Genomic DNA, 107,624 nt, shown 5'->3' on the forward strand with positions numbered 1-107,624 from the left:
GAGGCTGGCGAAGGTGCTGACGCCGCCGGTCCGCTTGTCGCGCAGATAGACGATCCAGACGCCGCCCTGGACGGGAATCGGACGGGACAGCTGGCCCGGCTCCATCTGCTGCAGGACGGTTTCGATCTCGGGCTGGATTTCGCCTTCGATCATCCAGCCCGCGTCGCCGCCGGCGGCGGCGGTCGGGGCGGCGGAGAACTGCCGCGCCACGGCGGGGAAGGGCGCGCCGCGCAGGATTTCCTGCACCAGCTGGGTGGCGCCGTTCATGGCCGTCTGCTGACCGCCCACCTGAGCGGCGTCGAGATAGATCTCGCCTAGCAGATACTGGGGCCGCTGGGCCGCGGCGGTGATCCGCGCCAGGGCGGCGTCCACCTGCTCCTGGCTGACGCGGGCGCGGGGCGCGTACCGGCCCTGAACCAGACGGCGCCAGCCGGTCTCGACGCGGATACGCTCGCGGATGGTGGCCGGCTGGATGCCCGCCTGCTGATAGAAGGCGAGCATGGCGTCGACGTCGCCGCCGTTGCCCGCGGCCATCTGCTGCAGCTGCTCGTTGACCTCTTCGTCACTGGGGATGACCTGAGGATACTGGGCGATTTCCTGGGCCTGAAGGCGGAGGTCGATGAGCTGGTTCAAGGCGCGCTGCTGGATAGCGGCCAGGTTCTGCTCGGTCGGTTGAATCTGGGTTTCAGACATCACCATCAACATGCGCTGACGCAGGTCGAAGCTGGTGATCAGCTGGTCGTTGACGGTCGCGACGACGCCTTCGCGCAGGTCGAACTGCGGCGGAGGAGCGGGAGCCTGACTGGGGACGCCGGCAGGGGTCTGGCCCATGGACTGAGCGGCGACGGGCGCCATGCTCGTTCCGGCGACGATCACGGCGAGGGCGATGCTCGCCGCGTTACGCATGAAGTTCATTTATCGCTCACCCTTTGGGCTGAAGCCCCGCGCCGTCCGCGTGTTACCGCGAACTGGTCCGCTCATAGCCTGATACGCCGAATGTGGCGAGGGTTAGACGGAGGAAGACCCCTTCCGACGCCCGATCCCTGGCCAAGATGGAGTTCTCGTTGCGCTCATAGACCACCTCGACCCGGATGCAGTCATCCTCATAGAGGAAACCGACCTCGGAGCGCCGCCACAGGTTTTCGTCCAGATCCCGGGTGACATTGGCGGTGAGGCCCCACGGCCCCCGGATGAACAGCTGCCCGCTGGCCTGGACATACTGGAAGTCCGTCAGGCCGCCGGCCACGGGGTCGGGGTCCGTGCGCTCGATCACGTGACGGATGGAGACGAAGTTGCGCTGATAGAAGGCGGTGACGCCCGTCTCGGCGCGCCGGATGTCGAACGTATCGCCGTCCAGCCGCGCCCGGCTGAAGCCGTTGACGCGCGCGAAGGGCGTGAAGGTCGCGGCCACCACCCAGTCGGACTCGGTTTCCGAGATGCCGGTGGGATCATATGTCACGGCCGGATTGCCCGCCGTGGGGCGGCGATAGCCGACTTCCTCATTGGCGCGGTACATGCGCCCGACGAAGAGGCTGGCGCGGCGGCCCTGGCCCCACTCGGCGCTGAGCCGGCCGCCCAGGCTGACGCGCAGGCCGCCCTCGTAGAGATCGTAGCCGGGGAACTTGCTGGTCTCGAACAGGGTGGTTTCGTCCAGTTCGACGGCCTGGCTGTCCTCGTTGGGTATGCGCGGGTCGATGTCGGCGTCGGGCGAGATCGCGATCTGGGCCATGGGCTCCAGAAGCATGTGGCCCCACCCGAAGCGCCGGATCAGGGGGTAGCGCAGATCGACGCCCAGGGTGGCGCTGGCGCGGAAGATCGACTCGTCCGGCGCTCCGGCCGCCAACTCGGAGATGCTGTAGGCGTCGCCCCGCGCCTCGGCGAAGGGCTCAAAGCGCAGCCCACCCTCCGTGATCATAACCCGCCGCCAGTCCAGCACCGCACTGGCCCGGCGGGTGTCGACCCCCGGCAGGCCGGCGGCGCCGTCCGGCGCCCCGGGGACAGCGTAGGCGGGGTTGAGCACCGGGGCCCCGACGTAATCCGTGCGGGTCAGGGCCACGGCCGAACCGCGCAGCCTGAGACGGCCGCCCGCGATGCGACCCAGGTCGAAGCGCGACTCCACCAGGGGCGCCACGATGGGCAGCACGCCGTCGTCCTGGAAGCCGATCAGGGTCGGCTGGGTGAAGTCGCCGACGGCCCGGAGGCTCTGGAAGGCCATGGCCGCGATGGAGAAGTAGGAGGTCGGGGTCTGCCGCTCGGCGTAGATCTGGCTGATCAGCCGGCGATAGTCCGTCAGATAAAGGCCGCGATCCGTATAGACGTCCGAGATCGAGTAACGGTCGAACATGAACTTGTCGTTCGTCCGCTCGGCCGAGAAGCCCCAGCGCCAGTTCTCGTCGATATTGAAGACGCCGTCGGCCAGGATGTAGCTGCGCGTGCGCTCCTCGCCGTACTGGACGTTGCGATCGTAGAGGATGTCGCCCGTGACCGGATTGGTCAGCACGTTGCCCGAGCCGTCCCTGAGGGCCACGTCGCCGAAATCCTGCTCATAGGTGACGCCGCCGCGCCCGCGCACCTCGCCCGACCAGAACCGCTTTCGCCAATCGAGGTTCAGCAGCGGGTTCACCTCAGTGTTGATCTGAGGGCTGATGATCAGGTCCTGGTAAGGCGAGATCACCCACAGGTAAGGCTGCTCGTAGGAGACGCCCCGGCGATCCGAGATGGACACCTCGGGCACCAGCAGGCCCGAGGCGCGCTCGGCCGTGGGGTCGGGGTGCCAGAAGACCGGCGAATAGAACACCGGAACGCCCGCCACGCGGATGACGGCGTCGCGGTAGTAGACGGTGCGGGCCCCCTGATCCTGAATGACGCGGTCGGCCTGGATCGACCAGGTCGGCTCGCGCGGCTCGCCGTCTTCGGTGCAGATCAGGCACGGCGTGAAGACGGCGCGGTTCAGCTCATTGACGGTCTCGGAACGGCGCACGGCCGTGGCGGCGGCGAGCTTGACGCCGTCCTCAAGGCGCGTGGCGAAGCCGGTGGCGACGCCCGCGAGGAGGTCATCGTCCAGCGTCACCGTATCGGCGTACTGCACCGTGCCGTCTGGATTGATGATCTGGGCGTTGCCGCGGGCGGTGACCAGGCCGCTCTGCCGATTATAGGTCAGGTGATCGGCGCGCAGGGTGCGGCCTTCGTAGCGGGCCTGAACCGAGCCGTCGGCCTGAACCTCATCGCTGTCCTGCACGCCCGTGACGGCGTCGCCCTCGATGTAGAGTTCGCCCGGGGCCAGGCCGTCAGGACCCTTTTCGCCCGGCGCCAGCTCGGGTGGGGCGGCCGTCTGAGCTGGCACGGGGATATCGACGCACCGGGTCTGGCAGGACGCCGGCGGTTCGTCGGCCCGGGCCTGTCCGGTCAGCCCCGTCAGCACCGCCGCCGCCGCCGCGCCCGCGATCAGGCTCAGGCGCGCGTTGGGCCGAGCTCCGGACCGGTCGAGAGGGCGACGTGAGATCATGCGGGTGGATACCGAATCCTGGCGGCCGGGTCAGCCGTCCTCGGTGTAGCAGAGCAAGGTGAGAGCGGACAGAAGCACCAGCAGGGGCGGCGCCCAGGCCGCCAGCGGGGTCGGCAGAACCTCGGCCTGGGCCAGGGCGGCGCAGAACTGCTGGAAGAAGAAGAACATGAAGCCCAGGCCGACGCCCGACGTGGCCAGGGTGGCCAGGTCGCCCAGCCGCATCAGGCGCAGCGAGAAGGCCGCCGCCAGCATGGACATGCCCGCGAACAGCAGGGGCGTGGCCAGCAGCTCATGCAGTCGCAACCGGTAGGATGTGGCGGAGAATCCAGCCGCCTCGATGCGGCTGATCGTGCCCGGCAGGGACCAGAAGGAGATCGACCGCGGCTCGGCGAAGCCTTCGAAGGCGGTCTCCGGCGTCAGGGTGGAGGGCAGGGACAGGCGATCATAGCGTTCCGCCTGCTCGCCCTGGCGGGCGCCGCGAGCGTTGACCAGCTCCCAGCCGCCGCGCCTGAGGGTGGCGGTCTGCGCCTCGATCCGCTCGCTGAAGACGCGGCGTCCGTCGGGGCCGGTCGTGTAGATGAAGAAGGAGGCGTCGCGCAGCCGCTGGCCCAGATCGCCTTCGCGCGCGCGGGCGCGGATCACCACCTGGCGGCCGGCGTCGCCCTCGCGCAGCCAGATCGAGCCCTGCTCGGGCGCGGGCCCGATGCGCGACAGGGTCTCCATGCGCCGCTGGTAGTCTCCGTCCAACCACGAGGCCAAGGGATTGAGGGCCGCCACCGTCAGCATGCCGATGACGAAGGCCGCCCCCGCGGCCGGGAAGATGAAGCGCCAGGCCGACACCCCGGCGGCGCGCATGGCGATCAGCTCGCTGCGGCGATTCAGCTGCACGAAGGCGGCCAGCACGCCGAACAGGAAGACGAAGGGCAGAAGCTGCAGGATGATGGCCGGAGAATGCTCCAGGGTCAGGCCCATGAGCGTGATGGCGGACACCTCGACCCGGTCGTTCACGTTGCGAGAGATCTCGACGAAGTCGATCAGCATGATGACCGCTGCGATGATCGCCAGGGCCGCCGCGATCGAACGCAGGGTGTGGACCAGCACGTAGCGCTCGATGCGCGTCAGCCGGCCCTGATAGTTGCGCAGCGCGCCGGGCAGGGCGGATGCGCGTCTGAAAGTAGCGGCGGTCATGTCAGGGCCGGGACCAGTTCGTTGCGGTCGGACGCCAGCGGGATGTACCGCTGGATCTTCTGGCGGAACAGGGCGCGCGAAGCCCAGATGATGGTGCCGATCGGCACGGCGTACTGGAGGATGTTGAGCCAGCCGTTCGTGGAGCAGGCCGCCAGGACGCCGAAGCCGGTGATGCGAACCACCGCCGCGCCCGCGGCGTGCCAGGCGATGCGGCGCCCATAGCCGCGCCGAGAGAAGCCGCCGCCCAGAACCGCGTTCAGCGCCAGCAGCATGAAGGCGATGCTGTAGAGGGGCGCGGCGATGCGCGCGTGCCCCTCCGCCAGGGTGGTGAGCCTGTTGTGACGCTCAAAAGGGATGTCCAGGTTCGGGAAGATCAGCTCGTGCAGCCAGCGATCCGAGTCCTTGAAATTGAGAGGCTCGTCCGTCTGCACATGCGGACCCAGGTCCAGAACATACTGGTCGAAGGCGAGGAAGTTGAGGACGCCGCTGCCGGAGAATTCCTGTTGGGAGCCGTTGTTCATCAATAGGACCGGTCGCCCGTCACGCTCGGTGATGCGGCCCTCGGCGGCGTCGTAGACCGTGGCGCCGCCGGGCTCGTCCAGATGGATGTAGACATCGCGCAGCAGCCCGTTCTGATCCACGCGGGCGACATAGACGGTCAGGTCGTCGGAGGCCTGCACGAACTCACCCTCGCGCACCAGGGTGGAGGCGGCGTCGTGACGGATGCTGAACAGCTCCTGGCGCATCTGGCGCGCGGCCCAGGGCTGGAGGAAAAGGCTGATCACCAGAGCCAACAGCGCCGCCAGAACCGCCAGCCGCACCGCCGGGTTGATCACGCGCCACCGGCTGAGACCCCCAGCGTAGCAGACGACGATCTCCTGTTCCGTGTGCAGCCGATTCAGGCCCAGCAGGGCGCCGACGAAGATGCCGATGGGCAGGATGACGCCCACGAGCTGGGGCGTCGCCAGAAGCGTGATCTTGGTCAGGGTCCAGGCGCTCTGGCCGCGCTCGACGATCACCTCGAGGTTGTTAAGGCTCTGACTTAACATGGCGACCGCCGTCAGGGCCGCCACGGCGCCCAGCACCGGAAAGCCAATCTGACGGAAGAGATAGCGGTCTATGAGGGTCATTTGTCAGTTCCGGCCCGTTGCAATGGCGGGGCCGGGCGGTCCATGTATTACACGCGCCCGTCGCGGGCCATCAACCTGAAGCCGCCTGTCGCGGCCGGGCCATTGTCCCTAGTACCTGGAGTCTCCTGAAGCCCATGAAGATCGAGTTCGCCGCAGCGCCCGCCGACGCCCAGGCCCTGGCCGTGTTCACCCACACTGGCGGCGGCCTGTCCAGCGCCGGCCAGACCTATGATCAGGCCGCGGGCGGCGCCCTGTCGCGCGCCCTGTCGGCCGGCCGATACACCGGCGCCAAGGGACAGAGCGTCATGGTCGGCGCCGGGACGGGCTCGGGACCGGCGCACATCGCCCTGGTGGGCGCGGGCGATACCGGCGCGTTCGACGAGCTGGCGGCTGAGGCGGCGGGGGCTTCGGCCTATAACGCCCTGAAGATGTCGGGCGCCCAGGTGCTGGCCCTCGAAGCGCGCGACGTGTCGGCCGCGCAGGCGGCGCGCATGGCCCACGGCGTCGACCTGGCCTCGTATCGCTTCGATCGCTATCGCACCACCGAGGCGGCCGACAAGAAGCCGTCGGTGGAAACCGTGCGCATCGTCTGCGCCGATCCGAAGGCGGCCGAGGCGGCCTATGCCGAGCTGGAGCCGGTGGGGAACGCCGTGCGCTTCGCCCGCGACCTGGTGTCGGAGCCGGCCAACGTCCTTTATCCGGAAGAGTTCGCCCGACGCTGCAAGGCGCTGGAGTCCCTCGGCCTCAAGGTCGAGGTGATGGGCGAGAAGGAACTGGCCAAGATCGGCATGCGAACCCTGCTGGGCGTGGGCCAGGGCAGCGTGCGCGAAAGCCAGGTCGTGGTCATGCGCTGGGATGGCGCCTCGGACAAGAACGCCCAGCCCCTGGCCTTCATCGGCAAGGGCGTCTGCTTCGACACGGGCGGCATTTCCATCAAGCCCGCCGAGGGCATGGAAGAGATGAAATGGGACATGGGCGGCGCCGCCGCCGTGGCCGGGCTGATGCACGCCCTCGCGGGGCGTAAGGCCAGGGTGAACGCCATCGGCGTGCTGGGCCTGGTCGAGAACATGCCCGACGGCGCGGCCCAGCGTCCGGGCGACGTGGTCATCTCGCTGTCGGGCCAGTCGGTCGAGGTGATCAACACCGACGCCGAGGGCCGGCTCGTGCTGGCCGATGTGCTCTGGTACACGCAGGACCGCTTCAAGCCGCGCTTCATGATCGACCTGGCCACCCTGACGGGCGCCATGCTGATCTCGCTGGGCACGGACTATGCGGGCGTCTTCTCCAACAACGACGACGTGGCGAACGGCATTCTCGAGGCGTCGGGCAAGACGGGCGAGAATGTCTGGCGCATGCCGCTGCCCGAGCAGTACGAGCGCATGATCGACAGCCCCATCGCCGACGTGAAGAACTCGTCCGGCCGGCTGGCCGGATCGATCACGGCGGGCCTGTTCCTGCAGCGCTTCGTCAACAAGACGCCCTGGGCGCACATCGACATCGCGCCGACCGCCTGGAAGAAGGACTCGCGCGTGCCGACCCAGCCGGACGGCGCGACGGGTTTTGGCGTGCGCCTGCTGAACCGCATGGTGGCCGACCGCTACGAGGCGTGAGCCCGAATCCATCGACCATGAAAAAGGGCCGGCGGGATGACCGCCGGCCCTTTGTCTTGGATCGGCGAAGCGGCCTACTGGCTGCTGACTTCCGATACGTACAGGCGCGCCGGCTGGCTGGAGCCTGCGCGGTAGGTGCCGACCCAGATCTCGTAACGCCCGCCACGCGGATTGTTGAAGCGCACGGCCGGGTTCATGCCGTTCACGCCGCCGTCGTCATCGCAGTACCAGCGGCCGTCGGGCGCGTTGACGATCAGCGTCGTATCCGATCCCGAATCCACCGAAATGATCAGCGGCAGGACGCCGGTGCCGCCGGTGTAGTTCAGGCGCACGTCCGGCGCGTTGGTGATGAAGCCGCTGCAACCCGAGGCGGCGTTGCTGGCCGGGATGTCGCCGCCGGCGCGCAGGGACACCACGCGGGGATCGTTCGGAAATCCGGCGGACAGGGACATCGTCCCGTAGTTCGGGTCGGCGTTCGTGTCCTGGGCGGCCACGGGCGCGGCGCAGGCGAGGATGGCGGCGGCGGCGGTCAGGCCGAGCGCCTTATGGATGACGGTCATGGTGGTCAGTTTCCCCCGAAGGATTAAGATGGCGCAGTGTGCACGGCGCCAAGCTGAACGCCAGATGAATAATTTAATATTTGGAAGACCTTAGATGGCGGGCGAGGTCTGGTTCTATCATCTGGAGCGCTCGGTGCTGGACCAGGCGCTGCCCGATCTGCTGGACAAGACCCTGTCCAAGGGCTGGCGCGCCCTGGTCCGAGTGCGCGATCCCGACCGACTGGAGGCGCTGGACGACGCCCTGTGGTCGTGGCGGGACGACTCCTTTCTGGCCCACGGCCGCGACGATCAGGCGCATGCCGAGCGCCAGCCGATCCTGATGGGCGGAGAGGGGGCGGTGAACCTCAACGGCGCTCAGGCGCTGTTCATCGTCGATGGCGCAGAGGCGGGCGACGCGGACGCCTTCGAGCGCTGCGTGATTCTATTCGACGGGCGCGACCCGGAGCAGGTCGAGGCGGAGCGAGCCAGATGGAAGCGGCTGAAAGGGCAAGGGCTGAAGGTGACCTACTGGCGGCAGGAGGAGTCCGGCCGCTGGGCGCAGATGGCCTGACGTCTCGCCTGCTCAAGGCTGTCGCCGCGACCGCCCTGCTGGCCCTGAGCGCCTGTGCGGCGGATACGCCCGGCGCCTCGGAGCCGCGCGTCGTCTACAATCCCGTGCCGGCCGTGCGGCAGTCGGCGCGCGCGCCCCAGCCCGTGCCGGATCAGTGTGGCGCGTCGGACTATCAGGAACTCATCGGGCGCCCGCGCACTGAGATTCCATTGGCCGCCGACATCAGCAATCGGCGTGTCGCGTGCACCACCTGCCCCATCACGGAGGAGTACATGCCCCGACGCCTCAACTTCTTCTACGACCGCGAAACCGGACTTGTGGAGAGTGTTCGATGCGGATGATGCTGGGCTTGCTCGCCCTGGGCGCCACGGCGGCGTGCGCGCCCGTTCCGGCCCCTGCGCCTCCCGTGGCCGACGACTATTGCCGAGCGCGCGACTACCAGCACCTCATAGGCGCGAACGTCGCCGCTGTGAGCTTTCCGGCAGGCGCGAACGTCCGAGTGGTCTGCACCACCTGTCCCATGACGAGGGACTATCGTCGTGATCGTCTGAACGTCCTGTTCGACGAGCCTACCGGCATCATTCGGGAGGTCCGTTGTGGGTAGATCGACGCTCATCGGATGGGCGGGCCTGGTCCTCGCGGGTTGCGCGGCCGCCCCTGAACCCATGCCGCCGCCGGGCACGGGCGAGGGCGATCAGTGCGGCGCGGCCGCCAACCAGCACCTGATCGGGCGAAACATCGCCGCCGTCAGCTTTCCGGCGGACGCCAATGTGCGGGTGGCCTGCACCACCTGCGCCGTCACCATGGACTACAGTCCCACGCGGCTGAACGTCTTCTTCGATCAGGACAGCGGTCTGATCCGCGAAGTCCGCTGTGGCTAGGTGGGGACTTCCGGCGGCGCTGACGCTGACCTTATGCGCCTGCGCCGAGCCGCCGCCTGCCAGGTCGGAACCGCCGCCGGGCCGGGTTCCGGCGTCGCCGACCTCACCCGCTCCACCGACGCCGCAGGGCGTGCGCGTGGAGGCCGATCCGCCCCCGCCCTTCACCTACTGGGCGCCGGAAGGATCGGTGATTCGAAACCACGGCAATCCGGGTCTGTGGGTCGCCTATGTGAACGGCCGCCAGGTGAAGACCTACTTCGGCGACGACTGCGGCGCCTCACGCCGGCAGGGCCTGGTAGGAGCCTCCGTCGAGCGGCTGCCGCCAGAGTCCGCCCGATGGCGGGTTTTCGCCCAGGACCAGCCTGTGACCGATGATCTGAGACCCGGCCGCACAAACGTGGTCTATGACCCCCAGACCCGCCTGATCCTGGAGGTGGCCTGCTACTGACGGGCGTGGCCCGGAGGCCACCCTGGCGGCGTCGGGCGACTGCGTCCCGTGGCCGCCCTTGGCGAAACAGGGCCTTGGCGCTATATGGGCGGCGCGCGATGCGGTGATTTTCGCGAATCCCGCCGCGTCTCACGAGAATCATGGGCCTGGCCGCGCATCTCGGCGGCTGAGCCCGCGTCTGGCCCCGATCGGGGCCGTCCCACCTAAGGATCACATGAAGCCCTTTTCCCGCGACGACTTCCAGGACCGTTTGAAATCCCAGGCCGAGGCCAAGCAGGCTCTCCTGGCCCGGATGAAGAAGACGCCGCATCGTCCGGCCGAGGCGCTGCCCGACCGGGAAGCTGAACGTCTGGCCGAGCTTGAGCGCGTGCGCGCCGAGCGCGCCGCCGAGAAGGAAGCCAAGAAGAAGGCCCGCGAAGAGGCTCGTCTCGCCGAAATCCTGCGCAAGGAGGAGGCCGAGCGCGTCGCGCTGGAAGCCAGGAAGGCCGAACGCAAGGAGCGCAAGGCCTTCGAAAAGGACCTTGCCCGCGAGCGCAAGATGGCCCGCATGGAAGCCTACGGCCACCTGCGGGCGCCGGGCTCGCAAGCCCAGCAGCCCAGCTGGGAAGACGCTTAATCTGCTTCTCCCTCCCCATCCAAGGGAGGGAGAGTCAAGTCGCCTACTGCCTCAGATCGCGGCCGTCGCGCTCATGGCGCTTTTCCTCCGAGGTGGCCTGACGGTCGCGCTTGGCCTCCGCCGAATGGCCGTGCCGGATGTCGGTCTCGCCGCCGCCGCCTGAGATCTGGGAGCGGGGGCTGAGATGGTCCGGCGCGTCGGCGTCCTTGACCATCGGGTCCGGCATGGGCTCGGTGCGGTCCTGATGGCTGGAGCCAGGGCCGCCCCAGCGCATCGCTTCTTCGTTCTTTTTCCGGCATGTGGTCCTCCTTGCGAAGGACAACCCCGCGAAGGGCCGGGCCGTTCCGCCTCAGGCGGCAGGGCGGATGGGCGTCACCTTCGGCGCGTTCGCGGCCAGCCGCGCCTGCCGCTCCGCTTCGGTCCAGACGTCGCCGGGCTTGCGATCCTCCTTGCGGCCCCTGAAGGCCGTCAGCGCCTGGAGCACCGCGGCGGCGAACAGGAAGACCACGATGTTGACCGAGGCGACCGTGCTGGCCGGCGTCACCGTGGTTGGGATCAGCACGGCGGCATTGGCCAGGGCCAGGGCCGAGAACAGCAGGCTGGCCGTGTGCAGGCGGCGCGTGCCCTTGGGCTTCAGCACATAGCCCCACACATAGGCGCCGCCGCAGAACAGGGCGCCGACGACGCAGAGGACTTTCAGGAAGGTGGGCAGGTCCATGGGGCGGCTCCTTCTTCAATAGGCCGGCAGGATGGCGTCGACGACGGTGGTGTGCCGGAACGGCCAGGTGGCCACGCCGGGCACGCCGATTTCGCGCGTGTAGACCGAAGTGATGCGGGCGGTCCGGCCCGTAGGACCAGAGGTCAACGTGGCCAGGGTGACCGTGACGCTGGGATCCGCCACGTCGGTCAGGGTCTGGCGGACCATGGCCTGCACCTGGGTCTGGCTGAGGTCGGGGTTCACCAGCACTGCGCGGCTGGCTTTCTGCGTGGCGAAGCGCACCGACGAGATGCAGTGCTGGGTCCAGCCGAACTCCCATAGCCCCATGAGCAGAGCGATGAAGGCCGGCAGGACGAGGGCGAACTCGGCCGCGCCGCCGCCGCGCTGGTCTCTAAGGAAGGCGGCTCTAGCGGACACGGATCGTGCGCTCGAAGGTCTGGGGAGCGGGGAAGACGGCGCTCGGACTGGAGCCGCGGGCGGTCAGGGTGACGTAGAGGGCCGGCTGGCTGCCGTCGCCACAGGCCGTGGAGGTGATCGCCAGGTCCGCGGCGCCGCATTTCTGGGCGCGGGAAGCGGCGACGCTGGCGTCGGGGGGCGGGTCGCGCCAGGCTTCGCGAGCGGCCTGGACGGCCGCGTCGTCCGAGACTCCGCCGGACAGGTAGTATTCCGCGCCGACTTCCAGGGCGGCGGCCATGTTCTGGCGGCGCACGCCCGCCTGCCAGGTCTCGGCGGCGCCCAGGGCGACGGCCGCGAGGATCGGGGCGACGACCGCCATCTCGACGGCGGCCCCGCCTCGGCGATCGTGGAGAAGGCGGCGCATCATTCGACCAGCCTCACGATCTCAAGCGCCGGGAGCTTGCGCAGCCCCAGGCTCTCGCAATCGGCGTTGATCTGGGAACTGCCCGACCACTGAATGGTGCGGGCCACCACCTGGGTGCAGCCGGACAGGCCCGCGAAGTTGCCGAGGTACGACACGTCCTGGCGCGGCATATAGATGGCGCCGGTCAGCAGCGAGTCGTTGGTCCCGTTGAATGTGCTTGATCCGCTCACTGAACGATCGCCGAAGAACAGGATGCCGGCGTAGGTCCCGGCAGTGGGGGCGGACAGCTGCACGGTCGAGTTGCCGTTCAGGCTGACCGAGGCGCCGTCGGCCATGTAGAGCGTCACGCCCGTCCCCGTGATGCGGGCGTTGGCGCCGACGCGGAAGCGGTTCGAGATGTAGTAGACGCCCGGCTCCAGGGTCACGTCGCCGGACAGGTTCATGCCCGAGCAGTAGCGGCCCGGCTGAAGCGTGGCGCCCGAATCGTTGAGACAGCCGCCGCTGGGCGCGGGCGCTGGAACGCCGGCGAACGGGTCCGCGACCGGTGGCGCGTGAGTCACGGCCTGGCGGCATTCGGTCAGTGTGACGTTGGCGGTCAGGCTGACGCCCCCGCCGCTAATCAGACAGTCCAGATTGGCTGTGGCCGAGCCTTGAGCGTTGACCGCGTCGCTGGCGGTGGAGTTCGCCATGACGCTGCACCCCGACAGATTCACAGAGGTGTTGCCGGAGAAGTTCACGGCCCGCGAGGCGGTAGGATCCAGCGCCAGGATGCAGGCGTGGGCGGCCGTCGAATAGGCGGCCACGGCGCGGGCGCGCAGCTCGACCCCGCCCGGCTGGAAGGCGGCGGTGAAGAAGCGGTCCGCGCGCTGGGTCAGGAGGACTTCGACGGCGTCGCCGCCCACGTTCGGTCCGGTGGCCGGGGGAGCATTGACGGTCGCCGCTCCCAGGGCGGGGTCGAAGCCGTTTTCGGCCGCCGTGGATTCCGCGGTCTCGATGACGCGGGCGGCGGCGGCGCCTGAGCGGCGCTCCAGCGCCCCCGCATGGGCGGCGACGTCGGCGGCGTTCTGAAGCTCGACGCCGCGGAAGTACCAGTAGGTGGTCTCGGCGCCGAAGCCGGCGCCGCCCACGGCCAGCGGCAGACCGAGCGCGAACACCACGGCCACGTTGCCGCGGCGCGAAGCCATCATGTCTCGGAACGAGCGAATGAGCGGCACGGGATATCCCTCCGCGTGCAGATTGCCTTGGGCAGCGCAAACGCTTCGTGCAGAAGATGGGTGAGCGCAGCGGTAACCGTACGGGGGCTCAGGACGGCTGCGGCATCTGCGCAAAATCTGCCGGGCTCGCGGTTGCGTATCCGCATGCTAGAGGGGTTCGACGCCTTCGGGCGAAAAGGGGAACAAGCGCCTATGTCGTTTCGCAAGTTCATCGCCGCCGCGGGCTTGGCCACGGTCCTGGCGATTTCAGGTCAGGCTCAGGCCCAGCAGGGCTTTGAGCCTTCGCTGCGGCAAATCCAGGCCGACATGTACTTCCTGGCCGACGACGCCATGCTGGGGCGCATGCCGGGCGAGCCGGGCTATGACATAGCGGCCAACTATGTGGCGGCGCGCTTCCGCGCCCTGGGCCTGCAGCCGGGCGGCGACAACGGCAGCTATCATCAGTCCGTGCCGCTGCTGCGATTCCGGGCCGCCGACGACGGCCGCCTGACGCTGACCGGCGCGGACGGCTCAACCGAGGTGCTCACCCCGCGTGTGGACTACGTCGCGGGCTCGAACCCGCTGTCAGAGACCACCAACGTGTCGGCGCCGCTGGTGTTTGCCGGCTACGGCATCGTCGGCGCCGGGCGCGACGACTATGCGGGCCTGGACGTGCGCGGCAAGATCGTCGTGGTGTTGTCCAGCGCGCCCATGGGCCTGCAGACCGAAGAGCGCGCTCACGTGGCGGACGCCAGCTTCAAGCGCCGCACCGCCGAGGCCAGGGGCGCCGTCGGCATGGTGGTCGTCTATCCCGGCCGCGCCGGCGAGCCTGAAGCCTTCGCGCAGCGCACGACCATCGATCGCACGATGACCTGGCGCAATCCGCAGGGCCGCACCGGCTATGGCGGCGACGGGGCGCCCTATCTGGCCGGCTTCGGCCGGGCGGGGGCTGAAAAGCTGTTCGCAGGCTCGGACCTGTCGGTCGAGGAGATCTGGGCCGCAGCGGCCACACCGGAGGGCCGGGTCGGCTCAGGCGAGCTGCGCACGCGCCTGTCAGCCGAGCTGCGCAACACCCTGACCGACATCCCCAGCGCCAATGTCGTCGGCATCATTCCCGGGTCCGATCCCGAGGTGGCGGACGAATACATCATCCTCAGCGCGCACGTGGACCACATCGGCACGCGCAGCATGGGCGAGGGCGACCGCATCAATAACGGCTTCGTCGACAACTCATCAGGCGTGGCCGCCATGCTCGAGGCCGCGCGCGGCTTCATGGAGACCTCGCCCCCCCGCCGGTCGGTGATGTTCATCGGCCTGACGGCCGAGGAGCAGGGGCTGGTGGGCGCAGACTACTATGCCAACAACCCGACCGTTCCGCTGGAGCAGATCGCGGCCAACGTAAACCTGGACATGCCGGTTCTGACCTATGACTTCTCGGACGTGGTGGTATTCGGCGCCAACCGTTCGTCCATCGGGCCGTCGATCGAACGGGCCGGCGCACGAATCGGAATCGGCGTGGCCGAGGACTTCCTGCCGGAGGAGGGCCTGTTCACACGCAGCGACCACTATCGGTTCGTGGTGGTGGGCGTGCCGTCGGTGTTCCTGATGACGGGCCCTGGCAACGGCGGCCGCGAGGCCTTCGCCGACTTCCTGCGCACGCATTACCATCGCCCCGGCGACCAGCCGGACCTGCCGATCAGCTGGGACGCGGCTCTGCGCTTCGCCTCGCTGAACTACCAGATCGCCCGTGAGCTGGCCGACCAGCCGGAACGTCCCAGCTGGAACGAGGGCGACTTCTTCAATCCCGAAACGCACCGCTAGCGCCACCTTCGCCGCCCCAGTCGGTCCGGCTGGGGCGGCGATGCAAAACTGTCACGCTTCGGCCCTGTAATTCTTTGCCTTGAAAGCGCCGCAAGATCGCCGCGCAAACGTCTGTGCCGGTTCCGAAATGCGCTCCGCTGCGCCGCAATGAAGCGGCTGCAAGAAGTGGAGACCTCCCCATGCGTAAGATCATTCTGTCGACCGCCGCCCTGGCCGCCGTCGCCGTGGCCCTGCCGGCCGCCGCCCAGTCCATGTCGGCCCCGTCCTATTATGTGAACGGCGGCTACGGCCACTACGAAGCTGAAGACGCCGACGCGTCGCTGGGCGCCATCACCGGCCGCTTCGGCGCCCGCTTCACCCCGAACTTCGGCGCTGAAGCCGAAGCTTCGTTCGGCGTGGCCGGCGAGGAAATCGGCGCCGTCGACGTCGACCTGAACTACGACGCCGCCATCTACGCGGTCGGCTTCCTGCCCGTGACCCCGAACCTCGAGCTGCTGGGCCGCATCGGCTACGGCACCACCGAGCTGGAAGCTTCGACGGGCGGCGTGAGCGTCAGCGAGAGCGAGAGCAGCTGGAACTTCGGCGTCGGCGCCCAGTACATGTTCGACGGCATGAACGGCGTCCGCGGCGACTACACGCGTCGTGAGTTCAACGACGACGCCGGCTCGGCCGACGTCTGGTCGATCGCCTACGTCCGCAAGTTCTAAGCGGCTCGGCTCCAGCAGGAGCCATCGTCGGAGCATCGACGGAGCGGCGGCGCGTCCCGGTCAGGCGGGGCGCGCCGCTTTCCTTATGTGCGCGACCCGCCTGACCCAGAATTAACCTGACAAGCCGTGTCGCCGGGCTCACCCTGCCTCCCGTTACGGGGGGAGCTCAGATGCCACAGATCGACGCGGCGGCGCAGACTCAGGCTTGGCTGGACACGCTCAGCCCCGAAGAGATCGCCCGGGCGGTCGCCTATACTCAGGGCGGTCACTGGCTTCTGCTGTGGGGCGCTCTGGTCTCAATCGCCGTCGCCTGGATCATGATCAGAACGGGTGTCCTGACCGGCCTGCGGCGCAGGATCGAGGGTTCCCGCCCAAGACCCAAGCGGGCTTCGCTGGTGGTGGGCGTCGTCTACCTTGCCCTTACCTGGCTGCTGACCCTGCCATGGTCGGTGTTCGCAAACTGGTGGCGCGAGAAGCAGTACGGCCTGACGCAGCAGCCCTTCGTGGGCTGGCTGTCCGAAGCGGCCTTGTCCGCGACGATCTCCACACTGTTCGGCGGTCTGCTGATCGTGGGCCTGTACTTCATCATCCGGCGCACCGGCCGCGCCTGGTGGGCTTGGGGCGCCGGGCTAGTCACCGTGTTTCTGACTATCGTGTTGGTGGTGACGCCGATGTTCATCGAGCCCCTGTTCAACACCTACACATCGGCGCCGGACGGCCCTGTGCGTCAGGCGGTGGTGGAACTGGCCGAGCAGACCGGCACGCCGTCGGACAAGATCTACATCTATGACGGCAGCCGGCAGTCGGATCGCTATACGGCCAATGTCTCGGGCCTTTTCGGAACCGCCCGCATCGCCATGAGCGACACCATGTTCGCCCAGGGCGCCGACCTGCCGGAGGTGAGGGCGGTCGTCGGCCACGAGATGGGCCACTATGTGCACATGCATTCGCTGTGGATGCTGGGCGTCTTCGCCCTCAGCGCCGCCGTCGCCTTCTGGCTGACGGACCGGCTGTTCCGCCCCGCCCAGCGGCTGCTGGGCGCCGACCGTGTTCAAGGCATTGCCGATCCCGCTGGTTTGCCCGTCTTGGCGGCCATCGGCGCGGTTCTGGGACTTCTGTTCACGCCCGTGGGCACGACCTTGACGCGGCTGATCGAGGCGGATGCGGATCAATTCTCGCTGACCCACGCGCAGGAGCCGGATGGCCTGGCCAAGGCGCTGATCAAGACGGCGGAATACCGGGCGCCTTCGCCCTCGGTGCTGGAGGAGACGATCTTCTACGACCACCCCAGCGTCGAGAACCGCATCCGCCGCGCCATGGAATGGAAGGCGCGGCAGCAGGCGGCCGGATCAGCCCCTCTTTCTGACGAACACGCTGCCGGCTGAATACCCCGCGCCGAAGCTGCAGATCAGCCCCAGGTCTCCAGGCGCAAGGTCCTGACTGTGCAGGTGGAAGGCGATGATCGAGCCGGCCGACGAGGTGTTGGCGTAGCGGTCCAGGATGATGATGTTCTCGTCCTGCGCCGGCTCGCGCCCCAGCACCTTTCGCCCGATCAGGTCGTTCATGTTGATGTTGGCCTGGTGCAGCCACATCCGCTTGAGGTCGCTCGGCTGAAGGCCCAGCTCGCCGGCGTGGTCGAGAATCAGGTCCGAGACCATGGGCACCACGTCCTTGAACACCTTGCGGCCCTGCTGGACGAACAGCCGCTCGGAGGCGTCCGCCGGATCTGGCTCGCAGCGGTTCAGGAAGCCCGCATTGTTGCGGATGTTGTTGGAGAACACCGTCTTAAGCCGTGAGCCGAGAACCTCCCAGCCGTCTGCCGCCTGATCAGCCGATTCGACGATCACGGCCGTGCACACGTCGCCAAAGATGAAATGGCTGTCCCGGTCCGTGAAGTTCAGGTGCGCCGAACAGATCTCTGGACTGACGATCAGGACCGCCTTGCATGAGCCAGAGCCGATGAAGTCCGCCGCCGTCTTGATGGCGAAGGTGGCCGAGGAGCACGCCACGTTCATGTCGAAGGCGAATCCGCCGATCCCCAGGGCCTGCTGCACCTCGATCGCCAGGGCGGGGTAGGGCCGGGGCATGTTGGAGGCCGCGCACAATACCGCGCCCACGTCCTGGGCAGGTTTGCCCCACGCGGCCAACGCGTCCCGGGCCGCGGCGACGGCCATCTCCGCCATGAGGGACAGCTCGTCGTTCTCGCGCCGGGGCAGGCGAGGTCGCATCCGATCCGGGTCGAGCACGCCGGATTTATCCATGAGAAACCGAGATTTGATTCCAGACGCCTTCTCTATGAAGGCCTCCGACGACATCTCCAGCGGCGCCTGGTCGCCCCGGGCGATAGCGTCCGCGTGCTGACGATTCTGCGCTTCAGCCCAGGCGTTGTAGGCCGCCACGAGCTCGGCGTTGCCGGCGGCCTCGGGGGGCGTGAACAGCCCCGTCGCGGCGATCACCGCCGAAGCAGATTGTGTCAAAGCCCTCGGTCTCCTTGACGGCGCCCACCGCCCCATAGCAACCTAAGCCTTCAACGCGGACGGGGGGAGCCGAAAAATCGTATCGTCAAGCTTCGCCTTCGTTTCGACACACCGTTGCCGAAATGCCGCGGCTGCGCTGTTTCGCCACAGGAATTGCGCGTTCCGGCTTTGCAGGCGAGGTGACCCCGCCTATTCCTTTCAACCGATGGCGGACTTACCGCCCCAGCTCTTCGAGGTGATTCGATGAAGTTTGTTTTGGCAACGGCTTCCGCAGCCGCTCTGCTGGCGGCGGGCACCGCCGCCTCCGCGCAGGAGTGGGTGTGGTACGAGGGCATGAGCCCCTACGTGAACGTGGGCGTGTCCCGCTACACGATCAACGCGTCCAACGCCGACGATTACAACGTCGTGGGCGGCACGCTGCGTGGCGGCCTGCGGTTCAACCGCAACTTCGGCGCTGAACTGGAAGCCTCCGGCGGTCTCGTCGGCGACGACACCCCGGCCGGCGAAGTCTCCCTGGACGCCAACTACGCCGCCTACCTGGTGGGCGTGGCGCCGGCCGGCGACGGCTTCGAACTGTTCGCCCGCGTCGGCGTCGGCCGCATGCAGGTGGACTACTTCGGCGACGTGATGGGCAATGACACCATCAACTACGGTGTCGGCGCGCAGTGGTTCTTCAACAACGGCCCGCACGGCCTGCGTTTTGACTACACCCGTCACGACAACCAGGACGACAGCCCCAACGTGGTGTTCTTCCCGGGCATGCCGAACGGCGACGTCGACCAGTTCTCGGTGGCCTATGTGCGTCGCTTCGGCGGCCGTTGGGTGACCCCGCCCCCGCCGCCCCCGCCGCCTCCGCCGCCCCCGCCGCCTCCGCCCCCGCCGCCTCCGCCGCCGCCTCCGCCGGCGCGCCCGGTGGCCCAGGAGTTCATCGTCTACTTCCCGTTCGATCAGTACGTGCTGACGTCGGAAGCCCAGGCGGTGGTCTCGCAAGCGGCTAGCGCGGCTCGTTCGGGCAACGCCACTCGCGTGGTGGTCGTGGGTCACGCCGACACCTCCGGTTCGGCCGCCTACAACATCCGTCTGTCGGAACGCCGTGCGAAGGCTGTGGCCGACGCTCTGGTCGCCTCCGGCGTCAACAGCTCGACCCTGGCGGTCGACTGGCGCGGTGAGTCCCAGCCCGCGGTCGCCACTGGCGACGGCGTGAAGGAGCCGCTGAACCGTCGTGCGACGATCAACCTGAACTTCTAAGTTCAGCTGATCCGACCAAGGTTGAGGGCCCGGTGGCGACACCGGGCCCTTTTCCTATGGGGCGATGACAAAGGCGGGACGCGGACGCGCAAGCGACGAGTCCGCCTTAAGCCAGCGGCTCCCTCAGCGAGAGGTCAGGCCTGGATCGCGCGGCAGGCTGAGGCCTTCCTGCAGGCCGGCCCCAAGATGGCTGCGGTTGAACCGGAAAAGTTCGGCGGGCCGGCCGCCCGTCTCGGCGTGTAGCCTGCCGGTTCTCATGACCAGACCCGTCCGCTCGACCGTGCGACGGAAGTTCTGCTTGTGCAGGCGCAACCCGGCGACGGCTTCGGTCGCCTTCTGCAGCTCGCCGAGGGTGAACTCGGCGGCCATCAGATCAAAGATCACGGCCCGGTACTTCAGCTTGCTGCGCAGCCGGCCCAACCCCGTGGCCAGGATGCGCCGATGGTCGGACGCCAGGGGCTGGCCGAGCCTGGCCGCGCCTCCGAAGAGCTCCGCCCCCCGGTCGCGCGCCGCTTCAGCGACAAGGCCGGCTTCGTAGAGGAGCTCGTAACGCTCGAGCACGCGGTCCTCGTTCCAGCGGGCGCCGTCGCCAGCGAACAGGCCGGCGATTCGCGCCCCTCGCGCGGCGTGCCCCTTGGCCCAGTCGGCGAGGGCAGGCATGATCAGCTGATCGATGATCGGGGGACGACCCTCTCGCCAATCCTCCCACGGGAAGAAGCGCACCAGGGGCGACCATTCGCCGTTCCTGGGATCCTCGGCGGCGGTGAGGGGACCGGTAAGCCCTAAATAGCCCACGGAAACAACGCGAGCGGCCCCCCGACCCAGTTCAGCGCGCGGCGCATCGCGACCCTGATCGCCGAAGGTGTAGAGCTGCTCGACGAAGCCGAGGGCGAAGCCCGCCTGGTCCGCCACGAAATCGCGCAGCGCCAGCTCGAAGGTGCGGTGCCCCTGGGGGTCGAAGGGGCCGGAGGGCAGGGCCGGCTCGCCGTCGGGACGGCGGGCCAGCAGAACGCAGGCTTCGTCGCCCCTCAGGGTGACGACGACGGCCGACAGGCCGATGACGACCTCGGCCCCGCCCCGGCTCATCGCGCCGTCCGCAGGGGGCGTGGGCGGGCCAGCCGCTGGGGCTTCAGATCGGGCGCTGACATCAGCTCCTGGAACCGGGCCAGGTAGCGCGCCTGCGCCTCCACCGGCTCCAGCGGCTCGATCCTCAGGTCCAGCCCCGGGGGCGGTCGGCCGAAGAAGCCCAGCGCCTCCGAGTGAGAAAACCCAGCCAACTGGGTGGCCTCGAAGAAGGCGCAGGCGCGATCAGCCTTCTTGATCAGGCTCTTGATTGTCGCGGGTGGACGCGGCGGCAGGCCGAACCGCACCTGGATGGCGTGCTCCAGCCGTCCCTCGAAATCCTTGTAGTTGACGCCCAGCGCCGCCTTGAAGGGCGAGATCATGTCGCCGATCACATACTCAGAGGCGTCGTGAAGCAGGGCCGTCAGGCGCCACCGGGCCTCGATGTCGGGCTGGATATGGCCGACGATCCGCTCCACGATCACGCTGTGCTCGGCCACGGAGAAGGCGTGCGGACCGGTCGTCTGGCCGTTCCAGCGCGCCACTCGAGCCAACCCATGGGCGATGTCCTCGATCTCAATGTCCATCGGCGATGGGTCCAGCAGATCGAGGCGCCGGCCCGACAGCATACGCTGCCAGGCGCGGGGCGGCTGGGACTTCGCCGGCGAGGGCATGGTCAGGTTCACGGCCTTGAGACAGGAAAACGGCCCGACGAACTGGCCCAAGGCGAGGGCGATGGCAACCCCGAAGCTGGGTTCAGCGGCCCACGTTGGCGGTGACCAGGGCCTTGGCGGCGTCGATCACGGCGTCGGCGTCCGGCTCGCGCGACCGGATGACCGCCGCCACCAGGGGGCCGCCCGTCGGTCCACGGGTCTCGTAAGCGGCCAGCGCCCATCCGGAAGCCGTGCCGCCGTCCACGTCCTGGGTGATGATGAAGGTCGAGCGGACGCCCTGGCGCGGCGAAGTGGTCTCGACCTCGGCGCGGCCGCCCGAGGCGTCGACGCGCACGGTGGCGCCGCCCGCGCCCATGCGGACGTGTGCGCTGTCAGCATCGCCGTCGGCGTTGGCGTCGCCGCTGGCCTCGATCTGCACACCTGGCAAGCGGATGACGGTGCGGCCCGGATCTTCCGGCGCGCCGGGAGGGGGCGGGGCGGGGGCGGTGACACCGGCCAGGCCGCGCACTTCGGTCTTGAGCCGATCCAGCACTCCGGTGGTGGTTTCGCCCTCCAGCGGGATGAGCCGCAGTTCCACCTCCGCGCCGCGGGGCCCGGCGTAGCGGCATGAGCGGCCGTCCGCCGCGGCGGCCTTGCGCAGCAGGACGCCCTGCTCGGTGGGGCACTCCAGGGTTCGGACGACCCGGAGCGCGCCGGGACTGTCGCGGTCGGCCTCATGGATGGTGACGCGCTCGCCGCGGTCGCAGGCGCTCAGGCCGAAGGCGGCGGCGCAAACCAGAAGGAGAGCTTTGGGTGTCATCGTCATATCGTCGGCAGCCTGAACTTCCGATCCATAGGGCGCCACTTAAATCGCGGTAAGCGGCCGCCACTGAAATGCGCCATTCCGGTCTAGTTTACCGCCCGGCGCGGGACAGGAAGGCGACGCGCTCGACCAGCTGGACATCCTGCTCGTTCTTCAGAAGAGCGCCCAGGAAGGGGGTGGAAAGTCCGCCTTCCTTGCTGCGCAGCGCCTCGGGATCGACATCGTCGGAGACCAGCAGCTTGAGCCAGTCCAGCAGCTCGGAGGTGGAGGGCCGTTTCTTCAGGCCCGGCGCCTCGCGCAGGGCGTAGAAGGCGGTCAGAGCCTGGGACAGCAGCCGCTCTTTGATGTTCGGGAAGTGGACCGCCACGATGGCCCGCATCGTCGCCTCGTCCGGGAAGCGGATGTAGTGGAAGAAGCAGCGGCGCAGGAAGGCGTCGGGCAGTTCCTTCTCGTTGTTCGAGGTGATGATCACCACGGGGCGCACGGCGGCCTTCACCGTCTGGCCGGTCTCGTGGACGAAGAACTCCATTCGATCCAGCTCATGCAGCAGATCGTTGGGAAACTCGATGTCGGCCTTGTCGATCTCGTCGATCAGCAGCACCGGCCGCTCCGGGCTTTCGAAGGCGTCCCACAGCTTGCCGCAGCGGATGTAGTTGGCGATGTCGGCCACGCGGGGATCGCCTAGTTGGCTGTCGCGCAGGCGGGTGACGGCGTCGTATTCATACAGGCCCTGATGGGCCTTGGTCGTCGACTTGATCCCCCAGGTGATCAGGGGGGCGTCCAGGGCCCGGGCGATCTCCTGCGCCAGCACGGTCTTGCCCGTGCCGGGCTCGCCCTTCACCAGCAGCGGCCGCCCCAGGGTGACGGCCGCATTCACCGCGATCTTCAGGTCGTCGGTCGCCACATAGGCGTCCGTGCCGGAAAAGATGGGGCCAGAGTTAGAGGTGGGCATTGAGCAAGGTCCGTCCTGAATGCGGACGGGTTAGCCCAGCCGGGCCGCCTTCGCTAGCCTCAGGTGATGCGCTTGGGCGCGATCGGGTCGCTGGCCGGGAAGGTCTCGTCCACCGCCTCGTCGACCAGGGCCTCCTGGCGATTCCGGGTGTCGGGACTTTCCGTCTGCAGCTGGTCCGGCTTTTCGCCCTCCTTCAGAGGCTCGGCCTTCCTCGAGTGGGGAAGAAAGGGCGATTCTGGATTCTGAACTGGCACGGCCTCGTCGGCGTGGTCTCGGGCCTTGACCTGTTTGTCGCGGTCCACGGCTGTCATTGCGTTTCTCCTTCGTCATCGACGTAGCCGAGCGATTGAAGATCGTCGTCGCTAAGCTCGCGTCGGGTTTCCCAATGGGCGGCGCTTGACTGCGCGCCCTTCATGTCTTCGACCGAGCCCACATAGGTCAGCTCGATTTCGCTCGGGCGGGCCGCGACCTCGCGGGGATAGGCGCCCAGATCGTCGAGGTCGGGATCGCCGGACATCGTTCCCTCCGGCTGCTCGCTCAGGAAGCCGTCGTCGGCTTCGGGCTCGACGCCCTCGGCGGACAGGGCGTCTTCGTCATCGAGATCATCCGCGTCGTCCTCGGGCAGATGGGTCATGTCCATCACGTCGGGAGTCAGCTCGAACACCGCCTCCAGGTCGCCCTCGTCATCCAGATGGGTTTCGTCGAATACCTCGGACTGGTCCTGTTCGTCGTAGCCGTCGATCTCGGGCATTGAAGTCTCCTCGTGTCCCAAGGCTCAAACGTCAGGGAAACCGCCGCGTTCCGTTGATTCCGGGCTCTTGCGCGCGCCGGGCGCCGGGATCATCCTCCGGGCCATGAAACCCGCCGACGGCCAGAGATACCGCTCCTTCGCCGAGTTCTATCCCTTCTACATCCATGAGCACGCCAATCGGGTGTGCCGCCGCATCCACGTGGTCGGCACGGGCCTGGCCATCGCGGCGATGATCGCGGGGGTGCTCGTCAGCCCCTGGTGGCTGCTGGCCGCGCCGCTGATCGGTTATGGCTTCGCCTGGGTGGGGCACTTCTTCTTCGAGAAGAACCGGCCGGCCACCTTCCAGTATCCATTGTGGAGCCTGATGGGCGACTTCCGGCTGTTCTTCGAGACGGTCGGCGGCCGCCGCAGGTTCTGAGGGCGCCTCAGGCGTAGTTGAAGCTGACCGAGATGCGGACGGACCGGGCCCGGTTCGGCGGCACCTCATGGCGAAGCCAGCTTTCCCAGAGCACCAGATCGCCGGGCTGGGGCCGCAGATAGACGAAGGGCCGCGCCTCCTCCGGCGCCTCATCGCTGAGGGTCGGGCGCGCCATCATCATGGGCAGGCGCGGATCCTCCAGCTTCAGCGGCGAAGCGCCGTCGGGCAGGGCCACGTAGACCGTGCCGGACAGAATGCTGTGCGGATGGATGTGCCCCGAATGCCCGCCGCCGGGCTTGAGAACATTGACCCAGAGACTGTCCAGACGCGGCTTGCGCCCGAGATCCAGGTGCATGGCCTGCGCGGCGAGAGCGGCGTGGCGGTCCAGCGCGCGTTTCAGCTCGGCGAAGACGGGATCGCGAAGGGGCAGGTCGTCCAGGGACGCATAGGATGTGTAGCCGGGATAAGCGTTCTCGCGGCACCAGCGGATGCCCGCCCGATCCTCGTCGGCCAGGGACAGGCAAGCCCGCTTCAGATCGTCCCACGCGGCGAATGCGCCGTTTCGCGCGGTGAAACCGTCCTTGCCGGACAGGGAAACGTGATACACTTGAGTTGCGAATAGCGCGCGCAGGGTCATGACCGCCATAGAGACGGCTAGGCCCTGCCGGCGCAAGCCGCCCGCGGCGTCCTCCCACTCCGCGGAGCCTTAGGAGATGAACGATGAAGCGCCCCATGATCCTGCTCGGCGGTCTCGGCGTGGCCCTGGCTCTGTCTGGCTTCACCTCGCCAGACACGCGTCCGGCCCCCGACGCCATCACCCTGTGCCTGACGTCGCTGGGAACGCAGGTGGCCGCCGTCTGCCGTAATCCCGGCGGATCGCAGAGCGGCTACGAAGGTTTCTGCGTGTGTCCCATCGAGGCGCGTCAGGTGGCGGCTCCCCCTTGCCCCGAGGGTGAGGATCCGCCGACGCCGAACCGCGAGTATGAGCGCGCTCGGATGGAGGCGGCGCGTGACGGCTCCCTCTACGGCGACTCCTACAACGGCCAGGCCATGTGCCTGCGGCCGCGCGATCATCGCGGCTGAGAGCGACTAGGACACTAGCCGAACGTCTATGAAGGGGCTGAGGCTGCAAAGACTTGAGCGCGCCCAGGTGGAGCGGATCTGCCTGGGCGCGGGCGTTCTGGCGCCCGTCTTCGGCGTGGCCATGCTGCTGGCCGCCTCGGCCCTTTATCCGGGGTTCGATCACGCCACCCAGTACCTGAGCGAACTGGGCGGCCCGACGGCCGCCAATCCCCACGTCTTCAATATCGGCCTCACGGTTCTGGGCCTGACCGGCATCGCCGCCGGCGCCGGGTTTCACCTGGCCTTGACGCGCCGTGGGCTGGGAACCCTGTCCGCCCTGTTGACAGCGGCCCTTATGGTGGTCGGCAGCATCGCGCTGATCATCGGGGCCGTCTTTCCATGGCCCGACCCGCGGCACCTCTGGATCAACATGGGCCTGGGCATCCAGATCGCGCCCCTGGCCCTGATCTGGGCCCTGCGCAGGGATGCGCCCTCCAAGCCTCTGCGGTTGTTCCTGGTCATCGCGTGGGTGGCCATGCTGGCCCTGACGGTCATCACCAAGCATCTGGTGTTCCAGGGACTGGTCAACGACGCCAATGTGGGCCTCTGGGAGCGGTCCTACGCCTTTGTCCTGGTGGCCTGGATCGGGGTGGCCGCCTGGTGGCTGCTGCGCACCCATCCCCCCGTTCGCCGAACGGGAGAAAGCTTTTGACGGAACCTTCACCGCAGGTTGGTTGACGGCATTAACTAAGCCTGAAAAGGTCCGTCGCCGCCAAGCTTATGGACCGGGGGAGTGTCATGCGTTTCGGGGCTTTTCTTACCAAGTTTGCGATACTTATCCCGCTGCTCTACTTTGGCGGGCTGTACATCGCCGCGTTCGCCTATCCGGGGTTCGACCACTGGACCCAGTTCGCCAGCGACCTGGGCAAGGCGGATTCGCCCCAGGCGATGCTGTTCAATTACGGCCTGATCGGCGCTGGGGGCGCCGCCATCGTGGCCGCGCTCGGTTTCTTCGTGGCCATGGGCGCCATGAGCCGCAACGCCATGGGCTGGCTGTTCAGCCTGCTGGGCGCCGGCGGCCTGGGCGCCTGGGGCTGGTCCACCATCCTGGCGGGGCGTTATCCGTTGCCCGACAACCGCCACGTCTACGAGCTGTTCGTCAGCCCGTGGGGCACGGTGGACCTGCACATGGCGATCCTCGCAGCGCCTCTGTTCCTGATGCTGGCGGCCATGAGCGGCAAGCGCATGGGCGGGCCGGCCTTCATCTATTTCCTCGGCTTCGTGGCCCAGGCGGCCCTGCTGGCCATCATCATGATGGATGTGGGGGGCCTGGCGACGCCGGAGACGCTGGGCGCCTGGCAGCGCGGCTATGTGGCCGCCATGACGCTGTGGCCCGCCCTGGCGGCCTTGGTGCTCGGCGGCGCCGTCACCGCCAAGATGCGCGCCGATCGTCGGCGTACGGCCATGAGCTTCGTCGATGACTCGGCCGTGGTCGCAGCGCCGGCGGCCGCCGCGGCGGCGGGCGCGGCCCATGCTCATGGCCATGATGATCACGGCCACGGCGATCATGGGCATGCCGACCACGGGCACGACGCTCATGGCCACGACGCTCATGGCCACGGCGATCACGGCCACGGCGATCACGGTCACGCCGATCACGGCCACGCCGATCACGGGCACGACGCTCATGGTCATGGCGATCACGGTCACGATGATCACGGCCATGCAGACCATGGCCACGGCGACCATGGCCACGGCGACCATGGCCACGGCGACCATGGCCACGGTCACGATGACCACGGGCACGGCCACGGTCATGACGATCATGGTCACGGGCATGGCGGTCATGACGATCACGGGCATGGCCACGACGACCACGGCCACGGCCACGACGACCACCACAAGCCGCACCACTGAGGCTGGGCGGTGGGGGGCGATCCCCCGCCACGCCCTGGTTCAGATCCTGAGGGCGCCTGCGCAACCGCGTGGGCGCCTTCTGCATTGAGGGAGTCCGCACCCATCCTCAGGAGGCCAGGTCATGGCCAAGTCCGTCGCGCCGGCCGGGACCTCGCCGCCCGTCGAGCCGGCCAGTTTCGCGCCGGCCGCGGATGGGACGCAGCGCCGTGGCGTGCGCCGCCTGCCGAACGGCGATCTCGTGCCGGCCTGGCGCTATGACGAGGCCATGGCGCGCCTCGAAGCCGAGGGTCGCGTCGACGGTGCTCGATGATGGGGAAAATGGTCGGAGTGGCAGGATTCGAACCTGCGACCCCCGCGTCCCGAACGCGGTGCTCTACCAGACTGAGCCACACTCCGACTTGGAAGGCGCGCTTATAGCTATCCGCCCCGCCCCCGGCAAGCGGCGGATCAATGGGAATTCGCCCTGTTGCAACGCCCGTTTGCCTGCGCTAGGAACCCGCCTCCGCAGGGGTCCTCGAGCCTCTGTGCGCACCGCTCCGCTGGGGAATGGTGTAATGGTAACACAGCGGTTTTTGGTACCGTCATTCTAGGTTCGAGTCCTAGTTCCCCAGCCAAGCGATCTCCTCCCAGATATCGGGGCATTGATCCCTCCGGTCAGGCGGCTTAGCTGCTGGCCAGCAACAGGGAAGGATCGGCCATGACCCGTCGCATCATCATCACCGGAGGCCTCGGCGTGCTGGGGCGCGCGACGGCGGAGGCGGCGGCGGCCAGGGGGTGGCGATCAGCCTTGATTGACTATTCAATCAAGTCGGACGACCCGCCCCCGGGCCAGCTGATCGGCGGCATCGACCTGACGGACGAGGCGCAGGCCCAGCGGGCCGTCGGTGAGGCCGCCGAGACGCTCGGCGGGGTCGACGCCCTGATCAACATCGCGGGCGGCTTCGTGTGGGAGACGGTCGCCGACGGATCAGCCGACACCTGGCGGCGCATGTTCGAGATGAATGTCATGAGCGCGGTCAACGCCTGCCGCGCCGCCCTGCCGGCGCTCAAGTCGGCGGGCGAGGGGCGTATCGTCAACGTGGGAGCGGCCGGAGCCGTAAAGGCCGCCATGGGCATGGGCGCCTACGCCGCCTCGAAGGCGGGCGTCATGCGCCTGACCGAAGCCCTGGCCGAGGAGCTGAAGTCGGACGGGGTGACCGTGAACGCCGTTCTGCCCTCCATCATCGACACCGCCCGCAACCGCGCCGACATGCCGGACGCCGATCCGGCCAAGTGGGTGGCGCCCGCCGACCTGGCCGCCGTGATCCTGTTCCTGGCGTCCGAGGAGGCGAGGGCCGTCACCGGCGCGCTGGTTCCCGTCACCGGCCGGGTCTGAGCCCATGGCGGGGCCGCTCCAGGGCCTGAAGGTGATCGAGATGGCGGGGCTGGGCCCCGTCACCTTCGCGGCGATGCTGCTGGCTGACATGGGCGCCGAGGTGTTGCGGATCGAGCGACCCGGTGAGCCGTCCCCCAGCCCGCGAGATCCCACGCACCGGGGGCGGGCCGGGCGGCTGACCCTGGACCTGAAGCAGCCCGAGGCTGTGGCGCGCTTCAAGGCCCTGGCGGCGCGCGCCGACATCCTGATGGAAGGCTTTCGGCCGGGCGTGATGGAGCGGCTGGGCCTGGGACCGGCGGACCTGTCGGAGCGGCTGATCTACGGGCGCATGACCGGCTGGGGACAGTCGGGCCCCCTCGCCCAGGCCGCGGGCCACGACATCAACTACATCGCCCTGTCCGGCGTGCTGGCGGCCATGGGCGAGCCTGGCGCGCCGCCGCGTCCGCCATTGAACCTGGTGGGCGATTACGGCGGCGGGTCGCTTTACCTGATCCTCGGCGTGCTGGCGGCGCTGTACGAACGTCAGCGGTCAGGCAAGGGGCAGGTCATCGACGCCGCGGTGGTGGACGGGTCGGCGTCCCTCATGGCGCTGTTCTGCTGGATGCAGGCCGACGGGGTAGGGCGGGCCGAGGCGGGCAAGAACCTGCTGGACGGATCGGCGCCCTTCTATGGGACCTACGCCTGTGCCGACGGTCTCCACGTTTCGGTGGGGCCGCTGGAGCCCAAGTTCTGGGCGGTGCTGGCGGAGGCGCTCGAGCTGCCCGCCCATGCGCCCTCGCCGGGCGATGCGAGCCGCTGGCCCGAACTGCGCCGGTTGATGGAAGCGGCCTTCGCCCGGCGCCCGCGCGCGGAGTGGGTGCAGCGTCTGGAAGGGACCGACGCGTGCTTCGCTCCTGTGCTGACGCTGGAGGCGGCGGCGGCGCATCCGCATCTGGCGGGGCGGGAGACGTTCAATCGGAACGGCGGCGTGCTTCAGCCCTCGGCCGCGCCGCGCCTGTCGCGGACGCCAGGCGCCGCCGGGCCGCTGCCTGGCGCGGAGGTAGACGGCATGGTGATCGAGCGGCGCTGGCTGGGCGCCTAGGGCCTGATCTAGTGCGCCTTGCCGGTCGATGCCTGGCCCAGGGCGACCGTGACCGTCGCGCCCGCGCCGCGTCGGCTGTCGATCTGAAGGACGCCCCCCAGATGCTCGACGATGCCGCGGGCGAGGTTCAGGCCCTCCTTGGAGGCCGCGGGGTCGCCGAAGCCGGCGCCGTCGTCCGCCACGAAGAGGCTGAGGTTCTCGCCTTCACCGCGCAGGGTGATGCGCACCTCGCCCCCGTTTCGGCCCTTGAAGGCGTGCTCGACCGCGTTGGAGACCAGTTCGTGCAGCACCAGGGCCAGCGCGGCCGCGTGCGCCTCGCCGACCTGGGCGCCGCGCGTATCCAGCACGAAGCCGACGCCACGGCCCTCGCAGGCCCGCCGCCAGAAGCCCACCGCCTCGGCCAGATAGTCGTCGAAGGGCAGGGGATCGTCCTTGCCCAGCCGGCGGTTGAGCAGCACCAGGGCGGCGACCACGTCCGTCAGCCAGGCCAGGTGGCGGCGGCTTTCCGGGTCGGAAACGCTGCGCAGGCGGATGGCGATGATGGCGTGGAGCAGCTCGAGCGAGCCGAGCAGCCGGTGCTGCAGCTCAGCGAGCCTGAGCTCGGTCTGGATGGCCATGGTACGCCCCGCCCCCGGGAAACTGTGATTTCTCGCAAGAATCCCCGAACCAAACCCATCGTGCAAGCGTTAGGTGTGTCCGTTACCGGACTTAACCGTATTCTGGTATCGGGTCTGCGTGTGCTGCTCCTTCGCCAGGGGTGCAGTCAGTGAGGTTATGCGTATGGCGAAGGTGGGGGAACGCGTGGAACAGGCCTGTGACCTGAAGATCCTGATCGTCGAGGATCAGGCGATCCTGGCCATGGAGCTGGAGCATGTCCTCACGGGCCACGGCTGTGAGGTCATCGGTTGCGCCATGGACCTGCCGGCCAGCCTGACCCTGGCAGAGGGTCAGCGACCCGATCTTGCGCTCGTCGATCTCAACCTTCTTGACGGCCTGACGGGGCCGACCGTGGCCCAGGCGCTGGTGCGCGACCACGGCTGTGCGGTGGTGTTCCTGACCGCCAATCCCGAGCTGATCCCCGAAGGCTTCGCGGGCGCCTTGGGCGTGCTGACCAAGCCCTTCGACGATGCGGCCATCCTGGGCGTTGTGCGCTTTGCCCGCACCTTCATACGTGAGCGGCGGGTGGACCAGCCGCCCCGCCGCTTCCGCATGGCCCCGTGGCTGAAGACCCCGCCAGAGGATTTGCCGAGGCACTAAGACCGAAGCGATCCATATGCGCGGAAGGTGCAGACCTTTCCGAAAGGCCTGGGCGCACGGCCCCCGCACCCTGGGCGGGGCGACGGAGGTTCAGAGTGTCAGTCCCTCGCTAGCCGGCGCCGCTCCGGCCGGGTTCAAATCCAGCTGCATCAGGGTGACGTCCAGCCAACGGCCGAACTTCCAGCCCACCTGCCGGTAGACGCCCGCCAGCTCGAAGCCGAGCGCGCGGTGCAGGCCGATGGAGGCGTCCGAGCTTGCGCTCTGGCTGATGGCGCCGATCAGGTGGCGAAGGCCCGCCACGCGGGCGTGGTCGATCAGGGCCTGTAGCAGCGCGCGCCCGACGCCCCGTCCCTGCGCATCGGCGGCCACGTAGATGGAGACCTCGACCGCATAGCGGTAGGCGGCCCGGGGCCGGAACGGCGACAGATAGGCATAGCCGGCGAAGGCGCCGTCCACCTCGGCCACCAGCCAGGGGAGCCCCTTGTCCTGAACGGCGCGCCAGCGGGCCAGCATGTCCTCGACCGACGGCGGCGTCTCTTCGAAGGTGGCCGTGCCCTCGAGCACTTCGCGCCCATAGAGAGCGGCGACGGCGGGGAAGTCGGCCTCATGCGCCGGGCGAAGGCGCGGGCTCATTGGTCCAACGCCCAGATGGCGAAGGCGTAGTCGTGGGCGATCTCCTTGAGGAAGTCGAAGCGGCCTGACGCGCCGCCGTGGCCGGCCTCCATGTTCATCTTCAGGAGGATGGGATTGCCCGAGGTGCTGGCCGGGCGCAGGCGCGCCACCCACTTGGCCGGCTCCCAGTAGGTCACGCGCGGGTCTGACAGCCCGCCCGTGGCCAGGATGGGCGGATAGGGCTGGGGCCGGATGTTGTCATAGGGGCTGTAGGCGGCGATCCAGTCATAGGCGGCGGGGTCCTCCAGCGGATTGCCCCACTCGGGCCATTCGGGGGGCGTGAGCGGCAGGGAGGCGTCGCTCATGGTGTTCAGCACATCCACGAACGGCACCTGGCCGATGACCGCGCCCCACAGGTCGGGCCGCAGGTTGGCCACCGCGCCCATGAGCAGGCCGCCGGCCGAGCCGCCCATGGCCACGATGCGGCCGGGACGGGTATAGCCCTGCTGGATCAGGTGTTCGGCGCAGGCGATGAAGTCGGTGAAGGTGCGGGCCTTGGTCTGCTTGCGGGCCGCTGTGAACCAGCCCCAGCCCTTGTCGGCGCCGCCGCGGATGTGGGCGATGGCGTAGATGAAGCCGCGGTCCACCAGCGACAGGCGGCTGGTCGAAAAGCCGGCGGGCATGGACAGGCCGTACGAGCCATAGCCGTAGAGCAGCACCGGCGCCGAGCCGTCGACGGGCGTCTCCTTGCGCCGAAGCAGGGAGATTGGCACCCGCGCGCCGTCATCGGCGGTGGCGTAGAGCCGCTCGACCACATAGTCCGCCGGATCATGGCCCGACGGCACCTCCTGCACCTTGCGCAAGGTCCGCTCGCGCGAGGCCATGTCGTAGTCGAAGGTCTGGGTCGGGGTGGACGGCGAGTTGTAGGCGTAGCGGGTCGTCGTCGTGGCGAACTCCGAGGCCCCGATCAGCGACAGGGCGAAGGCCGGCTCGTCCACGGCGATGGCGTGCTCCTGGCCCGCGCGCTCACGGATGACGATGCGGGTGTTGGCGTCGGTGCGCTCCTGCCGGGCCAGGTGATCCCGGGTCAGGTCGAAGGCCTCGATGAAGCGGCCGGGCGTATGCGGGACCAGGTCGCGCCAGTTGGCGCGCTGAGGCGCGTCGGTCGGCGCCGTGACGATCTTGAAATCTATGGCCTCGTCGGCGTTGGTGCGGATGACCCAGCGGTCGCCCCAGTGGTCGGCCTGGTACTGGACGCCTGTCTGGCGCGGTTCCAGCACCTGGGGGGCGGCCTGGGGGTCGGCGGCCGGAATGAAGCGCGCCTCGGACGTCTCGTGATCGCCCGAGCCGATGACTACGAACGCGTCGTCGGCGCTGCGCCCGACGGACAGGAACATGCCGGGGTCAGGCTCCTTGTAGACCTCGGCGATCGGGCCGCCTTCGACCGCGCGGCGCAGGATCTTGTCCCCGCGTCCGTGGTCGTCCCGGTTGATCCAGAACAGGTAGCGGCTGCACGGCGAGAAGGTCAGGGCGCCCGTGGCTGAGCCGATGGTCTCGCCCATCTGTTCGCCGGTCTTGAGGTCGCGCACGACGATCTCGTGAACCTCGGACCCTTGGCTGTCCTCGCTGTAGGCGAACAGGCGGTGGTCAGGACTGTGGGCGGCGGCCGAAACCTCGGAATAGGCCTTGCCCTTGGCCAGTTCGTTGGCGTCCAGCAGCACCTGTTCGGGACCGCCGCCTCGCGGCCGGCGGCAGTGGCGCGGATGCTGGTCGCCGGTCTCGAAGCGGACATAGTATTCCCACGGGCCGTCGGGAGCGGGGACGGAGGAATCGTCCTCCTTGATGCGGCCCTTCATCTCCTCGAACAGCGTCTTCTGGAGTGGCAGGGTGGCGGCCATCATCGCCTCGCGGTAGGCGTTCTCGGCGTCGAGATAGGCCTTGATGTCCGGGCGTATGGCGGCGGGATCGCGCAGAACCGCCTGCCAGTTCTCATCCTTCAGCCAGCGATAGTCGTCCGTGCGCGCGCGGCCCAGCTGTTCGAGGGTCTGGGGGCGTTTCTCGGCGACGGGCGGCTGCGGGCGTTCGGACATGACGATTCCCTTGTTTGGCGGGCGGACCTTGTGGCGGCGGGCGGGGGCCGTCAAATAGCGCAAGGGAGGTTCCCATGTTCCAGGCGCTTGTGGTTTCGGCCGCGCTGCAGACCCAGGCCCCGGCCGAGGCCAGTTTCGTCGAGCGCATGATCGCCGCGACGGTGCAGTTGGATCAGCCGAACGGCGACGAAACACGGACGGTCGGCACGGGATTCCTCATCTATGCGCCCCGCCCGGACGGGACGCCGCGGGTCGTGCTGGTCACGGCGGCCCACGTCTTGGAGCAGATGAGCGGCGATGAGGTACGCATCGGCTGGCGGGGCCAGCTGGCCGGCGGGGCATGGCGCTATGAGCCGGAGTCGATTCCCATCCGGCAGGCGGCTACCGGCCAGAACTATTTTGTGCGCCATCCTCAGCGTGACGTGGCCGTACTCGAGGTGACGGCGCCCTTCGCCTTCGAACGCGCGGCGATTCCCCTGGCCTGGATGGCGGATGAGCGCGGGCTACTGCCCTGGGGGGTCCGGCCCGGCAGTGAGATGGCCACCCTCGGCTTCCCGAGGGGGCTGTCCGCGAACCAGGCGGGTTTTCCGATCCTGAGGACAGGCCACGTGGCCTCGTGGCCGCTGGACCCTGTGGAGGCGTTCCCGACCTTCCTGCTGGACGTGCCGGTCTTTCCGGGCAACTCCGGTGGGCCGGTCTTCGCCAGCACCCCTGCCGGACCGCTGGTGGTGGGGGTGCTGACCAAGACGGTGGAGCTGAATAGCGAGCGGCTGGGCATCGGCGTGGGCATCCACGCCGTCTATGTGCGTGAAGCGATCAGTCTGTTGGACGCGCCGCAGGTCAGCGCGCCAGCGCCGTCCGATCCAGCGACCTGAGCGCGGCTTCGCCCTGGCGCACGGCGCCCAGCCGTCCCGGCGCGGCGTCGAGGAGGTTGCGGGCGTAGACCTCGTAGAGAGCCCGGCGGCGCTCGACCTGCTCGCCCAACCTTTCGGCGGCGCGGACCCCGCGCGCCAGCATCCAGCCGCCCAGGGCGTCGCCCATCAGGTTGAGGAAGGGTACGGCGCCCGCCAGGGCGTCGGCCTGACGATCCGTTCCTTGCGCCTCGAGCAGCCAGGCCGCGCCGGTCTCGACCGCGTCGAGGGCGGCGAACAGGGCAGGGTCGGCCCAGCCCGTCAGATCAGCTCGCGCTTCGGCCAGCAGATCGCGCAGGGCCTCGCCGCCGTCGCCGGCCAGCTTGCGGCCGATCAGGTCCAGGGCCTGGACGCCGTTCGTGCCCTCATAAATCGGCGCGATCCGGGCGTCGCGATAATGCTGGGCCGCGCCGGTTTCTTCGATGAAGCCCATGCCGCCATGCACTTGCAGAGCTTGCGACGCGACCTCGACGCCCATGTCGGTGGACCACGCCTTGGCCACCGGAGTCAGCAGCGCCTGTCGCGCCGCCCAGCGGGGCCGCTCAGCCTCAGGCCCGGAACGCGCCAGGTCGCCGGCCACGGCGCAGGACAGGCAGATGCCCCTGGCCGCCTCGATACGGGCGCGGCCCACCGCCAGCATGCGGCGCACGTCGGGATGGTCCAGGATGGGGGCGTCGGCTTCGCCGCTCCAGGCGGACCGGCCCTGGCGGCGGTCCTCGGCGTAGGCGACGGCGCCCTGGAGCGCGCGTTCGGCGATGGCCACGCCTTCGACGCCCACGGCCAGGCGCGCGGCGTTCATCATCACGAACATGTGGGCCAAGCCCTTGTTGGGCTCGCCGACCAGCTCGGCCTCGGCGCCCTCATAGGCCATGACGCAGGTGGGCGAGGCGTGGATGCCCAGCTTGTGCTCGACGCTGACGGGGTGAAAGGCGTTGCGCTCGCCCAGCGAGCCGTCGGAGTTCAGCAGATACTTGGGCGCCAGGAACAGGCTGATGCCTTTGGGGCCGGGCGGGGCGTCGGGCAGACGCGCCAGCACCATATGGACGATGTTGGGCGTCATGTCGTGATCGCCCCAGGTGATGAAAATCTTCTGGCCGGTCAGCCGGTAGCGGCCATCGCCGATCGGCTCCGCGGTGGTGCGGATTTGGCCGAGATCCGTGCCGGCCTGTGGCTCGGTCAGGACCATGGCGCCGGTCCATTCACCCGAGACCAGCTTGGGCAGATAGACGCCCTTCTGCGCCTCCGAGCCGACGGTTTCCAGGGCCTCGATGGCCGCCAGAGACAGCATGGGACAGAGCCCGAAGGCCATGTTGGCGGCGTGAAAGGTCTCGAAACAGGCCTGCTCCAGAGCCTTGGGCAGGCCCTGGCCGCCCCATTCGGTGGAGGCCGCCAGACCCATCCAGCCGCCTTCGATGAAACGGTCATAGGCGTTCTTGAAGCCCGGCGCGGGGGTGACGTCCTTGCCGTCGCAGCGGGCGCCGGTCTGGTCCCCCGTCCGGTTCAGCGCGGCCAGCACCTCGTCAGCGGTCTGACCGGCCGCCTCTATGACGGCGGCGGCGAGATCGCCGTCCAGATCGGGCCACGCCCCTGTCTCGATCAGTCGCTCCCCCCCGGCGATGTGCAGGAAGGAAAAGGTCAGGTCTTCGATGGGCGCGCGAAAGGTCATGCCGACCTGATTGAGCGAAGGCGCGGGGCTTAGCAAGGCGCCGCTAGGTCAGCCTAGGCGGTGAATTTTACGCTCTCGTGGAGCGTTCGAGCGGGCCGTGATGGACCGCCTCGATGTTGTCGCCGTCCGGGTCGAAGGCGCGGAGAACTTCCATGGGCCCTCCATCGGCCGGGGTTCGAAACGCGCCGAGGTCCGGAACGGTCGCAAGGGCGCTTGGCGTTGCCCGCACCTTGGGTCAGACTTGCCGCCGAAGGAGCAGGAGGAGGACGCCATGGCCCGGCCCGATGAGGTGAACGGACGCTATTCGGCGGTGTCGTTGACTCTGCACTGGCTGATCGCGGCGCTGGTGGTAGGTCAGGTGCTGCTGATCATGGCGCATGACGGCGTAAGCGGCAGCGATCCAGACCCGTGGATGCCGCTGCACAAGGCGAACGGCATAATGATCCTGTTGCTGACCGTTGTGCGGATCGGCTGGCGGCTGGCGCACCCGGCCATACCCCTGCCTGACCATCTGCCCCGCTGGCAGAAGCTGATCGCGCGGGGCACTCATGTGGGCTTCTACCTTGTGCTAATCGCCATGCCGCTAGGGGGCTGGCTGGCCATGTCCTTCTTCGGGCGGCCCATCGACATGTACGGTATCTTTGATTGGCCGACTTTGCCGGTCGAGACGTCGCGCGACGCCGGCCGCAGCGTGATCGACCTGCACGAGATGCTGGCCAAGGCGCTGTACGTGCTGATCGCGGCCCACGTGGCCGGCGCGCTGAAGCATCACTTCATCAACAAGGATAACGTCGCCCGGCGCATGCTGCCCTTTCTGCCGCGCCGTCCATGAGCGATGTGGCGCGGGCCGCCGAGGCCCTGAGGGCCGGACGGCTGGTCATCCTGCCCACCGAGACGGTCTATGGACTGGCCGCCGACGCGGGAAACGCCGAGGCCGTGGCGATGATCTACGAAGCCAAGGGAAGGCCCAGCTTCAATCCACTGATCGCGCACGTCTTTGATGTTGTGGAGGCGCGGCGCGTCGCGGCGTTCGATGAGCGGGCTGAACGGCTGGCCGAGGCCTTCTGGCCGGGGCCGCTGACCCTGGTGCTGCCGGTGCGAACGGACGGAGGCGTCTGTGATCTGGCGCGGGCCGGGCTGGATACGGTGGCCGTTCGCGTCCCCGCCCACCCGGTCGCGCGACAGGTGCTGGAGGCGTTCGGAGGGCCGATCGTCGCGCCGTCGGCCAACCGCTCAGGACGGCCCAGTCCCACGACCTTCGCCGACGCCTTGGCCGAGACCGGCTTGGCTGCCGCCGCAGCGCTGGACGGCGGTCCGTGCGAGGTGGGGTTGGAATCGACGGTGGTCAGCCTCCTGGACCGGCCCCGGCTGCTGAGACCCGGTGCGGTGACGCGGGATCAGATCGAGGGCCTGATCGGCCCCCTCTCTGAGGCTGAAGCGGACGCAAGACGCTCGCCGGGGCGTCTTGCCGCCCACTACGCGCCGGATGCCCCGGTGCGCATCAATGTTGAGCGCCCGGCTGTGGACGAAGCTTTCATCGCTTTTGGCGACACCCCGGTGGCGACGCCGTTCAACCTCAGCCCATCGGGCGACCTCAAGGAGGCGGCGGCGCGCCTGTTCACCCTGCTTCGCCAAGCGGACGCCACGCGTCCCGCCTGCATTGCGGTGGCGCCTGTGCCTGATGAGGGATTAGGGGAGGCCATCAACGACCGCCTGCGCCGGGCCGCCGGCGCGGTGGGGTAGGCGAGGGCGAATGACGCCGCAGGCCTATGACGCCCTCAAACGCACGGCCCGCCGCGTGGCGCGGGCGGACGAGGCGGACGACCTGGTGCAGACGGCGCTGGAGATCGCATTGGCGCGGGGGCGTGATCCCGCCGACGCCGCCAATCTGTCGTGGCTGAAGGGCGTCGTGCGCGTTCAGGCCAGGGCAACAGGCCGTGCGGCCGGGCGCAGGCGTGCGGGGGAAGCCGAAGCCGCGGCCCTGACCCCCGAGCAGGCGCAACCCGGGCCGGACCTGGCCAAGCCCGCGCCGCTGCTGGAAGGCTTGCCGCCTGCGTTGCGAAGGACGGCGGTGCTGGCCCTGTCGGGGTTCACCCGGGACGAGCTGCGCCACGTGCTGGGAATCAGCGACGCGGCCCTGCGTCGCCGGCTGTCGGACTTGCGCCTGCGTCTGGACGGCGAGTCGCCTCCCGAGCCGGAGCCGTCGGACCTGCAGCTTGGCCGCCTGCGCCAGGCGCTGCTGAAGCCGGTGAAGCATCAGGGCGGGCTGGGCGCCCACGACCCTGACGGACACCTTTTCGCGGTCGTGCTCACAAATCAGCGCCGCCGAACCACCAGGGACGCCGCCAACAGAGGAGATACGGCATGATCCCCAATCCACGCGTCGGCGCGGTGGTCTTCATGGTGAAGGACATCGAGCGCAGCCACGCCTTTTATCGCGACGCCTTCGGCCTCAACCTGGAACGCCTGCCGGGCGAGGACGGCGGAACCTGGCTGATGGGCAAGGCCGGCGAAATCAGCGTCATCTGCTTCGAGGGTGAGGCCCAGCCGGGCCAGTCGCCCATCGTGGTGTTCGAGTTGCAGGACGGCGGCATCGACTCCGTCGCCGAGGCCCTGGCCGGAAAGGGGGTGCAGGTGGTCACGCCCGTGAGCGAAGCCCCGGGCGGCTTTTCCTTTGATTTCGCGGATCCTGACGGCCACGTCTGGAGCTGCTGGCAGTCCCAGGAAAAGCCGCGCTAACGCTCGGAAATGATGCATCCCGGCCCGGCCGATTGCACAGAGGATCTGCGGGGACCAGTCGGCCGACGCCACCGCGGGGGGCGGAAAGGCGGTCCGGCAAGGGCGGGGCGCGAGGTCGCCAGGATGATGCACGCGCCCCAAACCTTTCCGGGCCGGGATGCGTGCCTATTCGGCCAAGCTGACGCGCCCGCCGCAACCCGATTGCGCCGGATGGGCCGGAGGGGGCGGCGGAGCGGTGGAAACGCCGCCCAGAGGTGGCGCAGCGCCGCTGAAAGTCGTAACTCGTCGCCGCCGAAAGAGGAGCTCGCCCCTTGCCCGACGCATTTCACGCCCGCATCACCGCCGAACTGGCCGATATCGACGCGCAAGGGCTCACCAAGCCGGAGCGTGTGATCCAGTCTCGCCAGGGTCCCGAAATCCAGGTGGGCGGCCGGCGCGTGCTGAACTTCTGCGCCAACAACTATCTCGGCCTGGCGGGGGACGAGCGTGTCGTGCAGGCGGGGATCGCCGCCCAGGAACGCTGGGGCGCCGGCACCGCGTCGGTCCGCTTCATCTGCGGCACGCTGGAGATCCACAAGGAGCTGGAGCACGCCATCGCCGATTATCTCGGCTTTGAGGACACGATCCTGTTCGCCGCCGCCTTCGACGCCAACGGCGGCATCTTCGAGCCCCTGTTCGGGGCCGAGGACGCCATCGTCTCGGACAGCCTGAACCACGCCTCGATCATCGACGGCGTCCGGCTGTGCAAGGCCAAGCGCTATCGCTTCGCCAACTCGGACATGGCCGACCTGGAGGCCCAGCTGAAGCAGGCCCGGGCCGACGGCGCGCGCGACATCATCATCGCCACCGACGGCGCCTTCTCCATGGACGGCTACATCGCCAAGCTGGGCGAGGTCCGCGCCCTGGCCGACAAGTATGACGCGCTGATCATGGTGGACGACTGCCACGCCACGGGCTTCCTGGGTCCGCAAGGCAAGGGCTCGTTCGCTCACTGTGGGGTCAAGGTCGACTTCGTCACCGGCACCTTCGGCAAGGCGCTGGGCGGGGCCATGGGCGGCTTCATCTGCGCCACGAAGGATGTGGTGGCCCTGCTGAAACAGCGGGCGCGACCCTACCTGTTCTCGAACGCCCTGGCGCCGGCGGTCTGCGGCTCGTCCATGGAGGCGATCCGCATCGCTTCGGGCGAGGAGGGCGACAAGCTGCGCAGCCAGCTCTTCGCCAACGCCGAACGCTTCCGCGGCAAGATGGCCGAGGCGGGCTTCAACCTGCTGCCGGGCGAGCACCCCATCATCCCGGTCATGCTGGGCGACGCCAAGCTGGCCCAGGACATGGCCGCGCGGATGCTGGAGCTGGGCGTCTATGTGATCGGCTTCTCCTTCCCGGTCGTACCCCGGGGCGCCGCGCGCATCCGCACCCAGATGTCGGCGGCCCACACCTTTGACCAGATCGATGAGGCCGTTGAGGCGTTCATCAAGGCCGGACTGGAACTCGGCGTGATCTAATGAAGGCGCTGAAACGCTTCGCAGGCTCTTTCGTCGCTTATGACGAGTCCAACGCGGCGTTCCTTGAGCGTTTGGCGGCGAAAGATTGGGCCGCCATCGGAGTCTATCGCTGGAACGGGCGATATAAAGGCCACCTTATTGGGCGGTTCGGCTCTCGCGCAGAGGCTGAACGTGCGACTTATTCCGCGTTCGCCGATCCGCCTTGGCCGAGGCGTTACGAAATGCCGGTGAGAGAACTATTGAACCGGCAAGCGCACTTTGAAGTGCTGTCGAGCGTAGGATTGGGATGAAGCAATGACCGACACCATGAAGGCCCTGGCCAAGACCAAGCCCGCCGAGGGGCTGGACCTGATCGAAGCGCCCGTGCCGACCCCGGGGCCCGAGGATGTGCTGATCAAGGTCAAGAAGACCGCCGTCTGCGGCACTGACATCCACATCTGGAACTGGGACGAGTGGTCCCAGAAGAACGTGCCGGTGCCCATGATCACCGGCCATGAGTTCTCCGGCGAGATCGTGCAGATCGGCAAGGACGTGGATCGCCGCCTGAAGGTCGGTCAGCGCGTCTCGGCCGAGGGCCACGTCATCGACCTGAACTCTGAAGCCGCCCGGGCCGGGCACTTCCACCTGGACCCCGACACGCGCGGCATCGGCGTGAACCGCCAGGGCGCCTTCGCCGAGTATGTAGTGGCCCCGGCCTTCAACGTGATCGAGCTGCCCGACGATGTGCCCTACGAGATCGGGGCCATCCTCGATCCCTTCGGCAACGCCGTGCACACGGCCCAGCAGTTCGACCTGCTGGGCGAGGACGTGCTGGTCACCGGCGCCGGGCCCATCGGCATCATGGCCGCGGCCGTGGCGCGCCACGCCGGCGCGCGCACCGTGGTCCTGACGGATATCAACGACTTCCGGCTGGAGCTGGCCCAGAAGGTCGCTCCGGGCGTCCGCACTGTGAACACGGCGAAGGAAGACCTGCACGACGTCATGAAGGAGCAGGGCCTGAAGGTGGGCTTCGACGTGGCGCTGGAGATGTCGGGGTCGCCCATCGCCTTCAACCAGTGCGTGGACACACTGATCATGGGGGGCGGCATGGCGCTGCTGGGCATTCCGGCCCGGCCCATGGAGACCGACTGGGGCAAGATCATCCTCAAGGCCCTGACCATCAAGGGCGTCTACGGCCGCGAGATGTTCACCACCTGGCGCAAGATGCTGGGCCTGCTGAAGGCGGGGCTGGATCTGCAGCCCCTGATCACCCACAAGATGGCCTTCACCGACTATCGCCAGGGCTTCGAGGCCATGAAGTCGGGCAAGTCGGGCAAGGTGGTCCTGGACTGGACGAACGCGGCCTGATCCTGCCTTACGGCCAGGCCTGCGCAACCGACAGGCTTCCGGCCGGGAGCGGCCTCAGAAGTTCGGCCTGGGACCTGGACAGATACAGCCAGTCCGGGCCCTGGGCGGTCGGCAGCACGACGATCTGGCGGTCGTGATAGGGCGCCACGTCGGGACCGGGGGACGTGGTCAGCATGGTGAAGCTCTCGCCGCGGACCAGGCCTGCGATCCAGAAGGTCTCTTCGCCGTTCATCGAGAACAGCCACTTCGTCTTGCGCTTTTCACCGGCGGGCGGAGCCGTGAACTCATAAAAGCCGGCCGCGGGGATCAGGCAGCGGCGGCTGCCCTCGAACGAGCGTCCCTCGGAGCGGAAGTTGAACACCGGCCGCCCCTGGGGCGACTTCCAGGCCCACGGCCGCATGACCAGCGCCGCGCCTTCTGGCGCGTTCAGCAGGACCGGCGCGCGATCACCGATCCTGACCTCCATGGCCTCAGGCAGGTTCGGCTTGCCTTCCGGATAGATCAGGCCGCCCCGGAACAGATCGGCGATGTTGTCCCGAGGCGGCTTGAAGACGTAGTTGTTGCACACGCTGGCGCTCTCCCGAACGGGGGAGGCGAGGCTACATCAGCCGAGGCGCAGCGTCAGGCCGCTTGAGTCTTCGAGCCCGTGGCGCGGAAGACGATGACCGCGAAGATCACCATCGATAGGGCCACGATGATGCCGGACACCCCCAGGATCGGCGCGGCCTGCGTGTGGCCCGAGAGGTAGAGCGCAAGGCTCGCCACCATCACGATCACACCCAGCACATTGATCCAGAAATGGGCCGCCGCCAGCTTGGTCGCCGCCGCCACCGGAAAGGCGCGGTAGAACAGGCCGTAAAGCAGCATCGACACCCAGCCCAGAAGGTTGATGTGCGCGTGCACCGGCGACAGGGTGAAGTCCCCCGCCTTGCCCATCCAGACGCCCAGCGTCATGCCGATCAGCGCGGCGATGACGCCCAGGCGGAAGAACCAGTTCGATATAGTCATTTGCGAAAGCCCCCCTCCGGCCGAACGGAGGTTGCTCGCCTGTCCGTGTGCGGTCAAGCCTGGGCGGCGGGGGGCGACAGAACCTTGATCAGAGCCCGTTCGAAAGCTTTAGCGTCAGGGCCGGGCAGGCTGTTCGGCAGTTCGCCCGACTCGAACAGTTCGAACACCCGCGGGTGGACATAGGAGCTTCGGCAGACGGTCGGCGTATTGCCGAGCAGGCCCGAGACGGCCTTTACGCACACCGTGACCTTCCGCTTTGCGTCGGTGGGCGATGTGGGCGCTTCCATCTCACGCAGGGCCCGCGCCGCCGAGACCGTGCCGGCCCAGGTGCGAAAGTCCTTGGCGGAGAACTCTTCGCCCATCGCCTTGCGGATGTAGGCGTTGACATCGTCCGAGGTGACAGGAACGAGGACGCCTTCCTCGTCGCGGTACTTGAAGACCTGCTGACCCGGTAGTTCCTGAAGGGCGCGGAGCAGCCGGGCCAGACGGCGGTCGCGCACGGAGATCTCGTGCGCCTTGCCGCTCTTGCCGCGGAAGTGGAAGCGCAGGGCGGCGCCGTCCACTTCGATGTGGCGCTTGTGCAGGGTGGTCAGGCCATAGCTGCGGTTCTGCCGCGCGTACGCCTTGTTGCCGACGCGGATGAGCGTGATCTCGAGCAGTCGCACGGTGGTGGCCAGCACCTTGTCCCGAGTGACGCCACGCCGGGCAAGATCCGTCTCGACCTGACGGCGGAGGCGGGGCAGGGCGCGGGCGAAGTCGGCCATGCGGCTGAACTTGTCCTCGGCCCGGTGGCTGCTCCAGGCGTCATGGTAGCGGTACTGCTTGCGGCCCTTCTGGTCGCGGCCGGTCGCCTGGATGTGGCCGTTGGCTCGCGGGCAGATCCAGACGTCGGTCCAGGCCGGCGGAATGGCGAGGGACCGGATGCGCGCGAGGGTCTTTTCGTCGGTGACGCGGGCGCCGTTGGCGTCGATGTAGGCGAAACCCTTGCCCGCCCGTCGGCGGCGGATGCCTGACCCCTCGTCCGTGCACCAGGTCAGCCCCGGCGGCGCGGGCAGCGGCGCCTGGGTCTGGGCAAGTGGCGCGGCGCCGTCGGCCATGGACGAACTCCAACAGGGATGGAGCCGATCAACGGGGGGAAATGACGCCGGTTCCGTCGCTTGACCCGGCTGCGGCGGCAGGCCACGCAAGGCGCCATGAACTACCGCCACGCCTATCATGCCGGAAACTTCGCCGATCTGGTCAAGCACGCGGTGCTGCTGGATCTGCTGGCGCGCCTACAGGGCGCGCCAGCGCCCCTGAAGGTGATCGACACTCACGCCGGGGCGGGCCTGTATCGGCTGGACGATCCGCGCGCGGTGCGTTCGAAGGAGGCTGAAGCAGGCGTAACGCGGCTGATGGCCGAAGGCGCGTCTGACGCGCTGATCTCCTTGGCCGAAGCGGTGCGGAGTTTCAATGAAGGGGAGACGGTGGCGGTCTATCCGGGCTCTCCGGCGCTCATCGCCTCGCGGCTGCGATCCCAGGACGGTTATCTCGGGCTGGAGATGAACCCGGAGGTGCAGCCCCTGCTGGACGAGGCGTTGAAGCCCTGGTCGAGGGCTACGTCGCGGCTGGCCGACGGCTATGAGACCGCGCCGGTGGAGGCTGCTGGAACAGAGGGGCGGGCCTTCATACTGATCGATCCCCCGTATGAGCGATCCGATGACTATGCACGGGCAGCGGCCTGCGTCGCGCAGGTGCTGAAGGTGCGGCCGCAGGCCAGCCTGGCGATCTGGACCCCCCTGAAAGATCTCGAGACCTTTGACGGTTTCATGCGGCGGCTGCAGGCGGCGCGGGTGCGGGCTCTCGCGGTCGAGGCGCGGCTGAAACCCCTGACTGACCCGATGAAGATGAACGGCTGCGCCATGGTGCTGATCAATCCGCCCGAGGGGGCGCCGCGACAGGCGCTGCGCATCGCCGAGGCGGTGGTGGCGGCGCTGGGCGGGCCCGCCGGCATGGCCAAGGGCTGGAGCGTCTAAACCGAAATCGGTTGAGTTGGACGCAGTCCCGCGAGGCTCAGATTTCGATCCAGAGTCGAAGCGAAAGCCTGATTCACGGCAGCGCGGGGACGGCGAAGCGACGCCACCTTGGCCGATCAGGTTCTAGCGGCGAGCCAGGCCGATCACGATGGGTCGATGGTCCGACCCGGTGGGCGCGCCGAGGCTGCGGCGAGTCACCGCCAGCTCCTGGGAGACCAGGGCGTTGTCGATGCTGATGCGCAGCGGCGCGGGCAAGGGCGCGGGCCAGGTGCCCCAGACGGCGGGCGCGACGGTCAGGCCGGTTTCTGATTCGAGGCTGCTCAGCACGCGTCCATGGGGCACGGCGTTGAAGTCGCCCACCAGAACCAGCGGACCCTCCACGGCCTCGATCCGGCGCGCCAGCTGGCGACTCTGCCAGATCTGGCCCCCATGCATGACGAAGGGCCACGGGCGGGTGAGGTGCGCGCCCAGGACCGTCACGGGGCCGGAGGGAAGATCGATCACCGCGCCGACGACCGACAGGCCGTCGGAAGGCCCGCGGAGGGGGCGCATCGGGTGGCGGGAGGCGATCAGCGACCGCGCCGCGCCGCTGGGCCGGTCCACGCGCGGGATCGATACACGGTGAGGATAGCCTGCGAGCAGCTGATCCAGCTGCTCGGCCTGGGCGTCGCCCAGCTCAATCAGCACAACGATGTCGGCGTCGGCCGCCTGCACCGAGGCCTGGGCCGCCGCCGTATCCTCATTCCGCGCCCAGAGGTTGGCCATGTAGACCGTGAAGTCCGCCGGCCTGTCCGAGATATCGCCGCGCCAAGCGGGCAGCAGGGCCGTGGTCAACAGACCGACGGCGACGGTCGCCAGCACCAGGGGCGCGGCCGCCCGACGCCAGAGCGCCAGCAGAAGCACGACGCCCGATCCCGCCAGCAGCGGCATGGCCAGAATGTCGGCCAGCATTTCGAGGCGGCCCAGAGCCCTGAGATGCGCCGCCAGCCCGATGGCCGCGAGGGTCAGGGCGGCCAGGGTCAGGACCAGGCCGAACAGCAGGGAGGGGAGCGAACGAGAACGCATGCGGCTTGCTCTGGGCGGCCTTTGCGGGGTCAATGGAGCGGGAACGGTGGACGGCGCGTTAAGCTCGGCGTCAAGCCTGACTGTGGGAGCCCTGCATGGCCGCGCGATCGATCCAGGAGCTGGAAGCGGTCTGGAAAAACCTGGAGGGCGTCAAGCGCATGTCCGACCGAGTGGTCGGCGTCGGCCCGTTTGGCATCGGCCTGGACGGCCTTCTGACATGGGTGCCGTGGGCGGGCGATCTCTATACGGTCGGCATGGGGGGCTGGCTTTTGACTCAGTCCGTCAGGGCCAAGGCGGCCCCGGCCACCGTCCTGCGCATGGCGGCCTACCTCGCTGCGGACACCGCCACGGCGGTGGTGCCGTTCCTTGGCGCAGTGGTCGACACACTGTTCCCCGGACACCTGATGGCGGCCAAGGCGCTGCAAAAGGACATCGAGTCCACCCACTGGGTCGAGATGAGCGAACGTGATGCGCGCGATCGAGGTCTGTTCGAGCAGCATAGCCATGAAGCGAGGGCGCAGAAGAAGCGCCGGGTCGTCTATCTGGGCGGCTGACCTTTTCGCCGCGATGCAACATGGCGTGCCCGCCCGCGTTCGGCTAAACCCCGCCGCATAGCCAGACGGAGCATTCCATGACCTCGACACGGTGGGTGTACGGATTCGGCGGCGGCGGCGCGGACGGCGACGCCTCGATGAAGAACCTGCTGGGCGGCAAGGGCGCGAACCTCGCCGAGATGTCGTCGCTGGGCCTGCCCGTCCCGCCGGGCTTCACCATCACCACCGAGGCCTGCAACCGCTACTATGCCGACGGCCGCCAGTATCCCGCCGACCTGGCGGAACAGGTGCGCGCCGCCATGGCCGAGGTGGAGAAGGTCACCGACAAGCGCTTCGGCGACCCCGCGAATCCGCTGCTGGTTTCCGTGCGCTCAGGCGCGCGCGCGTCCATGCCCGGCATGATGGATACGGTTCTGAACCTGGGGCTGAACGACCAAACGGTCGAGGGCCTGGCCAGCCTTTCCGGCGACCGCCGCTTCGCCTTCGACAGCTATCGCCGCTTCATCCAGATGTACTCGAACGTGGTCCTGGGTCTGAGCCACGATCTGTTTGAGGAGATACTCGACGATCACAAGGAACGCCTGGGCGTTGAGCTGGACACCGAGCTGGAGGCCGGCGACTGGGAGCGCGTGGTCGCCGCCTTCAAACAGGCTGTGGAGCAGGCGCAGGGCGAGCCTTTCCCCCAGGAGGCTGAGGCGCAGCTGTGGGGCGCCATCGGCGCCGTCTTCGCCAGCTGGATGAACGAGCGGGCCAAGTTCTACCGGCGCATGCACGACATTCCCGAGAGCTGGGGCACCGCCGTGAACGTCCAGTCCATGGTGTTCGGCAACATGGGCGAGACCTCGGCCACGGGCGTCGCCTTCACGCGCAATCCCTCGACCGGGGAGGCGCGGCTTTACGGCGAGTTTCTGATCAACGCGCAGGGCGAGGACGTGGTCGCCGGGATCCGCACGCCCCAGGCCCTGACCCGCGCGGGCCGTGAAGAGATGGGCGACTCGGAGCCCTCCATGGAGGAGGCGCTGCCCAAGGTCTTTGGCCAGTTCGTCGAGACGGTCGAAACGCTGGAACGGCACTACCGCGACATGCAGGACGTGGAGTTCACGGTCGAGCGCGGACGACTCTGGATGCTGCAGACCCGCAACGGCAAGCGCACCGCCAAGGCGGCGCTGAAGATCGCGGTGGACATGGCGCGTGAGGGCCTCATCAGCGAGGACGAGGCGGTCATGCGGGTCGAGCCTCAGGCGCTGGATCAACTGCTGCATCCCATGCTCGATCCCACGGCGCCGCGCGACGTGATCGCCAAGGGTCTGCCCGCATCGCCGGGCGCGGCCACGGGCCAGGTGGTGTTCGACTCCGACGAGGCCGAGCGGCTGGGCAAGCTCGGCACGCCGGTGATCCTGGTGCGCGAGGAGACCAGCCCTGAGGACATTCACGGCATGCATGCGGCCCGCGGCATCGTCACCGCGCGCGGCGGCATGACCAGCCACGCGGCCGTAGTGGCGCGCGGCATGGGCCGCCCCTGCGTATCGGGCGCCGGCGGGGTTCACATTGATCTGGCCACCGGCCTGTTCAAGGCGGGCGGTCGCGAAGTGAAGGCCGGAGAGACCATCACCATCGACGGCTCGTCCGGCGAGGTCATGGCCGGCGCCGTCCCGACCATCGAGCCCGAGATGAGCGGCGACTTCGCCACCCTGATGGGCTGGGCCGACCGAGCCCGGCGGCTGCGCGTGCGCGCCAACGCCGAGACGCCCCTGGACGCCCGAACGGCGCGCGGTTTCGGCGCCGAGGGCATCGGCCTGTGCCGCACCGAGCACATGTTCTTCGAGGACAGCCGCATCGCCGCCGTGCGCGAGATGATCCTGGCCGACGACGAGGCGGGGCGGCGCGCGGCCCTGGCCAAGATCGAACCCTTCCAGAAGGGCGACTTCACCGAGCTGTTCGAGATCATGGCCGGCCTGCCGGTCACCATCCGTCTGCTGGACCCGCCGCTGCACGAGTTCCTGCCGCACGGCGACGCCGAAATCGAGGCGTTGGCGAGGGCGTCAGGCCTGGACGCCGCCAAGCTGAAGCGGCGCGCGCGCGACCTGGCCGAAAGCAATCCCATGCTGGGCCATCGCGGCTGCCGCCTGGGCGTGGCCTATCCCGAAATCTACGAGATGCAGGTGCGCGCCATCCTGGAAGCGGCGATTGAGGTGAAGGGCCGCACGGGCGATGCACCCTTGGTGGAGATCATGCACCCCCTGGTCGGCGCCGGGCGCGAGATGAAGTTCCTGCGCGAGCTGACCGACCGCACCGCCGAAGATGTGTTCGCCCAAGCCGGCGACCGCGTCGATTATTTGGTCGGGGCGATGATCGAGCTGCCCCGGGCCGCCATTCGGGCCGGCGACCTGGCCGAGGCGGGCGCCGAGTTCTTCAGCTTCGGCACCAACGACCTGACCCAGACGACCTTCGGCATCAGCCGCGACGACGCCGGGCGCTTCCTCGGCGCCTACTTGGACGCCGGGGTCTACGAGAATGATCCCTTCGTGCGTCTGGACCAGGAAGGCGTGGGCGAACTGGTGCGCATGGGCGTGGAGCGCGCCCGGGCCACGAAGCCCGGGATCAAGATGGGCATCTGCGGCGAGCACGGCGGCGACCCGTCGTCCATCGGCTTCTGCGAGATCGTCGGGCTGGACTACGTCTCCTGCTCGCCCTATCGCACGCCCATCGCCCGGCTGGCGGCGGCGCAGGCCGCGCTCGGCGGGGCCGAGAAGGACCGCTAGAAAAGTACGCCGGGGTTCATCAGGCGTCGGGGATCGAGCGCGGCGCGGACGGCGCGTTGCAGGTCCAGTTCGACCGGATCCTTGTATCGGGCGGCCTCGGCCGTTTTCAGGCGTCCCAGCCCATGCTCGGCGCTGATGGAGCCGCTCAGCTGATCGGCGATGTCGTGGATGCGGCGCGAGCCCTCTTCGCGCGCCGCCTCGAAGGCGGCCCGGTCGCCGCCACTGGGCATGAGCACGTCGAAGTGGATGTTGCCGTCGCCGACATGGCCGAAGGCGCTGACCCGCGCGCCCGTGCAGGTGGATTCGGCCGCCGCCGTAGCCTGGTCGATGAAGGCGGCCACCTGGGACACGGGCACGGACACGTCGTGCTTCCAGCCAGGACCTTCGGGTTTTTGTCCCGCCGACTGCTCCTCGCGCAGGCGCCAGAAGGCGGCGGCCTGGGCGGCGTTCTGGGCGATGGCGGCGTCAAGGATCAGGCGCTCAGACAGGGCGCGCTCAAGCACGCGGGGAAGGGCCGCCTCCGCCGCGCCGGGCTCTCCCGAAGCCAGTTCCAGAAGGACGTACCAGGGGGAGGGCCGGTCCAGCGGCTCGCGCGTGTCGGGGATGTGCTGCAGCACGAGCTCGATGCCGATGCGCTTCATCAGCTCGAAGGCGTCGACGCCGCCGCCCGTCTCAGACTTGGCGAGGGCCAAAAGCCGGATGGCCGCCTCAGGGTCGTTCAGGCCGACCATCGCCGTGGCCCGGCTGCGCATTACCGGAAACAGCTTGAGGGTGGCGGCCGTCACGACACCGAGCGTGCCCTCCGCGCCGATGAACAGCTGCTTGAGGTCATAGCCGGTGTTGTTCTTGCGCAGGGCCCTCAGCCCCTTGAACACGCGCCCGTCCGGCAACACCGCCTCGATGCCCAGCACCAGATCGCGCATGACGCCATAGCGCAGCACCGCCGTGCCGCCGGCATTGGTCGAGATGACTCCGCCGACGGTGGCCGTTCCCTCGGCCGCAAGGGACAGGGGAAACAGTCGCTCTACCTCCGCCGCCGCCTGCTGCGCCTGGAGCAGGGTCACGCCTGACTCCACCGTCAGGGCGTCGTCCAGCGGCGACACCTGGCGCACGGCCGTCAACCGTTCTGTGGACAGAAGCACTTCGCCCAGGGGGATCTGGCCGCCGACGAGCCCCGTGTTCCCGCCCTGGGTCGTGATCGGCAGGCCCAGTTCCGCGCATGCCCTGACGCACGCCGACACCTCGGCCGTGTTGCGCGGCAGCAGCATGATCGGCGTCTCGCCCCGCCAGCGCCCGCGCCATTCGGACAGGCGCGGGGCGATGCGGTCCGCGTCCTCGGTCCAGACGGCCTCGGGCAGGACGGCCTTGAGGGCCGCGATGGGGGAGGGGCGCTCCATCGTGCGACGATAGCCACAGCCGCGGCGCTGCGATAGGCGAGGGCATGCATCAAGCCCGGCCCATCCCCTGCGTCGGCGTCGTCTGCTTTCGCGGCGACGAGGTGCTGCTGATCCGAAGAGGCTCGCCCCCACGCCTGGGCGAGTGGAGCCTGCCGGGCGGGCGAATCGAGCCGGACGAACGGCTGCATGACGCGGCCCTGCGCGAACTGCGTGAGGAGACCGGCGTCGATGCCGAAATCGTGGGGCTGGTCGATGTGGTCGATGGCCTCTTCCCGCCGCGACACTACGTCCTGATCGACTACGCCGCGCGCTGGCTCGCGGGTGAGCCGCGTCCTGGCGACGATGCGGCCGAAGCCCGGTTCTTCCCCCTAGATGCGGCGCTGAAAGCCGTGGCCTGGGCTGAAACACGGCGGGTTATCCGCGCCGCGGGCCAGCTGCTGAAATCGGCATAAGGCCGTCCGGTTTCGCTGGCGGGCCTCGTATGGCCGCGCTAGCCTGTCAGGTGACTTCCCGGCTTGGAGACTTCGATGAGCTATTTCGGCATCGCCATTCTGGTCCTGGCGCTGATCGTGGTCTTTTCGACCATCAAGATCGTGCCGCAGGGCCGTGAATTCACGGTGGAACGCTTCGGCAAGTACACACGCACCCTGACGCCCGGCATCCATTTCCTGACGCCCTTCATCGAGCGCATCGGCCGGCGCATGAACATGATGGAGCAGGTGCTGGACGTGCCCCAGCAGGAGGTCATCACCAAGGACAACGCCACGGTGAAGGTGGACGGCATCGTCTTCATCCAGGTGATGGACGCCGCCGCCGCGGCCTACCGGGTCGACAACTTGACCTACGCCATCGCCCAGCTGTGCATGACCAACCTGCGTACCGTGGTCGGCTCGATGGACCTCGACGAGGTGCTGAGCCAGCGTGACGCGATCAACAGCCGTCTGCTGACGGTCATCGACGCGGCGACCGAGCCGTGGGGCGTGAAAGCCAACCGCATCGAAATAAAGGATCTGCAGCCCCCCGCCGACATCACCAACGCCATGGCGCGTCAGATGAAGGCCGAGCGTGAGCGCCGCGCCGTCATCACCGAGGCGGACGGCGAGAAGCAGGCCGCCATCGCCCGCGCCGAGGGCTCCAAGCAGTCGGCCATCCTCGAGGCCGAAGGCCGCAAGGAGGCCGCCTTCCGCGACGCCGAGGCGCGCGAACGCGAAGCCGAGGCCGAGGCCCGCGCCACGGCCATGGTGTCCGAAGCCATCGCCAAGGGCGACGTGAACGCCATCAACTACTTCGTCGCCCAGAAGTATGTGGAGGCCTTCGCCGAACTGGCCCGCAGCCCCCAGCAGAAGACGGTCATCGTGCCGTCCGAGATGGGCGCCCTGGTCGGGACCATCGCGGGCGTCGGCGAGCTGGTCGGCCTGGCCAAGGAGCAGCAGACCGCCCGGACGGATCGCCGCGCCGAAGCGGCCCAGGCGGCGCGTGCATCGTCCGCGCCGCCTCCCGTTCAGCAGCGCCCCCGCCGCGGCGGCGCCGTTCCGACGACGGAGTAGGCGGCCATGGACGCCATAGTCGCCATATATCAGTCGCAACCCTTCTGGATCTGGCTGGCCATCGGCGCGCTGATTCTGGCGGTGGAGGCGGCGGCCGGCACGGAGTGGCTGTTGTGGCCGGCGGTCGCCGCCGTGGTCGTGGCCGGGCTGACCGCCATGGGCCTCGGCGGCAACCCGCTGATCGAGATCGTCATCTTCGCCGTGCTGACGCTGGCCTTCACCTTCGTCTCACGCAAGCTGGTCAAGCAGGTGAATCCGGAAGCGGCCGATATCAATGACCGCGGCGTGCGCCTGATCGGCCAAAGGGCGCAGGTGGTCGAACCCTTCGTCGGTGGCCGTGGCCGGGTGTTCGTCTCGGGCTCCGAGTGGCCGGCGGACCTGGAGGGCGAGGCTCCCGGCGAAGGCCAGGCCGTCGTCGTTGAAGCGGTGGCCGGTCCCCGGCTGAAAGTGCGGGCGGCCTAGCGGGGCCCTCGCCCTATCACCTCATCGCACCCGCGATTGGCCAGGGCGTCAGCGCGTTCGTTCAGCTCGTGGCCCACGTGGCCCTTCACCCAGCGCCAGTGAACCTGATGGCGCAGGCGCGCTTCATCGAGGCGCCGCCACAGATCGTCGTTCTTGACGGGCTTCTTTTCGGCCGTCTTCCAGCCGCGCGCCTTCCAGCCGCCGATCCACTCGGTGATCCCCTTCATGACGTAGGTGGAGTCCGTGTGCAGCTCGACCTCGCAGGGCTGTTTCAGCGCCTCCAGCGCCTGGATGGCGGCCATCAGCTCCATGCGGTTGTTGGTGGTCTGGGCCTCGCCGCCCCACAGCTCCTTCTCGTGTCCCGACCATTGCAGCAGGGCGCCCCAGCCGCCGGGACCGGGATTGCCGCGGCAGGCGCCGTCGGTGTGAATCAGGACGTGCTTCAAGGACGTTCTCGTTTGGCGTTATAACGTGTGTTATAATCATGCCTTCTGAAGGAGGCGAGCCATGATCGCGCTGAAAATCATCCAGGTGGGCAACTCGGCCGGCGTCGTGTTGCCGAAGGAGGCCCTGATCGAGCTGGGCGTCAAGAAGGGCGACACCCTCTATCTGACCAAAGCCCCGGACGGGTCGATGCGGGTGGCGCCGCATGATGAGCGTGTGGCGCGACAGATCGAAGCCTTCGAGGAGGTCGGTCGCCAGTATCGTGACACGCTCAGGATTCTGGCGAAGTGATCGAGTGGATCGAGGCGGACGCCGTCCTGGCCGCGCATGAGGCCAGCTTGGCGCGCGAGGGCGGGGCGCCCGGCCTGCGTGACGCGGGACTGCTCGCCTCCGCGCTGGAGCGGCCGATCAATCGTCACGCCTATGAGGACGAGACAGACATCTGCATTTTGGGGGCGACCTATGCCGTCGGCATCGCCGGCAATCATCCGTTCGTCGACGGAAACAAGCGCACCGCCTTCATGACCTGCGCGGCTTTCATGCTCCTGAACGGCCGGCCGCTGAGGGCGCACCAGCTGGACGCCGCAAGGGTGATGCTGGCGGTGGCCGCGGGGGAGATCGACATCGAGCCGCTGGCCGACTGGCTGCGGGTCCACAGCCGCGAGGCTTAGGCTTCGGCCAATACGCGCGGCAGCTTGAAGGTGACGGTTTCGCGCGCGGCGCCGTCTTCAATGATGTCCAGATCGTAGCGCGCCCGCAGGGCGTCGATCACACCCTGAACCAGAGGCTCGGGCGCCGAGGCGCCGGCGGTCAGTCCGACGACGCGAACGCTGTCGAACCAGTCCCAGTCGATGGCCGAGGCGTCGTCGATCAGTCGCGCGTCCCTGGCCCCGGCCCGGAGGGCCACCTCGCGCAGGCGCACCGAGTTGGACGAGTTCTGCGAGCCCACCACCAGGACCAGGTCCGCGCCGTCGGCCAGCCGCTTGACCGCCTCCTGCCGGTTGGTGGTGGCGTAGCAGATGTCTTCCTTGTGCGGGTCCGGAAGCGTCGGAAAGCGCCGCTTGAGCGCCGCCACGATCTCGGCGGTGTCGTCCACCGACAGGGTCGTCTGAGTGACATAGGCCAGGCGCTCCGGATCGCGCGGCTGGAAGGCCATCGCGTCCTCCACCGTCTCGATCAGGGTGATGGCGCCTTCGGGCAGCTGGCCCATGGTGCCCTCGACCTCGGGGTGGCCCGCGTGGCCGATCAGGACGATCTCACGTCCCGCGGCGTGGTGGCGTTCCGCCTCGACATGCACCTTGGAGACCAGCGGGCAGGTGGCGTCCAGGAAGGTCATCTGGCGTGAACGAGCCTGCTCGGGGACGGCCTTTGGCACGCCGTGGGCCGAGAACACCACCGGCCGGTCGTCCGGGCACTCGGACAGGTCCTCCACGAAGATTGCGCCCATGGCCTTCAGGCGTTCGACCACATGGCGATTGTGCACGATCTCGTGCCGCACATAGACCGGGGCGCCGAAGCGGGCGATGGCGCGCTCCACAATCTGGATGGCGCGGTCCACGCCGGCGCAGAAGCCGCGCGGCGCGGCCAGGCGCAGGGTCAGGCGGGGGGCGGAGAGGGGCGCGGCGCTCATCGGCGCGGAACCTAGGGATTTTCGCGCCCCTGCGCCACTGCGGTTCGTTGCGGCGCCTCGCTTTAGCCGCTATCACGCGGAACCGTGCGCCAGCGCGCTTCGTCGGGGAGCGCGCCCGCCTGACCAGGATTGCTTCATGCGCCGTGTTCTTATGCTCGCCGCCGCCGCGCTTATCGCCGGCACGAGCGTCTCCGTTCCCGCCGACGCCTATGCTCAGTCGCGCCGCGACCGTGAGCGTCAGGAGCAGCAGCGCCGCCAGGAAGAACAGCGCGAGCAACAGGCCCGCCAGCGGCGCCAGGAAGAGACCCGCCGCTCGCGCCTGGCCCGTCTGCGCCGCGAGCGCCCGAACCAGGGCCCGTGCCCCTACGTGAAGATTCTCTACGACGCCGCGCGCTATCTGGAGTTTCAGGGCCAGCCGGCCGCCTCGACCGTCGGCTGGACCGGCGAGATCGAAGGCGTGACGTCCGACTGCGTCTACCGTGAGAACAACGACCCGATCCGCGTGGACATGAACGTGCTGTTCCACCTGGGCCGGGGGCCGACCGCCCAGGGCGAGGCCCACACCTATCGCTTCTGGGTGGCGGTCACGGAGCGCAACACGGCGATCCTGACCAAGGAATATTTCGACCTGCCCGTCACCTTCGATCCCGGCCAGGACCGCGTGGCGATCCAGCAGCGTATCAACGAGATCGTCATTCCGCGCGCCAATGAGAACATCCGCGGCGACCAGTTCGAGATTCTCGTCGGCTTTGACGTGACGCCCGCCATGGCGGACTTCAACCGCCAGGGCGCACGCTTCCGCATCAATGCGGGCCAGACGCAGTCTTCCGGCGGCTAAGCCATGACGGACCTAAGGACGGCCCTCAGCGAAGCGGCGGGCGCCGCCTTCGCCGCCGAAGGCTTGGCGGCGGAACTGGGGCGGGTCACCGCCTCTGACCGACCCGACCTCGCCGACTTCCAGTGCAACGGCGCCCTGGCCGCCGCCAAACAGGCCAAGGCCAACCCGCGTGAGCTGGCCGCCCGCATCGCCGAGCGGCTGAAGGCCGACCCGCGCATCGCCTCGGTGGAGATCGCGGGTCCGGGCTTCATCAATCTGCGCGTGACCGACCAGGCGCTGGCGGCCCGCGCCACCGAGACCGCGTCGGACGCCATGGCCGGCGCCGCGCCGGTGAGCCAGCCACGCCGGGTCGTGGTGGATTACGGCGGCCCGAACGTGGCCAAGCCCATGCACGTGGGGCACCTGCGCGCGTCCATCATTGGCGAGAGCCTGAAGCGGCTGTTCCGCTTCCGCGGAGACCAGGTCTGGGGCGACGCCCACTTCGGCGACTGGGGCTTTCAGATGGGCCTGCTCATCACGGCCCTGGCCGAGGAGGGGCTGGCGGGCGCCTTCATGGCCGAGGGCGAGGGGCCGTTCCCGGCCGAAAGCCCCGTGACCCTGGCGGATCTGGAGCGCCTCTATCCCGCCGCCGCCGCCCGCGCCAAGGCCGAGCCCGAATTCCGCGACCGCGCCCGCAGGGCCACCGCCGAACTGCAAGCCGGCCGGCCGGGCTATCGCGCCCTGTGGAAGCACATGCACGACGTCTCGATGGCGGCGCTGCAACGCGACTTCGCGGCGCTGGGCGTCACCTTTGACCTGTGGAAGGGTGAGGCCGACGTCGATCCCCTCATCCCCCCGATGGTCGAGGAGCTGCGCGCCAAGGGCCTGCTGGTCGAAGACCAGGGCGCCCAGGTGGTGCACATCGCCCGCGAGGGCGACAAGCGCGAGCTGCCGCCCCTGCTGGTCATCTCGTCCGAGGGCTCGGCCATGTACGGCACGACTGACCTGGCCACCATCGTCGACCGCCGCAATGAACAGGCCTTTGATCTGGTGCTGTACGTGGTCGACCAGCGCCAGGCAGACCATTTCGAACAGGTGTTCCGCGCCGCCTATCTGGCCGGTTACGCCGCCGAGGGCTCGCTGGAGCATCTGGGCTTCGGCACCATGAACGGCCCGGACGGCAAGCCCTTCAAGACCCGCGAGGGCGGGGTGCTCAAGCTGGCTGACCTCATCGAGATGACGCGGGCCAAGGCGCGCGAACGCCTGCGCGAGGCCCAGCTGGGCGAGGACGCCACGGCGGACGAGTTCGAGGCGATCGCCGGCAAGGTGGCCGTGGCGGCGCTGAAGTTCGCTGATCTGTCGAACTGGCGCGGCACCAGCTACGTGTTTGATCTCGACCGCTTCATGAGCTTCGAGGGCAAGACCGGGCCGTACCTGCTGTACCAGGCGGTGCGGATCAAATCCCTGCTGCGCAAGGCGGCTGACCAGGGCTTTGGGGCCGGGGCCGTCGTGGTCGCTGAACCGGCTGAGCGCGACCTGGCCTTGACGCTAGACGCCTTCGCCCAGGCGGTGGAGGAGGCCTATGACAAGCGCGGCCCCAATACCATCGCCGAGCACGCCTATCGCCTGGCCCAGAGCTTCTCCAAGTTCTACGCGGCCTGTCCGGTGCTGGCGGCCGACACGGTTGAGGCGCGGGCCTCACGCCTGGCTCTGTCGCAGGCCACGCTGAAGCAGCTGGAGACGGCGCTGGACCTGCTGGGCATCGAGACGCCCGAGCGGATGTAGGCGTTAGCCGCGTACTGGGATCACGGTGGTCCGAAGTCCCTGATGCAGGGCCTCCCCGCGCTTCGGCGGCAGAATGACATCGCCATCCTCGTCCACGGGCGCGCCGTCCATTGAGGCTCGAGCCTCCATGTAGAATATGATGACCTCGGTCAGCCCCTGTTCGTCGCTGACCCGCGCCAGACGGGCCACGTCCCAGCCCAAGGGCGGCTGATAGCCGGCGTCAATTAGGAAGGCGCGAGTGCGGCCTGCCTCGCGATCAGGATTGGTGCGCGCGGCGGCTTCGTCATCATAGGCGAAGGCGCCGGTGCGATACGTCTGCTCGCCAAACGTCCTCGGTGGGTGTGAGGGAAACAGAAAGCGGAATGGCGATCCCGCCTGGGCGTGTTCGTACTGGATGACGATCATGCGGCGGATGCGTCTATCCGTGCCCGCATCCACAAACACGCGGCGCTCGGCGTCCGTAAGGTCGAGGATCGGGAACGACAGCGGCGGCAGGGGCTGGAACGCTGGATCTATGCGCAGGGTCAGGTCCGGCTTGGTTGACACCAGAAGCCCGTCCTCCATGCGGCGTGTCCAGCCGTCGTGGGTAGACTGGGCCTGGGCGGGCAGGGCTGCGCCGAACATGGCGGCCAGGATCAGTGTCCGTCTATCCATCAAGGGCGCCTCAACAGGAAACGCCGACGAGCGTATGCTGCCGCCTTGAGGGAGTAAATCATGGGTCTCGCCGACTTCATCACGCGCCTGCCCAAGGCCGAGCTGCACCTGCACATCGAGGGCTCGCTGGAGCCTGAACTGATGTTCGAGCTGGCGCGGCGCAACCATGTGGCCCTGCCCTTCAAGAGCGTCGAGGAGGTGCGGGCGGCCTACGACTTCTCGAACCTGCAGGACTTCCTCGACATCTATTACGCGGGCGCCGACGTGCTGCGCACCGAGGAGGACTTCCAGGACCTGGCCCTGGCCTATTTCCGCCGCGCTCACGCCGACGGGGTGCGCCACGCCGAGATCTTCTTCGACCCCCAGACCCACACCGACCGGGGCATCCCCATGCAGACGGCGATGGACGGCCTGTGGGCCGCCATGGGCGAGGCGGGCGAGGAGCTGGGCGTGAGCTCGCGGCTGATCCTGTGCTTCCTGCGGCACCTGGACGAGGCGGCGGCGCTTGAGACCCTGAGGCAAGCCGAGCCGTGGCTGGACCGGATCACGGGGGTCGGGCTGGATTCCTCGGAGGTGGGCCACCCGCCCTCCAAGTTCGTGCGCGTGTTCGAGCGCGCCGGGGCCATGGGGCTGAAGCGCGTGGCCCATGCCGGCGAGGAGGGGCCGCCCGACTACGTCTGGCAGGCGCTGGACCTCTTGAAGGTGGACCGCATCGACCACGGCAACCGGGCCATGGAGGACCCGGCCCTGGTCCGGCGCTTGGCCGAAGAGGGCATGACGCTGACGGTCTGTCCGCTGTCGAACCTGAAGCTCTGCGTCGTGGACGACCTGGCCCGCCATCCGATCCCGGCCATGCTCGACGCCGGATTGAAGGTGACCATCAACTCGGACGATCCGGCCTATTTCGGCGGCTATGTGGGCGAGAACTACCGGCGGTTGGCCGAGGCCGCGGGCGTGGACCGCGCGGCGCTGGTGGAGATGGCGCGGAACAGCTTCACGGGCTCGTTCCTGAACGAGGCCGACAAGGCGCGGCGGCTGGCGGAGGTGGAGGCGTTTGAGCGGTAGGGCTAGCGCCGAGAATGCAAAGCGGAAAATATTAGAGGCCTGAGGCTTGGATCGACGACCTGTTCAGGGCGCAGTCGAGCAACGATGGTCCAATCATCCGCCTCGAGACTCGCGAAGATAATGATGGGTTCGCCGACGCGCTCCGCTCGCCGGCACGTGCTTCTGGCGTCAACGATGACCAGCGTTTGCTCAGGAAGCGCGCGGCCCTCGATCAGATGGAGCGGACTGTAGAATATTTGGACGCTGTCGGCTTCGACCACCCGCTCCATGCTGACTTCCGCGATGAAGATGCTGTCGGATTGGGCGCGGTATTGGTCCTGCTCCACGGCGCGCGAGCGCGCGAGCATTTCATCCTCAGTCTCCCCTGCGACCGGCGGCACCACGAGATAGACGGGAGCGCAGGCCACCGCATGCTCCGCAGACAAAAGTCCAAGAGCCAGGAGGCCCGCCGGGAGTAGAACTTTCATCCGCTCAGCCTGACACCACACGTGGCCTGCGGGAAGGCCCCAAGCCGAGCGGTCCGCACAGCAAAAGGCCCCGGCGGACCGGGGCCTTCGCGTTGAGGCGGGAAGGGGGCCGTTACTTGCGGTCCTTCTCCATGCGGGTCTTCTGCTCTTCCCGCGCCTCGTGGATATCCTTCTGGCTGCCCACGCCGCCGTCCGAGACGTTCTCGACCACCTGGTTGCCGCGGCTGGCGCGCCAGGTGTCGAAATCGGAGGAGAACTTCTGGCGGCGCTCGCTGCGCCACTCGTGATAGTCGCGGTCGAACTTCGACATCTGCTGCTCGCGCCAATGCAGATAGTCGGGCTCATAGTCTCGCTGGCGGGCGGACGAGCCTTCCCAGATCTGGCCGCCCGGCGCGTAGCCATGACGGGGATACTCGCGGTTGGCATAGGCCTGACGCTCATAGTTCGGGCCGCCGGCGTAGCCGCGCTCATAGCTTTGCCCGTAGGCGCGGGTCACACCGTAGTCGCGGCCGAATTCGCCGCCACGGGGCTCCCGCGTGGCGTAGGTGCGGCCGCGCTCGTAAGCCTCAGGGCGGGCGTAGTCCGAACCGCCGGCGTAATAGCCGCGCTGGTCGCCGTAGGCTGCGGTGCGGCTGGGATGGGCGCCGTAGCCGTACTGGTCGTAGGAGGCGCCGCGATAGTCCTGAGCGCCGTAGTCCTGACGCGCGTCGTAGCCGTAGGCGTCGGGCTGACGCCCTTCGGCCTCGGTTTGAGACCAGCTGCGGCCTTCGTCGCGGGTGCGGTCGCGGGCCTCCCAGCGGTCGTCCTGTCGATCACGGCCGCCGGCCCATCGTTCGCGGTTTTCGTAGCGGTTTTCCATCACGCGTCTCCTGTGCTCTTGAGGGGGCGGCGAGGGGCATCCCGCATCGCCGCGCGGACAGGAGGGAAACCCGGCGCGTAAGCCCGCCGTTCCATATGCCCAAGGTCGCGGCGCCGCTTGACTCCCGCCCTGAACCGGGGCCTTTGGGCGGGCTCTCGCGGGAGAGATCGGGGCCCTGATTCCGGGGTCTCGGAGCCGAAGGCGCAACCGCCCCGGAAACGCTCAGGCAAAAGGACCGCGAGGCGCGATAAGACGCTGGAAAGCCGCCCTTGGGCGCGCCGACGGAGCAAGGAGGCATGCCGCCTCTGGAATCTCTCAGGCTTCAGGACAGCGGGGGCCTCTGGCGGATCACCGCCGGGGCGACCGACCGCGCTTCTGAAGGGAGCCAGCCATGACGGACCAGACGCTGAAGACAACGCCGCTGAACGCCGCGCACCGGGCGCTGGGCGCGCGCATGGTGCCCTTCGCCGGTTATGACATGCCCGTGCAGTACGAGGGCGTTCTGGCCGAGCACCGCTGGACGCGCGAGCACGCGGGCCTGTTCGACGTGTCCCACATGGGCCAGGCCAAGATTACGGGCGCCGACGCCGAGACCCAGTTCGAACGCTTCGTCTGCGGCGACTATCAGGGGCTGAAGGCCGGCAAGCAGCGCTACTCCCTGCTGCTGAACGATAAGGGCGGCATCCTGGACGACCTGATGGCGGGCAAGCCCGATCACGACGGACTGTTCGTGGTGGTCAACGCCGCCTGCAAGGACGCCGATTTCGCCCGCATCGAGGCGGGCCTTCAGGGCGACGCGAAGCTGACCCGTCTGGAGGACCGCGCGCTGCTGGCCATTCAGGGCCCCGAGGCCGCCGAGGTCATGGCGGCCCATGAGCCGGTCCTGGCCGAGATGGGCTTTATGGACACCGCCAGGCTGAAGCTGTTCGGCGAGGACTGCTACGTTTCGCGCTCGGGCTACACGGGCGAGGACGGCTACGAAATCTCCATTCCCGCGGCGGCCGCCGAGCGCGTCTGGAACACCCTGCTGGAGGACGCCCGGGTCAAGCCTATCGGCCTGGGCGCGCGGGACAGTCTGCGTCTGGAGGCGGGCCTGCCGCTGTATGGTCACGACGCCGACGAAGGCACCACGCCGGTCGAGGCGGCCCTGACCTTCGCCCTCTCAAAGCGCCGCCGCGAGGCCGCCGACTTCCCGGGCGCGGAGCGTATCCTGAAGCAGCATGCCGAGGGCGCGGACCGGGTTCGTGTGGGCCTGCACGTGAAGGAAGGCGCGCCGGCCCGCGAGGGCGCCGAGATCGCCGACGAGGACGGGAACCTGATCGGTCAGATCACCTCGGGCGGTCCGTCGCCGACCCTCGGCAAGAACATCGCCATGGGCTATGTGCCCGCGGACAAGGCGGCTCTGGGAACCGCGCTTCAGGTCATCGTGCGGGGCCGCGCCCTGCCGGCCGAGGTGGTGGCCATGCCGTTCGTGCAGCAACGTTACTATCGCAAACCCGCAGCCTGAGGGATCAGACCGATGCGTTTCACCAAGGATCATGAGTGGGTGCGCCTGGAGGGCGACGTGGCCGTCGTCGGCATCACCCAGTACGCCGCCGACCAGCTGGGCGACGTCGTCTTCGTGGAGACCCCCGAGGTCGGCAAAATCGTCAGCCCCGGCGACAGCTTCGCCGTGGTGGAGAGCGTCAAGGCGGCGTCCGACGTCTACGCCCCCGTGGCGGGGGAGGTGGTCGAGGCCAACACCGATCTGGGCTCCGCGCCCGAGACGGTGAACTCCGACCCCACGGGCGCCGGCTGGTTCTGCAAGATCAAGGTGGCCGACAAGGCCCAGGTCGAGGCTCTGATGGACCAGGCGTCCTACGACGCCTTCCTGGCGACGCTCTAGCCCAACCGCTCGTCCCCGCGAAAGCGGGGATCCAGCGCTTTGGGTGATCCCCGCCGGATCGCGAGCCGCAACATCAACCCGAGGCGTCTGCGCCTCGCTGGACAGGACTGGATCCCCGCTTTCGCGGGGATGAGCGGAAGAAAGGCTGGAATGACCGACCGCTACACCGCCGTCATCGCCTGGACCGGCTCGGCCGAGGATCATCGCTCGGGCCGCTATAGCCGCGTGCATGAATGGCGCTTTGACGGCGGCACGGTGGTTCGGGGCTCGTCGGCACCGCCGGTGCCGGGTTCTGACCCGGCGGCGGTGGACCCGGAGGAGGCGCTGGTCGCCTCGGTCTCGGCCTGTCACATGCTCTGGTTCCTGGCCATCGCGCGCAAGCACGGCCTGGTCGTCACCGCCTATGAGGACGACGCCGACGGCCAGATGGCCAAAAACGAGGCCGGCAAGGCGTGGCTGGCCGTGGTGACCCTGCGCCCGCGGGTGACCTTTGAGGGCCCCGCCGATCCCGCCATCGTGGAGCAGGCCCACCACGAAGCCCACGCCGAATGCTACATCGCCAACTCGATCCGCGGCGAAGTCCGCATCGAGCCCCGCTGACCGATTTCTCCGCCGAAAGCTGACCCATGAGATACCTGCCCCTTACGCCTGACGACCGCACGGCCATGCTGGCGGCCATCGGGGCCAAGTCGGTCGACGATCTGTTCGTGGACGTGCCCGCCGCCGCCCGCCGCGACGGCTTCGTCGATCTGCCCCGCGTGGCCGGCGAGCTGGAGGTGGAGCGCGCCCTGTCCGCCTTGGCGGCCAAGAACACGCCGGCGGGGTCCGTGCCCTTCTTCTGCGGGGCGGGCGCCTACAAGCACCACGTGCCGGCGACGGTGGACCATATCATCCAGCGGTCCGAGTTCCTGACCAGCTACACGCCCTATCAGCCGGAGATCGCGCAGGGCACGCTGCAGGTCCTGTTCGAGTTCCAGAGCCAGGTGGCGGCGCTGACCGGCATGGATGTGGCCAACGCCTCGCTCTATGACGGCTCCACGGCCATGGCCGAGGCCGTGCAGATGGCCTGCCGCGTCACGCGCCGGAACAAGGCGGTGATCTCCGGGGGTGTGCATCCCCACTACGTCCGCTCCACCGAGACGGTGGTCCACGCCGTGGGCATCGAGACGGTCCGCCAGCAGATCGCCGTGGACGCCGAGGCCGACGTCATCCCGGCCATCGACAAGGACACGGCCTGCGTCGTCGTGCAGACGCCGAACGTGTTCGGCACGGCCACGGACGTGGCGAAGATCGCCGAGGCCGCCCAGGCCGCCGGAGCCCTGCTGGTGGTGGTGGTGACCGAGGCCGTGTCGCTGGGCCTGTTGAAGTCGCCCGGCGAGATGGGCGCCGACATCGTCGCGGCGGAGGGTCAGTCGATCGGCAACGCCCTGAACTTCGGCGGGCCCTATGTGGGCCTCTTCGCCTGCCGCGAAAAGCTGGTGCGCCAGATGCCCGGCCGCCTGTGCGGCGAGACCGTGGACGCCGACGGCGAGCGCGGCTTCGTGCTGACCCTGTCGACCCGCGAGCAGCACATCCGCCGCGACAAGGCGACCTCAAATATCTGCACCAATTCAGGTCTGTGCTGTCTCGCGTTCAGCATCCACATGAGCCTGCTGGGCGAGGCGGGCCTGCGCCGTCTGGCCAGGCTCAATCACCAGCAGGCCTTGAAGGTCCGCGACGCGGTCGCCGCCCTGCCGGGGGTCGAGGTTCTGACGCCGCGCTTCTTCAACGAGTTCGCCGTGCGCCTGCCGGTGAACGCCGCCGAGGCCGTCGAGCGCATGGCCGAGGGCGGCGTGCTGGGCGGCGTGCCCTTCAGCCGCCTTGAGCCGGGCGCAGGGATGGATGACGTCCTGCTGATCTGCGCCACCGAAGTCACTTCCGACGACGACATCGCCATCCTGGCCAAGGCCCTGGGAGCGGTCCTCTGATGAGCAGCACCATGAACACCGTCGGCCGTCCGACCGCCCCCAACCCGGTCGATCACGACTACAAGCACCCGACGCTGACTGGCGGTCGCGGCCTGCTGCAGGACGAGAAGCTGATCTTCGAGCTGGACGGCTGGGACAAGACCGGCGTCGACCTGCCCGAGCCCTCCGCCGACGGATCAGACCTGGGCGATCTGGCGCGGGCCGCGCCCATCGGCCTGCCGGGGCTGAGCGAGCCCGAGGCCATGCGCCACTATGTGCGCCTGAGCCAGAAGAACCACGCCATCGACCTGGCGCTCTACCCGCTGGGCTCGTGCACCATGAAGCACAACCCGCGCCTGAACGAGAAGATGGCGCGCATCCCGGGCTTTTCCGACATCCACCCGCTGCAGCCGCAATCGACGGTGCAGGGCGCGCTGGAGCTGATGGACCAGCTGGCCCACTGGCTGAAGACCCTGACCGGCATGCCCGCGGTGGCCCTGTCGCCCAAGGCGGGCGCCCACGGCGAGCTTTGCGGCCTGATGGCCATCCGCGCCGCTCACCAGGCCAAGGGCGAGCACACCCAGCGCCGCAAGGTGCTGGTGCCGACCAGCGCCCACGGCACCAACCCCGCCACCGCGGCCTTCGTCGGCTATCAGGTGGTCGAGGTGGCCCAGACCGACGACGGCCGCGTGGACGTGGCCGACCTGGCCGCCAAGCTGGGGCCGGACGTGGCGGCCATCATGGTGACCAACCCGAACACCTGCGGCCTGTTCGAGCGGGACATTCTGGAGATCAGCCGCCTGACTCACGAGGCGGGCGCTTACTTCTACTGCGACGGCGCGAACTTCAACGCCATCGTCGGGCGCGTGCGTCCGGGCGACCTTGGCGTCGACGCCATGCACATCAACCTGCACAAGACCTTCTCCACGCCCCACGGCGGCGGCGGGCCGGGCGCCGGTCCCGTGGTGCTGTCAGAGGCGCTGGCGCCCTTCGCCCCGGCCCCCTGGGTCGTGGACGACGGCAAGGGTTTCAAGCTGGTCGAGTTCGAGGAAGGCGAGGCGGATCAGGCCTTCGGGCGACTGTGCGCCTTCCACGGCCAGATGGGCATGTACGTCCGCGCCCTCAGCTACATGATGAGCCATGGCTCGGACGGCCTGCGCCAGGTGGCCGAGGACGCGGTGCTGAACGCCAACTACATCAAGGCGCGCCTGTCCGACGTGATGAGCGCCGCCTTCCCGGACGGGCCGTGCATGCACGAGGCCCTGTTCGACGACGAGTGGCTGAAGGGCACGGAGGTCACCACGCTCGACTTCGCCAAGGCCATGATCGACGAGGGCTTCCACCCCATGACCATGTACTTCCCGCTGGTCGTGCACGGGGCGATGCTGATCGAGCCCACCGAGACGGAATCCAAGCAGGAGCTGGACCGCTTCATCGAGGCGCTGCGGGCGCTGGCCGGCGCCGCCAAGGCGGGGGACGTGGAGCGGTTCAAGGGCGCGCCCTTCCACGCGCCGCTGCGGCGTCTGGACGAGACCCGCGCCGCCCGCGCGCCGCGGCTGCGCTGGACGGTGCCGGAGGGATCGAACCGCGCGGCGGAGTAGGACCTGGCGTCCGGCTCCGACGGCGCCATATGCAGCCCTTGTCGAATGAGGGCGCGACCATGACCCGCTTCACCGCCGCAGACGTGCCGGATCAAACGGGTCGGCTGATCGTCATCACCGGGGCGAACTCGGGCGTCGGGTTCGAGGCGGCCCGTGTGCTGGCGGCCAAGGGCGCCGAGGTGGTGATCGCCGCGCGCAACGCGCGCAAGGCCGAGGAGGCGATCACCCGCATCCGCAAGGAAGCGCCGGGGTCCAAGCTGCGCTTTGAAGAGCTTGACCTGTCCCGCCAGGCCTCAGTCCGGGCCATGGCGGCGCGCCTGCTGGGACAGGGTCGCCCCATCGACGTGCTGATCAACAATGCCGGGGTCATGGCCCTGCCGACCCGCCAGGTGTCTGAGGACGGCTTTGAACTGCAGCTGGCGACCAACTATCTGGGCCATTTCGCCTTGACCGGGCTGTTGCTGCCGCTGCTGAAGCAGGGTCAGGCCCGAACGGTGCAGCTGTCGTCCATCGCCCATCGCCAAGGGCGCATTCATCTGGACGATCTGCAGATCGAGCAGGGCTATCGCCCCTGGAAGGCCTATGCCCAGTCCAAGCTGGCCATGCTGATGTTCGCGCTGGAGTTGGACCGCCGCAGCCGCGCGAGCGGGTGGGGGATCACCTCCGTGGCCGCGCACCCTGGCTACGCCCGCACGGCGCTGATCGAGAACGGACCGCTGATTGCGTCACCCGCCGCGCGCACTTTCCATCGTTGGATCTTCCGCCCGCTGATTGAGCCGGCGGTGAGCCATCCTGCTGCCGACGGCGCCTTGCCGATCCTGCTGGCGGCCACCTCTTCTGACGCGAAGGCCGGTCGATACTACGGCGCGACCCGCCTCAATGAACTGAAGGGTCCGGCCGGTGAGGTCGGCATGCGGCCCTGGGCGCGCGACGAAGACGTCGCCGTGCGCCTCTGGCGGGCCTCTGAGGACCTGACCGGCGTCAAGTTTGACTGATCAGTTGGCCGCGGGGGTGGCTGGAGCGGCCTGGGCCTCTTGAGCCAGGCGGGAATCGCAGTCGCGGCCGGCATACAGCCCATTCAGATAGTACCAGCGCGTGCGCGCCGTCTCACGACGGGCCTCCTCCTGCTCGCGCTGACGCCGGGCGGCGGCGCCCAGGGCGTTTCCGACCAGGCCCATGCCCGGCAGCATGCGGCCTGCGCCTGACATGATGGCCCCCTGCATGGCCACACTGGTCGCTGCGCTGATCGCCTGTTCGCTGGTGAAGACGCCGCCTTCGGGCGCGCCGCCCAGCATCTGGCTGATCTCATTGGCTTCGGTCGCGACCTGCTGACAGGTCATTGCCGTGTCGCCCATGCGGATGACCTGCGCTTCCTGGGCCGTGGCCGCTTCGGCGCCGAACAGGGCGATAAGCGCCGCGCCCGCGGCGAGGGCTCTGAGTTTCATGGTGGATCCCCCTCCCGAGATTGGTGCGCCAAGGTTAGGCGAGCAATGTTCGGTCTGCAACGCCGCGCCGGGGGGCGGGGCGTGTGGTAGACTTCGGCCATGCGCGGAACTGTCCTGGCCACATGCCTGGCTCTGCTGACCGCCTGTTCGCCCCCCGTGGCGCAGGGCGCCGACGGCGGCCCTGACTCCGGTCGGCGCGAGGTGGCGGTCTTTGCCGGCGGCTGCTTCTGGTCCATCGAAAAGCACTTCGATGAGATGCCGGGTGTGATTTCGGCCGTGTCGGGCTTCGCCGGCGGCCGTGCCGCCAATCCCTCCTATGAGCAGGTCGTCAGAGGCGGCACGGGCCATGTGGAGGCGGTTCGGGTCACCTTCGATCCGGAGCGGGTCAGCTATCGGCGTCTGGTGGACAGTTTCTGGCGCGACATCGACCCCACAGACGCGAGTGGACAGTTCTGTGATCGTGGAGATCAGTACCGCACCGCCGTGTTCGTGACACCCGGACAGAGGGCGGTCGCCCAGGCTTCGCGCCAAGCCGCCCAACGGCGTTTGGGGCAGCGGCGGATCGTTACGCCGATCAGGGCTTCCGCCCGATTCTGGCCGGCGGAGGCCTATCACCAGGACTTCGCGCGCCGGAATCCCGCGCGCTACAACGCGTACCGCCTCGGATGCCGACGCGACGCGCGGCTGCGGGCCGTGTGGGGCCGATCCTGATCAAGCGCGCTTTGGGGGAAGTCGAAAGGCTTGTGAATCAGGTGTTTGCCGCGCTGCGGCGCGTCCTTGACGTTTGCGGGTCGGCCCTATAGGTTCCGCGCCGATTTCAGACCCCCCCTCGGCGCTGGTTTTCGGGCCGGTTTCGAGGAGTTGAGGCCGATATGTCCCAAGAACCGGAATCGCGCGAAGAGGCGATCGCTCGTCTCCAGCGGAGCGCATCCGATCTGGAGTCCCGCACGGCTCGTGACGCCTCGGCAGAGGTGGCGGGCCAGGCGGCGGCCAGCCAGGCCTGGAAGATCATCGCCGATCTGCTCGGCGGCGTCTTCGTGGGCCTCGCCATCGGCTTTGGGGTGGACTATTTCGCCGGCACCTCGCCGGTGGGGCTGATCGGCGGTGTCCTTCTGGGCTTCGCCGTCTCGATCTGGATGGCGTGGCGCACAGCGCAGCGCATCATGGCCGAGGCCAAGCAGTATGGGGAGCCGAAGGCGGTTCCCTTTGACGACGACGAAGACCAGGGAGCCTGATCGACCGATGGCCGATCCGCTACATCAGTTCCAGATCGTGAAGATCGTCGATCTGCCGGACCCGACCCTGCCTATCGTCGGCACGGTCGATCTGGCCTTCACCAATTCGCACCTGGCCATGACCATTGCCTTCGCCGTGGTCGTGCTGTTCCTGACGGCGGTGACCTCAGGCGCCAAGGTGGTGCCTGGCCGGCTCCAGGCCGTCGGCGAGACCCTGTTCGGCATGATCGACAACATGACGGACTCGATTATCGGTCATGACGGCCGCAAGTATTTCCCGTTCGTCTTCGCCGTCTTCATGTTCATCCTGGGCATGAACATGCTGGGCATGTTCCTGACGTTCACCGCCACCTCGCAGCTGGCGGTGACGGCGACGTTCGGCCTGATCACCTTCGGCCTGGTGGTGGTCATCGGCATCGTCAAGAACGGCGCCGGCTTCCTCAAGCTGTTCTGGCCCACGGGCGCGCCTCTGGTGATGCGGCCCATCGTCGGGCTGATCGAGTTCTTCTCCTTCCTGCTGCGGCCCCTGACCCTGACCCTGCGTCTGTTCGGCAACATGATGGGCGGCCACATCGCCCTTAAGGTCTTCGCCGGCTTCGTGGTGTCCATGGGCGCCCTGGCCGCCGGCGGCGGGCTGGGTCTTCTCGGCCTGCCGGGGGCGGCCCTGTCGCTCGGCATGGTCACGGGCCTGACCGCGCTGGAGTTCCTGGTTGCCTTCCTTCAGGCCTTCGTTTTCGCCGTTCTGACCTGCATCTATCTGAACGATGTGGTCAACCTGGGCCACGGCCACTAAGGCCCGTCCAGTTTCCTCCACCTGCCAACCCATCAGACTAGGACTAGAGAACCATGGATCCTCAAGCGGCCAAACTCATCGGCGCCGGCATCGCGATGTGCGGCATGATCGGCGCGGGTATCGGCGTCGGCAACATCTTCGGCAACTTCCTGGCGGGCGCCCTGCGCAACCCGTCGGCTGCCGCCTCGCAGATCGGCAACCTGTTCGTGGGCGCCGCCCTGGCCGAAGCCCTGGGCATCCTGGCCTTCGTCATGGGCATCCTGATCTGGATCTCCTGATCCTGTCCTCGGGCGGCCGGTTCGCCGGCCGTCCAATGCCCTTGTTAATCCGGAAGACCGATGGCCCAGACTCCTGACCACGGACCCGCGGACCCTCACGCCGCGCCGACGACCGTGCATGACACGCACGCCACGACCGAGGCCGAACACGGCTCAGGCGGCGGCCTGCCGCAGTTCGAGTTCCAGCACTGGTTCGGCCAGATCGTCTATCTGGTCTTCCTGTTCGCGCTGCTCTACCTGCTGATCGCCAAGGTCTTCGCGCCGCGCATGCGCCGCATCTTCGACCAGCGGGCCGAGACGATCGAAACGGCCATCGCCACGGCTCGCCGCGTGCAGGCCGAGGCTGACGCCCAGGCTGACGCCGCTCGCGCCGGGGTCGCTCAGGCTCGCGCCGAGGCGCTGCGGACCGCTACCGAGGCCAAGGCTCGCGTGACCGAGGATCTGAACCGCCGCCAGGCCGCCGCCGAAGGCGAAGCCGCCGCCAAGGTGGCCGAAGCCGAAGCCGCCATCGCCAAGACGCGCGAGGCCGCCATGGCCGGCGTGTCGCAGATCGCCGCCGAGACGGCCCAGGCCGTCGTCGAAAAGCTGACCGGCAAGGCCGCCACCAAGGCCGAGCTGGACGCCGCGCTCAAGGGAGCCGCGTAAGATGCCCGCCTTTTTCGATCCTTACTTCTGGTCCCTCTCCAACGCCGAGCTTTGGGTCGGCGTGGGCCTGGTCATCTTCTTCGCCATCCTGTTCGCCGTGGGTACCTTCAAGAAGGTGGGCCAGGCGCTGGACGCCAAGGCCGCCGATATCCAGGCCAACCTGGACGAAGCCGCCCGTCTGCGCGCCGAGGCCGAGGCGATGCTGGCCAAGCTGACGGCGGAACGCGCCGAAGCCGAAGCCCAGGCCAAGGCGATGCTCGAAGCCGCCCAGGCTGAAGCCGCCCAGATGGAGGCTGACGCCAGGGCCAAGCTGGCCGAAAGCATCACGCGCCGTCAGGCTCTGGCCGAGCGCAAGATCGCCCAGGCCGAGGCCCAGGCCCTGGCCGAGGTGAAGGCCGCCGCCGCCGAGGCGGGCGTCCGCGCCGCTGAACAGGTCCTGGCCTCCCGCCTGGCCGAGGCGGGGACCGATCCCCTGGCGGATCGCGCCATCGCCCAGCTGACTGGCCGTCTGAACTAGACGCGCCGACGAGCTCGACAAGACAAAGGCCGGAGGAGCGATCCTCCGGCCTTTTGCTTTCTGACTGTCGGTTTGGGCTAGCGGCGGCGCTTGAGGCTGTGGCGGAAGCGCTTCAGCACGCGGTCCTGGCCGCGGCGCAGGAGCAGCCGCTCCATACGCAGCATCGACTGCCACGTCACGGGGGCGAACTCGGGCTTGGGCCGCATCAGGCGGCGGACGGGGTAGACCCAGCCGGGCCGAGCGTACTGGACCCGGATGAACTGGCGCTTGGCCCAGTAGGAGTTCTTGAGAATCAGCATCAGGCCCACCGCCGAGATCGGCAGGCCGAACGGGCCGGGCAGGGGGGCGATCAGGACCCCGCCCACCATCAGCACCGAACCGGCCGCGATGGCCGCCACCTTGACGATGCGGCCCATGGCCCCGGCCAGCAGGCCGCGGCGACGGGCCTTGGGCTCCGCGCGGCAGCCGATGTCCTGGAAGGCGACGAGCGACATGATGGGTCCAGTTACTGGGTGACGCTCGAAGAACGCACGAGCGGGGCGAAAGACGACATCCGGCTGAAAAGAATCACAGGGACTCACGTCAGTGGCGGACACCTCCTGATCGCAGCCTACATGGGGCCGATTTACGGCGGATGAATGGGCGACCGGCGCCCAAATTCACACTTCGAGGTAATGTGGCCGCGCCGTCACACCTGACCTAGCCTAGGCGGCCCGAGCCTCTCGCGCCCTGAACAGCCGTCCGCGCTCGGCCAGCAGGACGAAGGCCAGTGCGGCCAGGCCGCAGGCCGTGAAGCCCAAGGCGAGAGGCGCAGTCGTCCCGTCGAACTGCTGGCCGATGAAGAAGCCGACCAGGGCGCCGCCGATGCTGGAGACGAACCCCTGGGCCGAGGAGGCCGCGCCCGCGATATGGCCCATGGGCGCCATGGCCATGGCCCCGAAGTTTCCGACAATCAGGCCGAAGCAGAACATGGTGGCGGCCTGCAGGACCGCGAAGGTTGTCATGGTCTCCCAGCCCGCCAGGGCTACGCCGGCGTGCAGGGCCGAGAAGAGGATGAAGCCGAGCAGAGCGCTATGGCCGACCAGGCGCGATCCCAGCCGCTCGACGACGCGTGCATTGGTCAGTGACGCTACGGCGATGGCTCCGGCGATCCCGGCGAAGACGAAGGGAAATGCGCCGGGCGCCTGGAAGACGTCGGCGAAGATCTGCTGCGACGAGCCGATGAAGCCGAACAGGGCGCCCGAGATGGCGGTGGAGGCCAGGGCGTAGTTCACCGACTGCCGCTGGGTGAGAGCTTGGCGGAAGCCGTCAAGGATCGTCGGAATCCGGATGGGGCGCCGGTACTCCGGATGGAGGGTCTCAGGCAGGCGCAGGGCGGCCCAGGCCAGCACCAGGGCGCCCGCCCCAGCCAGCAGGAAGAAGATGACGCGCCAGTCCGCCACATACAGGATCAGCGCCCCCAGGCTGGGCGCCAGGATCGGCACCCCAAGGAAGACGAGAAAGGTGAGCGACATGACCCGCGCCATGGTGCGGCCCTCATAGCAGTCGCGCACGATGGAGATGGCCAGCACCCGTCCCGATGCCGCGCCCAGGCCGCAAAGGAACCGCCCGAGCAGCAAAAGATCGAAGCTGGGGGCCACGGCGGCGGCCAGGCCGAACAGGGTGTAGATAGACAGCCCCCACAGCAGCAGCGGCCGGCGGCCATAGCGGTCGGACAGCGGTCCATAGACCAGCTGACCCACGCCGAAGCCGAGCAGATAGGCGGTCACGACCCACTGGCGGTCGTTTTCGACCGCGACGCCCAGCGCCTGTCCGATGTCGGGCAGGGCCGGCAGCATGGCGTCAATGGCCAACGCGTTCAGCGCCATGACCAGGGCGATCAGGCTGACGAACTCGGGAAAGGCCATGCCCGGATGCGGGCTGGGCTTGGCGGCGACGGCGGGCTCGGACATGGGGCGGCTTCTATAGGCGCGTCGCCGACGTCCGGCCAGCGGCTATCAGCGCCGCCTCGGCTTGCCCCCGCCTCGCGCGGGCGGTTTGCCCCGGCCCTTGGGCGGACCCCGGCGATCCCGATCCCGCACGCCCAGACGCGGGCGGGGGGCGTTCGGGTCCGCGGCTTCAGGCTCGCTGAGCATCTCGAAAAGCAGGCCGCCCGTGATCGGCGTGGCCTCGACCAACCGCACCGTCACCTGACGCCCCAGGCGCCAGCGCAGCCCGGAGCGGCTGCCCACCAGGGCGTGGGCCTTGTCGTCGTGGGTGAAGTACTCCTCGCCCAGTTGCGACACGGGGATCAGGCCGTCAGCCCCGGTCTCCTCCAGCCGCACGAACAGGCCGAAGCGGGTGACGCCGGTTATGCGGCCCTCGAACTCGGCGCCGACGCGGTCCTCAAGGAAAGCGGCCACATAGCGGTCGGTGGCGTCGCGCTCGGCGGCCATGGAGCGCCGCTCGGTCATGGTGATGTGTTCCGCCACGGCCTCCAGCTGGCTGGCCTGCTTGTCGGACAGTCCGTCCGAGCCCAGCCCCAGCGCGCGGATCAGGGCCCGGTGCACCACAAGGTCGGCATAGCGACGGATCGGCGAGGTGAAGTGGGCGTAGCGCTGCAAGTTCAGGCCGAAATGGCCGACATTGTCCGGGCTGTAGACAGCCTGCATCTGACTGCGCAGCACGACCTCGTTGACGATGTCGCCGTGCGGTCCCCCCCGGGTTTTTTCCAGAAGCTCGTTGAAGCGGCGCGTGGTTGCGGGCTGACCTTTGGCCCAAGGCAGTCCCAGCGTCGCCAGGAAGTCGGCCAGGTCGAAGGTCTTCTCCTGGCTGGGTTCGTCGTGGACGCGATAAATAAGCGGCGTGCGGCGCTTCTCCAGGGTCTCGGCGGCGCAGACATTGGCCTGGATCATCATCTCTTCGATGAGGCGGTGCGCCTCCAGGCTCTGGCGCGGGGTGATGGAGACCACCTCGCCCTCGTCGTTCAGCCTGATCTGCCGCTCCATCGTCTCGATGGCCAGGGGGCTGCGCCGGTTGCGGCCTTCCAGCATGACCCGATAGGCGGCCCAGAGGGGCTGCAGCACCCGCTCCAGCACCATGCCTGACGCATCGTCGGGGCGGCCGTCCACGGCGTCCTGCGCCTGCTGGTAGGACAGCTTGGCGGCCGAGCGCATCAGACCGCGCACGAAGCGATGGCCGGTCTTGGCTCCAGTCTTGTCGAAGACCATACGCACGGCCATGCAGGCGCGCTCCTCGCCTTGGCGTAGCGAGCACAGATCGCTGGACAGGGCGTGCGGCAGCATCGGCTCGACGCGATCGGGGAAGTAGGTGGAGTTGCCCTTGACGTAAGCCTCACGATCCAGGGCCGAGCCGTCGCGGACATAGGCCGCCACATCGGCGATGGCGACCCAGACGACCCAGCCGCCGGGGTTCTTGGGGTCCTCATCCGGCTCGGCATAGACGGCGTCGTCGTGGTCGCGCGCGTCGGGCGGATCGATGGTGACGAGAGGAATGTCGCGCAGGTCCTCGCGGCCCTTCAGCGTCGGGGGCCTGGCTTCTCGCGCCTCGGTCTCGGCGCCTTCCGAGAACCCGGTCGGCACGCCGTGGGCATGGATGGCGATCAGGGACGCCGCACGCGGTTGATCCTCGCGGCCTACAACCTCGAGAAGCCGCCCGGCGTGCGGCCCGTAGCGGCGGGTCTGGGGGCCCACCTCGGCCAGGACCAGATCACCGTCCTTGAGGTCGCGGGCCGACGGCTCCTGAAGCACCAGGCGCTCCTTGGAACGCCGATCCACGGGATCAACTCGAACCTCGCGAGCCGTCTTGCGCACGACGCCCAGCACGCGGTGGGCGCTCTGGCCGAGGCGCTTGATCAGCTTGGCCTCGTAGGCGTCTCCGATCTTCTCGAAGCGGACCAGCACGCGATCGCCCAGACCAGGGACTTGTCCCCGCGCCTCGCCGTCCCCAGGCGCCAGCCGGGCCAGTGGCAGGTCCTCGCCTCCTTTGGTCAGGCGGACAAAGAGGTCCCCGTCGGCGTCGCGTTCGGCCACGTCGGCCACGCCCACGGGCGGGAAGGCGCCGGTTTCAGCAAACCCCCTACGGCCGCGCTTGCCCAGGGCGCCCTCCGCCTCCAGTTCGCGCAGCATTTCGCGCAGGGCCCGACGCTCGGCGCCCTTGAGGCCGAAGGCGCGCGCGATATCGGCCTTCTCGGCTTCGCCCGCGTCGCGCAGGAAGCGGAGGAGGGTGTCCCGGTCGGGCAGTCCCTTGGGCGGGCGGCCGCCGCCGCGGCGGCTCATCGGGCGATCACCTGAGGCATGTCGCCCCTATAACGCAGCAGAAGCGCGACGGTCGCGTCCTCACCCGCGCCGCCGCCTCTGGCGTTCGGCCTGTACGGCGCGGACGACCGCAGCCATGTCGGCCGAGGCCACCATGGTGTCGCCGACGATGAAGGCAGGCGTTCCCTGGATCATCAGCCGCTGGGCCAGTTCGGACGTCTCGGTCAGATGCTCGTTAAGCGCCTCATCATTGGCGACGGCGGGGTCGAGCCCCTGCGCCCGCAAGGCGTCGTCGATCACCGCGTCAGTCAGGGGCCGGGCCGTCATCAGGCGATTGTGGAAGGCCAGATAGTCGCCGCCGGCGCGCTTCACGGCCAGGGCCGCCCGCGCGGCGCGCTCGGACACGCCGCCGAAGATGGGCATCTCCTTGAAGACGAAGCGCACATCCGGGTTCTGGCGGATGAAGGCCTGTATCTGGGGCTCCACCTGCTGGCAGTAGGGACAGCGATAATCGAAGAACTCGGTGACCGTGATGGTCCCGTTGGGATTGGCGACAAAGTCGTCAGGGTCCTGTTCGAGGGCCGAACGGTCGCGCAGCAGGGCCTGGCGCACTGTGGCCTGGGCGTCGGCGCGGCGTTTTTCTTCCAGCCGGTTCGAGACCTGGACCAGGATCTCCGGATTGGCCAGCAGATACGCCTCAGCCTGGGCGTCGAAGGCCGGCGTGCGGACCCCGAACCACGGCGACAGCGCCACCGCCAACGCCAGAACAGCCGCGGCCAGGGCCGCGGGCGCCGCCACCGCGGGCTGGAGCAGACGGCGCAGCAGGGAAGGGCGAGGATTGGCCTCGGGCGAGGGCGGCAGGTCAGGCTCGCTCAAGAGGCGTTCTCCCGTTCATTGCGGCGGTCCAGGTCTTCCAGGTCTTCGTCGGTCACGCCGCTCTGCAGCACGATGTCGACGGCGCGCACCCAGCCGGTCGAGCCGCGGGGCAAGGCGTCACGGGCCCGCAAGGCGAAGACGCGAGCCTGGTCCCGGTCGCCGATGGCGTACTGATATTCAGCGGCGGCCAGACGGGCCATGCCGTCCTGCCCCTGCTCGGCATGGGCTTCGGACAGCAGACGCCAGGCGATGGCGTTGTCGTCCTCGATCAGGTTGGCGCGGTTGAGCTCGCGGATGGCCTCTTCGACGTTGGGCGCCTCATGGGTGGCCAGCAGAGCCTGCCCCAGATTGATGCGCAGCAGAGCCGCTTCCGGGAGCAGCTCTACCGAACGCCGGTGCGCCGGCACCGCCTCGACGGGTCGCCCGCCCTCGAACAGCACCTGGCCCTTCAGCTCCCACAGGTAGGGATTGTCAGGCTGCTCCTCGAGCAGCTGGTCGATGGCGGCGACGGCGCGGTCGATCTGGCTGTCGCGGTAGAGGGCGATGGCGCGCGCGTAGCGGGCGGGGAAACTGGTGTCCGTTTCCGGATAGCGGCGCAGGGTCTGATTAGGATGGTTGAGGAAGGCGTAGAGCTTGGCCTTCACCAACTCGTGCTCGGCCTGCCACTCGGGCGGGTCCGGCCGATTGTAGTTGGGCAAACGTTCGGCCCGGCGGCGCAGGGCGTCGATGCGCTGGGACGAGAGCGGGTGGGCGCGGAAATAGGGGAACTGCCGATCCAGCGAGAAGACCTCCTGGTAGCGGAACTTCTCGAAGAATTCGACGAGCCCGCGCCCGGAATAGCCAGCCCGCTCCATGGCCTGGAGCCCGGCCTGGTCGGCGGCGCCCTCCTGGCTGCGTGAATAGTTGAGGGCCCCCAGCGCGCCGAAATAGCCGCTGCTCCCCGCAAGGGCGATGCCCGCGTCCGGCGCGCCCGCCAGCGCCGCCACCACGCCCAGGCCGAGGGTCAGCAGGAAGGGCGTCATGCCCGCCCGCTGCATCTCGCCGCGAACCGTGTGGCCGCCGGCCAGATGTCCCGCCTCGTGGGCGATGACCCCCAGCAACTGATTGGGGTTCTCGGTCTCGAGGATCAATCCCGTGTTGACCCCCATGATCTGGCCCTGGGTGGCGAAGGCGTTCAGCGACTGGTCGCTGATCAGCAGCAGGCGCACGTCGTCCGGCTCCAGCCCGGCGGCCTCAAGCACCGGGTCCGCCTGACGCCGCAGGATGGTCTCGATCTCGGTGTCCCGGATGACCGACTGGGCCGAAGCCAGGGTCGGAACCCCGGCCATCAGGGCCACGGCGGCCATGACGGCGCCAAGACGAAGGCGTCGATTACGGGTCATGCACGCAGGCTCCTTCAGACGCTTAAGCCCCGCACCCTGACCAGCCCTGGAGGCAACCCTAACCCCTCACCGGAGACTCCACCAGCCTCGCTTCGGCTTGACCGGCGGGGCGGTGATTTCAGCGGGATCGGGCTCGGCGGGTTGGGCCGGCTCCGCCGCAGGTTGCGGTTCAGGCTCAGGCTGGGCCTCAACGACAGGCGCTTCCGGCGCCGCAGCGGGGGGAGCCTCCGCTTCCGGAGCGGCCTCGGTCGCGGCCGGCTTGCGTCGGCTGCGGGTCCGCTTGGCCGGGGCGGGCGCGGCCTCGGGCTCAGGCTGGGCCTCGGATGCGTCTGCAGCCTCCACGGCGGCCGTGGCCGCGGCGATGGCCTCAACAGGTTCGGCCTCGCCGGTCTGCTCCGTCACGCCTTCAAGCTGGGTCTCGCCGCCCGGACGCTTGCGGCGCACGCGGCGGCGACCGCCGCGCTCGTCACCGGCCTCAGCCGCGGGGGCGGGGGCGGGGGACTCGCCGCGACTCTCGGCCGCGGGCCGTTCCCTGGCGGGTTCGTCCTGCGCCGGTCGGCTGCGCATCTCGATCGGGTCGAACCAGACGTAGGGATCTTCGAGGGACGGCGTGCGCCCGCGAACCCAGGCGTAAGCGCCTGAGGTCTCGCCGCCTTCGCGAGCGCGGCGACCGCCCCGGCGACCGCGCCGACGGCGGCGTCCAGCCTCGTCCTCGCCGTCCTGCTCCGTCTCGGCCCGAACCGTGTCGCGCGGCGCCTCGTCGCCATCTTCACGGCGTCCGCCCCGTCCTCGCCGACGGCGGCGACGGCCCCGGCGGCCCTCGCCGTCGCCACGGTCTGGTCGGGCGCGGCCGGAATCGTCCTCGGAATCTTCGGCGTCGTCTTCGGAACCGTCCGCCAGCTCCTCGGGCTCGTCCCCATCGTCAAAGACCTGTTCGTCGCGCAGGTCCTCTTCAGTCGGCTGCATGCGGCGCCGGGCGTTGACGGCGCCGGTCGGGCGCGGCGCCTCGTCAGCGGTGACGGTGCGCTCTATCGCGTGCTCGGCGTGGCCCAGGGCGTCGTCGACCTGGACCGTGACGTCCAGGCCCAACTCGTCGGCCATGCGGTTCAGGAATTCCCGCTTGTGATTCAGCACATAGAGGGCAACGGCCATGGGCGCGCGCAGGGTGACGGCTCCCGCGCCGTTCTTCGCCGCCTCCATCTCGACCGAACGCAGCGCCGTGAGGGCAAGTGATTCGGCCGAACGCACGCGGCCCGAGCCGCCGCAGTGCTCACAGATGTGGGTGGTGCCTTCCAGGACGCCGGTGCGGCGGCGCTGACGGCTGATCTCCATCAGGCCGAAGCCCGAAATCTTGCCCATCTGGATGCGGGCGCGGTCCTCGTCCAGGGCGTCCTTCAAACGCTTCTCGACGGCGCGGTTGTTCTTGCCCTCGTCCATGTCGATGAAGTCGATGACAATCAGGCCGGCCAGGTCGCGCAGGCGCAGCTGGCGCGCCGCCTCGTCGGCGGCCTCGAGGTTGGTCTTCAGCGCCGTCGCCTCGACGTTCCGCTCTTTGGTGGCCTTGCCCGAGTTGACGTCGATGGCGACCAGGGCCTCGGTCTGGTTGATCACCAGGTAGCCGCCGGACTTCAGCGGCACGACCGGAGAGTGGATCTGCTGCAGCATGTCCTCGACGCCGAACTTCACGAACAGCGGCGTGGGCTCGTCGTACAGCTGCACCTTCTTGGCCTGTGACGGCATGAGCTGGCGCATGAAGTCGCGCGCCTCGCGCCAGCCCTGCTCGCCCTGGACGTGGACGGCCTCGAAGTCCTTGTCAAACATGTCCCGAACCGCGCGGCGGACAAGGGTCTCCTCCTCATAGATGAGGGAAGGGGCAGTGGAGGCGAGGGTGGTGGAGCGGATGTCCTCCCACAGGCGCAGCAGGTACTCGTAGTCCCGCTTGATCTCCGCCTTGGTGCGCTTTGCGCCGGCGGTGCGGATGATCAGGCCCATGCCCGGCGGCACATCCAGAGACTGGGCCGCGGCCTTCAGGCGCTTGCGGTCCGCCGCCTGGGTGATCTTGCGGCTGATGCCGCCGCCCCGTCCCGAGTTGGGCATCAGCACGCAGTAGCGGCCCGCCAGCGAAAGCCAGGTGGTCAGGGCCGCGCCCTTGCCGCCACGCTCGTCCTTGACGACCTGGACCAGCATGATCTGGCGGCGCTTGATCACCTCCTGGATCTTGTAGCGGCGCATCAGCTTACGCTTCAGCCGCGCTTCGTCGGAGGCCTTGCCTTCCTCGTCGTCGTGGCCGTTCTCGCCGTCGACGTCCTGATCGTCCTCCTCGTCGTCCGCCTCAGCCATGATGGCTTCACGGTCGGCGACAGGGATCTGGTAATAGTCCGGGTGGATCTCGCTGAAGGCCAGGAAGCCGTGACGGTTGCCGCCGTATTCGACGAAAGCCGCCTGCAGGCTGGGCTCTACACGTGTGACCTTGGCCAGATAGATGTTGCCGCGCAGCTGACGCCGGGCGCGGCTTTCGAAGTCAAATTCCTCGACGTGGCGGCCGTCCACGACGGCGACGCGGGTCTCCTCGGCGTGGGCCGAGTCGATCAACATATGCTTGGGCATTAAGGGGGTCTCCACGACGCGGCCCTGACCTCGCACCTTGCGGTCGAGCGGGGGGGCGTCGCTGGGGTTGGATGGCGCACTCGCGGCCCGCGTCTTCGCCCCTCGGGGCGATCCCGGCGGTCAGCCGGCGGCGGAACAGAGCGGTGCGGCCCATGGTGTGGTTCGGATTCCTCGTCACGCGCTTTCAGGGCGTGTCGGGTGCGGCCGCTGGCGGACTGACGGGCAGGCCGGGCGGGCGCGGGGTTCAAACAGCGCCGCTGGCGGCCAGCGGTCCCGGCTAGAGGGACGAGCGCGGCGCGCCGGAGCGACGCGGCGAACTTAGTCACTTCAGGCGACGAAGGAAAGCGGGCGCTGAAACTTGGCGCCCTTAACCCATTCGGAAGCCTGATCTGGCAACTTGTCGGCCCTGCTTTCGGATGAGGACCAATCATGGCCGTCGGGCCTGCATCACCGGTGACGCGCCTACCTTCGCTGCGCGCCGTATTGGCCGTTGGAGCCCTACTGCTCGTCGCGGCGGCTGCGCTGCTGTTGCTGACCGCGGGGCGCGGCCTGGCGGACACCGATTCCGGCGACGTGATGCGCGTACGTTTCGGTGGTGATGCTCAAGTCACGCGGGTGGTGATTGACATGGGCCGCTCGGCCCAAGGGCGCCTTAGTGAGACGTCGGGTCAGGATCTGACGTTGGCTTTGGTCGGGGTGGATGCCGGCCGTGGTGCGGAGGCCGCCGGTCAGGGACTGGTGCGCAGCTATCGGCTGGACAGCGCTGGGGGCGCAGCCCGTCTGCGTCTGAACTTGACGCGGCAGGCCCAGGTCAAGCGGCGCTTCCTTCTGCCGCCCGGCGATGGCGTCAGTCACTACCGTTATGTGCTTGACCTCGAAGCGAGCGGCGCCGGCCCGGCCCGGTCGCCCGCCCGAGAGTCGTCGCCCACCAGATCCAACCGCACCCAGCCGCGCGTCATCGTGGTCGATGCCGGCCATGGCGGTCGGGACCCAGGGGCCCAGGGCGCTGAGCACGCGGAAAAAGCTATCACCTTGGCCGCGGCCCAGGCCCTGAAGGAGCGACTGGAGGCCACCGGCCGCTATCGGGTCGTCCTGACGCGCACCGGTGATTCCTATGTTCCGCTCGAAAGCCGGGTCCGCATCGCGCGCCAGGCCGGGGCCGACCTGTTCATCTCGCTGCATGCTGACGCCGGCCCGTCGCCGGAAACGCGCGGGGCCAGCGTCTACACCCTGGACGAGCGGGGGGAAGAACGGGCCGCGAGGCAGGTCATGGCCGGGCGCGGCGCGCTTTCAGGCGTTCAGTTGCCGGGGCGCGATCCCGCCGTTCGCCGTGTCCTTCTGGACCTGACCCAGCGCGCCACCCAGAACCGCTCGGCCGCCTTCGCCCAGGTGCTGTTGACTCACATTGAAGATGAGGCGCCGCTGCTTCGCCGCAGCCATCGCAACGACAACTTCGCGGTTCTCCTGGCGCCGGACGTGCCGGCCGTACTGCTGGAAATGGGATTCATCACCAATCCCGAGGACGAGCGGCTGCTGTCCAGCGCGCGCAGCCGTAACCGCCTGATGGGCGCCGTGGTCGAGGCGATCGACGCCTATTTCGCCATGCCTTCGGGCGGCTTGATGATGGCGGCGGCGCCCTGATTTAGGGCCGTCTGCGTCGATCAGGGCTTTGCGCCAGCGCGTAGGCCGCGTTACATCGGCCGTTGGCGCCCCCTGAGGGCGCGGGACGAGGGTATTCGTGAAAGTCGCCGGCCGAGGTTTTCTGATCGCGGGCATCGCGGTGCTCGGCGCCGTGACCCTGGCGGGCATGCTGCTGGCCATCTATGCGGCGTGGCTGTTCCATGACCTTCCCGACGCTTCGGAGCTGGCCGAATACCGGCCGCCGACGGCCACCCGCGTCTTTGCCTGGGACGGCACCCTGATCGGAGAGTTCTCTGACGAGCGGCGCGTCTTCGTGCCCTACGAGGAGATCCCGCCGGTCGTGGTCCAGGCCTTCCTGGCGGCTGAGGACCGCAACTTCTTCCGGCATGGCGGGGTGGACGTGGGCGGTCTGGGCCGCGCCATGGCCAAGAACGTGCTCAACGTGCTGCGTGGCCGCCGTCTCGAGGGCGGCTCGACCATCACCCAGCAGGTGGCCAAGAACGTCCTGCTGTCGAACGACGCCACGCTGGGCCGCAAGCTGCGTGAGGCCATCCTGGCCAGCCGCCTTGAGGCCACGCTGGACAAGGAACACATCCTCGAACTGTATCTGAACGAGATTTTCCTGGGCTACCGCTCCTATGGCGTGGGCGTCGCCGCCTACAACTACTTCGGCAAATCGCTGAACCAGCTGACGCCGGACGAGGCGGCCTTCCTTGCGGCCCTGCCTAAGGGTCCGAACAATTACCACCCGCGCCGTCACCCCGCCGCCGCCCAAGGTCGCCGGGACTGGGTTCTGGGACAGATGGAGCAGGCGGGCTGGCTGACCCGTGAGCAGGCCGAAGCGGCCCGCGCCCGGCCTCTGGTGACGCGCGACGCGCCCCAGCGTTCGGCCTACCGCGACGCGGACTTTTTCGTTGAGGAAACGCGCCGCCAGGCTCGCAACCTGTTTGGCGAACGGGTCAATCGCGACGGTCTCTATATCCGCACGACCCTAGACCCCGAGCTGCAGTCCGCCGCCCGTGACGCCCTGATGCGGGGGCTGGAGACCTATGACCGTCGCCACGGCTGGCGCGGCGCCTGGGGCAACATCTCGCCTTCAGCCGACTGGCGGGCCGAGGCGCAGCGGCGCTCACCTCCCTCCGAGCGGCGCGCCTGGCGCGCCGCCATCGTCGAGCATATCGACGGCAACGCCGCTCGCGTCCGCACGGCGCGAGAGGATCAGACCGGCCTGCTCGAACCGGCGGACGTCGCCTGGGCGCGAGCGGGGCGGGGCCTGTCCCGCGGCGACCTGATCTTCGTGGAGCCGGCCGCGAATGGCCGCTTCAATCTGCGGCAGGTTCCGATCGTGAACGGGGCCCTTGTGGCCATCGAACCCTTCTCGGGCCGCGTGGTGGCCATGGTCGGCGGCTATTCCTACTCCCTGTCGAACTTCAACCGGGCCACTCAGGCGCGCCGGCAGCCGGGCTCGGCGTTCAAGCCCTTCGTCTACGCGACCGCGCTGGAGGGGGAGTTCACCCCGGCGAGCATCGTGGTGGACGGCCCCATCTCGTTGCCCGGCGCGCGGCCGGGGGAACGCTGGACCCCGCAGAACTATAATCGCGACTTCTATGGTCCCCAGCCGTTGCGTCGCGGCCTCGAAATGTCGCGGAACCTGATGACCGTGCGCCTGGCGCAGCAGATCGGCATGCGACAGATTTCGGCCGACGCTGTACGCTTCGGCGTCGTGGACGACATGGACCCGGTCCTTGCCATGGCGCTGGGGGCGGGTGAGACGACGCCCTTCCGCCTGACGGCCGCCTACGCTCAGTTCGCCAACGGCGGCCGGCGCATCACGCCTCATCTGATTGAGTTGGTGCAGGACCGCCAGGGCCGCGTGGAATGGCGCGCCGATCAGCGGCCCTGCCGCGTTTGTCGGCGACCCTACGACGGCTCAGCCTCGCCGCGCCTGCCCCAGCTGGGCCAGCAGGTCATCGATCCCATCACGGCCTACCAGATCACCTCGATGCTGGAGGGCGTGGTTCAGCGCGGCACGGCGACGGCGGCCCGCTCGCTAGGCCGCCCCATCGCGGGCAAGACGGGCACCACGAATGACTACCGCAGCGCCTGGTTCGTCGGCTATTCGCCTGATCTTGTAGTGGGCGTGTTCGTCGGCTTCGATGACAACCGGTCCCTCGGCAACGGCGAGACGGGCTCAACGGCGGCGGTGCCGATCTTCGTCGACTTCATGGAAGACGCACTGCGCGACCGGCCCGTTCGCGAGTTCCGCCGGCCCTCCAACGCCGTCATGATCAATGTGCGCGGCATCGAGGAGGCCTTCCGCCCAGGCACCGAGCGGCGTGCTCAGGCCCCGGTTGCTGAAGCCGGACCCGCACCGAGCGGCCCGCAGCCCTACGATCAGGTGTGGCGCGATGGTCAGGTTACGGGCGCAGACAACGCGGGTGCAGCTGCCGCGCCCCGCCCGCCGGCGCGGGAAGAACCGCCGGAAGACTTGAGCGGTCTCTACTAGAGCCGCACCCTGCCCTTGGAGTTGGAAGCATGAGATTGGATGTCGAGGCCATGGCGGCCGACATCGAGCAGTCCGTCGGGCTGCTCAGGAGGCGTCTTTGACTGGGATGCCGCCCTTCGCAAACTGGACGAACTGAACGCCCGCGTCGAAGACCCCAGCCTGTGGGACGACGCCGACAACGCCCAGGCCGTCATGCGGGAACGCACACGGCTGGCCGACCAGGTCGCGCTGGTCAAGACGCTTGAGCGCGAGACCGAGGACGCCATCGCCTTCGCCGAACTGGCGGACGAGGAGGGCGACGAGGCCTCGCTGGAGGAGGCCCGTCAACAGCTGCGGGACCTGAAGGCGCGCGCTGGCCGCGCCGAGCTGGAAGCCCTCCTTTCAGGCGAGGCCGACGCCAACGACGCCTTCCTCGAGGTGAACTCCGGCGCCGGCGGCACCGAGTCCTGCGACTGGGCGTCGATGCTGCTGCGCATGTACACGCGGTGGGCGGGCGCCCACGGTTATGAGGTGGACCTGATCGAGGAAACCCCGGGCGAGCAGGCCGGGATCAAGTCGGCCACCATCCAGGTGAAGGGCGCGAACGCCTATGGCTGGCTCAAGTCGGAATCGGGCGTGCATCGCCTGGTGCGCATCAGCCCGTACGACTCGAGCGCCCGGCGCCACACCAGCTTCGCTTCGGTGGGCGTCTCGCCGGTGGTGGATGACACCATCGAGATCGAAATCAATCCCGCCGATGTGCGCACGGACACCTACCGCGCCTCGGGCGCGGGCGGCCAGCACGTCAACAAGACGGACTCAGCCGTGCGCCTCACGCACATTCCGACCAATACGGTTGTGGCGTGCCAGACTGAGCGGTCCCAGCACCAGAACCGCGACCGGGCCTGGAAGATGCTGCGCGCGCGGCTTTACGAGCTGGAGCTGCAGAAGCGCGAGGCGGCCGCCCAGGCGTTGGAGGACGCCAAGACGGACATCGGCTGGGGTCACCAGATCCGATCCTACGTCCTGCAGCCCTATCAGATGGTCAAGGATCTGCGCACCAATGTGGAGACGTCCGACACCCAGGGCGTGCTGGACGGCGATCTGGACGCCTTCATGGGAGCCGCCTTGGCGGCTCGGGTTGGCGTCACGCGCGATGGCGCGGAGGGGTAAGGCCCCTGCCGCCCTCGAACCTCTGACGGTCTAGACCGACTTCATCTCGATGACCTGGGCCGGCGCCGGCTCCGGCTGAGGCGCGGCGGCCGCCGCGGGGGCAGGCGCTGCGGCGGGTCGGGCGGGCTGGGCGTCCTTGCGGCCCTGCTGGCAGCGGCCCTGGAAGAAGGCGCCCGTCTCGATGGCCAGCTGATCGTGCGTGATGTCGCCGTCCACATAGGCGGTGGCGGCCAGGCGAACCTGCTTGCCGCTCACGGTGCCGACGACGCGCCCGCGCACCTCGATGGAATCGGCGGAGACGCCGCCCTCGACCGAGCCGGTCTCGCCCACGACCAGGCGACCGACGCGGACGTCGCCGCGCACCGTGCCGTCGATCTGCAGGTCCCCCTGGCCGGTGATGTCGCCCGTGAAGGTCAGGTCCGATGACAGCACCGAGCCGGGCCGAGACGCCGGCGCAGGGGCCGGACGCGGGGCCTGGGCGACCGGCGCGCCGCCGGGCGCCTTCAAGTCGGGAAGCGGCGGAATGGGCTCGGGACGGGCCTGGGGCTGAGCCTTGGGCTGGGAGGGCTTAGTCTTGGAGAACATTGTCGCCTGCCTTGATGAAACGTGCGGGGTTCTGAGGGCGGCCGTTGACCCACACCTCATAGTGCAGGTGGACGCCGGTGGAGCGGCCGGTGGTGCCCATGCCGCCGATGCGCTGGCCGATGGCCACGCGCTGGCCGGGCCGGACCGAGATCGTGTTGAGGTGGGCGTAACGCGTCTTGAAGCCGCCGCCATGGTCGATCTCGACGGTATTGCCATACCCGTTGCGGACCCCCGCAAAGGAGATCACGCCGGGCGCCGTCGCCGTGATGGGGCTATTGCGCGGGCCGGCGAAATCTTGACCCTGGTGCAGGGCGGGGCGACCGTTGAAGGGATCAAAACGCACGCCGAAGCCCGAGGTCTGGCGCACGCCCGTGGCGGGGCGGCCGAAAGGCAGACGCTCGGCGGCGTCCGACAGGGCCCGCATTTCGGAGAGGTTGTCGGCGGCGTGGCGGATGCGGATCGCAAAGGCCTCGTCCACGTCCAGCACGGCGGCCAGGGCGCGGGGGTCGCCTGCATCCACCAGCGGACCGCCCAGGCTCGAACTGGAGCCGGCGTAGGCGGAGGGGTTCAGTCCCGCCAGGCGGAACGCCAGACGCAGCCGCTCGGCGCGGTCCCCCGCGAAGTTTTCGGCCCTGGCGATCAGGCGTTCCTGATCCAGTCGCACCGCCATGACCCGCTCAAGGGGCGCGCGGTTCTCGTCAATGCGGCGCGGCGCCAGCACCTCGCGCGCGCCGGGGACGTCGCGGAAGGTGGCCATGACACGGGTCAGGGCGGCGTGACGCCGCTCGACCGTGTGGGCCAGTTCATCGATCGAGCCGTTGGTCGCCGTCATCTTGGCGACGGCGCTGTCGAGACGCGCCTGAAGCTCGGCGTTCATGCGCTCGGAAGCGGCTCGCGCCCGCACGACCTCGTGGTCGGCCCGGCTGGCCGTAATGGCGTTGAGCGCGAAAAGGCCGGCCGATCCGGCGATCCAGGCGACCGCCACGCTGGCGGCGCCGGCCATCATCACTTGCTTGCCGGTGGTCAGGATGTAGCCGCGCGTCTCGCCGCCGGACCGCAGGTAAAGATGCCGCTCCGGAAATACGCGCTCGATGAAATCTCTAAGCCAAGCCACCCGAGCCTTAACCATGAACTCCCCCCGAGCCCTTATCCCGCAAAGGTTATGCACCCATGGGGCGGCCCGGGGCAAGGGTGTTCACCCTTTGTTAACCCTGATTTCGCCCAGCGAAATATTGTCGCAGCCCAGATTCGTGAGACTTCGCGTCTGAGGCGAACGCTGCGCGAATCTGAGACGACACGTCGGAGGTCTTAGGAGGATCGGGTTACAATCAGACGATCAGGCGTGTTTAACGGGGAGTTGCTGGAGAGCGTCGAGAACCTCCTGCGCATGGTTGGGCACGGACACCTTGCGCCAGACCCTGGCCACGCGCCCGTCAGGTCCGATCAGGAAGGTGGCCCGTTCTATGCCCATGTATTTGCGGCCATACATGCTCTTTTCGACCCAGACGCCATAAGCCTCGGTCACGAGCCCCTCCTCGTCGGCGCCCAGGGTCAGGTTGAGGTCGTACTTGGCCTTGAAGCGATCGTGTTTCTTCGCCGTGTCGCGCGACACGCCAACGACGGCGGCGCCGGCTCGCGCAAACTCGGCGGCCAGGCTGCTGAACTCCTGCGCCTCGCGCGTGCAGCCGGGCGTGTCGTCCTTGGGGTAAAAGTAGAGCACCAGCGGCTTGCCGGCGAGGTCCGTCAGCCGCACGCGGGCGCCGCCGTCCGTGGGCATGTCGAAGTCAGGGGCGCGGTCGCCCTCAGCGGGACCACTCATGGGCCTCTCCTATTCAACGGCCATATTGTCGATCAGGCGGGTGCCGCCCAGCCAAGCTGCGGCCAGGATACGCGCCGGCGCGCCGAGGCGATCACCGGGGAAGATTCCCAAGTCTTCCGCACGGCGGAGCGCAACGTAGTCCACGCGATCAAAGCCAGCCGCAAGCAGGGCCTCTGCGGCCTGAGCCTCCGCCTGACCAACGGGGGCGCCGGATAGGGCGGCGAGCCCCGCCTGTTTGAGAATCACGTTCAGCCGCCGCGCCACGGATAGCTCAGCGTCATTCAGGTAAGCGTTGCGCGACGAGAGGGCGAGGCCGTGCGCGTCGCGCACTGTGGACCCGCCGACGATCTGGGTAGGGATATCCAAGTCGCGCGCCATGCGCCGTACCGTCAGCAACTGCTGATAGTCCTTCTCTCCGAAGACGGCCACATCCGCCTGCACCTGGTTGAGCAGCTTGGCCACCACCAGCGCCACGCCGCCGAAAAAGTGCGGGCGGCTGTCGCTTTCAAGCCCGTCGGTGGGGCCTGCGACCTGGATGCGGGTGGCGAAACCGGGCGGGTACATCTCGGCCGGAGTGGGCGCGAACAGCAGGTCACAGCCCTCGGTCGCCAGCAATTCGGCGTCGCGGGCCTCCTGTCTTGGATAGCGGTCCAGGTCCTCGGTCGGGGCGAACTGGGTCGGATTGACGAAGATCGAGCAGACAGTGCGGTCAGCCAGGCCTCGGGCCTGCCGGATCAAGGCGAGGTGCCCCTCGTGCAAGGCGCCCATGGTGGGCACGAATCCGACACTGAGGCCCCCGGCTCGCCAGGCGCGAACCTGCTCGCGCAGGCCGGCGATGGTGCGGACGATGGGAAGCTCGGCCATAAGTCCTTCTTAAGCCTGTTCTTCAACGGGGCTTTGAGATGCGCCCGCTAGGGTGGCGCTTATGACGCCGCGTGTTCCGTTCCGTCCAGTGCTTGCCGCCGGTCTTGCGATCCTCGCCGCCGGATGCAGCGCCGTTGAGGCCGATCCTAACCGCTTCGAGCGGTGGGGCGAGGCCGTGGCCAGTATCCGCATCTCCGCTGATGACGCGCCGTCGGCTGACCGACCCGGCGCGCCGCCTCTGATCGCGCCTGATCTTTCCGCGTCGCGCCGCGCCGGCCTGCGCCAGGCGCTGGCGGTCGAGGTCATAGAGCCGGAACAGCTTTGGGACGCTCGTCTGGGTGACCTGCGCGGCGCCATGGATGTGGCCCAGCCTGTTCTGCAGCAGGTCTCGAATGTCGCCGAAGCCTCTGGCCGCCCCTTGGCTCCTGACACAGGCGAAGGCGTGCTGATCCAGTTGGGCGCCTATTCCGACGAGGGGGCTGCACGCGCGGCCTTCGCCGCCGCTGTCGCCCGGGCGGGGGGACGGCTGGCCGACGCTCAACCCGTGCTTCAGCGCACCTCGACCGTCGATGGCCGCACCCTGGTACGCCTGAAGGCCGGACCGATCCCGGCCGGCGCGGCCGCCTCTGCCTGCCGGGCCGCCGGCGTGACTGACCGGTGGTGCGCCGTGGCGCGCAGTTAAGCCGCAGCGTTGGGGATCATTTCCCATCCACGTTGACGCCGCGGAGCGTTAAGGCTGACCTCGAAGCTGGCGCAGGATTGAGTCGCGCCGTTCGGGAGTAGCTCGCGTGGCCAAGGTCATCGTCATCGGTAACGAAAAGGGCGGGGCGGGCAAATCCACCATCGCCATCCACTTGGTGACCGCCCTGCTTCATGGCGGCAATCGCGTGGGGGTCATCGATCTGGACCTGCGCCAGCGGTCGCTGGGACGTTTTCTGGCCAACCGGCGCGCGTGGCTCGCCGCGAATGCCGTCAACGCCCCCTGCCCAGACGAGCCGGACCTGGGTATGGACGGCGCCCTGCTGGCCCGTGCGCCTGTCGCTGACCAGCTTGCGGCTTTTCAGAACGCCTTCGCCGCGGCGAGCGATCTCGATTTCATCGTCATCGACACGCCGGGCGGCGACACCGACCTGTCGCGGGCCGCCCACGCCGAGGCCGATGTGATCGTCACGCCGATGAACGACAGCTTCGTGGATTTCGACCTGCTGGGGCATGTGGACCCTGTCAGCCTCGAGCTGACGCGGCCCTCCATCTATAGCGAGACCGTTTGGGAGTCGCGAAAGGCCAAGGCCATGTCGCGTCGGGGTCAGATCGACTGGATCGTGCTCTCCAATCGCCTTGGCGTGGCCGAAGCCCGGAATCGCCGTCGCGTCGATGACCGCCTGGCCCTGCTGGCGCGCAAGGTGGGCTTTCGCGTGGGTCCGGGGCTTCGCGACCGGGTCATCTACCGCGAGCTGTTCCCGTTCGGCCTGACGGTCGCGGATCTCTCGACCGAGATTCGCCCCGTCTCGGTAAGCCTCGCCCATGTGGCGGCGCGGCAGGAGCTGCGCGCCCTGATCCACGCCATCGGTCTGGAAGAGGCGGCGGGTCTGGCCGCTGCGGCCTGAGGCCGTGATCATCGTCTGGATCCTGCTGGGCGCCGCCCTGTTCTGGGTGATCGCGCGGACGCTTCGAAAAGCTCAAACGCGCGGCGGCGATGGCTGGCGCGTAGGGGCGGGGGTTCTGGCCGCCGTCAGCGTCATCGGAGCGGTCACGGCCGCCAGCCGAGGGGGCTGGTTGTTGGCGGTCTGCCTGGCGGTGATCGGCGTTTCCCTGGCGCTTTCCGCTCGCCGAGGAATGGGCGCAGCTACGCCTGCGCAGCCCGAGGTGATGACAGAGCGCGAGGCGCGCTCGACCCTGGGGGTACCGGATGATGCGGGTCCGGACGAGATTGAGACGGCTTACCGTCGCCTCATGCGCCGCGTCCATCCGGATCAGGGCGGTGCGGAGGGGCTGGCGGCCCGGCTCAATGCGGCCAGGCAGCGGCTGAAGGGTTAGGGATCAGCCTCGACGGGCGATGCAGTCCAGCCGCGCCTGGGTCATGGCGGCGCAGGCGGCGCGCGCCGCTTCCTGCGTCAGGCCCGTGAAACGCGAGCGATACCAGCCGTTGGCGGTCTGGATGTCGGACTCGGCGCCGCGGAAGTGGCTCGAGAACCGGCGTGATACCGTGCGGATCCAGCCTTGAGCGTCGCTGCGGCTACGGAAGGCGCCGACCTGCACGATCCAGTCCCCGGACGGACGGCTCCGCGTGGGCGGCGGCGCGGCCGGGCGGCGCGCGGGGGCGGGCGGGCTGGTCGCATCGCCCGAGGCGCCGTTCAGAGCGGCGGTCAGGTCACGCGCTTCCCCGAGGTTTGCAGTCTCGGTCACGCGCGCATCGGCGGCCAGTGTCACGCCGGCCTCGCCGGTACGAAGCTCGGCGTACTGGATGGGTCCAGAGGGCAGGCGCGGCGAAAGCGCGGTTTCGAAGAAGGTCTGCGCCACGGGGATCAGCTCGCCGTGCTCGCGGCGGTTCTCCACTTCGAAGCCGGTCTCGATCAGCGTCGACATGTGGTCATTGCGCGTGCGGCTGGTGCGGCCGCCCAACACCACTGCGATCAGGCGGCGGTCGCCGCGCACGGCCGACGCCGCGAGGTTGTAGCCCGAGGCGTTGGTGTAGCCGGTCTTGATGCCGTCCACGCCAGGCATGGAGTGCAACAGGCCATTGGTGTTGCGGTAGGTGCGGCCTTCGAACTCCCACTCCCGCGTACTGAAATAGCTGTAGTACTGCGGGAAATCCCGCATCATGGCCCGCGAAAGTAGGGCGATGTCGCGCGCGGTGGAGATGTTGCGGCTGTCAGGCAGGCCATGCGGATTGACGAAGCGGGTCTCGTCCATGCCCAGTTCGCGGGCGCGCAGAGTCATCTGGGCGGTGAAGGCGGCTTCACTGCCGCCGATGTGCTCGGCGACGGCCATGGCCATGTCATTGGCAGATTTCACCGCCATCGCTTTCAACGCGTTGTCCAGCGAGATGGTGCGTCCGGCGGGCAGGCCGAGCTTGGACGGCGGTTGCGAGGCGGCGCGCGGCGAAATCACTACGCGGTCATCAAGGCTGACTCGGCCCTGCTCCAGCGCCTCGAAGGCCATGTACATGGTCATGACCTTGGTGATGGAAGCCGGATAGCGGCTGGCGTCGGCGCGCCGCGAGAACAGCACCTCGCCTGTCCGAGCGTCCACGACGATGGCGGCGTAGCGGGCGTCGTCCGCGGGGTCGGCCGTCGCGGGCGCCAGCCCTCCGGCGCTAAGCGTCGCGAGCAGGGCGGCGGTCAGGAACAGGGCGGGGCGTCGGGTGGAACGGATCATGACGACGTCCGGACGGATAAGCGGCGGCGGAAAGACCATACCATGCCATCACGGCCTTGCCCGTAGGTAAACAGGGCGTTGCGTCGCGGTCCAGAGGTCGTCTCGTGGAACGAATGTTGCGCTGCAGCATTTTCCCTTGACGCGAGTTCGCATATGCGAGATAACACCGCTCGCCAGGGGGCTGCCAAAGCCCCCTCGATCCCATTTGAGCGTGGCGCTCCCCCGCCGCTGAACCCTTAGAAGGAGACCAGCAATGGCCACCGAAACCAAGACCGAAGCCAAGATCGAAAACAAGACCGCCGAGACCGTGAAGGCCGCGGCCGACACCGCCCGCAAGACCGCCGAAAAGGCTCAGGCCGCCAGCGTGAACGCCTTCCGCGACGGCATGGACCGCTCGCTGAACGCCATGGGCGAACTGACCGCCGCCTCCAAGCGCAACCTGGAAGCCGCCGTTGAGTCCGCTACGGCCGCCACCCGCGGCTTCGAAGCCCTGAACACCGAGGCGCTGGCCTGGGGCAAGAAGAGCTGGGAAGACGGCGTGAACACCGCCCAAGCGCTGGCTTCGGCCCGTTCGGTGCAGGAAGTGGTCGAGCTGCAGACGGCCTGGGCCAAGTCGGCCTCGGAAGCCTACATGGCCGAGCTGAACCGCATGACCGAGATCATGACCGCCTCGGTCAAGGACACCTTCCGTCCGATCAACGAGCGCATGACCGCCACGGTCGAGCGCTTCCAGGCCGCCCGCTAAGCTCTAGCGCCGCCTGAAACGATGAGAGGCCCCGGGGGCGACCCCGGGGCCTTTTTTGTGCGCCATACCCACAGGCCGGCTGCGGCTTCAAGCCGCTTGGGCTTTTCAGAAGGGGCGATCAGCCTATCTAATGGTCCTAGGCGGTCATCCTGACCGCTCTGAGTCTGAAGGACGGAATGGCCAGACCACCCGGCAGGACAGAGAGCCCAGGCGGCGCGGCGGGCGTGATCACCGAGGTCAAACCCAAGGTCGCCAAGCCCTCCATGTACCGCGTCCTGCTGTTGAACGACGATTTCACCCCGATGGAGTTCGTCGTTTATGTGCTTGAACGCCTGTTCAACAAATCGCGTGAGGAAGCTACGCGGGTGATGCTGCACGTGCATCAGAACGGCGTGGGCCTGTGTGGCGTCTACACCTACGAGGTCGCCGAGACGAAGGTGGCCCAGGTTATGGAGCTGGCGCGGCGGCATCAGCACCCCCTTCAGTGCACAATGGAAAAGGACTAGTCGCACTTTGCCCGCCTTCTCGAAGAATCTGGAAGAGACCCTGGCCCGGGCCATGGACCACGCCAACGAGCGGGGCCATGAGTACGCGACGCTGGAGCATCTTCTCCTCGGCCTGACCGAGGACCCCGACGCGGTCGAGGTGCTGAAAGCCTGCGCCGTTGATATCCAGCGCCTGCAGGGTGACCTGGAGCGGCACCTGGATGTGGAGCTGGCTGGGCTGGTCAACATCGACGGCGACGGCCCCAAGCTGACCATCGGTTATCAGCGGGTGGTGCATCGCGCCCTGCTGGGCGTGCAGTCGTCCGGCCGCGACGAGGTGACGGGCGCCAACCTGCTGGTGGCCCTGTTCAAGGAGCCCGAGAGCCACGCGGTCTACCTGCTGGAGCAGCAGGACATGACCCGCTACGACGCCATCAACTTCCTCGCCCACGGCATCGCCAAGGCGCCGGGCCTGTCCCAGCCCAAGCCGGTGCGCGGTTCGGGCGCCGAAGGACAGGGCGAGGGCGAACCCGCTGCCAAGACGGGCGCCGAGGCGCTGGCCGCCTATTGCATCGACCTGAATGAGAAGTCGCGCCAGGGCCGCATCGACCCGCTGATCGGCCGCCACGCCGAGGTGGAGCGGGCGATCCAGATCCTGTGCCGGCGCACCAAGAACAACCCGCTCCTCGTGGGCGACCCCGGTGTGGGCAAGACCGCCATCGCCGAGGGCCTGGCGCTGAAGATCGTGCGCGACGAGGTGCCCGAGGTGCTGAAGGGCGCGACCCTCTATGCGCTCGACATGGGCGCCCTGCTGGCCGGCACCCGCTACCGCGGCGACTTCGAGGAGCGCCTGAAGCAGGTGGTCAAGGAGCTGGAGGCGCACGAGGACGCCATCCTGTTCATTGACGAGATCCACACGGTGATCGGCGCCGGCGCCACCTCGGGCGGGGCCATGGACGCCTCGAACCTGCTCAAGCCCGCCCTGGCGTCGGGCACGCTTCGCTGTATGGGTTCAACGACTTACAAGGAATACCGTCAGCACTTTGAGAAGGACCGGGCGCTGGTCCGGCGCTTCCAGAAGATCGACGTGGTCGAGCCGTCGCCGGACGACACCATCCGCATCCTGCGGGGCCTCAAGGCCTACTACGAGGAGTTCCACGGCATCCGCTACACCGAGGGCGCCATCAAGGCGGCGGTGGAGCTGTCGGCCCGCTACATGAGCGACCGCAAGCTGCCGGACAAGGCGATTGACGTGATCGACGAGGCGGGCGCGGGCCAGCGCCTGCTGCCGGAATCCAAGCGCAAGAAGGTCATCGGCCAGAAGGAAGTCGAGGCCGTCGTCGCCAAGATGGCGCGCATCCCGCCCAAGTCCGTCTCGCGCTCCGACACCGAGTCGCTGAAGAATCTGGAGACCGACCTCAGGCGCGTGGTCTTCGGTCAGGACGACGCCATCGCCCAGCTGGCCACCGCCATGAAGCTGTCGCGCGCCGGCCTGCGGGATCCGCAGAAGCCCATCGGCTCCTATCTGTTCAGCGGCCCCACCGGCGTCGGCAAGACCGAGGTGGCCCGCCAGCTGGCCGCCACCATGGGCATCGAGCTGCACCGCTTCGACATGAGCGAATACATGGAGCGGCACACGGTCAGCCGCCTGATCGGCGCGCCTCCGGGCTATGTGGGCCATGACCAGGGCGGCCTGCTGACCGACGCCGTCGACCAGACGCCCCACGCTGTGGTCCTGCTGGACGAGATCGAAAAGGCCCATCCGGACGTCTTCAACATCCTTTTGCAGGTGATGGATCACGGCGTGCTGACCGACGCGGTCGGCAAGAAGGTCGATTTCCGCAACACGGTCCTGATCATGACCACCAACGCCGGCGCGGCCGACAACGCGCGCCAGTCCATCGGCTTCGGTCGCGGCAAGGTGGAGGGCGAGGACGAAAAGGCCATCGAGCGCCTGTTCACGCCCGAGTTCAGGAACCGCCTCGACGCCGTTGTGGCCTTCCGCTCGCTGGGCGCCGACACCATTCGCATGGTGGTGGAGAAGTTCGTGCTGCAGCTGGAGGCCCAGCTGGCCGACCGCGATGTGACCATCCATCTGGGGGCCGACGCCGCCGAATGGCTGGGCGAGCGGGGTTTTGACGAGCGCTTCGGGGCCCGGCCTCTGGCGCGCGTCATCCAGGAGGAGATCAAGAAGCCTCTGGCTGACGAGATCCTGTTCGGACGACTGGTGCGAGGCGGCCTGGTCAAGATCAGTCTCAAGGACGGCAAGATCGCTTTCGATATTGAAGGGCGACCCGAAAAGCCCGCTCGGGGCCGTAAGGGCGAGCCGGTCGAGGCCTAGGCCGCCAGATACGCTTCTGGGTCGCTGCGCCCCGAGAGCATGGCGGCCACATAGGCGTTGCGCTCGCGCCAGACCACGTCCAGGTCCCAGACGCAGACGAACTCGTCCGGGCCGGCCGGCCTCCATCCGTCGTCCAGGTCGCGCCAGACCAGGATCGGCAGTTCGTTTTCGCGCGCCCAGCGGCCCAGGACGACATAATCGGCGCCATCGCCCTGGTGGCGGATAAGGAAACCGAGGCCCGGGTCGCCAGGCCTCAAGGCGCGGGGCAGGGCGTCCAGCGCCATGGTCAGGCCGGGTTCAAAGCGCGTGGCTTCGAACGGCTGGTCCGGCAGGTGAATGCGCCAAAGCTTCAGGCGGTACGGAGCGTGCGTCAGAACGCCGTCGAAAGCCGTGGGACGCGGTGCGAAGGGCTTGAAGGTCATGCGACCGGTCTCCGATTGAGAAGGTCCGCCAGGATGTCCGCGCCCACGCCCAGCTGCTGCAGCCGCGCCAGTTCGTCGAACAGGCACCACTGCTCCGCGATGCGGCCGTCGGCGACGCGGTAGATCGACATCTCGCGCACCTCGATGCGCGCGCCGGTGGGCGCCAGGCCCCAGAAGGCCCCCTGGTGCGTACCGGTGGAGGTGTAGCGGACCGCGACCCGGTCGCCATCGACCAGCACGTCGTCGACCCGCTCGAACCAGTCGGGAAAGGCGGTGCGGATGCGCTTCACCCCATAGACGACACCGTCGAGGCCCCGGCGTTCGGGCGTCTCGGAGCTGGGCGGCCAGTGGGCCAGGAAGTCCTCGGCATAGACGCGTGGGATTCGGTCCAGGTCGCCGGTGTTCCAGATGTCGTGGACCGCCAGGGCCAGCTCGCGCGGGGTCAAAGGGCGGCCCGAATCTTGGCGGCGACGGCCTGCAGCTGATCGGCGGGTGCCATGCCGCCGCCGTGGCGGGCCAGGGCCTCGCCCTCGCGGCGCGGGATCAGGTGGAAGTGCAGGTGAAAGACGGTCTGCCCGGCGGGCGCGCCGTTGAACTGGGTCAGAAGAAGGCCGTCGGGGTCGAGGGCGGCGGTCATGGCCCTGGCCATGCGCTGGACCGTGGCGGTCAGTTCACTGAGCGCCTGGGGCTCCACGTCGAGCAGGTTGCGGGCTTTCGACGCCTTGTGGATCACCAGCACGTGGCCCTCGGCCTGGGGAAAGGCGTCCATGATCGCCAGGGTGACGTCGTCTTCGAACACCTTCACCGACGGAAGTTCACCCCGCACGATGCGGGCGAAGACATTGTCGTCGTCATAGGCGCCGGTCAGGCTCATGGATATCCTCCGAGGCTGAAACGGGGATATTGGACCATGACCGACGCGCCGGACAAAGCCGCAGCCGTCATGACCGAGCGGCAGAAGAAGTGGTTCGCCACCGTCCAGGCCAACTTCGAGACCCAGAGCGGGCGGTCGCTGGCCGATTGGCTTGAGATCATGAAGGCCTGTCCAGAGACGACGTCAGGCAAACGGAACGCCTGGCTGCGGACGCAGTATGGCCTGGGCGCGAACCATGCGGCGTATGTTCTGTCGCAGATGCCTGGCGCGGCCAGCTGGGACGATCCCGAGGCGCTGAAGGCGGCGCTGTGGAAGGATGCGGACTCGCTGACCCTGCATGACGCGGTGATCGCGGCAGCGTCGGGTCTGGAGGGACTGGTGGTCGCCGAGCGCAAGAGTTTCACCAGCCTGTCAAAGGACGTGCAGTTCGCGGCCATGCGGCCGTTGAAGGGCGGCAAGGCGCTGTTGGGTCTGAAGCTGGAGCCCGAGGCTTCGCCCCGCCTGACGGCGCCTTCGCGGCGGGAAGCCTGGTCCGAACGGCTGAGCGCGGTGGTGGAGCTGTCTGATCCGTCAGAGGTCGACGCGGAAATCGCCGATCTCCTGCGGCGGGCCTACGCACGCGGCTGAGCCTTGAAAGGCGTCAGCTCTTGCTCCAGCAGCCGGGCGTGTTCGGCCACGGCGGGACGCTCGCGCGCCAGGAAGGCGGCCACCGGCTCGCGCAGGGCGGGATCGGCGATGAAGTGGGCCGAGTGGACGTGGTGGGGCAGGTATCCCCGCGCCAGTTTGTGCTCGCCTTGTGCGCCCGCCTCGACGCGGTTCAGGTCCCGCGCGATGGCGAAGTCGATGGCCCGGTAATAGCAGAGCTCGAAATGCAGGAACGGCGCGTCCTCGAGCGCGCCCCACTGCCTGCCGTAGAGGGTGTCGCCGCCGATGAAGTTCAGGGCGCCGGCGATATAGCGGCCGTCACGGGCGGCCAGCATCAGCACGATACGATCAGCCATGCGCTGGCCGATCAGGCTGAAGAAGCGCCGGTTCAGATAGGGACGGCCCCATTTGCGCGCGCCGGTGTCCATGTAGAAGGCGAAGAAGGCGTCCCAGTGGACCTCGGTCAGATCGGCGCCGGTGACGGCGGTGATCTCAAGATCGCGGCAGGCTTCGCGCCGTTCGCGGCGGATGACCTTGCGGCGCGACGACGACAGGTCGGCCAGGAAGTCGTCAAAGGTCTGATAGCCCCGGTTCTCCCACCAGAACTGCACGTCCTGACGCCGCAACAGGCCCGCCTGGCCGAGCGCTTCGGCCTCGGCCTCGGGCAGGAAGTTGACGTGCAGGGATGAGGCCCCGATCTGGCCGCAGAACTCCAGCGCCCCGGTGAGCAGGGCCTGGCGTTGGGCGTCCGCGTCCGGACCAGAGCCGACCAGCAGCTTGGGCGCCGTCACCGGCGTGAAGGGCACGGCCGACAGCAGCTTGGGATAGTAGCGCCCGCCCGCCCGCTCATAGGCGTCGGCCCAGCCGTGGTCGAAGACGTATTCCCCCTGGCTGTGGCTCTTCAGATAGAGCGGCATAAGGCCGAGGGTCGCCCCGTCGTCGATCAGCTCTAGATGGCACGGCCGCCAGCCTGTGCGCTCGCCGACGCAGCCCGACGCCTCCAGCGCCTCGAGAAAGGCGTAGTCCAGAAACGGATTGGCCGTGGGCGCGGCCAGCGCATTCCAGGTCGTCTCGCCGATGTCGGCGATGGCGGGGTGGACGCGGACGGACAGGCTCAAGCCGCGAAGCCCTCGAACATCCAGGCGTCGCAGAGGGGGGCCAGGTCGCGGACCTCGGTGGACGCGCGCAGGGTCCAGGTGACCAGCGGCAGGCCGAAGCGGCGCAAGGCGCGGCCCTCGCGGGCCAGCAGGGTCTTGCCGGGCAGCAGGAAGTCGGGCTGGGCGTGCTCAAGGTCAGCGGCGCTGAAGGGCGCGAAGCCGCCGCGCGCCACCACATGGGCCGCATGGGTCACATGATCCGAGCCGGTCAGGCCGCGCGGAACGCCGGGCGCGGCCTCTGCTGCGACGGCCAGGGCGGTGGGATTGAAGCTGATCAGGGCGACGGGGCCCCGATGGGTCGCCGCGAGGCGAGCCGTGCGAGTCTCCAGCGCGCCTTCCTGGACGGGGGTGGACTTCAGTTCGACGAAGACGGCGACGCCGGTCCCGACGGCGTCCAGCGCCTCGGTCAGGGTCGGGATGGTCTGGTCCGAGCCGGCCAGCGACAGGTGCGCAAGCTCTCGCGCGGTCAGGGCTGACGGATCCCCCGCCTGACCGGTCATCCGCTTCAGGTCGGCGTCGTGGAAGACGACGGGCACGCCGTCGGCCGACAGGCGCACGTCCAGCTCGATGGCGTAGCCGGCGCCGGCCGCCGCCCGAAAGGCCGCGAGGCTGTTTTCAGGCGGGCCGGACGGCGACCACAGCCCGCGATGGGCGATGGGACGGCGAAACAGATCGGCGAGGCGGGGCCTCACTTCACCTCGACCACGGCGTCGATCTCGACGGCGAAGCCCAGCGGCAGGCGATAGACGCCCACGGCCGAGCGCGCGTGGCGGCCCGCGTCGCCCAGCACCTCGACCATCAGGTCCGAGCAGCCGTTGATGACCTGGGGGATCTCCGAGAAGTCGGGGCCGGCCTGGACGAAGCCGCCCAGCTTGACCACGCGGACCACGCGCGACAGGTCGCCGTCGCAGGCGGCCTTCATCTGGGCCAGCAGGTTGACGCCGCACATGCGCGCGGCGGCCTTGGCCCGGTCAGGGTCCACATCGACGCCGACGGTGCCCTTCACGCCGCCCGAGGCGTCGTTCGACAGCTGGCCCGAGATGTGGACCATGGCGCCGCTCTTTACGAAGGGCACGTAGTTGGCGACCGCCGCGGCCGGCTCGGGCAGGGTGATCCCCAGGGCGTTCAGGCGGTCGTCGATGGCGGACATGGCAGGCTCCGGTTCAAATGGGTCCGCGAGCCTTTAGCGCGGGCCGGTCGGGCGCGAAAGACCGGCCCGCTCAAAGCTCAGCCACGCTTGCGGTTGTCCAGCGCCCAGGCGCCGGGGCCGGCGAATACGAAGTACAGGAAGACGAAGCAGTAGAGGGCGATGGTCTCGCCCCCGTTCTGGATGGGGAACAGGGCCTGCATCCCGTGGGCGTACCAGTAGCCGACGGCGCAGAAGCCTGACGCCAGGAAAGCCACGGGGCGGGTGAACAGGCCGATCAGGAACAGGGCGCCCAGAACCAGCTCGAATGGCCCGGACAGACCGGCGATGGACAGACCGGGCGGGGGCACGCCCTCGACGGCGGGGAAGCCCAGAACCTTGGCCGTGCCGTGGCTGACGAACAGCAGGCCCGTGACGATACGCAGAAGGCCCAGCGCCTTGGGCGCGTGGACGGAATACTTCTCGAACATGAGGACGCCCTCCGATGGTCAGGCCCAGGGGTCGGGCCTAGGCGGATATTGTCACTGTTGGTGTTGCGGTCAAGGCTTTGCCTTTGGGCGCGCCCCTCTCCGTCCGAGATGGGGAGGAGACAGGGGCCGGCGCCCCGCGCCGTGGCTGCGGAGTGAAGGTGGAGAGGCGGCGGAGCGCCGGGCCTTCGCCCGGTGGTCTCGTTATAGGTGGTACCGGGTTCGGCTGGGGCCGCCGCTGGGGTTTCCAGGCCCAGAGGCTTGTCAGCGCTCCGCGGTTCGTCAGGCTTGGCCGGCCCTTTTGGGGGGCGCTGTCGGAGCAGACCCGCCGGCGGGGCGGGCCCGTCGGGCCTGGGTATGCCAGAATGGGCCCGAAGCCCTCTCCCCCCCAAGCTGTGGCCAACCGGCGCGGCCAAACCGCCGGTCCCGATTTTTGCTCTCCGTTCGACCCAACGAAGCCCCGGGGCCGCACGAGCCGCCTGCGCATACGGCCTCTCCGCCCCGGAGCCCGCTTAGAGTGCGGGATCCGCGAGGGGGTGGGGGTAAGTCGGGCGCGGTTGGCGCGTGATGCGTTGCGGATCAGGGGGTTAGCGATAGGGCGGGCGTGGGCATCCGGGGGGCGGCGGGTTCCGTCTCCTCCCTATGCGAAGCATGGGGAGGTGGCTGCGAGCCTACAGGCGAGCAGACGGAGGGGAATCTTCCGAGAGTGAGGCGGTGCGGCGCCGTGGTCCTTCCCCTCCACCGCCAACGGCGGTCCCCCTCCCCATCTGGCGATGGGGAGGAGACAGGAAGGTCTAGGCCCCCTCATCCGGCGCTTACGCGCCACCCGTCGGCGGCTCGTATACGAGCCTTCTCCACCCACCAGAGGAGAAGGGATTGGTGGTGTCCTCTCTCAGCCGCAGGACAGCCGGATCGCGCCACCTTCTCAGACTGCGCGACGGGCTCGCCGTCTTACATCTCCACCAGATGGTCCGGCAGTTCGTTGGGGTTCAGGCGCTCAGCCGGGAAGTGCTCGCTAAGCACCTGGCCGCAGCCGCCGATGGCGCGGATGAAGCCTTCGGCCCAACGGCCGTGCCTGGCCTCGATGGCGAAGCCCTCGACGGCGCGGCCCCAGACCTCGGGCCCGACCTTTTCGTGGATCTCCTCGTCGGCGACGATCTCGATGTCGCGGTCGAAGACGCTGACGAGAATGAGGACGCCGGTGCGGCCCTGCGTCTGGTGGATGCCGTGGCTGAGGAACTGGGCGAGGGCCGCGTCGCGCACCCGGGCGCGGCGCACGGCGGCAGGCACCATCAGGCGGCGCACGGCCGGGATCAGCGACAGGCCCCAGACGAAGAAGAAGATCACGGTCTGCAGTAGGGCGTAGACGCCAAGGGTCGCGGCGATCAGCGACGGCGTGGCCGACATGTGTCCCGCGGTCCACCCGCCGGACAGTCCCGGCAGCAGGCGCCCGGGCAGGCCGTCCACCAGGCCCAGAGGAATGAGGAGCATGGGCAGGGCCAGGGCCAGCCCCGCCGCCCACAGCAGGGCGACGTCCTCGTGGCTGGCCACGCGCCGGGCCAGGACGCAGAAAATCTCGCCGGAGGTGCGCGCCTCGGCCGCCTTGATGGCGGAGCTGATGCGCAGGTGTTCACCGGGATTGAGCAGGCTCACCATCCGCCCGAGGCCCCTCCGCCGCCGAAACTGCCGCCGCCGCCGCTGAACCCGCCGCCGCCGCCGAAGCCGCCGCCGCCGCCCCAGCCACCGCCACGCCCGCTGGAATGGCGAGCGATTTCCCACAGGATCACGGGAAGCGCGGCGTCGGACAGCCGGCGTCCCCGGCCCCTGCGCGCGGCGCCGGCCAGGCTGAAGAAGAAGATCAGGAAGAAGATGACCGGGATGATCCAGCCGAGGCTGGGACGGGCGTCGTCGGCGCGCTCGGCGGCGGCCTGGGCGCGGGCCTCGGCCTCGCCCCGGTCGAGGGACAGCTGTTCCATCACGGCCTCGGCGCCGGAGGCCACGCCCTCGGAGAAGCGCCCCTCGCGGAAGGCGGGCAGGATGCGCTCCTGGATGATGAGGGAGGAGAGGGCGTCGGTCAGGACCGGCTCCAGCCCGTAGCCCACCTCGATGCGGACCTTGCGCTCCTCCGGGGCGACGATGAGCAGGACGCCGTCGTCGCGATCCTCGCCGCCGATGCCCCAGGCGCGGCCCAGCTGATAGCCGTACTCCTCGATCTCGTAGCCCTGGAGGGAGGAGAGGGTGACGACCACGAACTGATGGCCGGTGCGCTGCTCGAAGGCCTGGAGATCATTGGCCAGGCGCTGCTCGGCGGCGGGATCGAGAAGGTTGGCCTGATCGACCACGCGGCCCGTCAGCGGCGGGAAGGTGGGGGCGGCCTGCACCAGCCCGGCCCAGAGGATCGCCAGCAGCCCGGCCATGAGGGCGGCCAGCGCCCTCATGGACAGAGGCTTGAGAGGCCGCAGCCTCGGCGTGGGCAGGGCGAGATCCAAGGCTTACTGGGCCGGGGCCGGAGTGGGAGCCGGCTGGGCCGGAGCGGGCTGGGCCGGCGCCCCGGCCGAGGGCGAGGTCATGTCGAAGTTGACCTGAGGCGCGACCTCGGCGCCCGGCGTGGCGTTGAACAGCTCCATGGGCTCGGCGCCCTGGAGGTTGGCCCAGATGAGCTGGGGGAAGGTGCGCAGGGTGGTGTTATACTGGCGCACGGACTCGTTGTAGTCGCGCCGCGCGATGGCGATGCGGTTCTCGGTGCCCTCAAGCTGAGACTGCAGGGTCAGGAAGTTCTGGTTGGAGCGCAGGTCCGGATAGCGCTCGACGATCAGCATGAGGCGGCCGAGCGCGCCGGACAGCTGGTTCTGGGCGGCCTGGAACTGGCGGAACTGCTCCGGATTGGTGACCGTGTCGGCGTCCACCTGGACGGAGGTGGCGCGGGCGCGGGCCTCGGTCACTTCGCGCAGCACAGTGCGCTCCTGAGCGGCGGAACCCTGAACCGTGGCCACCAGGTTCGGCACCAGGTCGGCGCGGCGCTGGTACTGGTTCTGCACCTCGGCCCACTGGGCGCGGGCGGCTTCCTGCTGCGTCGGGATGGTGTTGTAGCCGCAGCCGGCGACGGCGGGCGTGATCGACAGGGCGGCGACGACGGCGAAGGTCTTCAGGCGCATGGCGGATCTCCTGGCCAAGGGGCAGCTGTGCAATATCGGCCGCCTTGGCCCCGCCTTCAAGCGAACTCGGCGGGATCGCGTTCCAGAATTCGCGCGGCGGCCGTGAGGGTGTTGTCCAGCAGGCAGGCGATGGTCATCGGACCGACGCCGCCGGGCACCGGCGTGATGGCGCCGGCCACCTCGACCGCTTCGTCGAAGGCCACGTCGCCCACGACGCGGGTCTTGCCCTCGGCGGCCTTGGCCGGGTCGCGGGAAGGCACGCGGTTGATGCCCACGTCGATCACCGTCGCGCCGGGTTTGATCCAGTCGCCCCGGATCATCTCGGCCCGGCCCACAGCGGCGACCAGAATGTCGGCGCGGCGGCAGACCTGGGGCAGGTCGCGGGTGCGCGAGTGGGCGATGGTGACGGTGCAGTCGGCCTGGAGCAGCAGCTGGGCCATGGGCTTGCCGACGATGTTCGAGCGGCCGACCACCACGGCTTCCAGCCCCTTCAGCTGGTCCAGCTCGGCCTTGAGCAGGCGCAGACATCCCAGCGGCGTGCAGGGCACGAGGGCCGGCAGGCCCACGGCCAGGCGGCCCGCGTTGATAACGTGGAAGCCGTCCACGTCCTTGGCCGGGTCGATAGCGGCCAGGACGGCCTGGGCGTCCATGTGGGCGGGCAGGGGCAGCTGGACCAGAATGCCGTGCACGGCGGGGTCGAGGTTCAGCCGGGCCACCAGATCGAGCAGCTCGTCCTGGCTGATGGTCTCGGGCAGGGTGTGGGTCTCGGAGCGGAAGCCGGCGGCGGCGGCCTGCTCGCCCTTGTTCTTCACGTAGAGACGGCTGGCCGGATCGTCGCCGACGATGACGACGCTGAGGCCGGGCTGGACGCCCGTCAGTTCCAGCATGCGGCGGGCGCGGCGACCGGCCTCTTCGCGCAGGGCGGCGGCGTGGGCCTTGCCGTCGATGATGCGGGCCATCGGCGCTCTCTCAAAAAGGGAATTGGGACCGCCGCCGTTTACAAGCCCGCCAGGCGCGCGTCTATCATCGGGGGTCGCCGAACGAGGATTCCCATGCGCCCGATCAAGACCACCGCTTCGCTGCTCGCGCTGGGAGCCGCCCTCACGGCCTGCGCCACCACCCCGACCGGAGGGGGGTCTGCCTTGATCACGCCCGGCGCCACGGTTTCCGGCGCGCTGGAGGCGGGCGATCTGGTGATGGCGGAGGACAACAGCCTCTATGACCTCTACCGCATGAACGGCGTGGCCAACCGCCGCTATGCCGTGACCATGCGCTCGGACGCCTTTGACACGTTTCTGGTCGTGGGAACGCCTTCGGCCGGCGGCGGGGTCGATGTGCTGGTCACCGATGACGACGGGGCCGGCGAGGGGCTGAACTCGCGCGCCGAGTTCGTGGCGCCGGGCGGGCCGCTGGAGATCCACGCCAATGCGCTGAGCGAAGGCATGAGCGGCGCCTACACCCTGTCGGTGGAGGACCTGGGCGAGGCGCCCCCGCTGTCGCCGCCGGGCAGTCTGGTTCCTGGCGCGGAGACCGCCGGGGAGCTGGCCGAGACGGATGACGCCGACGCCAACGGCGTGCGCTTCGACGCCTATGCGGTCCGGTTGAGCGCCGGGCAGCGCATCGAGGTGACGATGCGCTCGGACGCCTTCGACACCGTGGTGCAGATCGGCTCTGGCACGGGCTATGGCTGGCGCGGGCTGAAGGCGGATGACGACGGACTGGGCGAGGGCACCAATTCGCGCCTGCGTTTCACGGCGCCGACGGACGGAGTTTATGAGATCAGAGCGCAGGCCTTTTCCGGCAACGGAACGGGCGCCTATACGCTGGGCCTGACCGACCGGGGACCGCCGCCGCCGCCCCCGCCGCCGACGCCCATCAGCGTGGGCGAGGCGGTGCAGGGCGAACTGACCGCCGACAGCCCGGTGAACGCCGACGACATCCCCTACCACGCCTATCTGCTGTCGGCTGAGGCCGGGCAACGGCTGATGCTGACCCTGGGCGCCGAGGACTTCGACACGGTGGTCTACGTCTATCGCGCGGGAGAAGCGGACGGTGAGCCGCTGGCGCTGGATGACGACTCCGGCGCCGGGCCCCTGGACTCGCGGCTGGTCTGGACCGTGCCGCAGACCGGGCGGTACGAGGTGCGCGCCGCCGCCTTCAGCGAAGGCGGACAGGGCGCCTACGACCTGGCCGTGACGCAGATGGGGCCGCCGCCCGCGGCCAGGCCGCTGCCGGCGGATCGCCGCGTGTCTGACGCGCTGCAGGAGGGCGACGGGACCGGCGACAACGGCGGCTGGTCGGACCTGTGGAGCTTTGAAGCCAATGCGGGCGAGCGGCTGCGCTTGACCGCGTCTTCGGACGCCTTCGACACAACCCTGCTGGTGGCTGGGGCGGACGGCGAGGGCATGGGCGAGCCGATCGCCGGCAATGACGACGAGGCGGGCGGCGGCGGGTCCACCAACTCGCGCTTCACCTGGATCGTGCCGGAGACCGGCCGCTATGTGGCGGCGGTGTCCAGCTTCGGCGGGCAAGGCGGCGGCGCCTATGAGATGGCCATCGAGAGCCTGCCGCCCGCCCCGCCGCTGCGGCCCCTGGACGTGCCAGGCGCGGTGAACGGCGTGCTCCAGGAGGGTGACGCCACCGCCGACGATGACAGCCTCTATGACGGCTATCGCGTCCGCCTTGAGGCGGGCGAGCGCGTGGTCATCAGCATGAGCTCGGGAGATTTCGACACCTTCCTGATGGTGCTGCGCGGCGAGGGCGACGCCTTGGAGGCGCTGGCCAGCGACGACGACGGCGCCGGCGAGGGGACCGACTCGCGACTCAACTTCACCGCCCCGGCGAGCGGAGACTACGAGATCCGGGCCAACGCCCTGACGGCCGGTGAGACGGGCGCCTACACCCTGCGTGTGGACCCGCGCCCCGCCGATCCGGAGCCCGGCAGCATCATCATCGGCTCGACCGTGCGCGGCGTGCTGGAGGAGGGCGACGGCTTGGCTGATGACGCCACCCACTTCGACGCCTATCGCTTCAGGGCGCGGGCGGGCGACCGCCTGCGCATCAGCATGGTGTCGGCCGAGTTCGACGCCTTCCTGTTGCTGCTGGGCGTCGATGCCGAGGGCCGTCCGGGCGAGCTGCTGGTGAGCGACGACGACAGCTATGGCGATACCAACGCCCGGATCGACTACGATATTCCCGCCGACGGCCTCTATGAGGTGCGCGCCAACGCCTATGCTCGGGACACGGGCGGCGCCTACGTGTTGACGCTGGAGCGGCGGCCCGAGAACGAGCCCGCCGCCTCAGCCCCCGCTGGGGAGTAGGTCGGCCACGAAGCGGCGGTAGCCGCCCTGGCGCACGCCCGCGGTGGCGTGTTCGATGTCCGGGGCGAAGTAGTGGTCGCTGCCGTACTGGGCCGCGGCCTTGCGCACCAGGGCGTGGGCCTCCTCCAGCACGTCGGAGGTCTGCAAGGGACGGTGGAAGTCCAGGCCTTGCGCCGCCGCCAGCAGCTCGATGCCGACGACGGCGGCGGCGTTCTCGGCCATGTCGAGCAGTCGCCGGGCGCCGTGCGCGGCCATGGAGACGTGATCCTCCTGGTTGGCGCTGGTGGGGACGGTGTCGACGCTGCACGGATGGCTCATCATCCGGTTCTCGGCCACCAGGGCGGCGGCGGTCACCTGGGCGATCATGAAGCCGGAGTTGAGGCCGCTCTCCCTGACCAGGAAGGCGGGCAGGTCGCTCATCTTGGGATCGACCAGGATGGAGGTGCGGCGCTCCGAAATATTGCCGATCTCGCACAGGGCCATGGCGATCATGTCGGCGGCGAAGGCCACCGGCTCGGCGTGGAAGTTGCCGCCCGAAAGGACGTCGCCGTCGCCAGAGTCGTCACTGGGGAAGATCAGCGGGTTGTCGGTGACGGCGTTGGCCTCGGTCAGCAGCACCTCGGCGGCCTGGCGCAGCACGGTGAGGGCCGCGCCCATGACCTGGGGCTGACAGCGCAGGGAGTAGGGGTCCTGGACCTTGTGGCAGCCGTCGCGATGGCTCTCACGGATGGCGCTGCCGGCGATGAGGTTGCGGAGGGCGGCCGCCACGTCGATCTGGCCCCGTTGGCCGCGCAGGGCGTGAATGCGGGCGTCGAAAGGCACGTCCGAGCCCTTGAGCGCATCCACCGACAGGGCCCCCGCGACCAGCCCCGCGGCGAACACGTCCTCGGCCGCGAACAGGCCGGCCAGGGCGCAGGCCGTGGAGAACTGGGTGCCGTTCAGCAGGGCCAGACCTTCCTTCGGACCTAGGGTCAGGGACGACAGTCCGGCGGCGGCCAGTCCCTCGGCGGCCTCGAGGGTCTGGCCGTTCCGGCGGGCCTGGCCGACGCCAAGCAGCAGGCAGGACATGTGGGCCAGCGGCGCCAGATCGCCCGAGGCGCCGACCGACCCCTTGGACGGCACCGCCGGCAGAATGTCGTGCTCAAGCAGGGTCAGCAGGGCCTGCATCGTCTCACGCCGCACCCCAGACGCGCCGCGCGACAGGGACTTCACCTTGAGCACCAGCATCAGCCGC

116 protein-coding genes, 2 tRNA genes and 1 riboswitch (2 of these 119 only partly in view) are annotated in these 107,624 nt (G+C 68.8%); of the genes, 61 read left to right on the plus strand and 57 right to left on the minus strand.

Annotated elements, in window-relative coordinates; translation table 11 throughout:
- The 4 genes in view from Q0812_RS02840 to lptF are tightly spaced (at most 52 nt apart) and all read right to left on the minus strand, a layout consistent with a single transcriptional unit that may run on beyond the window.
- Window positions 1–906, minus strand: partial view of a peptidylprolyl isomerase gene (locus Q0812_RS02840; protein ID WP_302108776.1) — the 5' portion only. The gene continues 405 nt to the left of window position 1, outside the view; the window shows 906 of its 1,311 coding nt (coding positions 1–906); the start codon lies at window positions 904–906; its stop codon lies off the left edge, out of view.
- Window positions 907–958: 52 nt separating this feature from the next.
- Window positions 959–3,505, minus strand: a complete 2,547-nt coding sequence (locus tag Q0812_RS02845) for an LPS-assembly protein LptD (protein WP_302108777.1) — start codon at window positions 3,503–3,505, stop codon at window positions 959–961.
- A gap of 30 nt (window positions 3,506–3,535) precedes the next feature.
- Window positions 3,536–4,693, minus strand: coding sequence for an LPS export ABC transporter permease LptG (gene lptG, locus Q0812_RS02850; RefSeq protein WP_302108778.1), 1,158 nt, complete (start codon window positions 4,691–4,693; stop codon window positions 3,536–3,538).
- Window positions 4,690–5,823 (minus strand): LPS export ABC transporter permease LptF, encoded by a 1,134-nt coding sequence (gene lptF, locus Q0812_RS02855; protein WP_302108779.1) that lies wholly within the window; start codon window positions 5,821–5,823, stop codon window positions 4,690–4,692. The genes lptG and lptF overlap by 4 nt, the downstream gene beginning before the upstream one ends.
- A 134-nt stretch (window positions 5,824–5,957) precedes the next feature.
- On the opposite strand from lptF, the gene Q0812_RS02860 reads away from it, so the two are divergent.
- Window positions 5,958–7,433: a leucyl aminopeptidase gene (locus Q0812_RS02860; RefSeq protein WP_302108780.1), complete on the plus strand. Its 1,476-nt coding sequence runs from the start codon at window positions 5,958–5,960 to the stop codon at window positions 7,431–7,433.
- A gap of 74 nt (window positions 7,434–7,507) precedes the next feature.
- Here the strand turns inward: Q0812_RS02860 and Q0812_RS02865 are convergent, their stop codons facing one another.
- Complete coding sequence (locus Q0812_RS02865) at window positions 7,508–7,993, minus strand: peptidase S1 (RefSeq protein ID WP_302108781.1); 486 nt, start codon at window positions 7,991–7,993, stop codon at window positions 7,508–7,510.
- 94 nt (window positions 7,994–8,087) lie between these two features.
- Between Q0812_RS02865 and Q0812_RS02870 the strand changes: the two genes are divergently transcribed.
- From Q0812_RS02870 to Q0812_RS02890, 5 genes are all read left to right on the plus strand, one after another.
- Window positions 8,088–8,543: a DNA polymerase III subunit chi gene (locus Q0812_RS02870; RefSeq protein ID WP_302108782.1), complete on the plus strand. Its 456-nt coding sequence runs from the start codon at window positions 8,088–8,090 to the stop codon at window positions 8,541–8,543.
- A 331-nt stretch (window positions 8,544–8,874) separates the two neighbouring features.
- Window positions 8,875–9,147 carry a hemolysin gene (locus Q0812_RS02875; protein WP_302108783.1) on the plus strand — a complete coding sequence of 91 codons (273 nt, stop codon included), beginning with the start codon at window positions 8,875–8,877 and terminating at the stop codon, window positions 9,145–9,147.
- Complete coding sequence (locus Q0812_RS02880; RefSeq protein WP_302108784.1) at window positions 9,140–9,424, plus strand: I78 family peptidase inhibitor; 285 nt, start codon at window positions 9,140–9,142, stop codon at window positions 9,422–9,424. Before Q0812_RS02875 ends, Q0812_RS02880 begins: the two co-directional genes overlap by 8 nt.
- A gap of 136 nt (window positions 9,425–9,560) precedes the next feature.
- Window positions 9,561–9,872 (plus strand): hypothetical protein, encoded by a 312-nt coding sequence (locus Q0812_RS02885; protein WP_302108785.1) that lies wholly within the window; start codon window positions 9,561–9,563, stop codon window positions 9,870–9,872.
- A 214-nt stretch (window positions 9,873–10,086) separates the two neighbouring features.
- Window positions 10,087–10,488 (plus strand): DUF6481 family protein, encoded by a 402-nt coding sequence (locus Q0812_RS02890; RefSeq protein ID WP_302108786.1) that lies wholly within the window; start codon window positions 10,087–10,089, stop codon window positions 10,486–10,488.
- A gap of 43 nt (window positions 10,489–10,531) precedes the next feature.
- Here Q0812_RS02890 and Q0812_RS02895 read toward each other — a convergent pair whose 3' ends face one another.
- From Q0812_RS02895 to Q0812_RS02915, 5 genes are all read right to left on the minus strand, one after another.
- On the minus strand, window positions 10,532–10,762 hold the full coding sequence (locus Q0812_RS02895; protein WP_302108787.1) for a hypothetical protein: 231 nt from the start codon (window positions 10,760–10,762) through the stop codon (window positions 10,532–10,534).
- Between the two features lie 75 nt (window positions 10,763–10,837).
- Entirely contained in the window at window positions 10,838–11,206 is a 369-nt protein-coding gene (locus Q0812_RS02900; protein WP_302108788.1) for a hypothetical protein, read from the minus strand.
- A 15-nt stretch (window positions 11,207–11,221) separates the two neighbouring features.
- Window positions 11,222–11,623: a TadE/TadG family type IV pilus assembly protein gene (locus Q0812_RS02905; RefSeq protein ID WP_302108789.1), complete on the minus strand. Its 402-nt coding sequence runs from the start codon at window positions 11,621–11,623 to the stop codon at window positions 11,222–11,224.
- Window positions 11,613–12,029 carry a TadE/TadG family type IV pilus assembly protein gene (locus tag Q0812_RS02910; RefSeq protein WP_302108790.1) on the minus strand — a complete coding sequence of 139 codons (417 nt, stop codon included), beginning with the start codon at window positions 12,027–12,029 and terminating at the stop codon, window positions 11,613–11,615. The genes Q0812_RS02905 and Q0812_RS02910 overlap by 11 nt, the downstream gene beginning before the upstream one ends.
- Window positions 12,026–13,240 (minus strand): pilus assembly protein TadG-related protein, encoded by a 1,215-nt coding sequence (locus tag Q0812_RS02915; RefSeq protein ID WP_302108791.1) that lies wholly within the window; start codon window positions 13,238–13,240, stop codon window positions 12,026–12,028. Before Q0812_RS02915 ends, Q0812_RS02910 begins: the two co-directional genes overlap by 4 nt.
- Before the next feature lie 192 nt (window positions 13,241–13,432).
- Here Q0812_RS02915 and Q0812_RS02920 point away from each other — a divergent pair, with 192 nt between their 5' ends.
- The 3 genes from Q0812_RS02920 to Q0812_RS02930 all read left to right on the plus strand — a co-directional run bounded on the left by Q0812_RS02920 (window position 13,433) and on the right by Q0812_RS02930 (window position 17,132).
- Entirely contained in the window at window positions 13,433–15,040 is a 1,608-nt protein-coding gene (locus Q0812_RS02920; RefSeq protein ID WP_302108792.1) for a M28 family peptidase, read from the plus strand.
- 179 nt (window positions 15,041–15,219) lie between these two features.
- Window positions 15,220–15,747, plus strand: coding sequence for a porin family protein (locus tag Q0812_RS02925; protein ID WP_302108793.1), 528 nt, complete (start codon window positions 15,220–15,222; stop codon window positions 15,745–15,747).
- Between the two features lie 170 nt (window positions 15,748–15,917).
- Window positions 15,918–17,132 (plus strand): M48 family metallopeptidase, encoded by a 1,215-nt coding sequence (locus Q0812_RS02930; protein ID WP_302108794.1) that lies wholly within the window; start codon window positions 15,918–15,920, stop codon window positions 17,130–17,132.
- Here the strand turns inward: Q0812_RS02930 and Q0812_RS02935 are convergent.
- A complete protein-coding gene (locus Q0812_RS02935; protein ID WP_302108795.1) occupies window positions 17,097–18,224 on the minus strand; it encodes a beta-ketoacyl-ACP synthase III in 1,128 nt (375 codons plus the stop codon). The two genes, Q0812_RS02930 and Q0812_RS02935, sit on opposite strands and share 36 nt — an antisense overlap.
- 243 nt (window positions 18,225–18,467) lie before the next feature.
- Here Q0812_RS02935 and Q0812_RS02940 point away from each other — a divergent pair, with 243 nt between their 5' ends.
- The gene (locus tag Q0812_RS02940; protein WP_302108796.1) at window positions 18,468–19,472 is read left to right on the plus strand and encodes an OmpA family protein; all 1,005 of its coding nucleotides are present in this window, start codon (window positions 18,468–18,470) and stop codon (window positions 19,470–19,472) included.
- A gap of 123 nt (window positions 19,473–19,595) precedes the next feature.
- Here the strand turns inward: Q0812_RS02940 and Q0812_RS02945 are convergent, their stop codons facing one another.
- The 6 genes from Q0812_RS02945 to Q0812_RS02970 form a co-directional block, all read right to left on the minus strand.
- Window positions 19,596–20,558, minus strand: a complete 963-nt coding sequence (locus Q0812_RS02945) for an NUDIX hydrolase (protein WP_302108797.1) — start codon at window positions 20,556–20,558, stop codon at window positions 19,596–19,598.
- Window positions 20,555–21,208, minus strand: coding sequence for an HD family hydrolase (locus Q0812_RS02950; protein ID WP_302109196.1), 654 nt, complete (start codon window positions 21,206–21,208; stop codon window positions 20,555–20,557). The genes Q0812_RS02945 and Q0812_RS02950 overlap by 4 nt, the downstream gene beginning before the upstream one ends.
- A gap of 82 nt (window positions 21,209–21,290) precedes the next feature.
- Window positions 21,291–22,013 (minus strand): hypothetical protein, encoded by a 723-nt coding sequence (locus Q0812_RS02955; protein ID WP_302108798.1) that lies wholly within the window; start codon window positions 22,011–22,013, stop codon window positions 21,291–21,293.
- Between the two features lie 88 nt (window positions 22,014–22,101).
- Entirely contained in the window at window positions 22,102–22,962 is an 861-nt protein-coding gene (locus Q0812_RS02960; RefSeq protein ID WP_302108799.1) for an AAA family ATPase, read from the minus strand.
- A gap of 59 nt (window positions 22,963–23,021) precedes the next feature.
- Entirely contained in the window at window positions 23,022–23,273 is a 252-nt protein-coding gene (locus Q0812_RS02965) for a hypothetical protein (RefSeq protein WP_302108800.1), read from the minus strand.
- Window positions 23,270–23,713, minus strand: coding sequence for a hypothetical protein (locus Q0812_RS02970; RefSeq protein ID WP_302108801.1), 444 nt, complete (start codon window positions 23,711–23,713; stop codon window positions 23,270–23,272). Before Q0812_RS02970 ends, Q0812_RS02965 begins: the two co-directional genes overlap by 4 nt.
- 103 nt (window positions 23,714–23,816) lie before the next feature.
- Between Q0812_RS02970 and Q0812_RS02975 the strand changes: the two genes are divergently transcribed.
- Window positions 23,817–24,131 carry an Mpo1-like protein gene (locus Q0812_RS02975; RefSeq protein ID WP_302108802.1) on the plus strand — a complete coding sequence of 105 codons (315 nt, stop codon included), beginning with the start codon at window positions 23,817–23,819 and terminating at the stop codon, window positions 24,129–24,131.
- Between the two features lie 7 nt (window positions 24,132–24,138).
- On the opposite strand, the gene Q0812_RS02980 is transcribed toward Q0812_RS02975, so the two are convergent.
- Window positions 24,139–24,768 (minus strand): TIGR02466 family protein, encoded by a 630-nt coding sequence (locus Q0812_RS02980; RefSeq protein ID WP_302108803.1) that lies wholly within the window; start codon window positions 24,766–24,768, stop codon window positions 24,139–24,141.
- A gap of 83 nt (window positions 24,769–24,851) precedes the next feature.
- Here Q0812_RS02980 and Q0812_RS02985 point away from each other — a divergent pair, with 83 nt between their 5' ends.
- The 4 genes from Q0812_RS02985 (at window position 24,852) to Q0812_RS03000 (ending at window position 27,420) form a co-directional block, all read left to right on the plus strand.
- Window positions 24,852–25,214: a hypothetical protein gene (locus Q0812_RS02985; RefSeq protein ID WP_302108804.1), complete on the plus strand. Its 363-nt coding sequence runs from the start codon at window positions 24,852–24,854 to the stop codon at window positions 25,212–25,214.
- Window positions 25,215–25,242: 28 nt separating this feature from the next.
- Window positions 25,243–25,905 (plus strand): DUF998 domain-containing protein, encoded by a 663-nt coding sequence (locus Q0812_RS02990; RefSeq protein ID WP_302108805.1) that lies wholly within the window; start codon window positions 25,243–25,245, stop codon window positions 25,903–25,905.
- 86 nt (window positions 25,906–25,991) lie between these two features.
- Entirely contained in the window at window positions 25,992–27,110 is a 1,119-nt protein-coding gene (locus Q0812_RS02995) for a DUF998 domain-containing protein (protein ID WP_302108806.1), read from the plus strand.
- A 121-nt stretch (window positions 27,111–27,231) separates the two neighbouring features.
- On the plus strand, window positions 27,232–27,420 hold the full coding sequence (locus tag Q0812_RS03000; protein ID WP_302108807.1) for a hypothetical protein: 189 nt from the start codon (window positions 27,232–27,234) through the stop codon (window positions 27,418–27,420).
- Window positions 27,421–27,429: 9 nt separating this feature from the next.
- Here the strand turns inward: Q0812_RS03000 and Q0812_RS03005 are convergent.
- Window positions 27,430–27,506, minus strand: a tRNA-Pro gene (locus tag Q0812_RS03005).
- A gap of 144 nt (window positions 27,507–27,650) precedes the next feature.
- On the opposite strand from Q0812_RS03005, the gene Q0812_RS03010 reads away from it, so the two are divergent.
- The 3 genes from Q0812_RS03010 to Q0812_RS03020 all read left to right on the plus strand — a co-directional run bounded on the left by Q0812_RS03010 (window position 27,651) and on the right by Q0812_RS03020 (window position 29,566).
- Window positions 27,651–27,724 (plus strand) — tRNA-Gln (locus tag Q0812_RS03010).
- Window positions 27,725–27,807: 83 nt separating this feature from the next.
- Window positions 27,808–28,485: an SDR family NAD(P)-dependent oxidoreductase gene (locus tag Q0812_RS03015; RefSeq protein WP_302108808.1), complete on the plus strand. Its 678-nt coding sequence runs from the start codon at window positions 27,808–27,810 to the stop codon at window positions 28,483–28,485.
- Between the two features lie 4 nt (window positions 28,486–28,489).
- Window positions 28,490–29,566 carry a CaiB/BaiF CoA transferase family protein gene (locus tag Q0812_RS03020; RefSeq protein WP_302108809.1) on the plus strand — a complete coding sequence of 359 codons (1,077 nt, stop codon included), beginning with the start codon at window positions 28,490–28,492 and terminating at the stop codon, window positions 29,564–29,566.
- Window positions 29,567–29,574: 8 nt separating this feature from the next.
- Here the strand turns inward: Q0812_RS03020 and Q0812_RS03025 are convergent, their stop codons facing one another.
- Complete coding sequence (locus Q0812_RS03025) at window positions 29,575–30,183, minus strand: ATP-binding protein (protein ID WP_302108810.1); 609 nt, start codon at window positions 30,181–30,183, stop codon at window positions 29,575–29,577.
- Window positions 30,184–30,346: 163 nt separating this feature from the next.
- On the opposite strand from Q0812_RS03025, the gene Q0812_RS03030 reads away from it, so the two are divergent.
- Entirely contained in the window at window positions 30,347–30,823 is a 477-nt protein-coding gene (locus Q0812_RS03030; protein ID WP_302108811.1) for a response regulator, read from the plus strand.
- A 90-nt stretch (window positions 30,824–30,913) separates the two neighbouring features.
- On the opposite strand, the gene Q0812_RS03035 is transcribed toward Q0812_RS03030, so the two are convergent.
- Both Q0812_RS03035 and Q0812_RS03040 read right to left on the minus strand, forming a co-directional pair.
- Window positions 30,914–31,456: a GNAT family N-acetyltransferase gene (locus tag Q0812_RS03035; RefSeq protein ID WP_302108812.1), complete on the minus strand. Its 543-nt coding sequence runs from the start codon at window positions 31,454–31,456 to the stop codon at window positions 30,914–30,916.
- A complete protein-coding gene (locus Q0812_RS03040; protein ID WP_302108813.1) occupies window positions 31,453–33,525 on the minus strand; it encodes a S9 family peptidase in 2,073 nt (690 codons plus the stop codon). Before Q0812_RS03040 ends, Q0812_RS03035 begins: the two co-directional genes overlap by 4 nt.
- Before the next feature lie 74 nt (window positions 33,526–33,599).
- Between Q0812_RS03040 and Q0812_RS03045 the strand changes: the two genes are divergently transcribed.
- A complete protein-coding gene (locus Q0812_RS03045; RefSeq protein ID WP_302108814.1) occupies window positions 33,600–34,400 on the plus strand; it encodes a trypsin-like serine peptidase in 801 nt (266 codons plus the stop codon).
- Here Q0812_RS03045 and Q0812_RS03050 read toward each other — a convergent pair.
- Window positions 34,366–36,102, minus strand: coding sequence for an acyl-CoA dehydrogenase family protein (locus Q0812_RS03050; RefSeq protein ID WP_302108815.1), 1,737 nt, complete (start codon window positions 36,100–36,102; stop codon window positions 34,366–34,368). The two genes, Q0812_RS03045 and Q0812_RS03050, sit on opposite strands and share 35 nt — an antisense overlap.
- 271 nt (window positions 36,103–36,373) lie before the next feature.
- On the opposite strand from Q0812_RS03050, the gene Q0812_RS03055 reads away from it, so the two are divergent.
- The 7 genes from Q0812_RS03055 to tdh all read left to right on the plus strand — a co-directional run bounded on the left by Q0812_RS03055 (window position 36,374) and on the right by tdh (window position 41,690).
- Window positions 36,374–36,934 (plus strand): cytochrome b, encoded by a 561-nt coding sequence (locus Q0812_RS03055; RefSeq protein ID WP_302108816.1) that lies wholly within the window; start codon window positions 36,374–36,376, stop codon window positions 36,932–36,934.
- Window positions 36,931–37,845, plus strand: a complete 915-nt coding sequence (locus Q0812_RS03060) for an L-threonylcarbamoyladenylate synthase (protein ID WP_302108817.1) — start codon at window positions 36,931–36,933, stop codon at window positions 37,843–37,845. Before Q0812_RS03055 ends, Q0812_RS03060 begins: the two co-directional genes overlap by 4 nt.
- 10 nt (window positions 37,846–37,855) lie before the next feature.
- Window positions 37,856–38,470, plus strand: coding sequence for an RNA polymerase sigma factor (locus Q0812_RS03065; RefSeq protein WP_302108818.1), 615 nt, complete (start codon window positions 37,856–37,858; stop codon window positions 38,468–38,470).
- Window positions 38,467–38,841 carry a VOC family protein gene (locus tag Q0812_RS03070; protein WP_302108819.1) on the plus strand — a complete coding sequence of 125 codons (375 nt, stop codon included), beginning with the start codon at window positions 38,467–38,469 and terminating at the stop codon, window positions 38,839–38,841. The genes Q0812_RS03065 and Q0812_RS03070 overlap by 4 nt, the downstream gene beginning before the upstream one ends.
- Window positions 38,842–39,152: 311 nt before the next feature.
- Window positions 39,153–40,343: a glycine C-acetyltransferase gene (locus tag Q0812_RS03075; RefSeq protein ID WP_302108820.1), complete on the plus strand. Its 1,191-nt coding sequence runs from the start codon at window positions 39,153–39,155 to the stop codon at window positions 40,341–40,343.
- On the plus strand, window positions 40,343–40,633 hold the full coding sequence (locus tag Q0812_RS03080) for a hypothetical protein (protein ID WP_302108821.1): 291 nt from the start codon (window positions 40,343–40,345) through the stop codon (window positions 40,631–40,633). Before Q0812_RS03075 ends, Q0812_RS03080 begins: the two co-directional genes overlap by 1 nt.
- Window positions 40,634–40,637: 4 nt before the next feature.
- A complete protein-coding gene (gene tdh, locus Q0812_RS03085; protein ID WP_302108822.1) occupies window positions 40,638–41,690 on the plus strand; it encodes an L-threonine 3-dehydrogenase in 1,053 nt (350 codons plus the stop codon).
- A gap of 7 nt (window positions 41,691–41,697) precedes the next feature.
- On the opposite strand, the gene Q0812_RS03090 is transcribed toward tdh, so the two are convergent.
- The 3 genes from Q0812_RS03090 to Q0812_RS03100 are packed head-to-tail and all read right to left on the minus strand — an operon-like array spanning window position 41,698 to window position 43,795.
- Entirely contained in the window at window positions 41,698–42,258 is a 561-nt protein-coding gene (locus Q0812_RS03090; protein WP_302108823.1) for an SOS response-associated peptidase family protein, read from the minus strand.
- Between the two features lie 53 nt (window positions 42,259–42,311).
- Window positions 42,312–42,698 (minus strand): hypothetical protein, encoded by a 387-nt coding sequence (locus Q0812_RS03095; RefSeq protein WP_302108824.1) that lies wholly within the window; start codon window positions 42,696–42,698, stop codon window positions 42,312–42,314.
- Between the two features lie 53 nt (window positions 42,699–42,751).
- Window positions 42,752–43,795 carry a DNA topoisomerase IB gene (locus Q0812_RS03100; protein WP_302108825.1) on the minus strand — a complete coding sequence of 348 codons (1,044 nt, stop codon included), beginning with the start codon at window positions 43,793–43,795 and terminating at the stop codon, window positions 42,752–42,754.
- Window positions 43,796–43,891: 96 nt separating this feature from the next.
- On the opposite strand from Q0812_RS03100, the gene rlmJ reads away from it, so the two are divergent.
- The gene (gene rlmJ / locus Q0812_RS03105; RefSeq protein ID WP_302108826.1) at window positions 43,892–44,713 is read left to right on the plus strand and encodes a 23S rRNA (adenine(2030)-N(6))-methyltransferase RlmJ; all 822 of its coding nucleotides are present in this window, start codon (window positions 43,892–43,894) and stop codon (window positions 44,711–44,713) included.
- 123 nt (window positions 44,714–44,836) lie between these two features.
- On the opposite strand, the gene Q0812_RS03110 is transcribed toward rlmJ, so the two are convergent.
- Window positions 44,837–45,778 (minus strand): endonuclease/exonuclease/phosphatase family protein, encoded by a 942-nt coding sequence (locus Q0812_RS03110; RefSeq protein WP_302108827.1) that lies wholly within the window; start codon window positions 45,776–45,778, stop codon window positions 44,837–44,839.
- A gap of 95 nt (window positions 45,779–45,873) precedes the next feature.
- Between Q0812_RS03110 and Q0812_RS03115 the strand changes: the two genes are divergently transcribed.
- Together Q0812_RS03115 and ppdK are read left to right on the plus strand one after the other, a co-directional pair.
- Window positions 45,874–46,332 carry a DUF4112 domain-containing protein gene (locus Q0812_RS03115; RefSeq protein WP_302108828.1) on the plus strand — a complete coding sequence of 153 codons (459 nt, stop codon included), beginning with the start codon at window positions 45,874–45,876 and terminating at the stop codon, window positions 46,330–46,332.
- Window positions 46,333–46,409: 77 nt separating this feature from the next.
- Window positions 46,410–49,094, plus strand: a complete 2,685-nt coding sequence (ppdK, locus tag Q0812_RS03120) for a pyruvate, phosphate dikinase (protein WP_302108829.1) — start codon at window positions 46,410–46,412, stop codon at window positions 49,092–49,094.
- Here ppdK and Q0812_RS03125 read toward each other — a convergent pair.
- Window positions 49,091–50,491, minus strand: coding sequence for an FAD-binding oxidoreductase (locus tag Q0812_RS03125; RefSeq protein ID WP_302108830.1), 1,401 nt, complete (start codon window positions 50,489–50,491; stop codon window positions 49,091–49,093). The genes ppdK and Q0812_RS03125 overlap by 4 nt on opposite strands.
- Before the next feature lie 44 nt (window positions 50,492–50,535).
- On the opposite strand from Q0812_RS03125, the gene Q0812_RS03130 reads away from it, so the two are divergent.
- From Q0812_RS03130 to Q0812_RS03140, 3 genes are all read left to right on the plus strand, one after another.
- Complete coding sequence (locus tag Q0812_RS03130; protein WP_302108831.1) at window positions 50,536–50,943, plus strand: NUDIX hydrolase; 408 nt, start codon at window positions 50,536–50,538, stop codon at window positions 50,941–50,943.
- Window positions 50,944–51,018: 75 nt separating this feature from the next.
- Entirely contained in the window at window positions 51,019–52,038 is a 1,020-nt protein-coding gene (locus tag Q0812_RS03135; RefSeq protein WP_302108832.1) for an SPFH domain-containing protein, read from the plus strand.
- A gap of 6 nt (window positions 52,039–52,044) precedes the next feature.
- Window positions 52,045–52,500, plus strand: a complete 456-nt coding sequence (locus tag Q0812_RS03140) for an NfeD family protein (RefSeq protein ID WP_302108833.1) — start codon at window positions 52,045–52,047, stop codon at window positions 52,498–52,500.
- Here Q0812_RS03140 and rnhA read toward each other — a convergent pair.
- Window positions 52,497–52,946: a ribonuclease HI gene (gene rnhA, locus Q0812_RS03145; protein ID WP_302108834.1), complete on the minus strand. Its 450-nt coding sequence runs from the start codon at window positions 52,944–52,946 to the stop codon at window positions 52,497–52,499. The genes Q0812_RS03140 and rnhA overlap by 4 nt on opposite strands.
- Before the next feature lie 61 nt (window positions 52,947–53,007).
- Here rnhA and Q0812_RS03150 point away from each other — a divergent pair, with 61 nt between their 5' ends.
- Together Q0812_RS03150 and Q0812_RS03155 are read left to right on the plus strand one after the other, a co-directional pair.
- Window positions 53,008–53,235, plus strand: a complete 228-nt coding sequence (locus tag Q0812_RS03150; protein WP_302108835.1) for an AbrB/MazE/SpoVT family DNA-binding domain-containing protein — start codon at window positions 53,008–53,010, stop codon at window positions 53,233–53,235.
- Complete coding sequence (locus Q0812_RS03155) at window positions 53,232–53,615, plus strand: type II toxin-antitoxin system death-on-curing family toxin (RefSeq protein WP_302108836.1); 384 nt, start codon at window positions 53,232–53,234, stop codon at window positions 53,613–53,615. Before Q0812_RS03150 ends, Q0812_RS03155 begins: the two co-directional genes overlap by 4 nt.
- Here Q0812_RS03155 and ispH read toward each other — a convergent pair.
- Window positions 53,612–54,574 (minus strand): 4-hydroxy-3-methylbut-2-enyl diphosphate reductase, encoded by a 963-nt coding sequence (ispH, locus tag Q0812_RS03160; RefSeq protein WP_302108837.1) that lies wholly within the window; start codon window positions 54,572–54,574, stop codon window positions 53,612–53,614. The two genes, Q0812_RS03155 and ispH, sit on opposite strands and share 4 nt — an antisense overlap.
- A gap of 136 nt (window positions 54,575–54,710) precedes the next feature.
- On the opposite strand from ispH, the gene Q0812_RS03165 reads away from it, so the two are divergent.
- Window positions 54,711–55,412, plus strand: coding sequence for a Tat pathway signal sequence domain protein (locus tag Q0812_RS03165; protein WP_302108838.1), 702 nt, complete (start codon window positions 54,711–54,713; stop codon window positions 55,410–55,412).
- A gap of 3 nt (window positions 55,413–55,415) precedes the next feature.
- Window positions 55,416–57,176, plus strand: a complete 1,761-nt coding sequence (gene argS / locus Q0812_RS03170) for an arginine--tRNA ligase (RefSeq protein WP_302108839.1) — start codon at window positions 55,416–55,418, stop codon at window positions 57,174–57,176.
- Between the two features lie 3 nt (window positions 57,177–57,179).
- On the opposite strand, the gene Q0812_RS03175 is transcribed toward argS, so the two are convergent.
- A complete protein-coding gene (locus tag Q0812_RS03175; RefSeq protein WP_302108840.1) occupies window positions 57,180–57,830 on the minus strand; it encodes a hypothetical protein in 651 nt (216 codons plus the stop codon).
- 60 nt (window positions 57,831–57,890) lie between these two features.
- Between Q0812_RS03175 and Q0812_RS03180 the strand changes: the two genes are divergently transcribed.
- Window positions 57,891–58,895, plus strand: a complete 1,005-nt coding sequence (locus Q0812_RS03180; protein ID WP_302108841.1) for an adenosine deaminase — start codon at window positions 57,891–57,893, stop codon at window positions 58,893–58,895.
- Window positions 58,896–58,897: 2 nt separating this feature from the next.
- On the opposite strand, the gene Q0812_RS03185 is transcribed toward Q0812_RS03180, so the two are convergent.
- Both Q0812_RS03185 and Q0812_RS03190 read right to left on the minus strand, forming a co-directional pair.
- The gene (locus tag Q0812_RS03185; RefSeq protein WP_302108842.1) at window positions 58,898–59,362 is read right to left on the minus strand and encodes a hypothetical protein; all 465 of its coding nucleotides are present in this window, start codon (window positions 59,360–59,362) and stop codon (window positions 58,898–58,900) included.
- A gap of 112 nt (window positions 59,363–59,474) precedes the next feature.
- A complete protein-coding gene (locus tag Q0812_RS03190) occupies window positions 59,475–60,221 on the minus strand; it encodes a hypothetical protein (protein ID WP_302108843.1) in 747 nt (248 codons plus the stop codon).
- A 148-nt stretch (window positions 60,222–60,369) separates the two neighbouring features.
- Window positions 60,370–60,469, plus strand: a riboswitch (glycine riboswitch).
- A gap of 143 nt (window positions 60,470–60,612) precedes the next feature.
- On the opposite strand from Q0812_RS03190, the gene gcvT reads away from it, so the two are divergent.
- From gcvT to Q0812_RS03220, 6 genes are all read left to right on the plus strand, one after another.
- On the plus strand, window positions 60,613–61,728 hold the full coding sequence (gene gcvT / locus Q0812_RS03195) for a glycine cleavage system aminomethyltransferase GcvT (protein WP_302108844.1): 1,116 nt from the start codon (window positions 60,613–60,615) through the stop codon (window positions 61,726–61,728).
- Between the two features lie 12 nt (window positions 61,729–61,740).
- Window positions 61,741–62,106: a glycine cleavage system protein GcvH gene (gene gcvH / locus Q0812_RS03200; RefSeq protein ID WP_302108845.1), complete on the plus strand. Its 366-nt coding sequence runs from the start codon at window positions 61,741–61,743 to the stop codon at window positions 62,104–62,106.
- 150 nt (window positions 62,107–62,256) lie between these two features.
- The gene (locus Q0812_RS03205) at window positions 62,257–62,706 is read left to right on the plus strand and encodes an OsmC family protein (RefSeq protein ID WP_302108846.1); all 450 of its coding nucleotides are present in this window, start codon (window positions 62,257–62,259) and stop codon (window positions 62,704–62,706) included.
- A gap of 26 nt (window positions 62,707–62,732) precedes the next feature.
- On the plus strand, window positions 62,733–64,073 hold the full coding sequence (gene gcvPA / locus Q0812_RS03210) for an aminomethyl-transferring glycine dehydrogenase subunit GcvPA (protein WP_302108847.1): 1,341 nt from the start codon (window positions 62,733–62,735) through the stop codon (window positions 64,071–64,073).
- Window positions 64,073–65,653: an aminomethyl-transferring glycine dehydrogenase subunit GcvPB gene (gene gcvPB / locus Q0812_RS03215; RefSeq protein WP_302108848.1), complete on the plus strand. Its 1,581-nt coding sequence runs from the start codon at window positions 64,073–64,075 to the stop codon at window positions 65,651–65,653. Before gcvPA ends, gcvPB begins: the two co-directional genes overlap by 1 nt.
- Window positions 65,654–65,712: 59 nt before the next feature.
- Window positions 65,713–66,648: an SDR family oxidoreductase gene (locus Q0812_RS03220; RefSeq protein WP_302108849.1), complete on the plus strand. Its 936-nt coding sequence runs from the start codon at window positions 65,713–65,715 to the stop codon at window positions 66,646–66,648.
- Here the strand turns inward: Q0812_RS03220 and Q0812_RS03225 are convergent, their stop codons facing one another.
- Window positions 66,649–67,098, minus strand: coding sequence for a hypothetical protein (locus Q0812_RS03225; protein ID WP_302108850.1), 450 nt, complete (start codon window positions 67,096–67,098; stop codon window positions 66,649–66,651).
- A 99-nt stretch (window positions 67,099–67,197) separates the two neighbouring features.
- Here Q0812_RS03225 and msrA point away from each other — a divergent pair, with 99 nt between their 5' ends.
- The 6 genes from msrA (at window position 67,198) to Q0812_RS03255 (ending at window position 70,566) form a co-directional block, all read left to right on the plus strand.
- Window positions 67,198–67,809 (plus strand): peptide-methionine (S)-S-oxide reductase MsrA, encoded by a 612-nt coding sequence (gene msrA / locus Q0812_RS03230; protein ID WP_302108851.1) that lies wholly within the window; start codon window positions 67,198–67,200, stop codon window positions 67,807–67,809.
- A gap of 161 nt (window positions 67,810–67,970) precedes the next feature.
- Entirely contained in the window at window positions 67,971–68,333 is a 363-nt protein-coding gene (locus Q0812_RS03235) for an AtpZ/AtpI family protein (RefSeq protein ID WP_302108852.1), read from the plus strand.
- Between the two features lie 7 nt (window positions 68,334–68,340).
- Window positions 68,341–69,126 (plus strand): F0F1 ATP synthase subunit A, encoded by a 786-nt coding sequence (locus Q0812_RS03240; protein WP_302108853.1) that lies wholly within the window; start codon window positions 68,341–68,343, stop codon window positions 69,124–69,126.
- Window positions 69,127–69,179: 53 nt separating this feature from the next.
- On the plus strand, window positions 69,180–69,404 hold the full coding sequence (locus Q0812_RS03245) for a F0F1 ATP synthase subunit C (RefSeq protein WP_302108854.1): 225 nt from the start codon (window positions 69,180–69,182) through the stop codon (window positions 69,402–69,404).
- A 60-nt stretch (window positions 69,405–69,464) separates the two neighbouring features.
- Window positions 69,465–70,049 carry a F0F1 ATP synthase subunit B family protein gene (locus tag Q0812_RS03250; protein WP_302108855.1) on the plus strand — a complete coding sequence of 195 codons (585 nt, stop codon included), beginning with the start codon at window positions 69,465–69,467 and terminating at the stop codon, window positions 70,047–70,049.
- Between the two features lies 1 nt (window position 70,050).
- Window positions 70,051–70,566 (plus strand): F0F1 ATP synthase subunit B family protein, encoded by a 516-nt coding sequence (locus Q0812_RS03255; protein WP_302108856.1) that lies wholly within the window; start codon window positions 70,051–70,053, stop codon window positions 70,564–70,566.
- Between the two features lie 77 nt (window positions 70,567–70,643).
- On the opposite strand, the gene Q0812_RS03260 is transcribed toward Q0812_RS03255, so the two are convergent.
- The 6 genes from Q0812_RS03260 to Q0812_RS03285 form a co-directional block, all read right to left on the minus strand.
- Entirely contained in the window at window positions 70,644–71,060 is a 417-nt protein-coding gene (locus Q0812_RS03260) for a hypothetical protein (protein ID WP_302108857.1), read from the minus strand.
- A gap of 210 nt (window positions 71,061–71,270) precedes the next feature.
- Window positions 71,271–72,518, minus strand: a complete 1,248-nt coding sequence (locus Q0812_RS03265) for a multidrug effflux MFS transporter (RefSeq protein ID WP_302108858.1) — start codon at window positions 72,516–72,518, stop codon at window positions 71,271–71,273.
- Between the two features lie 45 nt (window positions 72,519–72,563).
- On the minus strand, window positions 72,564–74,843 hold the full coding sequence (gene rnr / locus Q0812_RS03270; protein ID WP_302108859.1) for a ribonuclease R: 2,280 nt from the start codon (window positions 74,841–74,843) through the stop codon (window positions 72,564–72,566).
- A 60-nt stretch (window positions 74,844–74,903) separates the two neighbouring features.
- Window positions 74,904–75,698: a DsbA family protein gene (locus Q0812_RS03275; protein WP_302108860.1), complete on the minus strand. Its 795-nt coding sequence runs from the start codon at window positions 75,696–75,698 to the stop codon at window positions 74,904–74,906.
- Window positions 75,695–77,080, minus strand: coding sequence for a M48 family metalloprotease (locus Q0812_RS03280; RefSeq protein ID WP_302108861.1), 1,386 nt, complete (start codon window positions 77,078–77,080; stop codon window positions 75,695–75,697). The genes Q0812_RS03275 and Q0812_RS03280 overlap by 4 nt, the downstream gene beginning before the upstream one ends.
- A gap of 66 nt (window positions 77,081–77,146) precedes the next feature.
- A complete protein-coding gene (locus Q0812_RS03285) occupies window positions 77,147–79,687 on the minus strand; it encodes an Rne/Rng family ribonuclease (protein WP_302108862.1) in 2,541 nt (846 codons plus the stop codon).
- 429 nt (window positions 79,688–80,116) lie between these two features.
- On the opposite strand from Q0812_RS03285, the gene Q0812_RS03290 reads away from it, so the two are divergent.
- From Q0812_RS03290 to prfB, 3 genes are all read left to right on the plus strand, one after another.
- Window positions 80,117–81,328, plus strand: a complete 1,212-nt coding sequence (locus Q0812_RS03290) for an N-acetylmuramoyl-L-alanine amidase family protein (protein ID WP_302108863.1) — start codon at window positions 80,117–80,119, stop codon at window positions 81,326–81,328.
- 97 nt (window positions 81,329–81,425) lie between these two features.
- Window positions 81,426–83,834 carry a penicillin-binding protein 1A gene (locus tag Q0812_RS03295; RefSeq protein WP_341923475.1) on the plus strand — a complete coding sequence of 803 codons (2,409 nt, stop codon included), beginning with the start codon at window positions 81,426–81,428 and terminating at the stop codon, window positions 83,832–83,834.
- Window positions 83,835–83,863: 29 nt separating this feature from the next.
- Window positions 83,864–84,986 (plus strand): peptide chain release factor 2 gene (gene prfB / locus Q0812_RS03300; protein ID WP_302108864.1). Its coding sequence is split into 2 segments (ribosomal slippage): window positions 83,864–83,932 and window positions 83,934–84,986, totalling 1,122 coding nucleotides; the frame shifts between segments, so codons are not numbered across the junction.
- 30 nt (window positions 84,987–85,016) lie between these two features.
- On the opposite strand, the gene Q0812_RS03305 is transcribed toward prfB, so the two are convergent.
- The 4 genes from Q0812_RS03305 to panC all read right to left on the minus strand — a co-directional run bounded on the left by Q0812_RS03305 (window position 85,017) and on the right by panC (window position 88,254).
- Window positions 85,017–85,571, minus strand: a complete 555-nt coding sequence (locus Q0812_RS03305; RefSeq protein ID WP_302108865.1) for a bactofilin family protein — start codon at window positions 85,569–85,571, stop codon at window positions 85,017–85,019.
- Window positions 85,555–86,700, minus strand: coding sequence for a peptidoglycan DD-metalloendopeptidase family protein (locus Q0812_RS03310; RefSeq protein WP_302108866.1), 1,146 nt, complete (start codon window positions 86,698–86,700; stop codon window positions 85,555–85,557). Before Q0812_RS03310 ends, Q0812_RS03305 begins: the two co-directional genes overlap by 17 nt.
- A gap of 207 nt (window positions 86,701–86,907) precedes the next feature.
- Entirely contained in the window at window positions 86,908–87,390 is a 483-nt protein-coding gene (locus Q0812_RS03315) for a peroxiredoxin (protein WP_302108867.1), read from the minus strand.
- 9 nt (window positions 87,391–87,399) lie between these two features.
- Window positions 87,400–88,254: a pantoate--beta-alanine ligase gene (panC, locus tag Q0812_RS03320; RefSeq protein WP_302108868.1), complete on the minus strand. Its 855-nt coding sequence runs from the start codon at window positions 88,252–88,254 to the stop codon at window positions 87,400–87,402.
- 61 nt (window positions 88,255–88,315) lie between these two features.
- Here panC and Q0812_RS03325 point away from each other — a divergent pair, with 61 nt between their 5' ends.
- From Q0812_RS03325 to Q0812_RS03335, 3 genes are all read left to right on the plus strand, one after another.
- Complete coding sequence (locus tag Q0812_RS03325; protein ID WP_302108869.1) at window positions 88,316–88,936, plus strand: hypothetical protein; 621 nt, start codon at window positions 88,316–88,318, stop codon at window positions 88,934–88,936.
- Window positions 88,937–89,042: 106 nt separating this feature from the next.
- Window positions 89,043–89,861, plus strand: a complete 819-nt coding sequence (locus Q0812_RS03330; RefSeq protein ID WP_302108870.1) for a division plane positioning ATPase MipZ — start codon at window positions 89,043–89,045, stop codon at window positions 89,859–89,861.
- 4 nt (window positions 89,862–89,865) lie between these two features.
- A complete protein-coding gene (locus tag Q0812_RS03335) occupies window positions 89,866–90,291 on the plus strand; it encodes a J domain-containing protein (RefSeq protein ID WP_302108871.1) in 426 nt (141 codons plus the stop codon).
- A 3-nt stretch (window positions 90,292–90,294) separates the two neighbouring features.
- Here Q0812_RS03335 and Q0812_RS03340 read toward each other — a convergent pair whose 3' ends face one another.
- Complete coding sequence (locus tag Q0812_RS03340) at window positions 90,295–91,632, minus strand: D-alanyl-D-alanine carboxypeptidase (protein WP_302108872.1); 1,338 nt, start codon at window positions 91,630–91,632, stop codon at window positions 90,295–90,297.
- A 253-nt stretch (window positions 91,633–91,885) separates the two neighbouring features.
- Between Q0812_RS03340 and Q0812_RS03345 the strand changes: the two genes are divergently transcribed.
- The 3 genes from Q0812_RS03345 (at window position 91,886) to clpA (ending at window position 95,203) form a co-directional block, all read left to right on the plus strand.
- Entirely contained in the window at window positions 91,886–92,377 is a 492-nt protein-coding gene (locus tag Q0812_RS03345; protein ID WP_302108873.1) for a phasin family protein, read from the plus strand.
- Between the two features lie 176 nt (window positions 92,378–92,553).
- On the plus strand, window positions 92,554–92,883 hold the full coding sequence (gene clpS / locus Q0812_RS03350) for an ATP-dependent Clp protease adapter ClpS (RefSeq protein WP_302108874.1): 330 nt from the start codon (window positions 92,554–92,556) through the stop codon (window positions 92,881–92,883).
- 7 nt (window positions 92,884–92,890) lie between these two features.
- Entirely contained in the window at window positions 92,891–95,203 is a 2,313-nt protein-coding gene (gene clpA / locus Q0812_RS03355; RefSeq protein ID WP_302108875.1) for an ATP-dependent Clp protease ATP-binding subunit ClpA, read from the plus strand.
- On the opposite strand, the gene Q0812_RS03360 is transcribed toward clpA, so the two are convergent.
- The 3 genes from Q0812_RS03360 to Q0812_RS03370 are packed head-to-tail and all read right to left on the minus strand — an operon-like array spanning window position 95,200 to window position 96,499.
- Window positions 95,200–95,625 carry a hypothetical protein gene (locus Q0812_RS03360; protein WP_302108876.1) on the minus strand — a complete coding sequence of 142 codons (426 nt, stop codon included), beginning with the start codon at window positions 95,623–95,625 and terminating at the stop codon, window positions 95,200–95,202. The two genes, clpA and Q0812_RS03360, sit on opposite strands and share 4 nt — an antisense overlap.
- Window positions 95,622–96,071: an ester cyclase gene (locus Q0812_RS03365; RefSeq protein ID WP_302108877.1), complete on the minus strand. Its 450-nt coding sequence runs from the start codon at window positions 96,069–96,071 to the stop codon at window positions 95,622–95,624. Before Q0812_RS03365 ends, Q0812_RS03360 begins: the two co-directional genes overlap by 4 nt.
- Window positions 96,068–96,499 (minus strand): HIT family protein, encoded by a 432-nt coding sequence (locus tag Q0812_RS03370; protein ID WP_302108878.1) that lies wholly within the window; start codon window positions 96,497–96,499, stop codon window positions 96,068–96,070. Before Q0812_RS03370 ends, Q0812_RS03365 begins: the two co-directional genes overlap by 4 nt.
- 36 nt (window positions 96,500–96,535) lie before the next feature.
- Between Q0812_RS03370 and Q0812_RS03375 the strand changes: the two genes are divergently transcribed.
- On the plus strand, window positions 96,536–97,126 hold the full coding sequence (locus tag Q0812_RS03375; protein WP_302108879.1) for a DUF4287 domain-containing protein: 591 nt from the start codon (window positions 96,536–96,538) through the stop codon (window positions 97,124–97,126).
- Here the strand turns inward: Q0812_RS03375 and Q0812_RS03380 are convergent.
- The 8 genes from Q0812_RS03380 to folD all read right to left on the minus strand — a co-directional run bounded on the left by Q0812_RS03380 (window position 97,111) and on the right by folD (window position 104,029).
- Window positions 97,111–98,262 (minus strand): GNAT family N-acetyltransferase, encoded by a 1,152-nt coding sequence (locus Q0812_RS03380; RefSeq protein WP_302108880.1) that lies wholly within the window; start codon window positions 98,260–98,262, stop codon window positions 97,111–97,113. The two genes, Q0812_RS03375 and Q0812_RS03380, sit on opposite strands and share 16 nt — an antisense overlap.
- On the minus strand, window positions 98,259–98,993 hold the full coding sequence (locus Q0812_RS03385; protein WP_302108881.1) for a glycerophosphodiester phosphodiesterase family protein: 735 nt from the start codon (window positions 98,991–98,993) through the stop codon (window positions 98,259–98,261). Before Q0812_RS03385 ends, Q0812_RS03380 begins: the two co-directional genes overlap by 4 nt.
- Complete coding sequence (locus Q0812_RS03390; protein ID WP_302108882.1) at window positions 98,990–99,451, minus strand: RidA family protein; 462 nt, start codon at window positions 99,449–99,451, stop codon at window positions 98,990–98,992. Before Q0812_RS03390 ends, Q0812_RS03385 begins: the two co-directional genes overlap by 4 nt.
- Window positions 99,452–99,528: 77 nt before the next feature.
- Window positions 99,529–99,918 (minus strand): DoxX family protein, encoded by a 390-nt coding sequence (locus tag Q0812_RS03395; RefSeq protein ID WP_302108883.1) that lies wholly within the window; start codon window positions 99,916–99,918, stop codon window positions 99,529–99,531.
- Window positions 99,919–100,866: 948 nt separating this feature from the next.
- Entirely contained in the window at window positions 100,867–101,571 is a 705-nt protein-coding gene (locus Q0812_RS03400) for a TPM domain-containing protein (protein WP_302108884.1), read from the minus strand.
- A complete protein-coding gene (locus tag Q0812_RS03405; protein ID WP_302108885.1) occupies window positions 101,565–102,353 on the minus strand; it encodes a TPM domain-containing protein in 789 nt (262 codons plus the stop codon). The genes Q0812_RS03400 and Q0812_RS03405 overlap by 7 nt, the downstream gene beginning before the upstream one ends.
- Window positions 102,354–102,407: 54 nt before the next feature.
- Window positions 102,408–103,070, minus strand: coding sequence for a LemA family protein (locus Q0812_RS03410; protein WP_302108886.1), 663 nt, complete (start codon window positions 103,068–103,070; stop codon window positions 102,408–102,410).
- A gap of 56 nt (window positions 103,071–103,126) precedes the next feature.
- A complete protein-coding gene (gene folD / locus Q0812_RS03415; protein ID WP_302108887.1) occupies window positions 103,127–104,029 on the minus strand; it encodes a bifunctional methylenetetrahydrofolate dehydrogenase/methenyltetrahydrofolate cyclohydrolase FolD in 903 nt (300 codons plus the stop codon).
- 93 nt (window positions 104,030–104,122) lie between these two features.
- On the opposite strand from folD, the gene Q0812_RS03420 reads away from it, so the two are divergent.
- Window positions 104,123–106,390: a pre-peptidase C-terminal domain-containing protein gene (locus tag Q0812_RS03420; protein WP_302108888.1), complete on the plus strand. Its 2,268-nt coding sequence runs from the start codon at window positions 104,123–104,125 to the stop codon at window positions 106,388–106,390.
- Here Q0812_RS03420 and hutH read toward each other — a convergent pair.
- Window positions 106,370–107,624, minus strand: partial view of a histidine ammonia-lyase gene (gene hutH / locus Q0812_RS03425; RefSeq protein WP_302108889.1) — the 3' portion only. Its footprint extends 290 nt past the window's final position; 1,255 of the gene's 1,545 nt are visible here — the last part of the coding sequence; the start codon falls outside the window, past its right edge — the gene reads right to left on this strand; the stop codon is at window positions 106,370–106,372. The two genes, Q0812_RS03420 and hutH, sit on opposite strands and share 21 nt — an antisense overlap.

It is taken from the genome of Peiella sedimenti, from assembly GCF_030504955.1.
GTDB lineage: Bacteria > Pseudomonadota > Alphaproteobacteria > Caulobacterales > Caulobacteraceae > Brevundimonas > Brevundimonas sedimenti.

Excerpts from the sequence above, each read along its gene's own strand:
- Q0812_RS02965 (WP_302108800.1), bottom strand. The coding sequence starts at position 23,273 with ATGACAGCCGTGGACCGCGACAAACAGGTCAAGGCCCGAGACCACGCC.
- Q0812_RS03370 (WP_302108878.1), bottom strand. The coding sequence starts at position 96,499 with ATGAGCCTGACCGGCGCCTATGACGACGACAATGTCTTCGCCCGCATC.
- rlmJ (WP_302108826.1), top strand. The coding sequence starts at position 43,892 with ATGAACTACCGCCACGCCTATCATGCCGGAAACTTCGCCGATCTGGTC.
- Q0812_RS03125 (WP_302108830.1), bottom strand. The coding sequence starts at position 50,491 with ATGGAGCGCCCCTCCCCCATCGCGGCCCTCAAGGCCGTCCTGCCCGAG.
- gcvPA (WP_302108847.1), top strand. The coding sequence starts at position 62,733 with ATGAGATACCTGCCCCTTACGCCTGACGACCGCACGGCCATGCTGGCG.
- Q0812_RS03080 (WP_302108821.1), top strand. The coding sequence starts at position 40,343 with ATGAAGGCGCTGAAACGCTTCGCAGGCTCTTTCGTCGCTTATGACGAG.
- Q0812_RS03180 (WP_302108841.1), top strand. The coding sequence starts at position 57,891 with ATGGGTCTCGCCGACTTCATCACGCGCCTGCCCAAGGCCGAGCTGCAC.
- Q0812_RS03400 (WP_302108884.1), bottom strand. The coding sequence starts at position 101,571 with ATGGTGAGCCTGCTCAATCCCGGTGAACACCTGCGCATCAGCTCCGCC.
- Q0812_RS02920 (WP_302108792.1), top strand. The coding sequence starts at position 13,433 with ATGTCGTTTCGCAAGTTCATCGCCGCCGCGGGCTTGGCCACGGTCCTG.
- Q0812_RS03040 (WP_302108813.1), bottom strand. The coding sequence starts at position 33,525 with ATGTCCGAACGCCCGCAGCCGCCCGTCGCCGAGAAACGCCCCCAGACC.
- Q0812_RS03175 (WP_302108840.1), bottom strand. The coding sequence starts at position 57,830 with ATGGATAGACGGACACTGATCCTGGCCGCCATGTTCGGCGCAGCCCTG.
- Q0812_RS02955 (WP_302108798.1), bottom strand. The coding sequence starts at position 22,013 with ATGACGATGACACCCAAAGCTCTCCTTCTGGTTTGCGCCGCCGCCTTC.
- Q0812_RS02925 (WP_302108793.1), top strand. The coding sequence starts at position 15,220 with ATGCGTAAGATCATTCTGTCGACCGCCGCCCTGGCCGCCGTCGCCGTG.
- rnr (WP_302108859.1), bottom strand. The coding sequence starts at position 74,843 with ATGAGCCGCCGCGGCGGCGGCCGCCCGCCCAAGGGACTGCCCGACCGG.
- Q0812_RS02875 (WP_302108783.1), top strand. The coding sequence starts at position 8,875 with ATGCGGATGATGCTGGGCTTGCTCGCCCTGGGCGCCACGGCGGCGTGC.
- Q0812_RS03285 (WP_302108862.1), bottom strand. The coding sequence starts at position 79,687 with ATGCCCAAGCATATGTTGATCGACTCGGCCCACGCCGAGGAGACCCGC.
- Q0812_RS03340 (WP_302108872.1), bottom strand. The coding sequence starts at position 91,632 with ATGATCCGTTCCACCCGACGCCCCGCCCTGTTCCTGACCGCCGCCCTG.
- Q0812_RS02860 (WP_302108780.1), top strand. The coding sequence starts at position 5,958 with ATGAAGATCGAGTTCGCCGCAGCGCCCGCCGACGCCCAGGCCCTGGCC.
- argS (WP_302108839.1), top strand. The coding sequence starts at position 55,416 with ATGACGGACCTAAGGACGGCCCTCAGCGAAGCGGCGGGCGCCGCCTTC.
- Q0812_RS03150 (WP_302108835.1), top strand. The coding sequence starts at position 53,008 with ATGATCGCGCTGAAAATCATCCAGGTGGGCAACTCGGCCGGCGTCGTG.
- Q0812_RS02865 (WP_302108781.1), bottom strand. The coding sequence starts at position 7,993 with ATGACCGTCATCCATAAGGCGCTCGGCCTGACCGCCGCCGCCGCCATC.
- Q0812_RS03205 (WP_302108846.1), top strand. The coding sequence starts at position 62,257 with ATGACCGACCGCTACACCGCCGTCATCGCCTGGACCGGCTCGGCCGAG.
- Q0812_RS03225 (WP_302108850.1), bottom strand. The coding sequence starts at position 67,098 with ATGAAACTCAGAGCCCTCGCCGCGGGCGCGGCGCTTATCGCCCTGTTC.
- gcvPB (WP_302108848.1), top strand. The coding sequence starts at position 64,073 with ATGAGCAGCACCATGAACACCGTCGGCCGTCCGACCGCCCCCAACCCG.
- gcvT (WP_302108844.1), top strand. The coding sequence starts at position 60,613 with ATGACGGACCAGACGCTGAAGACAACGCCGCTGAACGCCGCGCACCGG.
- Q0812_RS03110 (WP_302108827.1), bottom strand. The coding sequence starts at position 45,778 with ATGCGTTCTCGTTCGCTCCCCTCCCTGCTGTTCGGCCTGGTCCTGACC.
- Q0812_RS02995 (WP_302108806.1), top strand. The coding sequence starts at position 25,992 with ATGCGTTTCGGGGCTTTTCTTACCAAGTTTGCGATACTTATCCCGCTG.
- Q0812_RS03015 (WP_302108808.1), top strand. The coding sequence starts at position 27,808 with ATGACCCGTCGCATCATCATCACCGGAGGCCTCGGCGTGCTGGGGCGC.
- Q0812_RS03130 (WP_302108831.1), top strand. The coding sequence starts at position 50,536 with ATGCATCAAGCCCGGCCCATCCCCTGCGTCGGCGTCGTCTGCTTTCGC.
- Q0812_RS03095 (WP_302108824.1), bottom strand. The coding sequence starts at position 42,698 with ATGACTATATCGAACTGGTTCTTCCGCCTGGGCGTCATCGCCGCGCTG.
- Q0812_RS02960 (WP_302108799.1), bottom strand. The coding sequence starts at position 22,962 with ATGCCCACCTCTAACTCTGGCCCCATCTTTTCCGGCACGGACGCCTAT.
- Q0812_RS02940 (WP_302108796.1), top strand. The coding sequence starts at position 18,468 with ATGAAGTTTGTTTTGGCAACGGCTTCCGCAGCCGCTCTGCTGGCGGCG.
- Q0812_RS03410 (WP_302108886.1), bottom strand. The coding sequence starts at position 103,070 with ATGCGCCTGAAGACCTTCGCCGTCGTCGCCGCCCTGTCGATCACGCCC.
- Q0812_RS02930 (WP_302108794.1), top strand. The coding sequence starts at position 15,918 with ATGCCACAGATCGACGCGGCGGCGCAGACTCAGGCTTGGCTGGACACG.
- Q0812_RS02890 (WP_302108786.1), top strand. The coding sequence starts at position 10,087 with ATGAAGCCCTTTTCCCGCGACGACTTCCAGGACCGTTTGAAATCCCAG.
- Q0812_RS03165 (WP_302108838.1), top strand. The coding sequence starts at position 54,711 with ATGCGCCGTGTTCTTATGCTCGCCGCCGCCGCGCTTATCGCCGGCACG.
- Q0812_RS03360 (WP_302108876.1), bottom strand. The coding sequence starts at position 95,625 with ATGACCTTCAAGCCCTTCGCACCGCGTCCCACGGCTTTCGACGGCGTT.
- Q0812_RS03310 (WP_302108866.1), bottom strand. The coding sequence starts at position 86,700 with ATGGTTAAGGCTCGGGTGGCTTGGCTTAGAGATTTCATCGAGCGCGTA.
- Q0812_RS03280 (WP_302108861.1), bottom strand. The coding sequence starts at position 77,080 with ATGACCCGTAATCGACGCCTTCGTCTTGGCGCCGTCATGGCCGCCGTG.
- Q0812_RS03100 (WP_302108825.1), bottom strand. The coding sequence starts at position 43,795 with ATGGCCGACGGCGCCGCGCCACTTGCCCAGACCCAGGCGCCGCTGCCC.
- panC (WP_302108868.1), bottom strand. The coding sequence starts at position 88,254 with ATGGCCGAGCTTCCCATCGTCCGCACCATCGCCGGCCTGCGCGAGCAG.
- Q0812_RS03045 (WP_302108814.1), top strand. The coding sequence starts at position 33,600 with ATGTTCCAGGCGCTTGTGGTTTCGGCCGCGCTGCAGACCCAGGCCCCG.
- lptG (WP_302108778.1), bottom strand. The coding sequence starts at position 4,693 with ATGACCGCCGCTACTTTCAGACGCGCATCCGCCCTGCCCGGCGCGCTG.
- Q0812_RS03345 (WP_302108873.1), top strand. The coding sequence starts at position 91,886 with ATGGCCACCGAAACCAAGACCGAAGCCAAGATCGAAAACAAGACCGCC.
- tdh (WP_302108822.1), top strand. The coding sequence starts at position 40,638 with ATGACCGACACCATGAAGGCCCTGGCCAAGACCAAGCCCGCCGAGGGG.
- Q0812_RS03265 (WP_302108858.1), bottom strand. The coding sequence starts at position 72,518 with ATGTCCGAGCCCGCCGTCGCCGCCAAGCCCAGCCCGCATCCGGGCATG.
- Q0812_RS02950 (WP_302109196.1), bottom strand. The coding sequence starts at position 21,208 with ATGCCCTCGCCGGCGAAGTCCCAGCCGCCCCGCGCCTGGCAGCGTATG.
- Q0812_RS02870 (WP_302108782.1), top strand. The coding sequence starts at position 8,088 with ATGGCGGGCGAGGTCTGGTTCTATCATCTGGAGCGCTCGGTGCTGGAC.
- Q0812_RS03065 (WP_302108818.1), top strand. The coding sequence starts at position 37,856 with ATGACGCCGCAGGCCTATGACGCCCTCAAACGCACGGCCCGCCGCGTG.
- Q0812_RS03025 (WP_302108810.1), bottom strand. The coding sequence starts at position 30,183 with ATGGCCATCCAGACCGAGCTCAGGCTCGCTGAGCTGCAGCACCGGCTG.
- gcvH (WP_302108845.1), top strand. The coding sequence starts at position 61,741 with ATGCGTTTCACCAAGGATCATGAGTGGGTGCGCCTGGAGGGCGACGTG.
- ppdK (WP_302108829.1), top strand. The coding sequence starts at position 46,410 with ATGACCTCGACACGGTGGGTGTACGGATTCGGCGGCGGCGGCGCGGAC.
- Q0812_RS03255 (WP_302108856.1), top strand. The coding sequence starts at position 70,051 with ATGCCCGCCTTTTTCGATCCTTACTTCTGGTCCCTCTCCAACGCCGAG.
- Q0812_RS03405 (WP_302108885.1), bottom strand. The coding sequence starts at position 102,353 with ATGAGGGCGCTGGCCGCCCTCATGGCCGGGCTGCTGGCGATCCTCTGG.
- ispH (WP_302108837.1), bottom strand. The coding sequence starts at position 54,574 with ATGAGCGCCGCGCCCCTCTCCGCCCCCCGCCTGACCCTGCGCCTGGCC.
- Q0812_RS03250 (WP_302108855.1), top strand. The coding sequence starts at position 69,465 with ATGGCCCAGACTCCTGACCACGGACCCGCGGACCCTCACGCCGCGCCG.
- Q0812_RS03375 (WP_302108879.1), top strand. The coding sequence starts at position 96,536 with ATGACCGACGCGCCGGACAAAGCCGCAGCCGTCATGACCGAGCGGCAG.
- Q0812_RS03190 (WP_302108843.1), bottom strand. The coding sequence starts at position 60,221 with ATGGAAAACCGCTACGAAAACCGCGAACGATGGGCCGGCGGCCGTGAT.
- Q0812_RS02900 (WP_302108788.1), bottom strand. The coding sequence starts at position 11,206 with ATGGACCTGCCCACCTTCCTGAAAGTCCTCTGCGTCGTCGGCGCCCTG.
- Q0812_RS03220 (WP_302108849.1), top strand. The coding sequence starts at position 65,713 with ATGACCCGCTTCACCGCCGCAGACGTGCCGGATCAAACGGGTCGGCTG.
- Q0812_RS02970 (WP_302108801.1), bottom strand. The coding sequence starts at position 23,713 with ATGCCCGAGATCGACGGCTACGACGAACAGGACCAGTCCGAGGTATTC.
- Q0812_RS03315 (WP_302108867.1), bottom strand. The coding sequence starts at position 87,390 with ATGAGTGGTCCCGCTGAGGGCGACCGCGCCCCTGACTTCGACATGCCC.
- Q0812_RS02990 (WP_302108805.1), top strand. The coding sequence starts at position 25,243 with ATGAAGGGGCTGAGGCTGCAAAGACTTGAGCGCGCCCAGGTGGAGCGG.
- Q0812_RS03115 (WP_302108828.1), top strand. The coding sequence starts at position 45,874 with ATGGCCGCGCGATCGATCCAGGAGCTGGAAGCGGTCTGGAAAAACCTG.
- Q0812_RS02845 (WP_302108777.1), bottom strand. The coding sequence starts at position 3,505 with ATGATCTCACGTCGCCCTCTCGACCGGTCCGGAGCTCGGCCCAACGCG.
- Q0812_RS03020 (WP_302108809.1), top strand. The coding sequence starts at position 28,490 with ATGGCGGGGCCGCTCCAGGGCCTGAAGGTGATCGAGATGGCGGGGCTG.
- Q0812_RS03185 (WP_302108842.1), bottom strand. The coding sequence starts at position 59,362 with ATGAAAGTTCTACTCCCGGCGGGCCTCCTGGCTCTTGGACTTTTGTCT.
- Q0812_RS02985 (WP_302108804.1), top strand. The coding sequence starts at position 24,852 with ATGAAGCGCCCCATGATCCTGCTCGGCGGTCTCGGCGTGGCCCTGGCT.
- Q0812_RS03395 (WP_302108883.1), bottom strand. The coding sequence starts at position 99,918 with ATGTTCGAGAAGTATTCCGTCCACGCGCCCAAGGCGCTGGGCCTTCTG.
- Q0812_RS03000 (WP_302108807.1), top strand. The coding sequence starts at position 27,232 with ATGGCCAAGTCCGTCGCGCCGGCCGGGACCTCGCCGCCCGTCGAGCCG.
- Q0812_RS02945 (WP_302108797.1), bottom strand. The coding sequence starts at position 20,558 with ATGAGCCGGGGCGGGGCCGAGGTCGTCATCGGCCTGTCGGCCGTCGTC.
- clpS (WP_302108874.1), top strand. The coding sequence starts at position 92,554 with ATGGCCAGACCACCCGGCAGGACAGAGAGCCCAGGCGGCGCGGCGGGC.
- Q0812_RS03055 (WP_302108816.1), top strand. The coding sequence starts at position 36,374 with ATGGCCCGGCCCGATGAGGTGAACGGACGCTATTCGGCGGTGTCGTTG.
- Q0812_RS03050 (WP_302108815.1), bottom strand. The coding sequence starts at position 36,102 with ATGACCTTTCGCGCGCCCATCGAAGACCTGACCTTTTCCTTCCTGCAC.
- Q0812_RS02910 (WP_302108790.1), bottom strand. The coding sequence starts at position 12,029 with ATGATGCGCCGCCTTCTCCACGATCGCCGAGGCGGGGCCGCCGTCGAG.
- Q0812_RS03240 (WP_302108853.1), top strand. The coding sequence starts at position 68,341 with ATGGCCGATCCGCTACATCAGTTCCAGATCGTGAAGATCGTCGATCTG.
- Q0812_RS03245 (WP_302108854.1), top strand. The coding sequence starts at position 69,180 with ATGGATCCTCAAGCGGCCAAACTCATCGGCGCCGGCATCGCGATGTGC.
- Q0812_RS02980 (WP_302108803.1), bottom strand. The coding sequence starts at position 24,768 with ATGACCCTGCGCGCGCTATTCGCAACTCAAGTGTATCACGTTTCCCTG.
- msrA (WP_302108851.1), top strand. The coding sequence starts at position 67,198 with ATGCGCGGAACTGTCCTGGCCACATGCCTGGCTCTGCTGACCGCCTGT.
- Q0812_RS03390 (WP_302108882.1), bottom strand. The coding sequence starts at position 99,451 with ATGTCCGCCATCGACGACCGCCTGAACGCCCTGGGGATCACCCTGCCC.
- Q0812_RS03070 (WP_302108819.1), top strand. The coding sequence starts at position 38,467 with ATGATCCCCAATCCACGCGTCGGCGCGGTGGTCTTCATGGTGAAGGAC.
- Q0812_RS03290 (WP_302108863.1), top strand. The coding sequence starts at position 80,117 with ATGGCCGTCGGGCCTGCATCACCGGTGACGCGCCTACCTTCGCTGCGC.
- lptF (WP_302108779.1), bottom strand. The coding sequence starts at position 5,823 with ATGACCCTCATAGACCGCTATCTCTTCCGTCAGATTGGCTTTCCGGTG.
- Q0812_RS02975 (WP_302108802.1), top strand. The coding sequence starts at position 23,817 with ATGAAACCCGCCGACGGCCAGAGATACCGCTCCTTCGCCGAGTTCTAT.
- Q0812_RS02895 (WP_302108787.1), bottom strand. The coding sequence starts at position 10,762 with ATGCGCTGGGGCGGCCCTGGCTCCAGCCATCAGGACCGCACCGAGCCC.
- Q0812_RS03325 (WP_302108869.1), top strand. The coding sequence starts at position 88,316 with ATGACGCCGCGTGTTCCGTTCCGTCCAGTGCTTGCCGCCGGTCTTGCG.
- Q0812_RS03030 (WP_302108811.1), top strand. The coding sequence starts at position 30,347 with ATGGCGAAGGTGGGGGAACGCGTGGAACAGGCCTGTGACCTGAAGATC.
- folD (WP_302108887.1), bottom strand. The coding sequence starts at position 104,029 with ATGGCCCGCATCATCGACGGCAAGGCCCACGCCGCCGCCCTGCGCGAA.
- Q0812_RS03060 (WP_302108817.1), top strand. The coding sequence starts at position 36,931 with ATGAGCGATGTGGCGCGGGCCGCCGAGGCCCTGAGGGCCGGACGGCTG.
- Q0812_RS03235 (WP_302108852.1), top strand. The coding sequence starts at position 67,971 with ATGTCCCAAGAACCGGAATCGCGCGAAGAGGCGATCGCTCGTCTCCAG.
- Q0812_RS03305 (WP_302108865.1), bottom strand. The coding sequence starts at position 85,571 with ATGTTCTCCAAGACTAAGCCCTCCCAGCCCAAGGCTCAGCCCCAGGCC.
- Q0812_RS03420 (WP_302108888.1), top strand. The coding sequence starts at position 104,123 with ATGCGCCCGATCAAGACCACCGCTTCGCTGCTCGCGCTGGGAGCCGCC.
- Q0812_RS03260 (WP_302108857.1), bottom strand. The coding sequence starts at position 71,060 with ATGTCGCTCGTCGCCTTCCAGGACATCGGCTGCCGCGCGGAGCCCAAG.
- Q0812_RS03135 (WP_302108832.1), top strand. The coding sequence starts at position 51,019 with ATGAGCTATTTCGGCATCGCCATTCTGGTCCTGGCGCTGATCGTGGTC.
- Q0812_RS03140 (WP_302108833.1), top strand. The coding sequence starts at position 52,045 with ATGGACGCCATAGTCGCCATATATCAGTCGCAACCCTTCTGGATCTGG.
- Q0812_RS03035 (WP_302108812.1), bottom strand. The coding sequence starts at position 31,456 with ATGAGCCCGCGCCTTCGCCCGGCGCATGAGGCCGACTTCCCCGCCGTC.